The organism is Streptomyces sp. NPDC018026 (assembly GCF_044327745.1).
Taxonomy (GTDB): domain Bacteria; phylum Actinomycetota; class Actinomycetes; order Streptomycetales; family Streptomycetaceae; genus Streptomyces; species Streptomyces rubrogriseus.
The window spans coordinates 1-115,343 of record NZ_JBIRFY010000020.1 but is presented as its reverse complement, the minus strand read 5'-3'; the positions used below and the strand labels follow the sequence as shown (position 1 = coordinate 115,343).

Here is a 115,343-nt window from a genome sequence, read left to right as displayed (position 1 = left end):
TGGAGTCGCGGGGCGTGCGCTCCCCGCGCGGGCCGCGGGCCGCCGCCGAGGCCGAGGGCATCGCCCGCCGCCTGGACGACCCCGCCCTGCTCGCGTTCGCCCTCAACGGCGTCTTCATGCAGTCCTGCACCCGCGCCGGACTGGCGCCGCGCCGGGACACGATCGGCGCCGAACTCGTCGCCCTCGGCACCCGGCACGGCCTGGTCAACTACGAGGTGCTCGGCCATCTGATCCGGCTCCAGGCCCGCTCGGCCCGCGCCGACTTCACGGCCGCCGACGAGCACGCGACGGCCGTGGACCGCCTCGCCGAACGGCACGAACGGCCCCTCGTGCCCGTTTTCACCGCCTGGTACCTGGCCCTGCGCCGGGCCGCCACCGCCGACCCGTCCGCCGGTTCCCACGACAGCGCCGAGGCCGCCTACCGGTCGGCCGCCGCCCGGCTCGACGGCGCGGGGATGCCCGGCCTGCAACGCGGACTCCTGCCGCTCGCCCTGCTCGGCCTGCGCCTGGCCCACGGCCGGCCCGCGGAGGTGGACCCGGGCGCGGACTGGGGACCGTACCGGCCCTGGGCCGAGCCCTTCGCCCTGCTGGCCGAGGGCCGCGGCACCGAGGCCCGAAACGCCCTGCGGGCGCTGACCGAACCGCCGCCCGACCTCCTCTACGAGGCGCTGTGCTGCGCCGAGGCCGCGCTCGCCCTCGCCCTCGGCGACCGCCCGGCGCTGCGGCGGACCCACGACAGGCTGCTGCCCGCGTCCGGTGAACTCGCGGGCGCGGGCAGCGGGCTGCTCACCTTCGGGCCGGTCGACGGCTGGCTCGGCGCGATCCGCCGGGCCCTTCGGGCGTGACGGCGGCAGAGCCGGCGACCCGTAGTCGTACCGCACCCGCCAGGTGCCACGGCTCGCCCCCGGACCTCGCGCCGGACCTCGCGCCGGGCCCCGGGCCGGGATGCGGGGTTGCCCCGGCCCGCGCCGGGTACCCGCCGGGCCATGAAGCGGCAGCTCGTCCAGGAGGGCCCTGCCGCGGAACGGTTTACCGGCCCGGGTGCGGGCTACGCGGCCCGCAGGCAGTCCCGTACCGACACGTACCGACCCCGGGAGGCGCGAGATGACACGGCGCATCCGAGACGTGATGACACCGGCCGCGGTGGCCGTCGAGCCCATGACGACGGTGGCCCGGGCGGCCCGGCTGATGCGCGAGGAGGACGTCGGCGACGTCCTGGTGACCTACGACTGCGACCTGTTCGGCGTCCTCACCGACCGCGACATCGTGCTGCGCGGCGTCGCCGACGGACGGGACCCCGACGCCACCACGGTCGGCGCGGTGTGCACGCCCCCGCCGGTCGTCACCCTCGAACCCGACGACACCACCGACCGCGCGGCCGAGCTGATGGCCCGCCACGCCGTGCGCCGGCTCCCGGTCGTCGAGCACGGCGGTGTCCCGGTCGGCGTGGTCACCCTGGGCGACCTCGCCGCCGCCGACGACCCGCGCTCCGCGCTCGCGGACATCAGCCGAGCCGCACCCGGCCACTGACACGGGGCCGTCATGAGCGAACCGGTCCACGCACGGAGCGCCCTGCGGCTGAGACTGCTGCTGTCGGCGGTCTTCCTGCCGCTGTTCCTCGCGGGGGCCGTGTTCTTCGGCGTGTGGGCCGCGGACACCGCCCCCGGCGACAGCCCCGGCCGCGGCATGCTCGTGGTCGTCGCCGTGGTGTGCGCGGCGCTCACCCTGCTGGCTGCCGCCGACCTGCTGGTGGTGGTCCGCCGGCTGAGAAGCGGACGCGGGCCCGGAAGCCCGTGATCCGGAACGGGACGGAGGAAACGACATGGCGCCCACGGCACGCACACCGACGGCACGCACACCGACGGCGCGCACCCGGGAGGACCGCCGCGCCACCACCCGCACCGCACGGCTGCGCACCCGGATCCCGGAACCCGACGAGGAACCCGACCTGCTCGGCCAGTACCTGACCCAGATCGGGGCCACCCCCCTGCTGACCGCCGAGGACGAGGTACGGCTCGCCACCCGTATCGAGGCGGGAGTCCGGGCCAGGGAGGAGCTGGAGGCGGCCGACACCGGCGAGCCCGCCCCCGCGCCCGGGCGGCGCCGCACGCTGGAGGAGACCGTCCACGACGGCCAGGAGGCCAAGGACCACATGGTGCGGGCCAATCTGCGGCTCGTGGTGTCGATGGCCAAGCGCCACGCCCACCGCGGACTGCCACTCCTCGACGTCATCCAGGAGGGCAACCTCGGACTGATCCGGGCCGTGGAGAAGTTCGACCACACCAAGGGCTTCAAGTTCTCCACGTACGCCACCTGGTGGATCCGCCAGGCCATCGAACGGGGCCTGGCCACCCACGCGCGCACGGTACGGCTGCCGGTGCACGTCGTGGAGCAGCTCCAGAAGCTCGCCAAGGTGGAACGCAAGCTCCGCGCGGGCCTCGACCGGGAGCCGACCACCGAGGAGGTCGCCGCCGAGAGCGGCATCGACGTGGACAAGGTCGTCTGGCTGCGCCGGGTGGGCCGGGACGCGGTCAGCCTGGACACGCCCGTGGACGAGACCGGCGACACCGTCGTCGGCGACCTCATCCCCGACACCGAGGTGCTGCGAGCCCCGGAGGTCGCCGAGTTCCAGGCGCTCGCGACGGAGCTGCGGGAGGCCGTCGGCACCCTCGCACCCCGCGAGTCCCTGATCCTCAGCCTGCGCTACGGGCTGCACGACGGCCGCCCCCGCACCCTGCAACAGGTCGCCCAGCACGTCGGCCTCACCCGCGAACGCGTCCGCCAGCTGGAGAAGGCCTCGCTCGCCCACCTGCGCGCCCCCGAGCACCGGGAGCGCCTCCTCGACTGGGCGAGCTGACCTGACCTAGTGCGGCTCCGTCCGCAGCCTCGCCCCCTGCCGGAGCAGTTCCCGCTGGACCAGCCGGTAGGGCAGCCCCCGCGGTCCGCTCCCGTGCCGTACGGTCAGCGCCGCGCACACCCCCGCGGCGTGCCCGGTCGCCATGGCGATGGGCATCACCCGGTACGACGAGTGCGCCACGTGCGTCCCGGAGATGCAGCGGCCCGCCACCAGCAGCCGGTCGGTGTCCCGGGGCAGCAGACAGCGCAGCGGGATGTCGTAGAAACTGCCCCGCGGCACCCGCTTGAGGACGGTGCCGGAGCCGCGCGGGTTGTGGATGTCGATCGGATAGGCGCCGTGCGCGACCACGTCCGGGAAGGTGCGCGCCGCCAGGATGTCGTGACCGGTCAGCAGGTGGTCGCCGAGCACCCGCCGGCTCTCCCGGACGCCGACGTGTGTGCCGCTCTGGACCACGTACGACTCCTCGAAGCCGGGCACGCGGGTGCGCAGGAAGCGGTCGATCTCGGCCAGTTGGTGCCGGGCCGTGTACTCGGCGCGGGTGAGGTCCCAGACGCTGGTGCCGAGGACCCGGTTCACCCGGGTGCTGTTGACGGAGACCTCGTGCGGGTGCGGGGTCGCGAAGAAGAGGACGTCCTCGCGCGGCAGCCGCAGTTCGCCGTTCTTCCTGGCCTCCTCGATCAGGTCCCACAGCCCGTGCACACCCCGCCACTGGTCGGGGTGCTCGCGCACGTACGCGGCGAAGTCCGGCCGGGCGAAGTCGGCGACGCGGAACATCAGCGTCATGGGCTGCACAAGCCCGTCCTCCGGCCGCCCGGTCTCGTACGGCGCCCCGCAGGCCGTCGCCACGTCGCCGTCGCCCGTGCCGTCCACGACCACCCCGGCGTCGATCACCACCGGCCCCGACTTGGTCTCGAACACCACCCGCCAGCCCGCGCCGTCGTCCAGCGGCAGCGCGCCGGAGGCGAAGGAGTGGAACAGCATCCGCACCCCCGACTCGTCCGCCATCTCCAGCAGGGAGAACTTGAACAGCTCCGGATCGAAGGGGACCGTGTACCCGGTCTTCGGGGAGGGCGGCAGACAGCCGCCGCGGCCCGTGAGCCGGTCGAGCAACTGCCACAGGACGCCCGCGACCACCGGCTCGCCCTCGCCGTGGTCGGTGGGCAGCAGCCGCGAGGTGTCCCCGGCCTCGGTGAAAGCGGCCTGCTTGTGCTCGTTGTGGAACGACATCAGCGGCATCACCAGCGCCACGGTCGCGTTGCCGCCGAGGAAGCCGTACCGCTCCACCAGCACGGTGTCGGCCCCGGCGTCGGCCGCGCCGACCGCCGCCGCGAACCCGGCGGGGCCGCCGCCCACCACCAGGACGTCGCAGCGGCCCCCGAGCCGGGCCGGGCGGGGCGGCAGGGTGACGGTGCGGGACTCGTGGGGCTCCTCCAGGATCGGCATCGCGCACCCTCCGGTCAGGCGTTCAGCGGCCGCGGCTCGGCGCGGTGGGGCCCCGCACCCGCCGCGGGGGCGCCGCCCGGCCCGTGGGCGGCACCGATCTCGTCGAGCAGGGACCCGCACCGCTCGCAGGTCTCGCGCGCCGACGCGGACAGTTCGCCCATCCGGTCCCGCAGGTCGTCCCGGCGCCGCGGGTACTCGTCCCACAGCCGGTCCACCTCCGCCAGCAGCAGCCCGGCCTGCTCCCGCGCCACCCCCACCAGCGCCGGGGCGCCCAGCCGGCGCGCGAAGTCGAAGACCTTGCCGGAGTACGGCAGAGGCAGCACCGGCACGCCGGTGAGCGCGGCGAAGATCACGAAGTGCAGGCGCATGCCCACGGCCACGTCGAGATGGCGCATGAAGCCGAGGACCTGCCCCGGGCTGTAGTCGCCGTGCAGGATGCGGCCCTGGTCGGGGGCGGTCATGTGGGACAGCACGGCGTGCGCGTGCCGTACGTCGTGCCGTTCCATCGGCAGGAACACCACGCGCGCGTCCAGCCGGCGGACCAGGAAGTCCTCGACGTCGGCGAGCAGCGCGTGGTAGTCGCCCTCGTCGAGCTTCTCGGCGGCCCGCCCCGGCTCGCGCACCGACATCCCCACCAGCCGGGTGCCGGACGGGACGCCCTCGTCGCGCATCATCGCCCCGGTGAACGGCTCCGGGGCCAGCAGGAGCGCCGGGTCGGCGGTCACCGCGACCTCCCGCTCCAGGCCGACCTCCTCCAGCACCAGCCGCGATTCCTCGTCCCGTACGACGACGTCGTCCATCTCCGCCAGCACCGTGCGCACCGCGTCCCGGTCCTCGGGGTCCGTGAGCGGCCCGGCGCCGACGGCGTAGGCGAACGTGGGCACGTGCCGGGTCTGCGCGGCCCGCACCAGCCGCAGATAGCGCCGCGCCTGGCCGTCGTAGAGGATGCCGCCGCCGCCCAGTACCAGCAGGTCCAGGCCGGGCAGCACGTCCAGGACGTGGTTGCGGCTCACCCCCTCCCAGGGCACCGCCTCGTCGGCGTCGGGGTGATGGGCGCGGGTGTGCTCCGCGTTCCGGCTCAGCACGACGAGGTGCGCGTCCGGCCGCCGGCCGCGCAGACAGCCCAGCACGCAGGTCAGGATCGCCTCGTCGCCGGTGTTGAAGCCGCCGTAGGAACCCAGCACGCCGATGCGCGAGCCCCGGCGGTCGGGGTGGGGAGGCGAGGGCCGAAGGGTCATCCGGGGCTCCCGTCACGTCGGAATCGGCCGGCGCGCGCCGGATTCGGCGCGTGGAGCCGCGCACCGTGCCGGGTTGCCTGCGCCGCATCCCGGAAACACCCTGACCAAGGACCGTCCGTACGCGACCCGTACCGCACGAGGAGCACCGGTGAACGTCACCCTCAGCGTCTGGCTGCTGACCGTCGCGGGCCTGTGCGTCCTCGTCGCCGCCGACTTCTTCATCGGGTGCAAGCCGCACGACGTGTCCCTCCGGGAGGCCGGGATCTGGACGGCCGTCTGGGTGGTCCTGGCCTGCCTGTTCGGCGTGGGACTGCTCGTGTTCGGCGGCGGCGGGCCGGGCGGGGAGTTCTTCGCCGGGTACCTCACCGAGAAGTCGCTGAGCGTGGACAACCTCTTCGTCTTCGTCCTGATCATGGCGAAGTTCGCGGTGCCCTCGCAGTACCAGCAGCGGGTGCTGATGGTCGGCGTCCTGGTGGCGCTGGTGCTGCGGGCCGCCTTCATCGCGGCCGGCGCGGCGATCATCTCCGCCTTCTCCTGGGTCTTCTACGTCTTCGGCGCCTTCCTGATCTGGACCGCCTGGAAGCTCATCCAGGACGCCCGCAAGGACGAGCACGAGCAGGAGTACGAGGAGAACAAGCTGCTGAAGTCGATCGAGCGCCGCTTCGGCGTCGCCGACCGCTACCACGGCACCCGGCTGTGGGTGGAGGAGAACGGCAGGCGGGTCATGACCCCGATGCTGGTCGTGATGCTCGCCATCGGGTTCACCGACATCCTCTTCGCCCTGGACTCCATCCCCGCCATCTACGGGCTGACCCAGGATCCGTACATCGTGTTCACGGCCAACGCGTTCGCCCTGATGGGCCTCAGGCAGCTGTACTTCCTCATCGGCGGTCTGCTGAAGAAGCTGGTGCACCTCTCCTACGGTCTGTCGGTCATCCTCGGCTTCATCGGCGTCAAGCTGGTGCTGCACGCCTTGCACGAGTCCGGCGTCCACGTGCCCGAGATCGGCATCCCCTTCTCGCTCGGGTTCATCGTGCTGGTCCTCGCGGTCACCACGGCGACCAGCCTGTGGGTCACGCGGCGGCAGGAGCGGGCCTGACGGGGGCCGCTGAAGCGGGCCTGACGGTGGGCCACCGGGAGCGGGCTACTCCACCAGCTCCTGGGTGCCCAGGACCGTGAGCAGGGCGAGCCGCTCCGCGTCGGCGGTGTCCGGTTCGGCCGTGTAGACCATGATCCGCAGATCGCTGCCCGCCACATCGAGCACGTCGCAGTCCAGCACGACCGGCCCCACCCGCGGATGGTCGATGGTCTTGCGCGCCGCCTCGTGCCGGCCGACCGCGTCCGCCCGCCACAGCTCGGCGAACCGCTCGCTGCGGGCGCGCAGCTCCGCGACCAGCCTGCCGAGCCGCGGGTCGGCGGGATAGCGGGCGGCGGTGGCCCGCAGGTCCGCGACGAGCGCCGACTCGAAGTCCCGGCGTTCCTGGGGCGTGTACCGGGCCCGGCTGCCCGGCCCGACGAAGTTGCGCCACACGCCGTTGCGCTCCGGGCCGTGCCACTCGGACGGATCGCCCATCAGCGCCGCGTACGGCGGGTTGGCCAGCAGCAGCGTCCACATCGCGTCGTACACGGCCACCGGGGTGCCGGCCATCCGGTCCAGGAGCCGGTGGACGCTCGGCGGGATGTACCCGGGAACGGTCCCGGGCCCCGGCGGCGCCAGCCCGGCCAGCCGGAACAGATGCGCGCGCTCCTCGGCCGGCAGCCGCAGTGCCCGTACGAGGGCCTCGACGACCTGAGCGGACGGGTTGGCCGCCCGGCCCTGTTCGAGACGGGTGACGTAGTCGACGGAGATGCCGGCCAGCAGGGCCAGCTCCTCGCGCCGCAGCCCCGCCGCCCGCCGGTGCCCGCCCGCGGGCAGCCCCACCGCCTCGGGGGCGACCCGGTCCCTGCGCAGCCGCAGCGCCCGCCCGAACTCCGTTGCCGTCATGTCCCCAGTGAACACCGCGGACGGCCGGTCTTCCTGGTACCCCTGGTCCCAGGAAGACCGGACGCCTGGCTGCCCGCCCCGGCGCGCCGCAGGCTTTTCCCATGACGACCACACTGATCACCGGAGCCAACAAGGGCCTCGGCTTCGAGACGGCCCGCCGCCTCGTCGCCGCGGGCCACACCGTCTACGCCGCCGCCCGCGACCCCGAGCGCGGCCGCCGCGCCGCCGAGGAACTGGGCGCACGGCCCCTCGTCCTCGACGTCACCGACGACGCCTCCGTCGCCGCCGCCGTGCGGACCGTCACGGCCGACGGCGGACTCGACGTACTGGTCAACAACGCCGGCATCGAGCAGCGCGGCGAGCACAACTCCGTGACCGGGGCCGACGGCACGACCGCGGACCTGCTGCGCACCGTCTTCGAGACCAACGTCTTCGGCGTGGTGCGCGTGACCCACGCGTTCCTGCCGCTGCTGCACCGCTCCGCCGCGCCCGTCGTGGTCAACGTGAGCAGCGGCCTGGCCTCGCTGACCGGACTCACCTCACCCCAGAGCCCGGGGTACGGCTACCCGGGCCTCGCCTACCCGGCGTCCAAGACCGCGGTCAACACGCTGACCGTGCAGTACGCGAAGGCGTTCCCCGGGATGCGGATCAACGCGGTCGAGCCCGGCTTCACCGCGACCGATCTGAACGGCAACACCGGTACGCAGACCGTGGCCCAGGGCGCCGAGGTGATCGTCCGGATGGCCCGGCTGGGCCCGGACGGACCCACCGGGGGCTACTTCGACGCGGCGGGCCCCCTGGCCTGGTAGTAGCTGTAGCCGCCCGGTCGCTGCGGGCGCTCAGCAGCCGGCGGGCGTGGGCCTGCCGCGCGAGACCACGCGGGTGCCGTGGCCGTCGACGACGCGGGCCTGGAGCGAACCGCAGGCGCACCGGGTCCACAGGGTGCCGCCCGCCGCGGTGGTGTGCGCCGACAGCACCTGGAAGGGCTCGGCGCCGTCGGGCCACCCGCAGTGCGGGCAGACGAGACCGGTCGTGCTGGGCATGGCGACTCCTCGTGCGTCAGTGGTACGTCGGATGCCGGTGTGGGCTTTCGGTCCCACCGTGGCGCCACTGACAGGGTGCGGCCCCGGATCCGTTCACGTCCAGGTTGACTTTACGGACTCCACCGTGAAGCGTGCACTTCATGATTGATCTGCGCAGGCTGCACGTGCTCCGGGCCGTCTCCCACTACGGCACCGTCACCGCGGCGGCGCGCGCCCTGCACTTCACCACCTCCGCCGCCTCCCAGCAGATCCGGCAGCTCGCCCGGGACCTGGGCGTCGATCTGCTGGAGCCGCAGGGGCGCGGGGTGCGGCTCACCGCCGCCGCGGAGAGCCTGCTGGAACACGCCGACGCGATCGAGGCCCGCTGGGACGAGGCCGAACAGGATCTGCGGGCGGGGGAGGGTGCCCCGGCCGGACCGCTGCGGGTGACGGGGTTCCCGGTGGCCGTCGCCGTCCTGCTGGCCCCGATGGCGGCGCGGCTGCGCGAGCGGCACCCCCGGCTGTCGGTGCGGATCCGGGAGGTCGACGTGGCGGAGAGCTTCGACCTGCTCTTCGAGGGGGAGAGCGATCTGGCGGTGGTGGAGGCGACTCCGGCCAGCCCGCCCGCGGCCGACACCCGCTTCGAACAGCGGCCGCTCCTGGACGAGCCGTTCGACCTGGTCGTCCCGGTGGACCATCCCCTGGCCGGACGGGAGGAGGCCGACCTCGCCGACGTGGCCCACGAGGCCTGGATCGCGCCGCTGCCGCAGAGTCCCTGTCGGACGCACATGGCGGCGGCCTGCGGTGCCGCCGGGTTCACCCCCGACGTGGTCCATCTCGCGGTGGACTGGAACGTCACGGCCCACCTGGTCGCGCACGGGCTCGGCGTCGCGCTGGTGCCCCGGCTCGCCCGGCTCACCCCCGAGCTGCCGATCGTCCGCGTGCCCTGCGCGGGCCGGCCGCACCGCAAACTGCTGACCTGCACGCGCGGCGGTGGGCACGGTCGAGCGGCGGTCGCGGCGGCGCTGGAGGAGCTGCGCGCGCTGGCCGCCGCGGCGGTGGCCTGACACACGACGGGACCGGAGCTCGGCCGAGCTCCGGTCCCGTCGTGTGCCGCTCGCGCCGGTCAGGCGGCGAGGACGTCGTCCGCGTGGCCGTGCAGCCGAGCGACGACCTCGGTCAGCTGGGCGGCGACCTCGGCGTCGTCCGCGGGGTGGGTCTCGGCGAAGCGGGTCATCGAACCGGGGATGGAGAGCTTGAGGTCCTCGATCACCTTGCCGCCGGCGATGCCCACGGCCTTGCGGGCCTCGTCGTGCGCCCACACGCCGCCGTACTGGCCGAAGGCGGTGCCGATCACGGCGACGGGCTTGCCGGTGAAGGCGCCGGCGCCGAAGGGCCGGGACAGCCAGTCGATGGCGTTCTTGAGGACGGCCGGGATGGTGCCGTTGTACTCGGGCGAGAAGAGCAGGAAGGCCTGCGCGCCCTGGGCGGCCTCGCGCAGCTTCGCGGCGGCGGCCGGGACGCTGCCCTCGACGTCGACGTCCTCGTTGTAGAACGGGATCTCGGCGAGCCCCTCGAACACCTGCACCTCGGCGCCCTCCGGCGCGAACCTGACGGCCGCCTCGGCGAGCTGGCGGTTGTGCGAACCGGCGCGAACGCTGCCGACGAGCGCAAGGATGCGGACAGACATGAGTACTCCCACTGCTGAAACACGTGTCGGCGGGCGTGCCGAAACACTGCGGTAACAATCCGGACCGGGGTCCGTTTAATTTCTAACATCCCAAACGGACCGCGGTCCAGTTTTCTTCCCGATGCTTTACGCTGGCTTCATGTCCGCCGCCCTGCCGCCCTCCTTCCCGATGCCCCCGGACGCCGTCGGCCCGACCGAGCTGCTCCAGCTCGGCACGGGCGCCGAGGAGGACGAGCCCTGTCTGCGGGCCGACGCCGCGCGCAACCGGGCCCGGCTGCTGGAGGCCGCCGGGCGGCTGGTCGCCGAGCACGGCGCGGCTGCCCTGACCATGGAGGCGGTGGCCGTCGCGGCCTGCGTCGGCAAGGGCACCGTCTTCCGCCGCTTCGGCGACCGCACCGGATTGCTCACGGCGCTCCTGGACCACTCCGAGCGCAAGTTCCAGGCCGCGCTGCTGAGTGGTCCGCCGCCCCTGGGCCCCGGCGCGCCGCCGGTCGAGCGGCTGCGCGCCTTCGGCTGCGCGCTGCTGCGCCGCTCCGTCGACGAACTCGACCTGCTGCTCGCCGCCGAGCCGAGCGCGGACCGCCGCCACACGGCCGCCCCGCGCCGCTTCCTGCTCGGCCACCTCGCCCTGCTGCTGCGGGAGGCGGTGCCGGACGGCGACAGCGAGCTGCTGTCCCACACGCTGCTGGCGTATCTCGACGCCGCGCTGATCCACCACCTCACCGCACAGCGCGGCCTGCCCCCAAAGCGGCTGCAGGACGGCTGGCTCGACCTGGTCGCCCGGGTGACCCGCACCGACCCCGCGGTCTGAACCGCGTCCGGCGGCAACGACGTTGCCCCGCCCGGCGGCCAACGACCTTGCCCCGCCCGCCGCCCCGCGTCCGGCTTCTGCCAGGATGCCGTACGTCATGGTGCAGACACCGAATCCACCGCCCTCCGATCCCGCCGCCCCGCGCTCCGTGCCCACGAGCGCCGATGTGGCCCGCCTGGCCGGTGTGTCGCGCGCGACCGTCTCCTACGTCCTCAACGACACCGGCACCGTACGGATCAGCGAACCCACCCGCCGCCGCGTCCGCGAGGCCGCCCGGGAACTGGGCTACGTCCCGCACGCCGCGGCCCGCTCACTGCGCGCCGGGCACAGCCGCATGGTGCTGCTGCCGGCGCCGTCCTTCCCCGCCGGCCCGCTCTACAGCCGGTTCCTCAGCGAACTCCAGTGGGCGCTCGGCCGCCTCGACTACACCGTCGTGCAGTACGGCACCGTCGGCCTGCGCGGCGACGAGGCCGCCCGCGCCTGGGCCGAACTCCGCCCGGTCGCCGTCCTCGCACCCGGTTCCGACCTCGGCCCGCAGGGCGTGGAGGTCCTCAAACGCTCCGGCGCACGGGCGGTCGTCACCCTCGGCCCCGAGGCCGTCGACGGAGCGCACGCGCTGCTCACCGACCAGGCGGGCGTCGGCCGCGGCGCGACCCGCCACCTGTACGACCGCGGACGCCGCAGAATCGGCGTCGTCGTGCCCGCGGAAGGCGGCCTGGACGTCTTCTCGGCGCCGCGCCTCGCGGGCGCCCGCGAGGCCGTCTCCGGCACCGACGCCACCGTCACCGAGCTGCGCCTCGCCTACGACGAAGGGGACGCCGCCCGCCTCGCGGCGCGCTGGCGCCCCCTCGGGCTCGACGCGGTGTTCGCGTACAACGACGAGTACGCGATGCTGCTGATGCGGGCCCTCCAGGACGAGGGCCTCGACATCCCCGGCCACGCCGCCGTGATCGGCGCCGACGACCTGATGCTGGGCCGGCTGCTGCGGCCCCGGCTGAGCACCGTCCACCTGGAACTGCCCGCCGGCCGCGACCTGGCCGCACTCGTCGACCGGGCCGTGCACGACCCCGGCGCCCCGCCCGAACGCCACAAGGTGCTGGGCGCCACGGTGGTGCACCGGGAGTCGAGCTGACCGGCGGCCGAACCGCCCGCTACTGGCCTTCCTGGCCGTTCTGCCCGGCCTGCGCCTGCTGCTCGGCGACCGCCTTGCGGACCTCGTCCATGTCCAGCTTCCGGGCCTGACCGATCACGTCGGTCAGGGCCGCCTCCGGCAGCGCGCCCGGCTGCGCAAACACGGCAACCTGGTCCCGCACGATCATCAGCGTCGGGATCGAACTGATGCCGAAGGCCTGCGCCAGCTCGGGCTGCGCCTCGGTGTCCACCTTGCCGAACACCAGGTCCGGGTTGGCTTCCGCCGCCTTCTCGTAGACCGGCCCGAACTGCTTGCACGGACCGCACCACTCCGCCCAGAAGTCGATCAACACGAACTCGTTGTCCGTGACCGTCTGGTCGAAGTTCTCCTTGGTGAGTTCCACGGTGCTGGTCATGAGGTGATCCCTCTTCCTGGTTTCGGGGGAGAAGCCGTCGGCACAACACTGCCGACCTGGTGGGTATTCCGCGCACGTACCCATGTGGCCACGCCGCACACCACCCACCAGACTGACCCCATGACGCAATCGGATTCCCTCACGTACGACGTCGTCGTGATCGGCGCGGGCCCGGTCGGCGAGAACGTCGCCGACCGCACCCGCGCGGCCGGACTGTCCACCGCGATCGTGGAGAGCGAACTGGTCGGCGGCGAATGCTCCTACTGGGCGTGCATGCCCAGCAAGGCCCTGCTGCGCCCGGTCCTCGCCCGAGCGGACGCCCGCCGCCTGCCCGGCCTCGCCCAGTCGCTCCAGGAACCCCTCGACCCGCGGCCCGTCCTCTCCCGCCGGGACGAGTTCACCTCGCACTGGAAGGACGACGGCCAGGTCCAGTGGGTCGAGGGCATCGGCGCCGACCTGTACCGCGGACAGGGCCGGCTCGCCGGACCGCGCACGGTGGAGGTGGCCGGTCCCGACGGCACCCGCCGGACCCTGACCGCCCGGCACGCCGTCGCCGTCTGCACCGGCAGCGCCGCCGCCCTGCCCCCGCTGCCCGGACTCGCCGAGGTACGCCCCTGGACCAGCCGGGAGGCCACCAGCGCCGAGCGCGCGCCCGGCCGGCTGATCGTCGTCGGCGGCGGAGTCGTCGCCGTCGAGATGGCCACCGCCTGGCAGGCCCTCGGCTCCCGGGTCACGATGCTGGTGCGCGGAGGCCTGCTCGGCCGCATGGAGCCGTTCGCCGGGGAACTGGTCGCCGAGGGGCTCGCCGAGGCCGGTGTGGACATCCGCACCGGCGTCTCCGTCGAGTCCGTCACCCGCGAGAACGGCACCGTCCTCGCCGTCACCGACACCGGCGACCGCCTGGAGGCCGACGAGATCCTCTTCGCCACCGGCCGGTCGCCCCGCACCGGCGACATCGGCCTGGACACCGTCGGCCTGAAGCCGGGCTCCTGGCTGCCGGTGGACGACAGCCTCCGCGTGGAGGGCAGCGACTGGCTCTACGCCGTCGGCGACGTCAACCACCGCGCCCTCCTCACCCACCAGGGCAAGTACCAGGCCCGCATCGCCGGTGCCGCCATCGCCGCCCGCGCCTCCGGGGTGCCGATCCTGGAGTCCGACCCCTGGGGCGCGCACGCCGCGACCGCCGACCACGACGCCGTGCCCCAGGTGGTGTTCACCGACCCCGAGGCCGCGTCGGTCGGCCTGACCCTGGCCGAGGCCGAGCAGGCGGGACACCGTGTCCGCGCCGTCGACGTCCCCATCGCGGTGGCGGGGTCGAGCCTGTACGGCGACGGCTACAAGGGCCGCGCCCGCATGGTGGTCGACCTGGAGGACGAGATCGTCCGCGGCGTCACCTTCGTCGGCCCGGGCGTCGGCGAGATGATCCACTCCGCGACGATCGCCGTCGCCGGTCGGGTACCGATCAGCCGCCTGTGGCACGCGGTCCCGGCGTACCCGACCATCAGCGAGGTGTGGCTGCGGCTGCTGGAGACGTACCGGGACAACTGACGGTCCGGCCGGGCGGGCCCGGACCCGGCGGCCGGAGGCGCAAGCCCGTGCGGGCTTGCGGTCAGGCCGTCGGGCCGGGCAGCTCGAATCCCAGTGCCGACGCCGCCCGCTGCGGCGTCGGCTGGGACCAGAGCTCCGCCATCGCCGCGTTCGAGGCCAGCGAGCGCGGCTCGGCCCGGTCCAGGTACAGCGTGCCGTCGAGGTGGTCCGTCTCGTGCTGCACGATCCGGGCCGGCCAGCCCGCGAACACCTCGTCCACCGCCCGCCCGTGCTCGTCCCGCGCCCGAAGCCGCACCTCGGCGTGGCGCGCCACCACCGCCTGCCAGCCCGGCACGCTCAGACAGCCCTCGAAGAACGCGGCGCGCCCGCCGCCGACCGGTTCGTACGACGGGTTCACCAGCACCCGGAAGGGCTGCGGAACCCGCCCCCGCGCCACCCGCACCTCGTCCGGCACCGGCGCCGGGTCCTCGATCACCGCGACCCGCAGCCCCACCCCGACCTGCGGCGCGGCCAGGCCCACGCCCGGCGCCGCGTGCATGGTCAGCCGCAGTGCCTCGACGAACCGCTCGAAGAGCGCGGGCGCCAACTGCCCGTCGTACGGCTCGGCCGCGCGCCGCAGCACCGGATCCCCGGCCGCGACGATCGGCAACGGGCCGCCGACGGCGAGCAGTTCCTCGACCCGCTCGGAGGGCGGGACACGATCACTCGGAGTTCCCATCGCGGTTCCCATCGCGCCAGGATGCCACGCTCCGAGTCCCGCTCAGAGCTCGGCGAAGTCGCCCGCGAGGGCCGAGGCGATCCGCAACTGCGCGTCGGCCTCCTCCTGCCGGCCCTGCCGTTCCAGGGTGCGGCCCAGCATCAGCCGGGCGTAGTGCTCGACGGGATCGCGCTCGACGACGACCCGCAGCTCGGCCTCCGCCCGCCGCAGCTGGGCGGAGTGGTAGTAGGAGCGCGCCAGCAGCAGCCGGGGGCCGGTCTGCTCGGGCACCTGTGCGACCAGTCCGTCCAGGACGCGCGCCGCGGCGGCGTAGTCCTTCGCGTCGAAGAACATCCGCGCCCGCTCCCAGCGCTCCGCCGGCGTTCCCTGGTCGTAGTACGTCATGTCCACTGGAAACCTCCTTCGCGCCCTGTAACCACGCCACACGGTTGAACATTCCACTACTGGTGGAGGCGCCTGTGGAGGCGCCTGTGGAGGTACTCGTGCAGATGCGCGCGGGGACGCGTCGCCCGCCACGGTGACGGCCCGCGGTCCGTCTGACGCGAAGGCCCCGCCGGGTCTAGGTTGGGCGGCATGAGCAACCTTGATCGCGAGGCCGTACCCAGTCTCTGCGGCGGCCGCGGCTTCGTGGTGACGGAGCCCGTACGGGAACTTCTCAGCCCTCGCAACGTCAAGCTCGGCGAGTCCACCGAGGTCCGCCGGCTGCTGCCCAACCTGGGGCGGCGCATGGTCGGCGCCTGGTGCTTCGTCGACCACTACGGCCCCGACGACATCGCCGACGAGCCCGGCATGCAGGTGCCGCCGCATCCGCACATGGGCCTGCAGACGGTGAGCTGGCTGCACGAGGGCGAGGTACTGCACCGCGACTCCACCGGCAGCCTGCAGACCATCCGCCCGCGCCAGCTGGGCCTGATGACCTCGGGCCGCGCGATCAGCCACTCGGAGGAGAGCCCGCGCCCGCACGCGCGCCTCCTGCACGGCGCGCAGCTGTGGGTGGCCCTCCCGGACGCCCACCGCCACACCGACCCGCACTTCGAGTTCCACGCCGAGCTGCCCCGGGTCACCGCCCCGGGCCTGGCCGCCACGGTGCTCCTCGGCACCCTCGACACCGCCACCTCGCCCGGCACCACGTACACCCCCCTCGTCGGCGCCGACCTGGCCCTCACCGGCGGCACGGACGTACGCCTGCCGCTCGAACGGGACTTCGAGTACGCCGTACTGGCCATGAGCGGCGAGGCCCACGTCGACGGCGTGCCCCTGGTGCCGGGCTCGATGCTCTACCTCGGCTGCGGCCGCGACGAACTCCCCCTGCGGGCCGACTCGGACGCCGCGCTGATGCTCCTGGGCGGCGAGCCGTTCGAGGAGGAGCTGATCATGTTCTGGAACTGGATCGGACGCTCCCAGGAAGAGATCGTACAGGCCCGCCGGGACTGGATGGAAGGGACACGCTTCGGGGAGGTCAAGGGGTACGACGGCGCTCCGCTGCCTGCACCCGCGCTACCTGCAGTCCCGCTGAAGCCTCGTGGAAGGTCCCGTTGACCTGCAGAAATGCCCGCGCGCGGCAGCTGATGAGCGGCAGGCGCTCCTGGTGTCGCCCTCCAGGACGGCAAGCGCCGGCGGGAGGGCACCTCAGCGGATCGCAGGGCTGAATCGCTGTGGAGGGCGATTCCGAAGTGTGCCCATCCGTGGGCGGCTATGGCAGGACACTTGCTGACCTCATGCTGACTTTGCTGACGCATGGTCAGGTGCGTCCTGCGGCGTCTGACCGTCATTCTGGCAAGGGGCGTGGTCTTGCAGTGCAAGGCTCGCTGTCAAGCGAAGGCTGACTCGGGAGCCTCCTGACACCGCCAGGGCGGAGCGTCAGGCCTCCGCTGCATGGCGTTGTAGGGAGGTGACAAGAGGGGCGTCGGTCACAGGTTCCACGCGGGGAGAGAGGGCGATCTAGGGCCTGTCTGAAGTCGTGATCACTGGAGGCTGCGCATCCAGATCACTGCTCCTCGCAGATGGAGGCCGACGAGGTAACTCTGGGGTGTCTTGTCGTAGCGGGTCGCGATACCGCGCCACGCTTTGAGCTTGTTGATCAGGCGCTCGACGGTGTTGCTGAATTCTTGGGCGTGTGTCACCGAGGCTCCGGCGGTGGAGCCTCGGCTCTGGGGCGCAAGTCAGGTCAGGAGCAGGCCGATGCCGATCAGCAGCGCGGTACCGGCCAGGGCCGCGACGACCAGGACGGTGCGTTTGCTTTCACCGCGAAGACGCAGGGCGAGGGCCAGCGGGCCGATCGGAGCGGTCTTGTTGCCCATGTCTGTCTCCTTGATGATCTAGTGATCTGGGTTTGGGCGAATGCGGTTGTTCAGGGGGCGTCTTGTCGCAGGGCATCCCGCAGTCGCAGTAGTTCGCGGCGGCGGTGCCGCGCCCGTACCAGGGCGAGCACCGCGACGGCGGTGAAGACTGCCCCGCCCGTGGCGGTGGCCACCAGGTCGGCGGTGCTGCCTCGGACGGCGGCCAGCGCCACCCCGGCCAGGACGGTCACCACGGTCGCCGCCAGTGCGATCCGGGCGGACAGCACCCGGTCCTGGGCGAACAGCGGCCGACGTCTGCTCAGCACCCAGCCGGCGAAGACGGCCCAGGCCAGCCCGATGGCAATGAGTCCGGTGAAGACGGCCTGAGTGCGCGGCGGCAGCGCATGTGGCTCGGTGGCCCACAACACCGCGATCATGGCCGCGCCGCATCCCCCGGCCAGGCCCACCGCCAGGTGGCGCAGCCGGGACCGCAGTGACACCTCCGTGGCCAGCGCGCGCTCCAGTTGCTCGGGCACGGCCCGCTGCGCTGCGCGGTTCTGCTCGCTCACGCCTCGTATCCCTTCTCGGCAAGGTGGTTGCGCAGCATGCGCCGGGCGCGGTGCAGCCTGCTCTTGACCGTGCCGGCCGGTACGCCGAGCACCTCCGCGCAGGAGGCCAGCGGCAGATCCTGAAGGTGGAAGAGGATCAGCACCTCGCGCTCCAAGGGCGGCAGTGCGGCAAGACCTGCCTCGATCTGCATCGTGGTGAGCACACCGCTGAGCTCGTCGTCGGCGACGACAGCCGTGGCTTCCTCCATGGCCGTCTTTGGAGCCTTGTACATCTGCCGCAGATGGTCAGTGACCGCGCGCCGGGCGATGGTGAACAGCCAGGGGGCGAACCGTTCCGGCTGCCGCAGCCTCGGCAGGCCGCGCACCACGGCGACCCACGCCTCCTGAGCAAGATCGTCCGCGAGGTGCGAAGAGCCGACCATGCCCCGGACATAGCGCCACAGCTGGGGGTGCCACACGGCCACCAGCTCGCGGAACGCCTCCCGCTCCCCAAGCTGGCAGCGCACCACCAGCAACCCATCGTTGCCCACCACACCTCCCTGCCCTGCACCGTCCGTCACACAGAGGGTCGGCATTCCGGGCGGAAAGGTTCACGGAATCCTGCGCATCCGGTCGAAACACCGGTCGGAAGAGGAACCTCACCTCTTGATCACGACTTCAGACAGGCCCTAGGTGTGCTGTTCGGACAGGTTGGTGACGCGGCTGGCTGGGGTGTGGCCGCTGATTCCGTGTGGGGTCGGTGGTAGTTGTACCAGTCCAGCCAGTCGGGGAATGCGGCTTGTCGTTCGGCGTCTGAGGTGTAGGGCTGCTGGTAGGCCCATTCGTCGAGCAGGGTGCGGTGGAAGCGTTCGGCCTTGCCGTTGGTCTGGGGTCGCCAGGGCCTGGTCCAGCGGGGGCTGATGCCCAGGTCGTGGCAGGTGTCGCGCCAGGTGTTCTTGCTGTAGGCCCAGGCGTTGTCGGTGAGTACCCGTTCGACGGTTACACCGCGTGCGGCGAACCAGGCAGTTGCCCGACGCAGGAAGGCCGGGCAGGTTCCGGCGTTCTCGTCGGGCAGGTCTTCGGTGTGGGCCAGGCGGGAATGGTCGTCCAGGGCGGTGTGCAGGCAGGCGTATCCGGTGCCGTTGCGGCGGTCCTGGTTGGCCTGGCCGGCTGCGCGGCCGAGGACCTTGTGGCCGCCGCCGTCGGGTATGCGGCCGAGCTTCTTGACGTCGATGTGGACCAGTTCGCCGGGCCGGGAACGTTCGTAGCGGCGTACAGGTTCGCCCGTGGCACGGTCCAGCGTGGACAGGGCGGGCAGGTGATGCCGGACGAGGACGCGGTGGGCGGTGGAAGCGGCGATGCCGCAGCGGGCGGCCAGCCGCACCGGTCCGATCCGGTGCTCGCGCCGCAGCCGCAGCACCTGTTGCTCGACCGGGGCAGACGTCTGGCGCGGGCTGTGGTGGGGGCGGCTGGAACGGCCGTGCATCCCTGCCGCGCCCAGCTGCCGGTAGCGGCCTGCCCAGCGGGTGGCGGTGGTGTGGCTGGCCTGGAAGCGTTCTGCGGCCCGCCGCAACGGCCGGCCGTCGTCCACAACACACCGAGCCAGACGCAGCCTGCCGGTCGGGGCCAGCGGGGCATTACGGTGGGACGGCCTCCTGGCGGTCGGCGGTAGATGTCGCAATCCACACCGAATCCAGCAGGCCCTCACCTGTTCAAGCACCCAGCACGCGTGTCACCAACGTCCCGGGACAGCACACCTAGACGATCAAGTCCTATGTCTGGCGGGCTCGTCCCGCGGGTTCCTTCCGCTGTCTCACCGATGGCTTCCCGGTCCCGCGGCGGGGGGCGAGGTCAGGAGGGACGGCTCGCGGCACGGAGTCATCGGAGCGTGAGTGGTGCATGCGCCGATGACGTGTTCGTGGGTGCTGTGCAGCATCACTGATCGGATGCCATTTAGGTCCGAAACTGACCTAGATAGGGGTTAGCGTCATCATCGCGTTGAGGCACTCGCACCCCAGGAGGCAGTCAGATGTCCGTCAAGCCGGTACCCCAGGGCTACAGCACCGTGACGCCGTGGATCATCTCGCGCGACACGGTGCAGCTCATCGACTACATGAAGAGAGCCTTCGGCGCAGAGGAGCTCGCGTGCCTTGCGGGCAAGGACGGGGCCATCGAGCATGCGGAGGTACGGATCGGCGACTCCGTGGTGATGATGTTCGACGCGCGGCCGGAGTGGCCGCCGACCCCTGGCTTCCTCCGCCTTTACGTTGAGGATGCCGACGCCGTGCACCGTCAGGCCGTTGCGGCTGGCGGCACCTCGGTCACCGAGGTCACCCACCTGTTCTTCGGAGACCGGGTCGGACGGGTACGCGATCCGCTGGGCAACCTGTACTGGATCCAGACCCGTGTGGAGGACCTGAGCCCGCAGGAAATGGAACGCCGCCTCGGCGACCCGGAGTTCACCAAGGCTATGGAGTACGTCCAAAGCGCCGACTTCTTCCCCGCCCGAGAATCCAACCTCGGCTGACGTCCAGGAGCGAGAAGAGGCTGTCCAAGGTCGTTGTGTGGCGAACGAGAACTTGGACACCTTGCTGACCGCACTGTATGTGAAAATCGATGACGAGCAGGGGGCCGACCGGTGGATGGGCAGGCCGCCACGGCTGACGGACTCTGAACTCATCTGTCTGGCAGTCGCACAGGCTCTGCTCGGCTTCAGCTCCGAGGCGCGCTGGCTGCGGTACGCACATGCACACCTTGCTTCGATGTTCCCGTACCTACCGCAGCAGTCCGGGTACAACAAGCGACTGCGGGCCGCATTGCAGATGGTCAAGAAGGCGATACGGATGCTGGCGGTGGACACGGACTTCTGGTTCGACAACCACTGGATCGTGGACTCCACCCCCGTGGAGTGCGGGCGTTCGCGGCCGACGGTGAAGCGGTCGGAGATGTCTGGCTGGGCCGGATACGGCTACTGCGCCTCCCACTCCCGGTTCTTCTGGGGCCTGCGTCTGTACCTGGTCTGCACGCCGGCTGGGATGCCGATCCTGTGGGCGCTAGTGCTGTGACCGGAAACGATCACCGGGTAAATGCCGCGTGCTGCTTGATCGGTTCCGTAGACTCGGCCGCCATGGAAGTATCGTTGTCCTTCGTCCATCACCTGGGCGTGTTTGCTTCAGACTTCGAGGCGAGTGAGCGGTTTTACACCGCTGCGTTGGAGCCGCTTGGAATCAGTGCAGGCTATCGGGCCGACGGCGTGGCCGAGTACTGGCATCCGAAGCGGGACACGCCGTCGCTGTCCCTGGAGAGTGCAGAATTGGTGACTGCCGCCACCAGGGGGATGCACATCGCATTCACGGCGGGCAGCCGGGACGCGGTGGATGCCTTTCATGTGGCTGCGGTGGCGGCCGGGGGCACATCCCGGCACGCTCCTCGCTCATGGAGCGAGTACCGCGCCTATTGTTCGTTCGTCAGCGATCCGGACGGCAACAACATCGAAGCCGTTCACAAGGAGATCCCGTAGCGGTCGTCGAACGCTCACACGCCTGGATCATGCACGCCCGCCGCCACGCGCGCGACTGCGAACGGCTCATCCAACACTCGGAATCGCTCATCACCTGGGCCGCGATCACCATCATGACCAGGCGAATCACCCGCCGAAGCGGCCAGCCGGCATCCCGCGAAGCCCAGCAGGACTGATCGTTCTCAAGGTCAGCCATCACCTTGGTCCTGACCTGGCCGGAAATACGGCCCTGAGCACCACCGTCCCACCGGCGACGAAGCCTGTCAGCGACTTCCTGCACCAGGCGTCGGGGCAACACCAGTTCGAATCCTAAGCCGTCAGATCCTGGCCTCAGTCCTCGTCAACTTCGATCGGAGAGAACCCGAAGCCGCTGCAGTTTTCACAGACCTCTCCGTCCCGCTCTCCGCTGCCGTGACACCAACCACAGAGGCCATCGTGCCAGGTCGTCCCATCCAGGGCGTGATGCGGCCGCGGATAGTGAGTATCCGGAAGAAGACACTCCACCCGCGAGTTGGCATGACGACGACCGCACATGTCAGTGCCAGGTCGACGACGTTGACTCTCCTGAATGATTGCCCTCCGTCACCGGTCCGCCGGATCGCCCCTGGAAACTGTCAGAAGCCAACCTACTCTTCCCGCTTTGCCAGCCGTTCGCCGTCCGCCCCTGGCAAGTCTCCGACTCCAAGGAATCTCCCCTGCCAGCGTAAGAGGCCCACCAACCGAAGACTCCTAACCTGGGCCGACGTCGGCGGAGGGATCGAAAACAGGCACCTAAGACGTCATTTCACTTGGCCAGTCGGCGGTGACATATGAGAGTCGCGGCGATGGCTGTGAAGGCAAGGAAGTGTTCCGGCTTGCGCTCGTAGCGGCGGTGCAGACGGCGGCAGCCGGACAGCCAGGACACGGTCCGCTCCACCACCCAGCGATGCTGGCCCAGCCGCCGGGATGACTCGATGCCCTTGCGGGCAAGGCGGTGCCGGATGCCACGGGAAGCGAGCCATCGCCGCAGATGGCGATAGTCGTATCCCTTGTCACCGTGCAGCTTGGCGGGCCGTCGGCGTCGAGGGCCGCGACGCGAGCGGATGGGCGGGATGCCGCGGACCAGCGGGATGAGTGCCTGGCTGTCGTGGAGGTGGCGGCGGAGATGCCGATCGACAGGGGCAGGCCCTGGCGGTCGACGATGAGGTGGATTTTCGATCCCTTCTTGCCGCGGTCGGTCGGATTCGGTCCCGTCAGACGCCCCCTTTGAGGGCCCGGACGCTGACAGAGTCGATCGCGCACCGCGACCAGTCCAGCTCACCTCGGGCGCCGAGTTCATCCAGGACCAGGCGGTGAAGCTTGGCCCACACCCGGGCTTCGGTCCACTCGGTGAACCGCCGGAAGGCCGTCACACCCGACAGCCCGAAGCCCGGCGGCAGTTGGTTCCAGGTACAGCCTGAGGTTGCCACGAAGACGATGGCGGCCAGCACCTCACGGTCTCCTCGCCGCCGGTGCCCTCCACCCTGAGGGCGGACCGGCGCCGGCGGCACCACCCGCTGGAACAACGTCCACAGGTCATCCGGCGCCATCCGATCGACAAGCGCAGCAGTCATCGCCCCAGACTGCCGCAAGATCACGCCAACTGAAATGGCGTCTAAGGACGATGCGGGAGCAATTCGGCACCAGCAGCAGGAAGTCCATCCGCTGTCGTGGCAGCGCTTCGGACTGTCTGCCGCTCTCGCGTGTGCAGGCAGACCTGCGGGCTACGCAGACGCAATTCAGTGGGCGCATGCCGATGGCATGGGCCACCTCGTCGGTGGCGGATTGCAGGGCGAAGTTCCTCTGCCCCCGACGAGCCGCGCATGGAGCCCGGGCAGGGGATGTTGCGCCTCGACTGGTCCGCTGCCTGGTTGACTGTCTCTCGGGGCAGGCGAAGGGGGCAGCTCGTATGGTCGAATTCGCTCGACAGGGGCGAACCCGGCGCCAAGATCCACATCCTGCTCTTCAGTTGGCTCGCACTGCGCCGTTCCACCGGGCGAGGCCTTCGAAAGCGTCTAGCGTACGAACATCGTAGGGGCCGAACAACTCCTGGCAGTCACGGGCGAGTCGGTCGTACAGAGCGGCTGCTCCGCGGGTGTCACCTGACTGGCCGATGAGTTCGGCGTGCTCGGTGCGCGCTTCGATCAGAGGTTGATCGCCACGGTCGTGAAGGATTTCCAGTTCGAAGATCCGCAAGTCCAGTGCCTCGATGTGCTGGGAGAGGCTGGTGCTACTGCCGGGCGTGTCGGGTACTTCGGAGCGTTCGACGGTGTCGTCTGGTGCGTCCAGAAGATGCGACAGTTCGATTACTGCGCGTTCAGCCGTGCGGGCGTTCTTGGGGCGGTCGGCTGGGTCCTTTGCCAAGAGAATCCGGACGAGGCTGTCGAACTGGGCGGGAATGCCAGGGCGGTGGTCGCTCGGAAACGCCGGCGTATCGTCCTGATGCATCCGGCCCACGGTCATCGGGTCGTCGTGAGGGCTGCCGAAGGGCGGATGCCCCGTCAGCATCTCGAACAGGACGCAGCCGACGGAGTACAGGTCGCTGCGTTCGCTTCCGGTATCGCCGTGCCACCGCTCGGGTGCCTTGTATAGGGGAGTGCCAGCAACGGTGTGCGTCTGGGTGATACCGGCCAAATAGGCCAGCCCGAAGTCGACAAGCTTCACGTCTCCCTTCCGGGTGATCATGATGTTGTCGGGTTTGATGTCGCGATGGATGACCTTGACATCGTGTGCAGCGCCGAGGCCTTCGCAGATCTGCCGTGTCCAGCGCACGGTGCGCTCGAGCGGAAGCTTGGGCCCGGTCCTGAGGTGCTCGGCGAGCGATTCTCCCTCGACATACTCCATGACGATGTAGACGTCGCCCTCGTGTTCGTCGCTGTCGTAGAGATGGGCGACGCGTGAACTATTTATCCGAGCCATGGCACGGGCTTCCCTCTGGAACATTCTCGCGGTCGACTCGGCAAAATCCGTGGGGGCACCCTGTTGCATGAGACGGCGGTGAGCGAGGAACTTCATGGCCACGATGCGGTCCAGCTTCGTGTCCTCAGCGATCCACACATCTCCCATGGCGCCGCTGGTGGGCTCACCCCTTCGCCTGTAACGCCCACCGATCAGCGATGAAGTATCCACTACTCGCTCCTCCTGCTTGACCGGTCGCCTCGCTGGCGGTCAGCGCTGCTCGGAGTGTCCGCCCCAGCGGGTGAGGGCTTCCCGGTCCTCCATACCCTCGTGCCATTTCGTGAAGAAGTCCTCCCGTTGCCGCAGTGCCCTTGCAAGCGTTGCGACGGCGGCATGGCGCATTTGGTCACCCTGCTCACGCACATGCCTCTTCCGTATAGAAACACCGCATACTTCCCATAAAACCCATACGACAGCAATGAGGGTGAGAAGGAGGAACAGATACTGCGATGTGCCGTCGAGAAACGGCACCACAAGCGTCCCGGTGACGAGTCCGAACAGCAGAGCGACGCAGACACGGGGCCAGCGGCGCACCACAGCGTCCGACCGCGCCTGCGTCTCTCGCTCTAGGCGCGAAGTCAGGTCGTCAATGAGCGGGCCTGGTTTCACGGTCTGCTGTGGGTGCGTTGGCAGAGTCCACGAGTAGCCCGCGATGCGAAGAGTGATTTTGTTGGGGAGGTGATTCCGTGATTCTGCGACGACTCGGTCGGCAGCATTCTCCAGGCTCGGCCAGATGGCGCGGAGGGCCATGCGGCGGGCCGGAGTGCCCAGCGAGGCGGTGTCCGGGGCGAAGACGGCTTGGTCGAGGAGCGTTATGAAGGGCACCGGCTCGGTTTCCGGGCCCAGCGGCGACTGGTGTGCCTGTGCGGCTGCTTTCAGGTCTCCCCCGTGTTCGATGATGCGTTCGAGCTGGCGCATTTGCTCATGCAGGTGCGCTTCGTCGGGTTCGAGCTGGTTGATGAGGCGTTCAAGGGCGGTTTCGACGTGCCGACCGTCGCTGACAGGCCGGTCGACTCCATCCGGGCCGTCGGGGAAAGTGACGCGGAGGTAGGCGAGGGTTCTGTCGGGCACGGTAGCGAGTTCCCAACCGTACTTGAGGTCGTTCCACTGCTCCGTGCATGTCTCGCGCAGTGCCGTGTACTCCTTGTCGGACAACTGTCGGCGCAGGTTGCGCAGCCGGGTTCCCCATTGAGTGCCGCCGGCGAATGGGTGGTGAATGCTCTGGTTCCAGCCCGCCATGGCCTGCCGGGTGTAACTGAGCGCGTCTTCCCCCAGCTCATTGCTTGCGATGGCGTCCAGGACGACACAGAAGTCCTGGCCGAGTTCCTCAGGATTGAGCGACTGGAGGTAGGTGTCCATCCACGCAGCTGCCTCGGTCTCGACCCCGAGGCGGGAAGCAGTCAAGGCGAAGAATAGGTTGGCCTTGGCCGCGTCCAGGGTGCAGGCGTGCGCCTGGGCGCGCTCGCCCGGCGCGGTTTCGTCACGGAAGTTGGCAGCTACCGCCATGATCGCCGGGGCGAGCCAGTAGGTCGGTTCGAGGAGCAGCCGTTCTTCGACGCAGGACCGTACCGTGCTTCTGTTGACCAAGTTCCTGCGCACAGCGTGTGCGGTGAGGGTGTGTACCAGCCCGCGAGCCAGGGTGCGGGTCTGCTTGCGCTGGGCGAAGTCCGCGTGAAAAACGGTGGTCAGACGGGCCAGCTCGGCCTGCGCCCGGGCTACCTCGCGGTCGCGGCCGTACTGCTCGATGAAGGTGTCCAAGACCTGTCGGGTGTCGCTGACTGCGCTCTCGAGTCCCGTTACCTTCTGTTGGACGTCGGTGATGTCTTGCCGCAATTGGACTACGTCGGCGCGTGCGCCATGCAGACCGACCTCGAAGGCATTCAATCTTCCGCCATGACGAACCTGTTCTTCCCCTACACCCTCCAGCCGTTCGGTGATCCGGTCCAGGGCTGAGCCCGTCTCGCTCCGGTCCTCCATGAAGTCCCCCATGGTCATCGCGGCCCTGACGTACTCGCCCATTATTGAGTGCGTACGTACATTGCACTCTCAACTGGCTTAAAATGTGCGTTAATTGGTTACTGACCGCCGGTGCCGAAGGGGCGCGCAGTGGCAGTATGACCCGTCGAAGCCAGCACACGGACGGGGACGAGCCTTGCGTGAGATCGCCTACCTATCAGAGGGAAAGCTGCGGCAGTTCGTGGCTGCGCCCCGACGTATGCCGCGCACGAGTGCCCTTCGCCTGACCACGCCGCTCGGCGGCATCGACATAGACACGCCAACTGCGGACGGCGAGCTCGGGCAGCAGCGGCACCTGCTGCAGGTGTACCGACACTTGGAGATCGTTGCGGAGTGGTACACCGCACCAGAGCTGCGGCCCGGCCAATGGGTACAGTTCGAAGCCGCGCTACGGTGTGTGACGCTCAGCGGCGCCCACCAGGACCTGGTGCTGTTCGTGGACTCGGCGCGGGAACAGCACGGGAACCCCGCGACAGCCGGGGACTGCCGACTGCTGATGCACGGATCGGCCCGGCATTTGCGGGGCTGGACGCCGATGCCCGTGGACGGCCCCGAGCTTGAGGTGGTGAACTCCGCGTCCAGTCTGGGCGCGTCCTTCGTTACCCGAGCCGGACAGGTCGTCCACGAACTCACCCGGCACCGTGAGCCGCTGCCCGAGGACCAGACGACAGCCGCCGACCTGCACAGGCGGGGCGTTCAGGCATTGCTGCATGCCCTGGACGAGGAAGACACGGGCATCGACACATCCACAGTGATGACTGGGTATGCGCGGGTCACAGGACTTCTTCCCAGCGGTGACACCACCTCCCGATGCCTGGTCGCAAGTCCTCTCGTTGTGGAGTACGCGGCAGTTGCCGTCGAGTGAACCCATACGTTCGGGCGACAGCGCCACTAATGCAGCAGGGCGGGTACGGGCGTGGGTGAGACCGAGCGCTGGAAGGCCGCACGCCAGGACAGCACACCATCACCCCAGCCAGACCCGGCCCGATCCGGCTTCGTACAGGAGGTGCTCGGCTTCGGCTGATCCGACGACAGCGGGGCCAGAAGGGATCACCCCGCCCGGTCCCGCTGCTCGCTCCCGGCTGCTCACCGGCTGTGGCGGAACGGGCGCACGCAGGCGTCCATCTGTCACGGCAGGCGTGCTGGCCGTGACCTTCCCCGCTGGCGGAGCCCTGGCCTACAAGCCCGTCACCTTGGCGAATGACTTGGGCTGGTGCGACGCTTGCTGCTGACGTTCCGACAACCGGCAGACGAAGGTCACCGACCCCTCGAACGCGCCACCACCTACGCATACGACGCCGAGAACCGGCTGACCGAGGTCACCGACCTGACCGGCGCCGCAACCGAGTACACCTACGACCTCGTCGGCAACCTCCTCACCCGCACAGACGCCAAGAGCCACACCATCAGCTACACCTACGATGATCCGCAGCGTCTCACCGGGGTCACCGACCCGCTGGACCGGAAGGTGACGTACGGCTACGACACCGACGGCAACCGCATCACCACGAAGAACGCCCGGGGCATCACCACCACCGCCACCGTGGACGCCCGCGGTCTGATGACAGGCTTCACACACAGCGACGACACGCCCGACGCGGCCTACACATATGACGACACGGGCCGCCGCACCGGCATCACCGATGGAACCGGCACGCGCACGCTCACCTACGAGCCGGCGGGCGCATCCTGACCGTGCCCGCACCGGACGACACGGCACGCACCTTCACGTACGCCTACGACAGCGCCGGCCGTATCGCCAGCCGTACCTTCCTGGACGCCGCGACGACGACCTACACCTACGACGCGGACGGCCGCCAGAAGCCCCAGACAGCCAACGGAGCCACCATCACCTACGGTTACGACGAGGCTGGCAATCTGACTACCACAAAGCTCCCGTCGGGCAACGGCTACGCCGACACCCGCACCTACGACCGCATCGGCCGCCTGGCCTCGATCACCACCGCCGATGGCGAGAGCACCCTGGCCTCCTGGACGCTCAAGCGCGACGCCGCCAGCCAGCCTATGCAGCTCGACACGGTCCGCGCCGACGGCTTCAGGCCGCCGCAGTACTACGGCTACGACGACGACGCGGGCAGGCTTGCCTCCTGGTGCACCTCGGCCACAGGAACCACCGGCTGTCCGGAGGGTTCCGCCCTCGTGAAGTACACCTACGACAAGGTCGGAAACCGCGCCACGATGGCGAAGAAGGACAGTATGACCACGTACACCTACGACGTGCAGCATGCTCACCGCTGGCCTCAACTTGCAGCAGATGGCTCTCCTCGTTGCCATGAATGTCCTGGCGTGCGCCGCCCTGTCCGCTCGCTTCATCCATCCCGGCTGGACCGCCATCGCGTACGGCATCCTGCTCGGCGCCTCAAACGGCCTGCTCCGCGCCGTGGAGTCGGGTATCCTGCCCCGCTACTTCGGCACCGCTCACCGCGGGGCCATCCGCGGTGGCGCCCACACTGTCACCACTGCCGCCAGCGCATCCCGAGCGGCTGCCTTGCCCGCTCGGTAGCAGCCTGCCGCGACGGGCCGTGCCTGCTCGGGGCTCTGCTCCAGGAAGGGAACGCGCGTGTCCGCGCTCGCCGCTCGGCCGCGCATATTTGGGGGCGCGGGCTGCGACTGCTCGCGCAACGTGCCGGAACTCGGCAGCGTGCGGCGCGTGCCGCTGCCCGTCAGGCACCTGTCAGGGAGGTGTAAGGGGCGTGTAAAGTCTGTCTCGGAGTGCCGGGAAGTCTGGTCGGCGGCAGGGAACATCTGTCTTCGTCGATCGGGGTTGGTTTCTGTGGTGCTTGTCGCGGTTTTCGGTGCCGCTCTGCTCATTGCTGTTCTGCTCTCCGGACTCGCGGCCCGGACCGTACTGTCGACGTCCTTCCTCTTCCTCGTCGGCGGCGCTCTCGTCAGTGACGGGTTTCTCGGGCTGATCCACATCACACCGGACAGCGACATCGTCGCGGTCACCGCCGATCTGGCGCTGTTCGCGGTGCTGTTCACCGACGGCATGCACGTGTCCTTCCCGAAGCTCAGGGAGAACTGGAAGAACCCGGCCCGCGCCCTTGGCCTCGGCATGCCTCTGGCCTTCATCGGTATGGCGCTGATCACCCACTACCTGGTCGGCTTGGACTGGACGACCTCCTTCCTCGTGGGCGCCGTCCTCGCCCCCACGGACCCGGTGTTCGCCTCGGCGATCGTGGGCCGCAAGGAAGTACCGCCGAAGCTACGGCAGTTGCTGAACGTGGAGAGCGGCGTCAACGACGGGCTCGCTCTGCCGGTGGTGCTCGTCCTCATTGCCGCCGCCGGACCGACCAGCGGCCACGCGGAGGCGTCCTTCGGGAAGATCGCCCTGGAGCTGGGGCTGGGTCTCGCCTTCGGCGTGGTGCTTCCGCTCCTGGTCAACGGACTCGTACGATTCCGGCTGTTGGGAGCAGAGCCCAAGCTGCAGCCACTGCTGCCACTGGCCACCGGGATTATCCTCTACGCCGCGTGCCACCTGACCCATGCCAACCCATACCTGGCCGCGTTCTCCGCAGGCGCGGTTTTCACAGCCGTGTCGCCCGAGGCGAAGACAGCGTTCGAACCACTTGGTGAGTCACTCGCGGAACTGGCCAAGTTCGCCGCACTGCTGGTCTTCGGCGCCCTGCTGACACCCCAGCTCTTCGCCGACCTGTCCTGGGCCGGCTACATGGCCGTACTCCTGGCGATCGTGCTGGTGCGCCCGGCATCGATGATGATCTCTCTCGTCGGCACGCGCTTTGACCGACGGGAGAAGCTGGTGGCCGCATGGTTCGGCCCCAAGGGATTCGCGTCCGTGGTCTACGGGCTACTCGTGCTGCAGGCCGGGATTCCGCAGGGGGAGCAGGCGTACACGCTCATCGCCGTCTGTATCGCCTTCTCGATCATCGCTCACAGCAGCACCGACGTGCCCATCGCGAGGGTCTTTGATGTCGAGGACCTGACGGGCATTCCCGAGCCCGCGAGCAACACCCGGATGCGGGACTCGAGCGAGGACGACGGATACGTCCACCGGTCGTGAACTCGGAGTGCGCCGACCGGGACAAAGACCTGCGGGACGGCTGATCGGCACAGGCCGCTGGTGTGGTGGAACCGGGAGCGTGATGTACGCGCTGCCCGGCCTCGCCTGCCGCTGATTCACGGGGACAGTGCTCCCACTCGGAGGGGAGCCATGGCCATATGTGAACTGGGGGTTCCCTGATCGGCTTCACCAGGTGGTGGTGCCCGTCGTGGTCTTGACTCCGCCTCCCGGCCACTGCTCGTGGTGTCAGGGAACGATGGGCTGCGGCAATGGACTGCCCTCATGTGTCCGGCCCCCGGTTCGGGTCGGCTCTTCGTAGGCATGGGGCATGGCCGAGCCGGTGGATGCGCGAGGCGTTGCCCCGTCCACCGGCCCGGCCCTCATGCTCACACCAGAGGTGAGGCCACAGTTGGTCAGAAGAGGTCGAGCTGGGCGGATTCGGTTGCTCCCAGCATGCGGCACTCCCCGGTTTCCCCGTCGACGCGGATGTAGCCCGTGCCGATGGCCATGTCCCGAAGGTCCCCGGTGCGGAGGTAGGCCACCGATTGGCAGTCGAAGTAGAAAGCGGTGCCCACCTGGGTGCGTTCTCCCTCGACGAGCGCGAAGGTCATGCCTTCGTGGCTGACCTCCTGGTCCAGGAACTTCCTGGCCAGCTTGGTTGCCTCTTCCATGTCCAACATCAGTCTGTCCTCAGGAGGGAGAAGTTGCGCCACGTCGAGAGATCGGCGTGGCCTGATTGACCGTCCAGGAAGACGACGTCTCCCTTGATGTTGACCACGTTGAACACGTGGGCTCGCCGTCCCTTCTGCCCCATCACGATACCTCGGGCGCCGTTTCCGGCGTTCTTGATCTCATTGACGATGCCCGAGACGGTGGAGGACTTGAATTGCCGTCCGCCGTACAGTGCTTCGATGGGTGCTGTGGAGCCTTCCCTGAGACCTCCGGGCGCTGAGGACGGAGCACCGTCGGCCAGTAGGCGGTCGACTGCTACCGCGCAGGCGCGACAGTTGGTTTCGCCGCGTTGCGGGTTCACCAGTGCTCTGAGCTGTTCTGTGATCGGGGTCTTGTAGGGGATGCCTCCGTACCCTCTGGTGACGCCGCCACCGCCAGGCCCGAACCGCAGGTTCCCCACATTGAGGACCGTCGCGGTCTCGGGGGCGACGGCCGTCCGGCGCCATCCGGTCAGCCCGCCGATCCCCACGAGTAGGATTTGTTTGGTGAGTTCTTCGGCCGCTTCGGTGTACAGGTCCGCGACGGCGTCGCAGCCCTGCTGGCGAAGCATGTAGTCGGCGCGGTACAGTCGGTAGGCGGGGCGGACGGGCAGGTACTTGTCGACGAACGCGCCGGCACCGCCGTTCTGGCCGGTGAGCGCGTTGTAGGCGTCTCCGAGGAAGACGAAGGGGGACTTCAGGCCCTCGACGAAGCCGTCGCCGAAGATGCTCGCCGCTTCACCGAGGCTGTCGACGCGATCGTTGTTCGGGTCGTCGGGAGACAGACCGCTGGGATCCGTCAGGAGGGTAGGGACGTTGTCCGCGTATGCGTACGGTGACACATACGGCGTCGACAAGGGGCGAGTTGCCGGGTCGGGCCGGGTGAAGCGGCCGGTGGTGGTGTCGTACTGGCGGGCGTGCAGGTCTAGGTTGCCGGTGGTGGTCTCGTAGCGTGCGCCGGTGTAGGAAGGGGTGCTCGCGGGAGCCCCGTCGGTGATGGTGTCCAGTGTGCGGGTGCCGTACGGGTCGTAGGCCCACCGCTGGTGGAGGGTGCCGGTGCTGTCGGTGACGTCGACAGGGGAGCCCTGGGTGTCGTGGTGGTAGTAGTAGACGGAGCCGGCGCCGGTCTCGGTCGACTCCGGTTGCCCCAGCGGGTCGTAGCGGTAGGTCTGCGCGATGCCCAGGCCGGTGGACTCCGAGGCCAGCAGAGGCACGGGGGCGTTGGGGTCCCACTGGTAGCGGTTGGTCGTCGTGCCGTTCTTGGCGACGGTGACCTGGTTGCCACTGGCATCGTGGTCGTAGGTGTAGCTCGCTCCGGCGATCGTGCCGGCGGAGATCTGTCCGGCCAGGTCGTAGGTGTAGGTGTCGGTGCCGTTCTTGGTCTGGTTGCCCTCGGTGTCGTAGCCGTAGGAGGTGGTCGTGGAGCCGGTGTTGGTGGAGGTGAGCTGGTCGGCGGCGTCGTAGGTGTAGCTGGTCGACGCGTCGCCCAGGGTGGAGGTGAGGCGGTTGCCGACCTTGTCGTAGGTGTAGGACGTCGCGCGGCCGGAGGCGCATCCGGCGGTTCCGGGTTGGGGGAAGCACCCGGTGGTGAGGCGGCCGGCGGTGTCGTAGGTCTGGTCGTAGCCGCCGGCGCCTACACCGGCCCTGGCGATGTCCACGTGGGTGGGCAGACCGGCTGCGGAGAGGGTGAGCGCGGTCTTGGTGACCGTGACGCCCTGTTTGGCGGAGGTGACGGCGGTGAGACGTCCCGCGCGGTCGTAGTCGCGTTCCTCCGTCTCCGTGTTGGGCAGCGCGGACCGGGTCAGGTGCGCGGCCGGGTCCCAGGTGTAGGTGGTGGTCTGGCCGTCGGCCGTCATCGTGGCGGTGCGGCCATCGTCGTCGTAGGTGTACGCGACGGAGCCGCCGCTGTGGGTGCGGGTGAGTATCTGTCCGGCGGCGTCGTAGGTGTAGGCGAAGTGGCGGGTCTTGGTCAGGTTTCCGACGGAGTCGTAGGAGAAGTCTTCGGAGATCTTCGAGTTGGCGCGGGCGGTCATGCGGCCGGCATCGTCGTAACCGAAGGACACGTCCGGTGTGGCGTCCGAGTAGTCGATCTCGGTGACGAGGCCGCGCGGGTCGTGGGCGTAGTCGGTGGACCCGCGGGGTGTGGTCTTGCGGGTGAGGTTGCCGTCGGCGTCGTAGCCGTAGCCGGTTGCCCGCTCCAGCGGATCGGTGACCGAGGTGAGGCGGTGGGCCGCGTCGTAGCCGTACGTGGTGACGTGGCCGTTCGCGTCGGTGCGGGTGGTGACGTTGCCGACGGTGTCGTGCCCGTACGTGGTGACCGCGCCGCCGGGAGCGGTCACCACGGTCAGCCGGTCCAGGTCGTCGTACCCGTAGCTGGTGGCCCGGTCGTCCGCGTCCGTCTGCCCGATGATGTTGTTCATCGCGTCGTAGGCCGTGGTGGTCACGCCGCTGAGCGGGTCGGTGACCGTGGTGGGGTTGCCCGCCGGGTCGTACCCGTAGACGGTCGTGTACTCGGCCGGGTCGGCGCCGGTGGCGTTGCCGCGTGGGTCGACCGCGGATGCCTGGCGGCCGTCGGCGTCGTAGGTCCAGCTCGCCTTGTGGCCGAGCGGGGAGGTGTGGCTGAGCAGGTTGCCGTCGGCGTCGTAGGCGTAGGAGGTGGTCTTGCCGAGCTGGTTGGTGCTGCTGGTGAGCCGGTTGTTCTTGTCGTAGACGGATGTGACCGTCTCGCCCGCGGCGTCGGTGACCTTGGTGATGTTGTCGTTGGCGTCGTAGGTGTAGCCGGTGGTGTGACCCAGCGAGTCGGTGACCACTAGGGGACGGTTCATCGCGTCGTAGGTCGTAGTGCTGGATGCGCCGGTCGGGCCGGTGACCTTGGTGGTGTTGCCGGCCGCGTCGTAGGCGTAGTTGGTGGTGTGGCCGGCCGGGTCGGCGCTGTCGGCGTTCCCGCGTGGCGAGACGCTGCTGAGCAGGCGGCCCACTTTGTCGTAGGTGTAGGTGGTGGTGCCGCCGGTCGCGTCGGTCTCGGAGGACAGGCGTCCGCTCGCGTCGTAGCTCCGGGTGACGGAGTTGCCGGCCGGGTCGGTGGTCCGGGTTGGGTGGCCGGCGTCGTCGTAGGCGAACGTCGTCGTCTCGTCCGCCGGGTTGGTGGCTGCCACCACCTGCTCGGCGCCGTTGTATTCGTAGGCGGTCGTGCGGCCCAGGGCGTCCGTGGTCGAGGTGAGCAGCCCGCGGCCGTCATATGCGTACGTCGTGGTGTAGGCGTCCGGAGCGGATCCCGCGACGTTGCCGCGCGGGTCCGTCCTGGACAGGATGCGACCGGCGTCGTCGTAGGTGAACGTGGTCTTCTCGCCGAGCGGGGTGGTGACCGACGTCCGGTTGCCTGTCGCGTCGTAGCCGTAGGTGGTGACCTTGCCGCGGGGGGTCGTCACGGTCTCCAGTGAGCCGAGCGCGGTGTACGTGTAGCCGGCCTTGCCGCCCAGGGGATCCGTGGTCGACGTCAGCTGGTTGGACGTGTTGTAGGCGTAGGCGGTCCTGTTGCCGCGTCCGTCGGTGTGGCTGGTGATGTTGCCCGCACTGTCGTAGGTCCAGCTCTCCGTGTAGCCGAGGGCGGAGGGAGCGCTGCGGGTGAGCATCCGCCCGGCGCTGTCGTAGGTCATCTCCGTGGTGTTGCCGCGCTGGTCGGTGATGGCGACGGGACGCAGATGGCGGTCGTAGTCGTAGGTGATGCTCTTGCCGTACGGGTCGATCGTCTCCATCAGGACGTTGCCTGCGTACACGTCGGTCCACACGCCGCCGTCCGGTGCCGTGGTGTGCGATTCGCTGCTGCCGTCCCAGGTGAAGGTGGTGGTCTTGCCGTTCTGGTCGGTCTGGGACGTGACGCGGCCCGACGAGTCGTAGACGTTGGAGACCTTCCCGCCGGCCGGGTCGGTGTACGAGGACAGGCGCTTGTTCACGTCGTAGGCGTACGACGACGTCCTGCCTGCCGGGTCGGTCACCGAGGTCAGCAGCCCGCCGGTGTACCCGTACGACACCGATGTGCCGTCGGGTAGGCCCACTTTCGAGAGCAGTCCGTCGGTGCCGGGCGTGAAGGTGGTGGTGCGTCCGGCGGCGTCCTTGACGGAGGCGAGCTTGCCGGACGAGTAGGTCAGGGCCAGTCCCTTGCCTGCCTTGTCGGTGACGGAGGTGAGCCGGCCGCTGCTGTCGAAGGTCCGCCGGGTGTGGTCCGGCGTGGTGATCGTGTACGTGCTCGTGCCCTTGAGCAGCTTGGCCGTCGAGCCCGCCGGGGCGGAGTACGAGCCGTCATCGTTTTGCGTGAACACGAACGACGCGCCGTCACCCGTCCGATACGTCACCTTTCCCGTCGCGAGGGTCAGCTTGGCGTCGAACTGGGTGGCCCAGCCACGTCCCAGCAGGCCGACCGCACTGGAGTCGGAGCGGTAGGTGCGCTCCAGGGTGACGGGCACACCGGGGCCCACCAGGGAGGCGTCGGTGAGTTGCTCGAAGAACATGCCGGTGGCGGTGTTGACCGGGTCGGCGCGGTGTGCCTGCGCGTAGCAGGTGCAGATCCCCGCCTGGGCCCCGGGGATGACCGGCGTGTAGAAGGCCTCAACCAGCGGGGAGGTGGTCCCGCCGGGGCTGGACGTCCCGTCGGCGTTGTTGAGGAAGACCCAGGCGTAGTACTTCTTGCCGTCCTCGAGGATGCCCCCCAGTGCGCTGCCGGCCCACCAGAAGCACTGGTCGGCGGGGTAGGAGTTGCTCGCCCACCAGTCGTAGCACCAGGCTCCGGTGTCCGGCGTGTCGCCGCTGGGGTCGTCCGTGGACTTCTTGATCTCCTGTTGGACGACGGGGTAGCCGCCCTCGTCCAGGACGTACAGCCACATTCCGGTGTACGACGATCCCTGCTTGGGCAGTTTTACCTGTCCACCGATCGACAGCATCCCCGGATAGGCGGTGGCCCAGGACGACACCCAGGTGGGGTTTTCGGCCGCCGTGGCGAGGGGCTGCAGTGACACCCGCGGCTGGGTGGCCGGGCCGCGGTCGACGTGGTTGGTGTCCGGCCGGCTGTGGCGTTCGCCCTTGGGTGTCCGCTCCGGGGCGTTCATGTATTCACGCATCGGCGATCGTTCGTGCCGGTCCTCGGCGACCTGCCTGCGGCGTTCGGCCAGCGTCATGGCCTTGGGGGGCTTGGGCAGGTCGTCGGCTGTCCGGGCCGGCTGGTGGGAGATGGCCCCGGTGGCCGGGGTGTGGGGCCGGTCCCGGGGCGAGGCCCAGGAGGGCGTGCCCCCTGCTGTGGTCAGGAGAGCCAGGGCCAGCACGGCCGTGACGAGTCTTCGCGCTTGTGTGCGCACAGTGCATCACCTGTGAGTCAGGAGTGAAGAGAGGTCGCGGTGATGCATGATCAGGGGAACGCTCGAACTAACGTGCTGCGTCAATCGGGGCCGAAATGTGATGGGCTCGCACTCACCCGGGGAGAAGGGCTCCTGGCTGAGAGGATGAAAGGCAACGCCGGATGGCTCGATTTGGCGAGATATCGTCCGGAGCTCGAAATGGCGTGCTCGCCGACCGGGAGTGGACCTCGCGTTGAGAGGGTGCCGTGCTCCGCGCCCGTCAACGGCTGCCCGCCGCAGCATCGGCCCGGACCTGGGACGGCGGTCGCCCTACCGTCCGTTGTCCTGGCAATTCCTGGAGGGCGGTGTGTCGAAGTCAGGGTTGTCTGCCACCGACGCCCGCGGGAAAGGACGTTCACGGCCAGGCTGCCAATTCGTCGAGGGCCAGTTGCCGTACCCGGATGCTGAGCAGCAGCACCAGTGCTTGGCGGGGCCTCCTCGCACATCTACTGATGTCGTCGACCGACCACCCGCAGACGCGATGACCGACTCTCCCGGCCGGAGCCCAGCAGGGACCCCTCAGATGTGTGGTCCGCATCACATCTGCAATCTGTCAGCAATCGAAGTGCTGTCCCGCTCAACCAGTGAGAGCAGGCGAACTGACAGGAGCAGCACATGAAGCACCGCATCGTCGTCCTCGGTGCCGGGTATGCCGGAGCCTACGCGGCCGGGAACCTGGCCCGTCGGCTGTCTCCACTGGACACCGAGATCACTGTCGTCAACGCTGAGCCGGACTTCGTCCAGCGCATGCGGCTGCACCAGCTCGCGGTCGGCCAGGAGATCAAGGCTCCCAGGCTCGCGGACGTGTTCGCGGGCACCGGCATCCGTCTGCATCTGGCCCGTGTCACCGCAGTCGACCCCGAACGCCACGTCGTCACCGCGGCGGATGCCACAGGCGGCGGTGAGATCGGCTACGACACGCTTGTCTACGCACTCGGCAGCCACGTCGCCCACCGCGGTGTCCCCGGCGTCGCGGAACACGCCTTCGACGTCGCCGCTCGCCCCTCGGCGCTGCGCCTGCGTGAGCGCCTGGACAGCCTGGACAAACGCGGCGAGGCCGGCAGCGTACTGGTCGTCGGCGACGGGTTGACCGGCATCGAAACCGCCACCGAGATCGCCGAATCCCGGCCCGGGCTGTCGGTGGCGTTGGTGGCACGCGGCGAGCTGGGTGCTCGCCTCTCCGGTGCAGCCCGCGACCACCTGCGGCGGGCCTGCGACCGACTCGGCGTCACCGTCGTGGAGCACACCACCGTCGAAGCTGTTGAAGCCACGCGTGTACTGTGCGCCGACGGCACGCCCCTGGCCTCCGACGCAACCGTATGGACGGCCGGGTTCGAGGCGAGCCCCATCGCCGCCGCCAGCGGTCTCGAGGTCACCGGCAACGGTCAGATCGTCGTCGATCGCACCATGCGGTCGGTCTCCCACCCGAACGTCTACGCCATCGGCGACAGCGTCCACGCCATCGGCGACAGCGTCCACGCCATCGGCGACAACGGCCACCCGCTACCGATGTCCTGCGGATCCGCCGGCTATACCGGCAGGCAGGCGATCGACGCGATCGTGGGAAGCCTGACCGGGCGCAAGGTCGCGAAGACCAAGCTGCTCTATACCTACAACGCCATCAGTCTCGGGCGACTGGACGGGATCCTGCAGACGGTGGACGGCGAAGGGCAGGCAAAACCGAAGTGCGTGAGCGGCCGCAAAGCCGCGCTGATCAAGACGGGCATCATCAAGGGCGCATTGTGGGGAACTTCGCACCCGACCCTCGGCCGCCCCGGCCGCAAGCGCCGCTTGGCCGCTGCTCCGGATGCTGCCCGCCGAGGCAGCGGCCGCGCAACCGCCTAGGGTGGTCAACGTGGACAGCACGGCCGCTGATCGCTTCGACACCAGCCTGTTCGAGGCCAGCCGGAACCGGCTGGCCTCCCTGGCTTACCGACTGCTGGGATCCGCAGTCGACGCCGAGGACGCCGTACAGGATGCGTTCCTGCGCTGGCAGGCCGCCGACCGACAATTGATCAAGGTACCGGAGGCGTGGCTGACCAAGGTCGTCACCAACCTGTGCCTGGACCGCCTCCGTTCGGCACAGGCCCGCCATGAACGCGCGGTCGGCACATGGTTGCCCGAGCCGCTGCTGGACGGTGACCCGATACTCGGGCCGGCCGACACGTTCGAGCAGCGCGAATCGGTTTCCCTGGCCGTGCTGACTCTCATGGAGAGTCTCTCGGCCCTCGAACGAGCGGTCTACGTGCTGCGCGAGGCGTTCTCCTGCAGCCATGCCGAGATCGCCGGGATCCTGGACCTCACGGAGTCCGGGAGCCAGCAGCACCTCCACCGGGCCCGGCGTCGCATCAACGCCGGGCGCGGGCGCGGCGGCGAAGCCGTCGATCCCGCGTCCGCCCGCAGCATCGTCGAGGAGTTCCTCGCCGCCGCATCCTCGGGCCATACCGAACGGCTGGTGGCCCTACTCACCGACGACGCGACCGCGATCTCCGACGGGGCCGGCCTGACCAAGAAGTTGCTACGGTACGACACTCCGCGGCGCATCGCCGCCGTGGCACGGGCCGGCTTCACCCCCACGGCTGCGAAACGGCGGTTCGCCGGCGGCGCGCTCGCCGTCCACCACGCGCACGTCAATGGCACTCCCGCCCTCCTATTCGTACTCGGTGACCGGATCGTAGGCGTCGTGACGTTCGACCTCACCCACAGCAGGATCGCAACCGTGCGCGGCATCGCTGCTCCCTCCCGCCTCACTCGCATCAACGAGGCGTGGCGGCGGCACGCACCGGGCACGCCGCTCATCACCCAGTGGTGAACGGCCGAGCGTTTCATAACGGGCGTCGATGAAACATGCCCGAGGTTGAAGGCGGTGCGGCGGCCGGACGAGTGATAAGTGCCCCGGTTCCGTTGCGAGTCGTCAGTTGAGCTGCTCGGCCAGTCCAACGATGATGCCCTCAGGCCCGCGGACGTAGCAGAGCCGGTAGCTGTCCTCGATGTCGTCGACGGCGAACATGACGCGATGCGTACCCAGAACGTTGTGAGGCCGTTCGCGCGGCTCGGCACTGATCGCCGCAGGGCTGTAGTACTTCGCCAGTTCGAGTCGGCTGTGCCTGTCCGGGGTCTGGAGCGTCGCGATGCCGCAATGGACGCCGTCAAGTCCCGTGCACTGGTCAGCAACGACTCCCCCGACCTCCGCCCGACCTTCCGGCTCCATGCCGAGTTCCACGAAGAACGCGATGGCGGCATCCATGTCCTCGACCACGATGCCGACGTTGTCCATCCGCCGAATCGTCATGCAGTCCTCTCCTGGTTCTTCCGAGCTCAACATGCAGCTCGGCGTTCCAGGGCGAGACCATGACCCGTACGGATGGCTGTGCCAGTCGGCTGCACAGGGTGCCTTGCCGAGCGGGGGAGGGGACGTTGTCCTGAGCCTCGACGGCGAGGGGCCGGGATTCAGCGGGCTGTGCCCTCCACGACGGGTTTGAGAGCACTCTCCGTCGTCCAGCGCGAGATCTGGGCATACAACTTGCCCGGACTTCCTGAACCGCCTCCGGAGGAGCTGATCCTGGCAGGACAACTCCCTCGGGGGTCTCTTGTCATCGTGTCCACGACTCGCCCGGTACGCAGCTCGTAGACGGTGTAGGTGTACGTCTGGGAATACAGCGGGTAGGACCGCTGCGGTGTGCTCTGCAGGCCGAACTCGAGGTACTTGCACTCGCGTTGGAGATCTTCGCCCGGTTTGCCCTCGGCGCAGGCGAGCAGCTCGATCTCGGAGACCGGTGTGGTCGGGGCTGTGGTTGGTAGCCCGTCGAACTCGACGTCGTCCTGCAGGGTCCAACCGGGGCCCACGTCGCTGTCGGTTTCGTACCCGCCCTCGAAGGAGGCCACTCGGTGGGGACCGTTGCCGGAGTACCTTGCAGCCTCAGGGTGGCCGACCTTGAAGTCAGAGCACAGGGTGCCGAGTTGAGCTGCGGTACTGATCTCCTTCATCTTGGATCCCGGCGAGGCTTCGGTCTTGTCTTCAGCGCTTCCGGAACAAGCGGCCAGTACGGCGAGAAGCGCCCCGACGAGGGGAACGGTCGTGCGTCGTTCGACCAGCAAGAGATCTCCCAGTCCCTGTTGTTCTTCATCGAGAGGCCCGCGATTTCCACGGGGGACATGCGCGGGGTGAGTCGCTGTGGCCAACTCGTGCTCGAGAGTAGTGAATGCTCCTGGCCGGCGACCGGCTCCGTCATCTGGCGACGGCGTTCAGGAGGGTCCCGGCACCGGTGGCCGGTGGCCGCGATGCACAGCGGCGTGCACGGTCTGAGCCAGCCCTCGGACATCGTGGGTGAAGGTGTTGATGCCGATGCAGCCGCTGTCGTGGGTGCTGATGAAGCACATGTAATCGGTGCCCCAGACCTTGGGCAGAAGCACCGAGGTGTTGCTCATGGCCTCCACCTTGGTGATGGCATCGTAGGGGACCACGGTAACGGTGGTCGCGGTGCGGTGGACCAGTCCCTGCTCATGGACGTCGAAGGACTCGTCTTCAGCGCGACGCGCCAGCACGAAGTGCCGAATGGACAGGCCCAGGCTGATTGCGCCCGTGGCCAAGAGGAAGACCACCGTGACGAGTCCGCCCTCGGAGCCGCCGATGACTGCGCCGAGTACCGGTGTGCCGCAGGTGAATGCCATGACGCCGATGGCTGCCATGGTCGTCGCTTGTCGCTTGAGCCGGGCGCTGTCGGAGGGATGTCTACGGACTAGCCTTCCCACGCGCTGTGCCACTTCGGTGTTCTCCACCGGGTTTCCTTCCGAATCGTTGCGGGCAGTCGGCCGGTTCAGGTGCGCCGGCGCAGAACGTGGTAGCCGTTCCACAGCAGCATGCAGAGCGGGACGGCACCGAGGAGGATGACAGACAGCGAGATCATGATGTTCTGGAAGCGCACGCCTTGTGCGTCGGAGGCGTCGGCCTCGCCGACGACCCGGCCGTCCACCACGAGGTTGCAGGCTGATGCCTGTGAGGGGTCGCAGCCTGGATCGGTGTCGGACATGAGGTCCGCACCGAAGTAGACGATCACGGCCGACACGACCACGCCGACCGACCAGGCGACGACGAGCGCCGCCTGCCCCAGTCTTCGCCGGCCGCGTAGAAGAGGGCCCGCCATCCTCACTGCCGGCTGGAGAAGAAGTAGCGCCGGGAAGACCAGTAGCGGACGCCAGTCCATCAGAGCCAGCGCCGTCGGCGCGCCGGCGAGCAGTGCGAACAGACCCGCGCAACCAAGGTCTTCCTTGAACTGCCGTGCCAGCGTCTTCGGCTCCCGAGGACCGCTTCTGCCCGAAGACCCCGGCCCTGGCCGCCCTGTCACCGATTTCTCCTGTCCTGCGAGTTGTTTTGCGCGGCGCGCTCGACCTCGTCGAGGTCCTCGATGGTCACCAGTCGTCGTTGGGCTGTTCGTCTGGCGACGGCGAACCTGGCGTTGAACAGCTTGCCGTCGCGCACTGCCGCGTAGGGGTCGTGCACCTCGCCGAAGGCGATCTTCGAGATCCTCTTGATCACCTCGTCTACGCGCCTGGGATCGGCCAGGTTCCAGGCCTCGCCGCCGCGCCAGTGACGTACTCGCTGGTGGATCTCCTGGTAGGTCGGCACGCGCTGTTCGTCGTCGTCGCCGACCAGCAGCGGCTCGGTCAGCGCCAGCGCGACGTACCAGGACTTGGAGTAGCGGCTCAGTGCTCCTGGTGCTTCCTCGGTGACCGCGACACCCGGGGTGACGGGATCGGCGGTCAACCGCACCTCGGTCGGTTCGCTGGGCCGCAGGGCGCCAGTCACCATGAAGGTGAGGGTCAGATCGGCGTTCTGTCCGCCCAATTGACGGCCGGTGAAGACGACCAGCTCGTTCTTCCCGTCGTCCAGAACGGTGGACATCCCACGGACCAGTGTCACGCGGCGCGCTCCGCCGGGCGCCTCGAAGAGGCCCGCCAGCATCGCTTCGTTGGCGCCACGCCAGGTCAGTCGCGCGCCGTGGTCCTCGACCACGAGGTCGGCGAGTACCCGGGACACATGGGGTGCGCAGCCGGGCAGGGCGACGGCGTAGCGGCCGGGCCGGCGGCCGCCGTCGCCCCCGTGGGGAGCACGACCGAACACCAGTCGCTCACCCGTCGTCAGCGCGATCGGGTGCAGTTCCGGTGAGCGCACTGTGACTCGTAGCATCCTGCGGGCCTCGTCTCCTCTTGTTTCTCACGCCTGTTCGCCGTGTGCGGCGTCCGGTGCCGGTTCGCGCACCATGGTCAGCCGTTCCTCTCTTTCCGTTTCCACGGTCAGCGTGACGTCGTGGGGGTTGTCGGTGCCGGGGAACCGGTCCGCGCCGCTGAAGACCAGTGTGCCGTGGGTGAAATCCGCGGGGACCTCGATCGCCAGCCATCGGTAGTTCGTGTGGTCGGAGTAGGTCTTGGCCGTGCGGGTGGTGCCGTCCGGGAGTCTGAGGGAGATCCATTCCGGTGGCAGACCGCGCGTTTTGCCGGTGCGCTTCATGGTGCCGGTCAGGAACAGGAAGGCGCTGTCCTGCGCGGCGTGTTCGTCCTGGCGTACCAGGTGGTGGTATGACAGCCGTGCCGAGGTGAGGCGGTAGTGGGCTGTCTTGGTGAGGGTGAGCGAGGTGGCGGACGAGCTGACCCGGTAGGTGAGCGTTCCGGTGCGCAGCATGGGCCCGCTGGTGACGTCCTCGCGCGCCAGAACCGCGGGGTTCGAGGGATCCGGTGCACCCGTGGTCATCGAGACGGTCTGGGTGAGGTCGTCCTCGGTGAGGACGAGTTCCGCGTTCTCGGCAGTTTCTGGTACGGACACCAGGAGAATCCGCCGTTCGCCCTCGGCGAGTGAGCCGGCCTCCTGGAGGGGGCGTTCGGCCTGTCCGATGCGTACCTTCAGCGCGGTGTCGCGGCTGCGGGTGCCGATCTGTTCGCCGTCGATACCGGTCAGCGCGAGCGTGTACAGGCGGTGGCTGTCCGCGGGGGAGTATCGGGTGCCGTCTTGATCGAACCGGTCTATTTCGCCGTGCCCGGTGACCTTGATGCCGAAGTCCCAGCCTTTCAGCACGGTTGGCTTGTCAGCAGAGGGCACTTCGATGCCGTATTGGGCCTCGGCTGCTCCGGGGGTGAGGGTGTACAGCAGGTCGGCCGCGGCGGGAGTGTCACGCTCGGCCCCGGTGCCCCACAGAGCGTATGCGCCCGCGCAGAGGGCGGCGGCGACGACGCCGAGGACCGCCCACTGCCACGGGCGCCGTGCTCCTCGTGCGGCGGTGCCCGCGCCGAGAGGCGGTGACGCCATCGCCCAGGCGTCACCATCGGGCGACGATCTGTGATCACATTCACTCATGTGACACTCCGTTCCGTGTCCGTCCACTCGCCCGCCTCGCCGGTGCATTGGGCGGTCCGTCCGTCAGGACAGACAATGGCGGTCGGAAGGGGCCGGGAGGCAGCGGAACGTTCCGGTGCCCATGAGCGGGCACGGGCCCCTACAGTCGTCAGTACGCCACCGCGCTCCTCGGGGGATACGGCACTGCTCAACTCAGCCGCACCCCAGCTCGCCGGCAGGGGTGCCCGAGATGCTGTCGCAGAGGCGTTGGACTGCGTCATCGACGTCCAGGCGCCACAGTGCCACGGCAGCGTCGGTGCCGCCCCGGGCGAGTGCTGTGCCGTCGGGGGAGAACGCGAGGGCGTTGACCTCGAAGCCGCTGCCTGAGGTGAGCCTGGCTCTCAAGGTGCCGTCGGCGAGGTCCCACAGCCAGACAGTTGCGTCGTCGGTTGTCGCCGTGGCCAGCGTGGTGCCGTCCGGGGACATCGCCAATGCACGCACTGCCGAGGGATGTTCACCGAACGTGCGGCGCAGCTTCCCCGTGGTCGCGTCGCGGATCTCGATGGCTCCGGCCACCGACGCGGTCACGACGCTCTCGCCGTCCGTCGTGTACACGGCGTCGGTCACGTCGTCATCGAGGCCGGTGACGGTGGGGCGCGCGCCGAGGTCGGCGGTGTGCCACGTGGACAGCGAGACCGGCTTGCCGCCCTTGTCGTCGTCATCTCCGAGAGTGTCGAGCGGGGTGTCGCTGCTCACCGCGAGGAGTCGGGTGCCGTTTGGGCTGAAGGCGACGGCCGAGGGAGGACCGGTGTCCAGATCGAGTTCCGCCAGGCGCTTTCCCGAGGCCAGCGCCCACACGTACACGCGTCCCGAGGCTGTCGTGTCTCCGCCGCCGTCCGTCCTCGTGTCCGCACCCGTGGGCCCGCTACCGGCCGCGGCCAGCAGCGCGCCGTCGGCCGAAAGGGCGATGCCCCCCGTCAAGCGACCGCCGTCAAGCGTCAACCTGGTCGGTTCGCCGTGAGGCCGGTCGACGGTGATCGTGCCGTCCTGGGCACCGGCTATGCGAGTGCCGTCCGGGGCGTAGGTGACCGACAGGCCCGCCGCGGTCAGCTTCTGGGGCGCGGCGTCGGTGCGGCCGCTCTTCCAGTTCCACGTGTGCAGTGCGCCCTCACCGTCCACAGCGGCCGCGTGCTCGCCGTCCGGGGCGAAGGCGACGTCGAGAACCGCGCCGCGCGGTGCTTCGTACCAAGGGGCGCTTCTGTGCCAGCGGGTGACGGTGCCCCCGGCGCGCGCGGCGACCACGGTGCTCGAGTCGCTTGAGGCGGCGAGTGCCAGGACTGCCTGGCCCGCGGAGGAACCTCCCAGCGTGCCCTTCGGAAATGTGCCGAGCCGCTTGCGGTCGACGGGATCCCAGACCACCACGTTCGCTCCCGTGGCGGTCAGCAACTGGGTGCCGTCGCCGGAGAACGTGAGCGTTCTCGGCCCGGCTGCGGCGTCCGCCGCGCTGCGGGTCCGGTCCTTGATCGTGCCGGCGTCCGCCCCGCTGACCGGGTCGTGCAGTCGGATCAGCGGGTCGGCCGGACTCGCCGACGCGAGGAACGAGCCGTTGCCGGAGAACGCCACGACCGCGCTCGGACGCGTGGTGTCGTCCGGTGGAAGGCTGTCGCGGTGTGCCGCACTTCGGTTGATCAGTGTGCTCGTGGTCGGATTCCACAGCTCGACACCGGCGTCCGTACGGCCGATGGCGAGCCGGTCGCCTCCGTCGCTGTAGGCGGCGTCGGACGCGGCCTCTCCCTCGTGGGACGTCAGCCAGTGCTGGAAGGCGCCGGTACGCGGGTTCCAGCTGCCCATCCGGCTGCCGTCGTCTCCTATCGACTGTGCGGTGATGGTGGTGCCGTCCGGGTGCCAAGCGAGTGGTCCCAACACCACCTCTCCGTCCGCCGGCGAGCCGGTCTTCAGTGCGGTGAGGAACCGGCCGTCGTTTGTCTCCCACACACGTACGCCGGGGTCTCCGAAGACCGCGACCGCCAGCAGCGCCCCGTCGGGAGAGAAGCGGACCGCCTGCACGGTGTCCTCGCCGAGGTCGGCGGCGGCGAGCGGAACCCTCTGACCGGTGCGCATGTTTCTTACAGTGACGGTGTTGCCGCTTGGGCCTGTGCCGCCGACGGCGAGAAGAGTGCCGTCGGCGCTGACGTCCACGGCGGTGGCCGGGTTCAGCCCGGAGTCGAACTCCGTCACGTCGGTCAGTGCGTCGGCCGACAGCAGTGCGCCGCGCGCCTGGCTGGTCGGTGCAGCGTGCCACGCCTTGAGTGCCGCCTCGCGGGCCCCGGCCGGGTCCCACTCCGCGAGAGCGAGGGACTCTGCCGCGAGCTGCCGCGACAGCGCGATGCTGGCCTGGTGGTCGGCTTCGCGACGGGCGTTCAGCGCCAGCCCGCCCGCGACGAGTGCGACGACCAGCAGCGTGGCGAGGGTGGCGGCCGCGGTGCGCAGCCGCCGGGTGGCACGCTCCTGATCGCGACTGCTGACGTGGAGGAACTCCCGTTCGAGTGCCGTCAGGTCCTGCCGCTGCGCGGCCCACTCGGTGGCGGCGGCCAGGCGTCCACCCCGGTAGAGGTCGCCGCGGTCGTGGCCGCTGTCCCGCCAGTTTCTGGCGGTTTCGTCGAGGCGCTGGCGCAGCAGCAGGTCCTGCTGGTCCTCCTCGACCCAGCCGCGCAGCCGGGGCCATGCGGTCAGCAGGGCATCGTGGGCCAGGCGGACGCCGTCGTCGTCGACGCTGACCAGACGGGCGTCCACCAGGGCGGACAAAGCCTGTTCGGCCAGGTCGGCTCGGTTCGCCCGACGGCGGGCGAGTCCGCCGTCGGGCAGAACGTTCACCAGGCGCAGCAGCGCCGCGCGCAGCGCGGTGCCACCTTCGGTGTCGAGCCGTCCGTACAGCTGGTCGGCGCTGATCGCGACGGCTCGGTCGACGCCGCCCGTGGCCTCGTATCCGCTCAGCGTGAGCAGGTGCCCGGACCGGTTGCGCCACGTCTCGTGCAGGGCGTGAGCCAGCCGCGGCAGCGTGCCCGGCCCGATCCCTGAACCGTCGCGTGACCTGGCGTCGCGGATGAGCCGCTCGGCCAGGCCGTCCTCGAGGCGAAGCCCTGCTCCGTCCGCGGGTGCGGTGATCACCTCGCGCAGCGACTCCGGTCCCAGTGGCCCGACCACCACCGGGGCCTCCAACGCGGGCATCAGCGGGGCCAGTTGGATGGAATCCGGCATGTAGTCGGCCCGCAGCGCGAGCACCACGGTCGCGGGCCAGGCGTGCACGAGGGCGGTGGCGAACGCCTCCCTGTCGGCGGGCTCGGCGCCGTCCGTGAACACCTGCTCGAACTGGTCGACCACGACCATCAACCGTCTGCTGTCCGGCTCACCGGTGCCGTCCGCCGCCGAACGGCACCACCGTCCGAAGCCGTCGGGCCGCTCGCGTATCTCGGCCGCGAGAAAGGCCGGGTCGGCGCCGGTCACGGCAGCGATCCTCGTCGCCAAGGTGTTCACCGGGTGCTCGCCCGGGGTCAGCACCACCCTGGACCAGGCACCGCCGGCCTCGTCCAGGACGGGGAACAGTCCCGCGTGCAGCAGGGACGACTTGCCCGTTCCCGATGCCCCCACCACCATCAGTGGCCCGGAACGTGCAGACTGTCGTGACAGCCGGACAAGCAGCTCGGTGATCTCACCGTCCCTGCCGTGAAACCACGCCGCCTCGCTGCTGCTGAAGCTCCGCAAACCGGGATAGGGGCACAGCTCGGCCGTTCCGGGCTCTGCCTCGGCTGCCCCGGACGAGGATGTGGTCTCGGTGCCCTGCTGTTCCGGGCCCCGTCGGCGCTTGGCCGCGACGGAGACGATGGCACGAACGAGGGCCTCCTGCCCTGGTGTGCCGTCACCGCCGGGAGCGGTCGCGTCGGTGGTCGAGCTCGCGGGCGCGACCACCGACACCTCGGCCAAGGCGGCGGCCGCCGCACTCATCAGCTCGCCCGCGGTTGCGAACCTCCGGCGCGGGTCCTTGTCCATACCGGTGGCCACCACCATGTCCAGGGCGGGCGGAATCCGGGGGTCGAACACGGAGGGCGCGGCCGGCGGGTCATTGAGCTGGGCTGCCAGCTTCGCGGCCGGATCATCCGCGGGGAAGGGAACCTTCCCGGTGAGGCACTCGTACAGCACACACGCCAGCGCGTACACGTCGGCCGTCCCGGTGACGTGCTGTCCGCGCAGCTGCTCCGGGGCGATGTAGTCGAGGGATCCGACGTAACTGCCCGTTCTGGTGAGCCGGGTCGCCTCCGTGTCGAGGGGCCGTGCGATGCCGAAGTCGGTGAGGTGGGCCTCCTCGCCGGGACCGATCAGGATATTGGCCGGCTTGACGTCCCGATGCACGATTCCCGCTTCGTGCGCTGTGTTGAGCGCTTCGGCCACCTGTGTCAGAACACGCACGGTCCGGTGCGGGTCGAGCGGACCGGTACCGAGTACCCGTCTCAGGTCGGACCCGTCGACCAGTCGCATCGCCAGATACAACCGGCCGTCGCTGTCACCCGAGTCGAGGAGGTCCACGATGTGCGGATGCGCGAGCCGCTTGACCAGATCGGCCTCGCGCCGCAGCCGTCGGGCGTAGCTCTCGTCTGCCGTGTCCGACAGGATCTTGAGAGCCACGAGCCGGTCGCATCGGGTGTCGAAGGCCCGGTAGACCTCCCCCATGCCACCCCTGCCCAGCAGGCGCTCGATCCGATAACGTCCGCCAAGCAGCTCCACAGCCACATGCGCCCCTTTGCCTCACAACCACTATTCCTGCTGGTGTGTCATCCCTACGAGAACATGAAGACGCGCCCTCCATCCGAGGAAGTCCGACGCACACTACGGGCCACCCCGCCGTCTTTGCGGCTGCGCTCTGGCCAATTGCTGTCCGAGACCGTCGTTTCCGCCCGGGGGCGGAAACGACGTCCTTCGCCGACGTGATCTCGCCGGGGAGACGGGCGTGAGCAACGCTTGCGTGAGGCTACGGCGCCGGTGGACAGTTTCAGCGGAGGGCTCCTTCCTCCTCGGCGGGCCAGTCCAGGAGCCGGGCGCCGATCGTGGCGGTCTGCAACATGTAGCGGTGCGCAGGATCCGCAGGATCGGCGCCCGTGAGGTGGTGAATGCGCTCCAGCCGATAGGTGAGTGCCCGCACGCTCAGCGACAGGCGGCGCGCTGCCTCCGCGGCGACGCAGCCGGCGTCGAAGTAGGCGGTCAGTGTTGCCAGGAGGGGCGCGGCGCCGCCGCGGGCGGTGGTGAGTGGGCCGAGCGTGTCCTGGACCAGGTCGGCCATGGCCTGGCGGTCGCGGGTCAGGACGGGGTAGACGAGGAGGTCGACGGCGCGCAGTACCGGGTCGTCGAGGCCGAGCCGGCCAGCCAGTTCCAGGGCATTGAGAGCTTCTTCGTAGGACTGGACGACGCCGCCGGGCCCGGGGTGGGAGCGGCCGATCGCGACCTGGCCGCCGTCGGTGGCGGCGTGGGCCTGCTTGGCGAAGTAGGGCAGCACGTCGTCCTCGTTGCCCGGAGCGATGCACAGCAGACGGCCGTCCTTGGTGGTGAGCAGGACGTTGCGGTTCCCGAAGCGTGTCATCAGTGCCTGTTCCACCTGGCGCGAGACGCCGGATCCCTCGTCGTAGGAGGTGGCGCCCTGTGCGACGGCGACCGCGTGGGCGTGGGAGAGTCGCAGTCCGAAACGCTCGGCGCGTTCGGCGAGGCGGCCCAGGTCGCTGCGGCCGTGGAGCAGGTCGTCGATGAACTCGCGGCGCGCGGCCTCTTCCTGCCGTACAGCGAGGCGTTGAGCGCGTTCGTAGCCCTCGGCGAATGCGTCGATTGCCTGGTGGACGGCGGCGAGGGCCTGGTCTGTGGGCGTGGAGAAACGGGGCCAGACGGCCAGTGCGGTAGCCAGGTGCTCGCTGACCAGCACGCGCAGCCCGTGCCCGGCCTCCGCCGCCCGTTCGCCCAACGCCCGCCGGGAATCGAGTTCGTCGCGGGTGAGTCGACGTCCGGTGGAGGCGGCCTCCGTCAGGATCTGTTCGTAGCCGACCAGGTACTCCCCGGTGATCTCCCTGCCTCCCACACCCACCCCCTGAGACAGTCGCGTGCTCTCCGTGCACTTCCCGTCGACAGCGTATCCCCCAGAGCCCGGCCAGCACGTGGGGCTGTGGAGGCCCAGGATTCCGGTGGACGGCACCAGCGTGCCGGTCTCCGGGCCACCCTATGTGGCGTCCGTCAACTGTCCGGAAGGGGCGAGGGGGGTCGGCGAATCGACAATGGCACTGGACGTCTGGAGCGGCGAGGGGCCATCGGGCTCCACGGGCAGGCCGACAGGCTCTTCGGGAAGGCAGGAGAAGAGCGCCAGGAGAACGGCGAGTGCGGCCGCGCCTGCCAGGATGCGCCCGAGGCGGCGTATGCGTCCGCGGGTGTCGAGGTGGCACCATGCGGGTTCGGGCAGTGCATCTTCGTGGAACCATGTATCGCCGACGTGGTCGTTCCCGTCCAGCCGTTCAGCCCTCTCCCGAGCTGATGGCTCTCTCGGCGCGGAACGGGCGATGGCTTCTTCGTTGTCGGTGAGGAACCGTGTCCATATCGATTCGGGGATGGGATTCGGCACTACTACTCACTTCCAGGGTGTCGACGAGTCACGGTCGGCGTGGCGCGCTCGGCGGATGGGTGTCCGCTTCGAGGCGGACGAAGGGGATTGTGCGCCCGGCCACGCGCAACGCCGACTCGGTGCCGTCGGCGGGCAGTCCCAGGTAGGCGCACAGGCGGCGGGCGGTGCGAGGGTGCTCTCGGCCGTAGTCCGCCATGATGCCGGCGCCTTCGTCGGGAGTGAGGAAGTGGGCGGTGACGGCGTGGTGGCGGTTGCCGAACTGCACGACCGTCTTCGGCTGGGCGCGTAGGTTGCGGTACCAGTGGGAGCGCGGACCGAAGCCGGAGGCTACGGTCCAGCAGCGGTATGGCGCTTCGTAGGCCACGACTTCGAGAACCGCTCGGCGGTCGTTTCCGCTGACCCGGCCTACATGGTGCAGCAGGAGAAATCGTCTGCCGAGCAGCGGTCCCAGACCGACCCGGAAAAGGAGGATGGGTGCGCGAGCGGCCAGCCGACGCCAGCCGGTGGGAACGCGGGGTCTGGCGGGGTCCGTTTCGTCAGGTGTCATGCTCGCCTTCCGCGGGGTGAGCGGTGTCCCCTCCCTGGACGGATGGGGCGGAGAGGCCGCTGGGTGTAACTTTGGCAGGCAAAATTTTGCACAGTCTAAATGAAAGATCCAGGTAGAAAAGACCCATGGTGGAGCGCGAGTCCCGCGAGGGGACCATGGAGGACGTCGACGCGGTCACGCGGGAGGTGCTGACCGCCTCCCGGCTGCTGGTGGCTGTCTCCGCCAGGTCCCTGTCCGCTGTCGAGGACCGGGTCACGCTGCCGCAGTTCCGGATGCTCGTTGTCCTCTCCACCCGGGGCGCCACCAAACTCGTCACTCTCGCCGACCTCCTCCATGTCGCCCCCTCGACGGCCATGCGCATGGTCGACCGGCTCATCGCCGCCGGGCTGGCGGACCGCCAGACCAACCCGGACAACCGGCGGGAGACTCTGCTGCGGCTCACGGCGGAAGGGAGCCACACGGTAGAGGAGGTCACCGCCCGGCGGCGCACGGAGATCGCCCTCATCGTCGAACGTCTGAGCGCGCAACAGCGACTGGCGCTGATCGATGCCCTGGCCGCCTTCAACTCGGCAGGCGCAGAGCCCCTAGCTCCGTCTGCCGCCACCGAGCAGTCCCCTCTCGGTTGGGAGTGACGGCACCGTACCGTGCCTCGTTCGTTGCCGGACTCCGGCAGGGAACAGATGCTGAATGTGCGCTACTTCATCCATGGACCTCTCATGACGGCATCCGGCAGCATCAGAGGGGCAGGTACGAAGGGGGAATCGGCGGGTGATCTCCCAGCCTCACGACTGCCGGCGCTGACAGGGGAGCCTTCGGATGCTCGCACATGGACAGGCGAGGGATCAGGCCGTGCGCCGCGGCCATGCGCAGCGCGCCCCGAGTGATCTCCGGACTGGGAGTGGTCCTTGGTCGTGCCCGGAGCCGCCAGGTGTGGAACGGGGCAGGGCTGCCCCCATCGTCGTTCACGCCCCCACCTTCATGGAGGGTCGTGCCATGTCGCTTCAGGGCAGGGTCGTCGGAGTGGCACACGGCGTCCAGGACGTCATCCTGTTGGCACGGCGGCACGGTGTCGAGCTGGAGGTCGAGGAACTGGACCGCACTCCACTCGTCGAGTGGCGGGGAGGCGGCACCGCCGCCTGGGGCCTGTCAGAGGCAATGCTGCCCATGAACCGATGAGATGGGGTGGTGTCCTCCGGGCGAGTGCGGGACCACCGACGGACGGACCTGCCTGTCGGTGCGGCCCGTCCAGAAGAAGCCTCACCCGCAAATCGAGGCGTAGGCGACCTTGCGTCTTCCCTTCAGCTGAGGTCTGCGAAGGTCTCCACGGCCCGCGTCCTTCCCGTGACCACGATGACGTCCCCTGCCTGGACGACGGTGTCGGCGGTGGCATAGGTGAAGTCCTCTCCCGGGCGTTTGATGCCGACCACGGTGACGCCGTACGTGCTGCGGACCTGGCTCTGTCCGAGCGACACCCCGGTGGCGACTTGGGGGGCGACGGTCTTGACCAGGGCGTAGTCGTCGTCGAACTCGATGAAGTCGAGCATGCGGCCGGTCACCAGGTGGGCGACGCGTTCGCCCATGTCATGCTCGGGGAGGACCACATGGTGGATGCCGAGGCGTTCGAGGATCTGGCCGTGCTGGCGGCTGACGGCCTTGGCCCAGATGTTGGGTACCCCGGCGTCCAGCAGGTTGGAGGCGACCAGGATGCTGGCCTCCATGTCGGTCCCGATACCGACGACCGCGCTGGTGAAGTCGTGGACGCCGAGTTGGTGCAGGACTTCCGGATCCGTGCAGTCCGCGATTGCCGAGTGCGTCAGGCTGTCACTGTGCTTCTGGACCAGGCGGGCGTCCGTGTCGATACCGAGGACGTCCCAGTCCCTGCGCATCAACTCGCTGGCGAGAGAGCTGCCGAAGCGGCCCAGGCCGATGACAGCGACCCGCTGGTCACGGCTGTGGGGGAGCCGGGTGCCGGGGCGTTTGCGGCGGCGCAGTACGCGCAGTGGGTTAGCCAATGACGGGTCGCTCCTCGGGCAGTTCGTAGCGGCGGGTGCGTTCGCGCAGTGCCAGCGCCGAGACCAGGGTGATCGGTCCGAGCCGGCCGACGAACATCAAAAGGACGAGGATCAACTGCCCTGCCTCGGGGAAGTCGGCGGTGATGCCGGTGGACAGGCCCACGGTGCCGAAGGCGGAGACGGCCTCGAAGAGCACGCCCTCGAACGGCAGCGACGTCATGCTCAGCAGGGCGAGTGTGGCCGTCATGGCCAGAGCCACCCCCATGAGGGCGACGGTCAGTGCCTGACGCAGTACGTGCGGAGCCAGTCGGCGTCCGAGGACGGAGGAGTGCGGCTCGCCCCGCACCTCGGCGGCGATGGCGACGAGGAGCACGGCGAAGGTGGTGACCTTGATCCCACCCGCGGTGCCCGCGCTCCCGCCGCCGATGAACATCAGGACACACGTCATCAGCAGAGTCGACGGCTGCATGGCTCCCACGTCGACGGCGTTGAAACCGGCGGTCCGCGACATGGCGGAGTGGAAGAAGCCGTTGAGGAGCTTGTCCGGCACCGTGTGGGGTCCGAGGGTCCCGGGGTTGGTCCACTCCAGAAGGCAGGTCAGCACGGTGCCCGCGGCCAGCAGGACGGCTGTGGTGATCAGGGTCAGTCTGGTGTGCAGCGTCCAGTTGCGTCGGCCGGTGGTGCGATGACGGTTGCGGTGACGCAGCAGCTCCAGCAGGACAGGGAAGCCGATACCGCCCAGGATCACGGCCGCCGCGATCGGCAGGGTGATCCACGGGTCGCCGGCATACCGGGTGAGGCTGTCTCCGTGCAGTCCGAAGCCTGCGTTGTTGAACGCGGAAACGGCGTGGAAGTAGCCGTGGTGCATCGCGTCACCGATGGAGAGGCCGTAGCCGTAGCGAAGGCGCAGGGAGAGGGTGGCCCCTACAGCGGCCTCGACGGCGAAGGTGGTGCCCGCCACTCCCAGCAGGACCCGGCGCACGTCCCCGATGCCCAGGCTCTTTGTCTCCGCCTGGGCGGTGAGCTGCAGCTTGAGCCGCAGCTTTCCGGACACCAGCAAGGCGAGCAAGGATGCCATGGTCATGATTCCGAAGCCGCCGACCTGGATCAGAGCCAGGATCGCTCCCTCGCCGAAATCGCTCCAGTACGCCCCTGTGTCCACGACCGCCAATCCCGTCACACAGACGGCGGACGTGGACGTGAAGAGGGCGGTGACGAAGTCGGTCGACGTGTCCGCCTCCGAGGCGAGGGGGAGGGCGAGCAGCACCGCGCCGATCATGACCACGGCGGCGAAGGCCATGACAACCGTGCGGGCAGGGTGCGCGGTGAACAGAGCGTGCCGTAGTGCCACGAGACGTCCTGCCACCTGCTTCCTTCCTGTACGCGGGCGACTACCCGTCACGACAGATGAGAACGCGCCGCCGGACCGACTGGACCTGGGACGGCGGTCACCCTACCCGGTCCACATGTTCCCCTTCGGCCCTGGCGCGGCGGAGGCGGTACTGAGCTCGCCGCCATGGCCCGGTTTCCTGATGGCCGGGACGACCAACGTGCCCAGTGCGACGCCGTCCTCCCACAGAGGCCCGTGGCGTTCAGTCGCGCTTCGGTGTCGGAGCCGGGAGAACGCTCAGCTCGGACGGTGCTCCTTGCGGGGCCCGCAGCGTCGCCACCTGAGCCTGCAGCGCCCGAACCTCCTCCGTCAGCGCCTCGATGGCCGCCGTCTGCCGCCGTTCCTCCGCATCGTCCCTCTCGAAGCGGGAGATGAACCAGGCCGCGATGTTCGCGGTGACCACACCGAGCAGTGCGATCCCGGACAGCATCAGCCCGATCGCCAGCAGCCGGCCAAGGCCCGTCGTCGGCGCCATGTCGCCGTATCCGACGGTCGTCATCGTCGTGAATGCCCACCAGAGTGCGTCCCCCAGCGTCTGGATGGACGCCCCGGGTTTGCCGCGCTCCACCTCCAGCACCGCCAGCGCCCCGAACACCAGCAGTCCCAGGCACGACCCCGTGACGTACGTCGTCACCCTGACCTGCGAGGCCATCCGTGCCCGCTGTCCCGCGAGCAGCAGCATCGACACCAGCTTGAGCAGTCTGAGCGGGCGCAGCAGCGGCAGCAGGACCGCCAGCAGCGCCAGCGGATGGCTCCGCACGAACCGCAGCCGGTCCTCGCTCAGCCACAGACGTACGGCATAGTCGATCGCAAAGGCCGCCCACACCACCCAGTTCGCGACGTGGCAGGCGGACAACACCTGTTCAGGGGCATCGGGCATGACCACCGGCAGGGCATAGGCGACGGCGAAGAGTACGGCGAGCGCCAGCAGTGGCCCCTGGGTGCGCCGCTCCCAGCGATCAGTGGTGTTCGTGTCGGGCATGCGGGCCATGGTAGAAAGCCGGCGCCGCGACCAGGCCGCGGCATCCCTCACCGCCAAGAAGCTCCCGCTCAGCACCAGCGACGTGCGGGCTGGCGTCCTGCGGGGTCTCCGCGGTAGAGCGCGCGGTAGTTGGGTCATCTCGGGGCAGGCCGCGGTGAGCTGGGCGAGGAGGGTCGTGTCCGTGTCCCGGAGGCGGTCGGGGTGGGTGAGCAGGAGACGGGCCAGCCGTCGCGGGATGGTGACGGGTCGGGCGCCGTCTGCACGACCCTGGGTGATGCAGCGGTAGAGGAGGTTGAAGCTGCCGGCGTAGCCCTGTTCCTGGATTTCCCGGAACAGCTGTTTCACGGGGACGGCGGGGTCGGCTGCCCGGCGTTCGCGCAGGTGGCGCGGTAAGGGTCGACCAGGGTGGGCCGGTAAGGCGGTGCCCGGCGTGGGCCGCAGCAGCGGACGCCCTTCTTGGTATCGCGTGCCCGCGCGGTGCGTTGGCCGCTGACGATCGCGAGGAACTCGCCGGTGACGTCTGCCGGGTGCTGGTCGGTGCGGAAGAGGGTGTGGCGGAGGAAACCATCCGCCGTGCGCGCGCGATGATGCACGCCGGCTTCCGCGAACTTGACGGCTGGACCACCGGCGATGGTCCCCGGCGGCCCGGGAGCGTGCCGCCACTGTGGGCGGACCACTGCCGGCATGGTGCGTCGCGCGGTCCGTCGCCGCGACCGTTCGCATGGGCGCAGCGTCCGGAGGGGCACCTGTGGATCAATGTCGTCGGTATCGCCGACGGAAGTATCGGGATGGACGGCAAGCCCGGTACCCCCGATGAGGTCGTCGGCCACAGGACAGCGGAGTACCGGGGCGCGAACCAATGCTGCCCGTGCCGACCTTGCCGAAGGGGTCACGGTCGATCCGATGTGTGGCATGCGCGTGCGTCTGGGACGGGGGTCTCCATGCTCGAGTACGAGGGTCGGACCATGGGGTTCTGCGCGAAGAGCTGCCGTGCGGCCTACGCGCGCAAACACGGGCTGCCTGTCCCCGCGTGACAACGCGTGCTGTCCGCCCCTCCCGTCGGCGCCGGCACGGCGAACGGGCCCGTGCTCACCCAGGCGCGGGGTGGGCACGGGCCCGTTCCTGAGGAGCCGGGCCGTGTGAGCGGTCAGACGGTGGTCTTCACCGGCTCCTGGTCGTCGTCGCCGTCTCCGGCGTTCGGGTCTGCTTTGCGGGCGCGGACGAATTCGAGGAAGGAGCCCAGTTCGCGCTTGACGACGGGGGCGAGGAGGTAGAGGCCGATGATGTTGATGACGGCGAGGGTGAAGAGGAAGGCGTCGGCCATGTCGATCAGGGTCTGCAGGGTGAGCAGTGAACCGGCGACGGCGAAGACGGTGTAGACGATCTTGTAGGTCACTTCGCTGGCCCGGCTGCGGCCGAAGAGGTACGTCCAGGACTTGAGGCCGTAGTAGCCCCAGGTCAGCACCGTGGAGACGGCGAACAGCAGCACGGCGACGGTGAGGATGTACGGGAACCAGGGCAGGACCGTCTCGAAGGCGTCGGAGGTGATGGTGACGCCGCCGATGTCCTCGCCCGCGCGGGCCTCGTCCCAGCTGGCGGGGTTGGCGATGACGATGGTCAGGGCGGTCATGGTGCAGACGACGACGGTGTCGATGAACGGTTCGAGCAGGGCGACCAGGCCCTCGCTGGCGGGGTGCTTGGTCTTGACCGCGGAGTGGGCGATCGGGGCGGAGCCGAGGCCGGCCTCGTTGGAGAAGGCTGCCCGCTTGAAGCCGATGATCAGTGCGCCGAGGACACCGCCGGCGACCCCTTCGGGGTTGAACGCGCCCTCGACGATGGATACGACGGCGTCGGGGACGGCGGTGATGTTGACCAGGATCACGATCAGGCAGGCGACGACGTAGATGCCGGCCATGGCGGGCACCAGCCTGCTGGTGACGTTGGCGATGGAGCGGATGCCGCCGAGGAGGACGATGCCGACGAGCGCGGCGATCAGGATGCCGAAGAACAGGGCGCCGGCGGAGGAGCCGAGCGCGCCGTCCTCGCCGCCGGTGACCGAGACCAGCTGGGCGTAGGACTGGTTGACCTGGAAGAGGTTGCCGCCGAAGAGGCCGAAGAACAGGATGAGGAAGGAGGCGAGGACCGCGAGGACCTTGCCGAGGGTCTTGCCGTTCTTGCCGAAGCGCTCGGCCAGGCCCTTGGGAAGGTAGTGCATGGGGCCGCCGGAGACGGTGCCGTCGGGGTGCACCTCGCGGTACTTCACGCCGAGGGTGACCTCGACGAACTTGGTGGCCATGCCGAGCAGGCCGCACAGGATCATCCAGAAGGTGGCGCCGGGACCGCCGATGGAGACGGCGACGGCCACACCGGCGATGTTGCCGAGACCGACCGTGCCGGAGACGGCCGCGGTCAGCGCCTGGAAGTGGTTGACCTCGCCGGTCGATCCCTTCTCGTCGTACTTGCCGCGCACCACGTCGACGGCGAGTTTGAACTTGCGGAGTTGGACGAGGCCGAACCAGCCGGTGAAGACGAGGCCGGCGACGACGAGCCAGGCGACGATGAGCGGCAGGTCGGTCCCGCCGACGGGGACGGTGTAGAAGACGACTTCTCCCAGCCACTTGGCTATGGGCTCGAAGAATCCGCTGACGGCTTCGTCGACGGACTGGGTGACGGAGTCGAGTGACACGGTGGCTACCTCGGTGACGCTGGTCGGGCGGGCTGGGGGGTCTCGCCTGGTTGAGCGGTCTCTGGGCGAACGTCGTTGTCCGGTGAGCGGACCCGGGGTGCACGGTGCGGTTTCGGACCGTGACCGGGCCGGGTGGGGGGAGGGAACGGGTCGGCGACAGGTCGGCTCTCCGCGATGCGGTGGTTGGCCGAGCCACCTGCGAAGTTGCGTTGTTCTACCACGTCTTTGCCAAATTCTTAGTGATGTATCTCACGTCACTGCTCGTGACCAGGGAATGTCCCGACAGGTGAGACCCGACCGTTATACGGACGCGGGAAGCGTGTCGTATGCACCTATGCGGGTGCGGTCGTGGGCCTTGGTACGCACGTCACCGACGACGAAGGAGGAATGCCATGCAGCGGGCTCAGCCTTCTCGTGCGGGCCAGTCCAGGAGCCGGGCGCCGATGGTGGCGGTCTGCAGCATGTAGCGGTGGGCAGGATCGGTGGGGTCGGCACCCGTGGGGTGGCGGATGCGCTCCAGCCGGTATGTGAGGCCCACATGCTGAGCGACAGGCGGCGCCCGGCCTCTGCGGCGACGCAGCCGGCGTCGAAGTAGGCGGTGAGGGTTGCCAGGAGGGGCGCGGCGCCACCGCGGGCGAGGAGGTCGGCGACGCGCAGTACCGGGTCCTCGAGGCCGAGCCGGCCGACCAGTTCGACGGCGTTGAGTGCCTCTTCCTAGGACTGGACGACGCCACCGGGGCGGGGGTGGGAGCGCCCGATGGCGACTTGGGGTCCCAGAGAACGGCGAGCGCGGCCGCGCCCGCCAGGACGCGCCCGAGGCGGCGTATTCGCCCGCGTGTGCCAAGGTGGCGCCATGGGGGCTCGGCCGGTGCGTCTTCGCGGTACCAGGCGTCGCCCACACGGACGTTCCTCTCCGGATGCCCAGTCCGGTCCCGGGCAGACGACTCTCGCGGTGCGGACCGGGCGATGGCTTCCTCGCTGTCCGTGAGGAATCGTCCCCACACCGAGTCAGGGGTGGGATTCGGCACTGTCGCTCACTTCCGGGGGGGGCATGGTTGGCGCGGCGCGGCGCGTTCGGTGGGCAGGTGTTTGTCTCGAGGCGCACGAAGGGGATCGCGCGCCCGGCCTCGCGCAACGCCGACTCGGTGCCGTCGGCGGGCAGTCCCAGGTAGGTGCCACAGGCGGCGGGTGGTGCGGGGGTGGCGTCGCCCGTAGTGCGCCATGACGTCGGCGCCTTCGTCGGGAGTGAGGAAGCGGGCGGTGACGCCGTGGTGGCGGTTGCCGAACTCCACGACCGTCTTCGGCTGGGCACGCAGGTTGCGGTGCCAGTCGGAGCGGGCCGAAACCGGAGGAGACTGTCCAGCAGCGATACGGCGCTTCGTACGCCACGACTTCGAGAACCACTCGGCGGTCATTTCCACTGATCCGGCCCACATGGTGCAACGGCAGCAACGGTCTGCCGAGCAGCGGTCCCAGGCCGGCCCGGAAAACGAGGATGGGTGCGCGAGCGGCCAGCCTGCGCCAGCCGGTGGGAACGCGGGGTCTGGCGGGCTCCGTTTCGTCGGGTGTCATGCTCGCCTTCCACGAGGGTGGGCGGTGTTCACTCCCCGCCTCGGCGGGGTGGAGAACCTGCTGACTATCACTTCGGCAAGCAAAAATTTGCACAGTCTAAATGAAGGTTCCCTGTAGAAAAGACCCATGCCTCGCCCGTTCCCTGTCCGCTGTCGAGGACCGGGTCACGCTGCCGCAGTTCCGGATGCTGGTCGTCCTCTCCACCCGGGGCGCCACCAAACTCGTCACTCTCGCCGACCTCCTCCATGTCGCCCCCTCGACCGGCCATGCGCATGGTCGACCGGCTCATCGCCGCCGGGCTGGCGGACCGGCAGGGCAATCCCGACAACCGGCGGAGAACCCTGCTTCGGCTCACGACGGAGGGACGTCGCACGGTCGAGGAGGTCACCACCCGGCAGCGCGCGGAGATCGCCGTCATCGTCGAACGTCTGAGGCCAGAGCAGAGAAGAGTGCTGATCGACGCCTTGGTCGCCTTCAATGAGGCGGGTGCGGAGCCCTCCGTGCCGGCTGCCGACACCGAGCCGTCCCCGCTCGGTGGGAATGACGACACCGTACTCTATTTTGCATAATGCAATGAATCGGTGGAGCGGGTCTCATGCCCGTTGCGGGTGTGAGGGAGCCTACATATGAGCAGACGGCGCCGGGGCCCGTCCGCGCACGGCTCTCACGCGGCGGCTCATGTGCGCGCCGTGGTCTGGGGGCCGGCGGACTTCACGGGCCTGCCGCCTCAGTGGTTGATGGGTGAGGGCCTCTTCGCTGGAGTCCTTGGATCAGGGTTGATCGTGGGCGCCGGCGTTTTCGGAGCCTGGACCGGCGAGTCCGCTTTCGCCGCGGGCGAGGTGGGCTTGGTGTGCGTGCTGGGCCTTGTCCTCTACCTGCTCCTGGTCCGCGCCGGCCGGGCCATGGTGGGGATCGTCGCCGTCCTGGCCCTGGGCCTCGCACTGCACACGCCTCAGACCGCCGCCGGCGTGGTCCTCACGGCCCGGGGGCAGGAACGGTCCGTGGTCGTGACATCCGTCCAGGTGGGTGAGAAGGCGTTCGGGGTCCGGGACCGCTATTTCTGCTCGGTGGAAGGCCGTGGCGGAGCGCCTTCCACAGCCCGGATCTGGCGGGGTTGCACCCAGGCCACCCGCCCAGGGGACGCGCTGGCGCTCGTCTACGACCCGAAAGGGCTGGTACCTCCGCGCGGGGTTGAGGGCGCGACAGGCGTGGTGGACGCGCTGAGGAGTCTGTCCGGCTGGGCCGTCGGGCTGGTCATCGCCTGCGTTATCGCGGTGGTGCGATCCTTCCGCCTGCCCGACCGCCCGGTCGCCTCCGACTCCGATCGTCCTGGTTACCGGAATCCGAATCGTGCACGACGTCCGGGAACGGGTGGCGGTGGCGGTGGCGGACGATGATTCGCCGAGAGGACCGCTCTGAGGGACGCACTCCGACATGAGGCGTCCGGGCCCTGCGACTGGTCGAGTCTCTCTGTGGAGGCCGGTCCGCTTCGGGGTACCTGCCCACCCGATCATGGACGACCTCGACGACCGGGCAGGTGAACGCATGGAGCAGCACGCCCAGTCGGTCGACTGGATCGAGGCGGTGGCCTGGTTCAGTCTCGCCGAGGCCGTTGCCCATGCCCGACTCCGCCCCCGTCCGCGAGGACTCCCAGGACGGCGAAGAGGGCGTACCGGATCAGGTGCTGGACATGGAAGGCCAGCAGAGTGGGGAAGGCGACGTCTCCGAAGGCGGCGCGGCCGATGATGCTGGCCACGACGCCGGCGAGGAACGGTGGCCCCGAACGCCTCGATGCTGAAGCGGCCAGTATCGGTTCCATCGCGAAGATAACGCCTCGCAGCGGGGCATTGGAGATTGCGGCGACGCCGCCTGCCGCGCCGCACGCGACCAGGAGCTTCATCCGGCCCTCGGTCAGTCTGGTCAGGCGGCCCAGAGTCGACCCGAGCACGGAGCCGATCTGCACGATCGGCCCCTCGCGGTCCACCGACCCGCCCGAGCCGATGGTCAGTGCCGAGGCGCTGGTCTTGACCACGGCAACGCTGGGACTGATTTTCCCGCGAGCTCAGCGAGGACCTGGGAGTGCGAGCGACGCGATGACCGGCCCAGCATGTCCCTGACCCAGGCGGCGACGGTGTCCGCGCGGGCCAGCAGCGAGTCCGTGCCTTCCGCTGCGCAGAACCGCAGGTGGTCCTCGACCGCCCGACCGTACACGTCGATCGTGTTGGGTGCTCGACCGGTATTGGCTGTGAACTGCAGTCATCGACGAGCCAGTTGATGTTCTGCGCGCGGCCAGGGCCCACGGGAAGCGTTCTGCGGCCGCCAGGACGTCCTTCGCGTCCGGCTATGGAGCCAGCCCGGGTCATCCACCGGATCCTCCTGGAGAGCAGGGGAAGCGGGCTGCTGGAGGTGGACGATCAGCATGGCGCCGGATGCGGTGAGCCCCCGTCCCGTGATGGCGGTGGCGTCGGCGATGCACAGCAAGTAGCTGGCTACGTCGCGGACACCGGCGTGCCAGCCGTTTTCGAACCGCAGCTCGGGCCCGTGCGGGGCGCTGCTTTCGGAGACCAGGGGGGCGCCGACCACCGCCCCGGCCTCCAGTTTCGCCACGATGTCCTCGGCCTGCTCGTGTCCGATCCCCACGGCAACCAGGGCCTGGAAGACCGTGAGCCGCGCTGCCGCGGCCTTGTGGTGGTGAGGGCTGATGCGGGCCAGCTCTTGGCCGTACGCGTTGGCGTCGTGCTGCTCGGTGCTCACGAGGCGCCTCCCTTGTCTGTCCGGGTGCGGTTGGCAACTCAGTCCGGATCTCGTACGGGCACGAGCACCCGAGCGTCGGTGGCCGGGGCACGCATGATGCGCCAGCCGGTGCGGGCGCGGTGACGGCGTGGACCAAGACGATGACGGCCTGTCGGCCGGCGCCGCCGCGGGCCCACGCCCGGTGAAGCGGGGGCCTGATCGGCCGCGGTGACGACGGCGCCCACCATCAGGACCACCGCACCCCGATCGCCGGACAGCAGCTCCATCAGCTCCGGCGTCAAAGTCGCCGCCCGGCTGCGCTGGTTCCCGATCCAGGCCCCCAGCTTGTGCTTCCGATCCTCCTGGTCCTCGCCGACCATCGTTCGACGTGCTCCCTCGGGATCTGAGGTGTCCTTCGCGCTCGTAGAACTGCCTGGCGGCCTCGTATGCATTGCCCACTTGTCGGCCTGCGTACGGCGCGGCTTCGGCTTCTCGTCCTCGGTCGCGGGCCCGATCCCGAAAACCTGCTCGCACATCCACTGCTGCACGGCCGTGAGCTGGTCCCAGCCGAGCCGCATCGACTGCACCCACCGCCCGACATCCTCGCACTGGCGCACGACGTCGTCCGTCTCGGTGGGCAGCGCCTCACCAGTGTCCAGATTTATCCTCACCAGGTGGAAGCACTGCTGCCACGACACTGGCCACTCTGGGCACCAGGACGCGTCGATCTCCTCCAACTGCTCGCGCCGCTCGTCCGACAGCGCCCCGGCCGACGACTCCAGCGGCAGCCCCGTGGCACGCCGCTGCTCGTTCTCCTGCATCTTCCGGGCGGCGGCCCGCGCGTTTTTCAGAAGGATGCCCACCGGGTGCCCCTGGTAGTTGGCGTCCAGCGGGGCCAGGAGGTGCCCGTGTTCGGCCGCTCACCCGTGCGCGGCGGACAGGTCCTCCTCCCACACGACGTCGAAGTGCGACCAGATCATGCCGAGCTTCTCCAGCTACGCGATGCGGCCGGCGTCCATGTCGCCGCGGGCGTAGAACCAGCGCGCGTCGGCGGTCCACTGCCCCGGCGGGAACCCGGCGAGCGAAGCCGGTCACCCCTTGCCCGTCGCTTCCTGGCCGTCGACGGTGGGCACGCGGAACGTGAAGGGCACCTTCAGGTCGCCGTGCTCGCGGGCGTAGATGACGGCGGCCTTCACGCCCGCGCCGCCAGTGCTCGTGCTCCGGGTTGAGGACACGCAGGTTGCTCCCCCACGAGCCCCCGAACACCGGAACAGCGACCCACCACGGCGTCCCACGAGAAGAGCCGGGGGCCAGTGATCCGCCCTGGCGAGGCCCATAGAAGCCTGCATCAGTTCACTGATCGGGGCTGCCGTTGAATTCCCGCACGCCGGGTCGGTTCCCTCTCCGGCGTTTCACGTGGGGGAAGCTACATGGCAGGCGGGGGCGATGGAGGCGGGGGCGGGGGCGGATCCGACGCCGGCAGTACGGAGCCGCCCGCATGTAGGCGTGCGATGGTCAACTCGGCCCGGCGGCGCGCGGGCGGAGAGTCGTCGCGTTCGTAGAGATAGCGGATGCGGGCGCGGCCGATGATCTCGGTGGACAGCAGCCGATAGCCAAACGCGTAGCCGATCTGATCGGTGTTGCGCTGAAAGACATTCTCCAAGCGGCCGAGCAGCAGCTCGACCCGGCCCCGGCCGTCGAAGCGCGCGACGACCTCCTCGTCCTTCATCAGCCCACGCTCCCCAGAAAGGCCTCCAGCTCCGCACCGGTGTGCGGGGCTGACGAGGCTACCGGAACGCTGCTCTGCAGAACGTGTCTGGATGGTTGTGGCGGCAGCTGCACCGCTGCCGGTGCTCGCCGATCATTTACGCCACCACAATCCGGTGTCTATTCTTGCTGTCATGTCTGTCACCACGATGACCCTGCGCGTCCCGGACGACCTTGCCCCCTCGATCCGCGCCGCCGCGTCCGAGGCCGGCCTTTCCGTGAACGCCTACGTGGTGCGCGCCGCCCGCCGCGCCGCCACGCTGGATGCCGCGAAGCAGCTCGCCACGCTCGGTCTCGGCGACGACCTGACGGGCGAGGGCGACGCCCTGTGAACCGTGGGGAAATCTGGGCGCTTCCCGACGGCCGCAACGTCCTGATCATCAGCCTGACCGGCCTCGAAGAGGCCTACGGCGCGGTCCTCGCGATCGTCCTCCACGACAGCCGCCGCTACCCCGACACCGCCATGTCCGTCGTCATCGGCGACCCCATCGCGTGCACCGCCGTCGCCGTCAACATCGCCCAGCTGCGCCTCGACCGCTTCGACGGCGCCAAGCTCCTCGGCCCCGTCGACACCGCGGCCATGGCCCGCGTGGACGCCGCCCTGCGCGCCGTCCAGGATCTTTAGTAGTCACTCACCCCGGCCTGCCTCCTCGACAGGTCGGCCTGTGCACTGCCGGAAGGGTGACGACGGCACCCTCAGCGCTGCCTTGCATCGGAGGGCTCCCGCGTCGGGGGTGCCCCCATGTGTTTGGTCAAGGTCCGAGGCCAGTAGGTTCGTGCGGTCAAGGGCGGGCCGAGCCGTAGAGGTGTGCATGAGTGATAGCCAGATCACTATCAAGCTCACGAGTGACGAGGCACTGGTGCTGTCGCACTGGCTGGAGAAGCTCCAGATGACGGACCTCAGCCGCGTTGTCGACGATCCGGCGGTCTGGGCACCGATTCATCGAATCGCCGGAACCCTCGACAAGACCCTTCCCGAGTTGTTCGCGCCTGACTATGACCAGCGGCTTGACGCCGCTCGTCAGCGCCTTCGGCCGGAGGACTGATCGAGCGATCTGAACTCCTCACCTGGCCGCAGCCGGTTGGGGCTCGTAGAAGGTTCCGTCACGGAGCATCGCGAACAGGACGTCGGCCCGGCGTCTGGCAAGGCAGAGCAGGGCCTGGGTGTGGTGCTTGCCCTGGGCGATCTTCTTGTCGTAGTAGGCCCGCGATGCCGGATCCGCCAGGGCTGCGAATACGGAGAGGAAGAAGGCCCGTTTGAGCCGCTTGTTTCCTCGCCGCGACGCTGTTCGCCGCGGATCGATGAGCCTGAGCTCCGGGTCGCCGGGGCGAGACCGGCGTAGGCGGCGAGGTGGCCGGCGGTCGGGAAGGTGCTGCCGTCGCCACCCTCGATCAGGATCCTGGCTCCGGTCCTGACGCCGACTCCCGGCATCGACGTCAGGACCTTCGAAAGAGGGTGGGCCTCCAGAAGTTCCTCGATTCGCCCGGCCAACAGTTTCCGTGGTCAAGCACGGCGGTGAGTGCCCCGGCCAGCTCGGGACGATCAGCACGGCCGCCTCGGTCCCTGGAACGGTCACGGTCTGCTCGTCCAGTGCGGCGAAGATTTCATCGATGAGCCGCTCGGCCATCCGCGGCGCGTTCGGCCGCAGCCGCGTGACCAGCCGTCGCCTCCCCGCCTTGCGCATCTGGGCCGGAGACCCGAATCGTTCCAGCAGTGTCAGGACGGCCGGGTGCTGCAACCGCGGCCCCAACACCCGCTCCAGGGACGGGTGGATCTGGGTGAGCAGGCCGTCGAGCCGGTTCGCGACCCGAGTGGCCTCGCCGGCAGGTCGTCGTCGAAGCCCACGATCATCTCCAGCTCGGTGATCGTCTCGTCCTCGCCGTCGATCGCCCGCAGCGTGTGCGGCATCGCGCAGGCCGCGTCGGCGATGATGAACGCGTCCTTCGCATCGGTCTTGGCCTCGCCGGGGTAGAGGCCGGCGATCTGCCGCATCGTCAGTCCCGGCAGATAGGCCACCGGGCAGCCCATGTCCCGGGCGACCGCCAGCGGCAGGGCGCCGATCGAGGCCGGCTGGTCGCCCACGATCAGCACTATTCCGTGCTTGGCCTGGAGTTTCGCGAAGAGCTCGCGGAGCTTGGGCTCGGTGTTGGGCAGGCGCCTGTCGAACGCCTTCTTGCCGGCCGGGGTGACGGCGGTGGCGTGGTGTTCGCCCTTGCCAACGTCCAGGCCGAGGAAGACGTCGATGTCGCCGGTGTCGATCACGTGCAGGCCCCGCCATCACGCTTTCGCCCGGCCTTGCCTCGGCACCGAGCTGCCACAACCACGTTACGGAGAGCTCTTCCGGCCTGGTGAAGCCGGTGCTCAAGCCCCTCATCAGCGGTCCGTCGATGCCTCCGGACCCGGAGACACCACCCCCCGGATCATGAACAACAAGGGGGGAAGTCATGCCGGACCCGAAGGCCGGAGGCCCCATTGCGGAGCCACGAAAAGGGTAACGGGGGGCGGCCGGAGACGGGACGGCGTGGGCAGAGGCGGGAAGGAGCAGAGCGGTCACAGCAGTGGTGAGCCCGACGGTACGGCGCACAGAAGCCCCTTCGAAGAACCGGCTGGACGCGCTCTTGCTACCAATGGCCGTCGCCGACACGTCCGGATCCGGCGGCAGGGCCAGCGGATCGAGGGAGAAACCGAGGGAGTAGCACCCGGCCCCTACACGCTCCCCGCACCGTCGAGGGAGAGCATGCCGAAGAAGACCGGGCCCGTACCGCGGCGGTTGCGGTGCCGCCTGTGCCTTCAGAACTGCGGTCGTCGATGGCGAGCAGGTCGACCGTTCGGTGCAGGTGATCCCCCGCTGCGTAAAACCAACTCAGGCTCAGCGTGCTGGAGCAGGAGTCTCCTTCAGCTTCGGGCTGGATGCGACCACAGGCGCATCGTCTGGTTGATGGTGGTGTGCTGGTACAGATGCGTAAGTGTGATCTTGTTGCGTACAACCCTGGCTAAACGTCGGGTTCCTCACGTGGCCTTCCAGAGCTTGGCGCACTGATGTCCGTTTACTACCTGTTGACCTGACACTCTGCTGCAGCGTTAGTTACTCCTGGCTACTTTGTGAATCTTGTGGGCGGGGTGTGGCAGAGATGTGGACTCGGTTGCGAGGTGGGCGAGAAGTGCTGCTCACACCGAAGGACCGGGCTGGGAGGCCTGGCAGAAGACGGGATCGCAGGGCCGTCGCGGGCATGACCGCGGTCGTGTGTGCGGCGGTGGTCGCGGCTCTCGTGCCTGGCCCGGTCGCCTCTGCGGCCGGGGACGATGCCGCTGATGTGCCGTTGTCGGAGGGGCAGAAGGCCCTCCGGGCGGCACAGGAGTCCGGCGAGCGGGTGGAGGTGACCGCAGAGCGCGGGGAGCGCACCACGGTTTTCGCCAACCCGGACGGGGCGACGTTCACGCTGGAGGAGTCGTCGGTGCCGGTGCGGGTGGCGAAGCCCGGTGGCGGCTGGCAGGCGCCTGATCCCACGCTGGAGACGCGGTCCGATGGCTCAGTGGGACCGAAGGCGGCCTCCGCGGACATGTCCTTCTCCGGCGGTGGAGACGCGTCGCTGGCGCGGATCGAGGAGCAGGGCCGGTGGCTGGAGCTGGACTGGCCGGGTTCTCTTCCCGAGCCTGAGCTGGACGGCTCCAGCGCGCTCTACCCCGAGGTGCTGCCGGGCGTCGATCTGAAGGTGACCGCGACGGCCGAGAGCTTCCAGCAGGTGCTGGTCGTGAAGACACCCGAGGCCGCAGAGAACGAAGAGCTCAAGAAGCTCACCTTCGGCCTCGAGTCCGACGGCTTGGACGTGGTGGAGGGCGCCGCCGGCAACCTGGCCGCGCTGGACGACGACGGACAGGCGGTATTCAAGGCGCCACCGGCACAGATGTGGGACTCGGCGGGCCAGGGCGCTTCGCAGCCGAACACGCAGCTGCTGCGGGCAGAAGCGGAACAGCCCGTGCCCGCGGACCCGGCAGAGAGTGCGGCCTCGGGCACGGGTCTGGAGCCAGGGCAGGGCGACACGGTCACCCGGATGGATGTCCAGGTTCACGAGGACGCGCTGACGGTCGTGCCGGATGCGCAGATGCTGGCCGAGACGGACGAGTCGGCCTTTCCGCTGTTCATCGATCCCACTATCACGTGGGGCGAGTCCGAGCGGACGCTGCTGCGCAGCGACGGTTACGAGTCCTACGGTTGGGGCAACGGCAGTGACAACCGGGGTAAGGGAGCCGGAAAGTGCGGCTCCTGGAGCGGCTACTACTGCGGGCCAGGGTATGTGCAGCGGCTGTACTTCGAGTTCTCGCCGGCGAGCTTGAAGGGCAAGAAGGTCCTGGACGCCACGTTCCGGGTGACCGAGCCGTGGGCGTTCCAGTGCAGTCCTCGCTGGGTGGATCTGGTCCGCACGAACAACATCTCCTCCTCCACCACCTGGTCCTCACGGCCCAAGGAGTTGGACTGGATGGGCGACCGGTACGTTTCCGCCGGCCGTGGCTCGCTGTGCGACCCGGACTCGCCGGACGCGCCGATCGAGTTCAACGACAACCCGGAGGAGACCAACGAGAACCTCACCCCCACCGTGCAGAACTTCGCGGCGGGCAAGTTCTCGCGGTTCACGCTCGAGATCCGCGCCCACGACGAGTCCGACACCTCGGCGTGGAAGCGGTTCCGCAACGACGCGGTACTCGCAGTGGACTTTGTCGGACTGCCGGACAAGCCGACCGGCATCGCGCTGATGACCGGCTCCGGTGCGGTGTGTGAACGGTCGGCATCTGATCCAGCGGTCGTCTCCGACCCGACCCCGACACTGCGGGCGTACGCACAGACCAAGGCCGGAGGTGAGAAGGAGGCCCAGCTGCGGATCTACTTCGACCTCGACCACAAGAACGCGGACGGCACGTGGACGGACACCACCCCCGGCAACGGATCGACCCGACCCTCGTCCGGATACATAGGGGACGGCAAGTCCGTCACCCTCACGTGGTCGTCGCTGACAGACGGCAAGCTGTACCGATACCAGGCCTGGACACACTCGTTCTACAACGCCGGTAAGAGCCACCTGTCGAGCGGAACTTCGGGCTGGTGCTACTTCAAGGTCGACTCCACCGCGCCCAAGGCGCCCAAGGTCGCCGTCGCGGCCCCGTACAGCGCGTGCACAGACACGGCATGCGCTCCGGGAGGCGGTCCCAACCAGCCGGCAACTCTGTCCTTCACCGCAGCGACAGGCGACGCCAACAACGTCTCCTACCAGTACAAGCTGTCTTCTGATGACGCCTGGTCGAGTGAACTCAAGGGTGCTTCGGTCGCGAAGAACATCACGCCGGAACGTTCCGGCACCTACAGCGTGTACGTCCGCGCGAAGGACGACGTCGGCCGCTGGGGCGCGCAGAGCGTCGTCGACTTCCTGGTGGCGGCCGGTGAGGGCCCCATCGGGCGTTGGCACTTCGACGAGGCGAGCGGCGTCGCAGTCGACGCCGCGACAGCGGACGGCAGGGACGACGCAACCCTCGGAGGGGGCGCGGCTCGTGATGACCGCGGACGCCGTGGGTTGATCACCCATGACGCCGAAGGGCAACCGCTGGAGACAGCGATCACGGACAAGGGGCTGTCCCTCAACGGCAGCACCGGGTACGCCGCCACCAGTGGACCGGCAGTGGAGACCCGGTCGGCCTACACGCTGTCCGCTTGGGTTCGGCCGGACAAGCTGGACAACAAGGCGGCCGTGCTGTCGTCACGGGACGGTGTGAGCAGTCCCTTTATCTTCTACTACGACCCTGGTATCAAGACCTGGTACTTCGGTGTACGCAAGGCCGGTGAGAAGGACTGGTACTTCGGCAGGTCAGCGGTCTATCCGGCGCAGGTCGGCGTATGGACACATCTGGCGGGCAGCTACGACCCGGCGAAGAAGGAACTCAACTTCTACGTCGATGGCCGCAGGCAAGGGGGCACTGTCACAGTTGAGGGCTCCTGGCCGGCGACCGCACCGTTGGACTTCGGTCGCCACCAACTCAGCAGCGGCCCGGCCTTCTACTTCCCAGGCTCGATCGACGAAGTCGCCGTGTGACAGCGCGTCCTGACTCCCAAGGAGATCGCCGACGAGGCGCAACTGCTCACCTCGGAGGGCTACGCAGGCGCCGAACTGGTCGCCGACTGGTCTGCCGAACGCGGCAGTGGCACGACGGTCGCTGACACGACCTCCGGGTACGGCCGGAGCCTGACCCTCACCGGCGGCTCCTCAATCGACGGGGAGTCGATTGTCTTGGACGGCGTCGACGACGCCGCAACCACGCCCGGACCGCTGGTGTACGACCACAGTTCCTTCACCGTGTCGACCTCCGTGCAGCTCGACGGGACCAAGTTGCTGGCCAAGGACATCGGCTACACCGGTCAGGTCCTTGGCCAGCGCACGGCTGACGGCTCCGCGTGGGGGTTCTGGTTCGAACTGACCGGCAAGGAGACCTACCTCGATGACGACCGGGAGGAACGGACGGTCCCGGTCGGCAAGTGGCACTTCGGCCGGCTCAACGCTGACGGCACCTTCTCGTCGGTGGTGTCCGACGATGTCGCGGCCGTCGACAGCCCGGTGCGCCTGACTGGTATCTACAACTCGCTGAACGGAACGATCAGTCTCTACCTCAGCCACGTCCAGAATGGCGGGACCCAGACGTACACGATTGCGCTGGGCAGTGGTGACTTCGCCGTCGGCAAGGGATTCACCGGTGGTGCGTGGAAGCACTACCTGCCGGCGCGCATCAATGAGGTCCGGTTGTGGGCGGGTGCGATGGCCAGCAGCGAGCAGATCGACTACCGCGTCGGCGACTGACCACCATATATCGGGTGCGGCGCCGACCTGGTCGGCGCCGCACCCGGCGCCACAGCGCGACCACTTGCCGACCCAGACGACGCCGGAGAGCGCAGGCGGAACGGATGAACATGGCCTTTGGCATAGGCACGACAATGAGACGGGATTGGCGCAGAGGGCGCGGTGCGACCGTGGCAGCGGTCCTGGCACTGGCACTCGCTGTCCCCACCGGGCTGGCTCCCGTGGCGCAGGCCGCTGAGAGCGGACTCGGCCGCCCGGATCTTCCTGGTCAGCGAGTGAGCAAGGTCAAGGAGACTGAAGGACCCGGTGCCAAAAGGGCCCGAGCGAAGGTCTCCCAGAGCGAGAAGGCGGACGCTGAGCGCGCTCGTCGGTCGAAGGACGAGCAGCGGGCAGCGACCTGGCCGCAAGAAGGCGATGCGATCGTCGAACTCGACGCCGGCAAGCGCGGCAGGGCCAAGCCCGGCGGCCTCCCCCTCGCTCTCAGTCCATCCGGAGGCAAGAAGAGCGCCGCTTCCGGCACCGAAGCACGTATCCACGTCCTCGGCCAGGAAGCCGCCGAGAAGGCCGGCATCACGGGTGTGCTGCTGACCGCTGAAGCTGACGAGGCGGGGCAGGCCCAGCTCAGCATCGACTACAGCAGCTTCGCCTCCGCGGTCGGCGGCGACTGGGCCGACCGGCTGCACCTTGTTCGCCTTCCCGGCTGTGTGCTGGACACGCCGGACAAGGCGGCATGCCGTACCACCACTTCGTTGACGTCGGACAACGACCGCGCTCGGCAGACCCTCACGGCCGCTGTTCAGCTGGCCGAGACCGACGCCGGTCCTTCGACTCAGCTGGCGCGGGCGGCGGCCTCCACGCAGAGCGCGGTGTTCGCGGTGACCGCCACCGAGCCGGGAGCGGGCGCGTCCCCGTCCGGTGCCGGCGACTACTCGGCCACCGATCTTTCGGAGTCCTCGTCCTGGGAGGCAGGGGACAGCTCCGGTTCGTTCACCTGGAACTACGACATCAGCATGCCGCCCGCGGCAGCTGGGCCGACACCGGAGCTGGACCTGTCGTACGACTCGGGCAGCGTCGACGGCCGCACCGCCACCACCAACAACCAGGGCAGCGCGGTCGGTGAAGGCTTCAGCCTGACCGAGTCCTACATCGAGCGGTCCTACGGCTCCTGCGACGACGACGGCCACGACAAATCCAACGACCGATGCTGGAAGTACGACAATGCCCAGCTGGTATTGAACGGCAAGGCCACCCGCCTGGTGAAGAAGTCCGAGGACGCGGACGGCACCTGGCGGCTGGCCAACGACGACGCCTCCACGGTCACCCGCTCCACAGGTGCCGACAACGGTGACGACAACGGCGAGTACTGGACCGTCATCACCGGCGACGGCACCGCCTACGTCTTCGGCAAGAACAAGCTCGACGGCGCCGGCAGCCAGCGCACGAACTCGACGTGGACGGTGCCGGTCTTCGGCGACGACTCCGGTGAGCCCGGCTACAGCAAGGGCGACTCCTTCGGCGACCGCGCGGTGACCCAGGCGTGGCGGTGGAACCTCGACCATGTCGAGGACACCCATGGCAACGCCTCCACCTACTGGTACGCCAAGGAAACCAACCACTACAAGAAGAACAAGGCCACCACCGCCAACGCTTCCTACACCCGCGGCGGCTACCTGAAGGAGATCAAGTACGGGCTGCGCAAGGGCGCGCTGTTCACCGATGACGCCGATGCCAAGGTCACCTTCAGCCACGCCGAGCGGTGCACCGCTGACGACTGCTCGTCACTGACCAAGGACACGGCCAAGAACTGGCCCGACGTTCCCTTCGACGCCATCTGCACCGACGGCGACGACGACTGCCTGGGCACCGGCCCCTCGTTCTTCTCCCGCAAACGCCTGACCGGCATCGACACCTTCTCCTACAACGCCTCCGGTGGCGACTACGACCCGGTGGACTCGTGGGACTTCACGCAGAAGTACCTGGACGGCGGGGACATTGGCGACACCTCCGACCACGTCCTCACCCTGAAGTCGATCAAACGGACCGGCAAGGCCGGCGGCACAGCCATCGAGCTCAACCCGGTCTCGTTCACCTACCAGTGGCGCGAGAACCGCGTGGACGGCACCGACGACATCCTGCCGCTGACCCGGCCCCGCATTTCCACGGTCACCTCGGAGACCGGCTCGATCACCACGGTGACCTTGTCCTCGCCCGAGTGCACGCGCAGCGAGGTACAGGGCGCTGCCGAGGACGCCAACACCCGCTCCTGCTTCCCGCAGTACTGGAACATCAACGGCGCCGAGGACGCGTCGGTGGACTGGTTCCACAAGTACCGGGTGGAAGCCGTCGTCGTCTCGGACCCGGCGGGCAACAACGACGCGGTCGAATACGCCTACGACTACAGCGGCGCCGCCTGGCACCACAGCGACGACCCGTTTACCTCGAAAGACGAACGCACCTGGTCCGACTGGCGCGGCTACCGTCAGGTCACCGTCCACACCGGCGCCAAGGAAACCACCCGCTCCAAGACGGTCTCCCTCTACATGCAAGGCATGCACGGCGACAAGAAGAAGGACGGCACCACCCGCTCCGTCTCCGTGACCCCGCTCGCGTCCCCGTCCGTCGGCGTAGCAAGCATCACCGACAGCGACCAGTTCCAGGGAATGCGGCGCGAGCACGTCACCTACAACGGTGCGACGCCGATCACGGTCGAGGTCACCGACCCGTGGTCGAAGGAGACCGCCCGCCAGAGCGCGCCCGACGCCGCCGACCACGTGGCCCGCTACGTCCGCACCGCCAAGTCCACCACCTACGAGTACCTGTCCGCCGCCCACGCCTGGCGCTCCCGCTCCGTCGCCACCTCCTACGACGACTACGGCATGCCCGTCACCGTCGGCGACTCAGGCGAGAACGGCAAGAGCGGCGACGAGACCTGCACCCGCACCTGGTACGCGCGCAACGATGCGGCCGGCATCAACGACCTCGTCTCCCGCACCCGCACGGTCGGCCGGTCCTGCTCCGTCATCGACACCAGCCTGAACCTGCCCGCGAACTCGAAGGCCCGCGGCGACGTCCTGTCCGACACCGCCACCGTCTACGACACCCCCGACGCCACCACCTGGGCAGCCTCCCAGAAGCCCACCAAGGGCGCAGCCACCTGGACCGGCCGCGCCACCGGCTACAACAGCACGGTGGGACCGGACAAGCTGCGTGCGGCCTCGGGCTGGCAGACCACGTCGACCACCGCCTACGACGCTCTCGGCCGCCCCGTCGACGTCACTGACGTCGACGGCAACACCACCCACACCCGCTACACCCCCGCCACCGCGGGGCCGCTGACCAAGACGACTGTCACCAACCCCAAGGGCCACGTGACGGACACGTACCTGGACCCCAGACACGGCCAGGCCGTGCGCATGTACGACGCCAACGCCAAGAAGACCGAATCCACCTACGACGCTCTTGGCCGCCTCACCGCAGTCTGGCAGCCCAACCGCAGCAAGGCCGCCGGCTACAGCGCGAACACCACCTTCAAGTACCACATCAGCAGCAGCGAACCGTCCTGGGTGTCCACCTCCACCCTGAAGAAGGACGGCAAGACGTACACCACGAGCTACGAACTGTACGACGCGATGATGCGGCCCCTGCAGACCCAGACCACCAGCCCGCTCGGCGGCCGGATACTCACCGACACCCGCTACGACACCCGCGGCCTGACCTACGAGAAGTACGAGGACATCTTCGACACCACCTCCGTACCGAACGGCACCTACACCCGCGCCGAGTACGGCGAGGCTCCCACACAGACCGAAACGGTGTATGACGGCGCGGAACGCCCGACCATCAGCACCCTCTACACGTACGGGGTGAAGAAGTGGTCGACCACCACCAGCTACACCGGTGACTCCACCGCCACCACCGCCCTCAAGGGCGGCTCGGCCAGCCGCACACTCATCGACGCCCGCGGCCGGACCGTGGAAACCCGCGAGTACGCAGGCACCAGCCCCGCCGATCCCCAGTTCGGCGGCACAACGGGCACCAGCTCGTACACCTCCACCACCTTCCAGTACACGCTGGACGACCAGCAGACCCGCGTCACCGGCCCCGACGGCGCCCAGTGGGCGTACGGGTACGACCTGTTCGGCCGCAAGATCAGTGCGGACGACCCCGACAAGGGCCTGACCCGCCTGTCTTACGACCAACTGGACCGGCTCACCCAGACCACCGACTCCCGGGGCAAGAGCATCATCACCGCCTACGACGCTCTCAACCGCATCACCGGCACCTGGGCCGGATCGAAAACAGACGCCAACCAACTGACCGCCTTCACCTACGACACCCTCCTCGAGGGACAGCCCGACACAAGCACCCGCTACGTCGGCGGCAAGAACGGCACGGCCTACACCAAAACCGTAACCGCCTACGACAAGCTCTACCGGCCCACCACCACCGAACTCACCCTGCCGGAATCCGACCCACTGATCACCGCAGGGGCACCGGCCACCCTGCAGTTCGAAGCCAACTACAACCTCGACGGCACCCTGCAGAGCACCCAGGAACCCGCCCTCGGAGGACTACCCTCCGAGATCGTTGGCTACCAGTACACCAACACCGGACAGGTCACCTCCATCGTCGGCAAAGCCGGCTACCTCCTGGACGCCGACTACTCCGCCCTCGGGCAGGCCCGGCAGCTGACCCTCGGCACCGCCGACACCGAAGAGCACAAGAAGACGTACATCACCAACCTCTGGGAGGAAGGCACCAAGCGCCTTCTCGGCAGCCACGTCACCGACCAGACCCACCCCTACAAGCTGCAGAACCTCGCCTATACCTACGACCAGACAGGCAACGTCACCTCCAGCGCCGACACCAGCACCCTCGGCGGCACCGCAGCAGCGGAAACCCAGTGCTTCGCCTACGACGGCCACCGGCGCATGACCGAAGCATGGACCCCCGCCTCCCAGAACTGCTCCGACACCCGCAGCGTGCACGCCCTGGGTGGAAGAGCCCCGTACTGGACCAGCTACACGTACAACGACGCCGGCCAGCGCACCACGCAGACCGAGCACGCCACCGCCGGCAACACCACCACGAACTACTGCTACGAGAAGGAGGGCCAGCCCCACGCCCTGACCGGAACCAGCACGACGGCAAACTGCACCAGCCCTGACCGCGCCTTCACGTTCGACAGCACCGGCAACACCACCAGCCGGCCCGACGGAACCGCCACACAGGACCTCGCCTGGTCCGACGAAGGCAAGCTGACCAACCTGACCGAGAACGGCAAGACCACCGACTACCTGTACGGGGCCGACGGCACCCTCCTCATCCGCACCACCGAGGACGGAGAGCGCACCCTCTACGCGGGCGCAACGGAGCTGCACCTGCGCGCTGACGGCACCGCCTGGGCCCAGCGCCGCTACGGCTCCGGCGATGTGACCGTCGCCGTCCGGTCCAACGAGAGCGGCAGCAATGAGCTCAGTTACCTGGTCAATGACCTGCACGGCACGGCCACCCTTGCCATCGACGCCACTGACCAGGCGTACTCCCGGCGCTACCTGACCCCTTTCGGCGCCCCCAGAGGCACCGCAACAGGATCGGCATGGCCTGACGACAAGGGCTTCCTCGGCAAGACCACCGACACCGGCACAGGACTCACCCACGTCGGCGCACGCCAGTACGACCCGGAGATCGGCCAGTTCATCAGCGTCGACCCACTCCTGCAGACTGGCATCGGGCAGACCCTCAACGGCTACAGCTACGCGGTTCAGAACCCGCAGACCGTCGCAGACCCCACCGGCCTCGGTGTCCCCGGATGCCACACCGGAGAAATCAAAAACTGCCGCAACGGCGTCCCCGTCAGCAGCGGCAAAAAGGCCAGCAACAGTAGCGAAGGACCGGTCCGCGCCTGCCGCTGTGGTAAGCGCCCGCCGCTCGTGAAGGGCATGAAGCCCACTGGCCTCGGAGGCATCCCAGGCCGCCGCAACATCACCCTGCCCTCCACACCCGCGCCCAAGGGCTGGCTGAAGACGGTACCGCCGCCCAACCCCGGCCCCAAGCCCAAGCCCAAGGCCAACAAGAACTGGTTCGGTAAGGTACTTGACGTCATCGGCGTGGGAACCGAGCCCAACACGTGGGGTGTTTGCATCAGCGTTTCCGCAGGAGCAGGCGTCATGGGAAGTCTGGGGGGCTGCGTTATGGTGGGCCGGAACGCCGACGGGGACTGGGATCTCGGCGTGAGTGGGTCTCCGGCGATCTCCGGGGTCGGAGCGGGACTCTCAGCCGACGTCACCGGACTGACCAGCAACGCAGACTCGCTCGACCAGCTCCGGGGCTGGGGCTGGGACAAGGAGATCTCCGCGCACTACGGCGTTGGAGGCCTTGCTAGTCATGAATCCAGCTTCAATCTCGACGGATCATGGGTGAGGAACAGTAAGGGTGAGCCTGTATGGGCCACTGAAGTAGGTGGGGGACCCGGAGTCGAGGGGGGAATCGAGACCGGGATCAACTACACCTGGGGTTGTTCACTCCGACTCGGCTGCAGTTAAGTCAAACTCCTTGCCGCTGGCCCGAGAGATAAGCTCTCGGGCCAGCGGCCTCTCGGCAAGAATAAGACGGGATCTTCTCCATGTTTATCATTCCACTACTTCTCGGGCTTGCGTGTCTCGCCTTCGGCCTAGCCCTGGCCACGAACCACAAGGGGTTCCGTGACCGGCTAACAGCGTCGCCCATCAATCTCGCCCCAGGCGACACTAAAGTGCCAGGCACCTTTAAAGCTGTCGGTGTAATGGCCACCATTTTGGGCATGTTCATGACCCTTTTCGGGATTGTTTTTGCGATCTTCTCATAGCTTGGATGCGGGCGTGTCAGTGCTCTCTTTTGTGTTCGGCGGATCCTTCGTCCTATTCGGTACAGTGGTTCTCCTCTTCGGAGTTGGTGTTTTTGCGGATTTTTGCGGAGTGAGGAGGAGATTGGCCGGGACTGCTTCGTCGTCCGCAATGGGTAGACGTGAGGGTGTATCACCCATGAGACTGGCAGGCTGCCTTTGGATGCTGGTGGGCATACTTGCTATATTTTTCGGTCTTATTCCCCTGCTGTGACTACGGCACAGGCCTACGGGGTGGCCGGCCCAGGCCGAGCGGCGCACCAGCAGAGGGTGCAGGCGGTCCCAGGCAGTGGCTACGGCCTTCCCGTAGTGGGTGGTGTCCGTCACGGTGGTGACGGAAGGGGTCGGCTGGGTTGCCGCAGTCTCGGACGCGAACTTCGGCCCGCGCTTGGGCTTGCGCCCGCGTTTGCCCATCCGGCCCAGCAGCTCAAGGGGCAGGTCCGCGAGCAGGAAGGCCAGGCGCGTCACGTCGTAGCCGGCATCGACGACGACCAGAACGGGTGGATCGCCGATCTGTCACTGCCCGGCCACATACAGTCGTTGGAACACGTCCCGGAGTTGGGCGGCGGTGACGGCGATCGCGTCGTCCCACGGACACAGCCGGACCAAGTCCAGCATGGCAGTCCACGACGTGCGGCCCGGCTCCAGAGCGGCGATGAAGGAATAGGGCCACCCAGGGATCATCTGGGCCGAGCCCCGGCCCCGGCCATACGTGTGACAGAACAGCCGGTCCGGGCTGGTGTTCGCATCCGGCCGCAGCCAGTTGCGCACATCGACCGCCAGGACCAGCCGCCCTTCCGCCGTCCGGGGAAGCGGCAGTTCGGCCAGCGCCATGCGTAGCCGAGACACGTCCAGATGCCGGCGATTCAGCCCGCCATACAGTGCGCCATGCCCACGCCTGTGCTCAGGCGCCAGAGACAACCCGACCAACGTCTTCACCGGGCCGTCCGCACACAGCAGTGCATCGCTCAGCTCGAACAAGGCGTCGGGTCTGTGGGTCAGGCATGCATACAACTCCGCCCGAAAGCATGACAGTTAGGCAAACGCATCCCGCGGGACGCCACGCAGTACGAAGGCCGTAGTAATGGGTCTGCTGCAGCGGACGTTAAACGCCAAGCTTAGAAGGCACGTGCTCTACCCACTGAGCTGCGGGGGCTGACCTGCGTAAACGCAGCTTCCGGGCGCTGTCCCCCATGTCGCGGGGGGACACATGGGGGAATCGCGGATTCCCGGTGACCGGGGGACGCGAGCGCTCCCTGATCGGGCCGTACGTCGGGTCTCACATTATCTTCACGCCCCCGAAGTCTCACGCGGAAACAACCCCGCACCTCATCGGCGTTGGTGATCTCCGAACCGAGGAGGGGAAGGTGTCGGGCCTGAAGCTGTTCCGCACGGACGTGACGAATAGCGGCATGACGGAGATCATGCCGCGTCTTGCTGAGATCGAGGCCGATGTGCAGGGCCTTGTCGAGGCGCACATGGAGACGCTGCTGGGCGTCCGGTTCCTGGCGAGTGAGTACAGCTCTGGGCCCGTCCACGGGGGCCGGATCGACTCGCTCGGGCTGGACGAGAACGGCTCGCCAGTCATAGTCGAGTACAAGCGCGGCACGAACGCTGGCGTCTTCTCCGAACCCGGTCCTTCTTTCCGACCTTGCTGGGGGGCACGGTGTTGGACCTCAGGTCCGCAGGCAGTTCATCTGCTGGCTCGAAGCGGAACCCGGCATCGGGGAGCAGTCATCTTTGCCGAGTCACGGCAATGAGGTGGAGCGGCGCACGTGGCAGGCTCTGGGGTATGGAATGGAGTTTCAAGTTGCACGGGGGGATCGCGGCCGGGTTGAGTACCGTGCTGCTGTTGCTCGCCGCGCTCACGTGGCTGCCGGGGACCTTGCCGCTGGCGGGATTGAAGTGGCCGATGGTGGCGACCGTGGTGCTTCTCTTCCCAATCTTTATAGCTGCCTTGGTGCGCATGTTCCTGAGTGGGGCAGACCGGCACTCGATGTGGCTCGCCTTTCGATGTCTGCCTGGCAGGATACAGGGAGTCCTTGGGGCTCTGGTCATCTCGGGCGTCGTGTTGATGCTTTTCAGCACAGTTGGCGCGGGGAACTGGCAGGCCCCAGAGGTCAAGGACGGCCGGTACTTCGTTTTCGACACGACTCCCCACGCGCGCGGCACGATTGAGGTCTCGCACAGCCAGTACGAGACCGTCCTCGAGAGCGATCAGCGGGCCATACTCGCGATCCCAGGCATACTCTTCGCTGGAGCCGCATATTTCGTCTTTGCGGCAGGGGAGTTGCGCCGGGCGGATGCTCGGTACAGATCTCCGTAGCCGGGGTCTGAAGATTCCTGGTTGTAGCTGATTGCTTGTCACTGGTGCCGGCATCGACAGTCACGCTTGGAGGCCCTCCATAGTGGCAACGGGGAATCGGCGCGGTTGGTCGCAGTGCTTGTGAGGGTGGCGATAATGCGGTGCTGCCGGTCCGCGGCCGCCGTAGGCGGCCTTGCCTCCTGCCGTCGCCAGCGGAAAGGATCGGCTGTAGGAGGGCGGTTGGGATGCAAACCAGAGTGCTTCGTCGGCCGGTGTACGTGTGGTTTCCTGTAGCTGCGGCGATTACGTCCTACGTTTGTGCGGTTTTGATCGCAGGTCCGTGGGACGAGGAGTCGGCGGCGGCGTTCGCGGTTGCCGGAGCTTCGATTTTCTTCTGGGCGCTTGGATGGGACTCGGCCATCCGAAGCACTGACAATCAAGTGTCCTTCACGAACTTTCTCGTGACCGCAACCGTTGCCTGGACCGATGTCGACGAGGTGGATGTGCATGATGGCCTGACCATTGTCCTGAGAGACGGGCGCGAGATGAGATCGGTCGCCTTCGGCAGTTCACTGCTGGGTTCCTTCACCGGCTACAGGACGCATCAACGGGCCTTTCACCTGCTTCGAGAAGCCCAACTCAAAGCGTCCGAGACACAGGGTGGCAACAGTAAGGGGCAGGTCCGGCGGCACTGGTCCTTTGAATGGAGACGGCTCCTCTGCGCCCTCGCGGTTGCCTTCGGCCCACTCACGGTGATCCTCGTCCTGTCGCGGTAAGCGGAAGTGCCGGGCCTGAACTTGCTGACGCGGCCATTAATTGATGGAGCCCAAGGGCCACGTTCTCTCCTCCGGCCGGTGCTGGCGGCGAACGCTGGGAGCGGTGATCACGGGAACGCCGAGGTCGACGACGACGCGGGATGGGCGCCGGTCGAGTTGGGCGAGCTTCTCCTCTGCTCCGGCCAGGCTCACCTGCAGCGCTTCCATCTCGCCGAGCCATCCTTCGCGTTCGGCCTCAGCGATGCGGGCGAGGAGGTTGTCGCGGATCTCGACGAGCCGGTCACGCTGCGCGGGGTCGGGCCAGAGCATTGGGCAGCGAACACAGGCTTCTCTGAACCAACGAGAGTGTGCCCTGTGATCAGGTGACGGGACGATCAGTCCTGAAGGGGAGGTCCGGTGTGGGGCCGGAGAACGGGTGCGAACGGCGCGGGTGTTAGTTTCCTTCCCGTGTTAAAACACCAGGACGAGACCAGGGCGGCCTACGACGGGGTCGTCGAGCTGTATGCGTCGATGTTCGCTAATCGGTTGGAGACGCAGCCGTTCGCGCGGAACATGATCGGTACCTTCGCCGAGCTCGTGAGTGGCACAGGGAACTTGCGGGCAGCCGACGTCGGGTGCGGGCCCGGGCATCTGACAGCCATGCTGCACGACTTGGGGCTGGACTCCTTCGGACTCGACCTCTCCCCGGCTATGGTCGCCCACGCCCGGCGGGCCCATCCGACGCTGCGGTTCGACGAAGCGCGAATGGAGGCCCTGCCGATCGAGGACGGCGCGCTCGGCGGAGTGCTGGCCCACTACTCGATGATCCATACCCCACCTGGAGAATTGCCCGCGCTGCTCGCCGAACAGGTGCGTGTCCTGACGCCAGGGGGCCTGCTCCTGGTGTCCTTCTTCGGGACCGAGGGACCGGAGCCGGTCCGCTTCGACCACAAGGTGGCGCCCGCCTATAGCTGGCCGGCGGAGCAGTTTGCCGAGTTGCTGACCGGGGCCGGACTCGTCACGGTTGCTCGGTTGCTCCACGACCCAGCGTCCGAGCGGGGCTTCCTCGACACCCATTTGCTGGCCCGCCGCCCGTAGATCGTGGCCCGTGGCCTGGGTCGGGGTGGTGTAGATCATCCGCGTGGATGAGGCTCGGCTAACCTGAAGGTCCTCTTGCCGTACTGATTCGTGTCGCGATCTGTCTGAAGCGGGGCATGCCGAGATCAATCGCTTGGCGTTGACGGACTTGCTCTGCATCGAGCTGGGCGAGCTTCTCCTCTGCGCTGGCGAGGCTGACTTGGAGTCCTTCGATCTCACCGAGCCATCCCTCCTGTTCAGCTTCGGTGATTCGGGCGATCAAGTTGTCGCGGATCTCGGCAAGCCGTGCCCGTTGGGCCGGGTCAGGTCGGAGGAGCGAGCATCTGACACAAGCGTGCCATGGATGCAGGGCGATCCGAAGATGCGTGCACAGGTGCCGATGGACACCTTCCGCTTCTCGAAGTGGGCGAGGAAGGCGTCCCACTCCTCCTCCGTCGGGATCCGGTACTCCTCGCCGGGGCGGGAGGCCCGCCGACGGCCGATGAACGCCCGGTGGGCCTCGATCGTCTCGGCAGGGTAGACCGCCTTGTATCCGATCGTGGTGTCGATGTTCTTGTGACCGCAGATGACCTGGGCAATGTGCGGGGGCAGCCCGTTCATGATGGCGTCGGTGACGAAGATCCTCCGGAAGTCGTGGGGAGAGAAGGACAGGGCCTCACCTTCGGCGTTGGTCACCCCGGTCGCGGCCAGCGCATTGATCAGCAGCTTGCGGATCGCGGTCGGTGTGAAAGCGCGGTGCTCGGAGCCGATGCCACGCTGGAACAGCAGCGGCATCGGCGGGTTTCAGACCTTCTCGCGGACGTCATAGGCGGCCACCAGCGGGACTGTCCTGCCAGAGCCGCGGAGCCGACTGATGATGGCGCTGAGGACGTCAGCGAGTTCCGGGCTAACCAGCAGGAGTCGCTCGGTGTCGGTTTTGGACGGGGCGATCTGCAGCAGAGGGACGACCTCGCCAGTGGACGGGAGCCGGTACTGGGTGACGCTGTGGTGTGTGAGTTCCAGGAGTTCCTCGTTGCGAACGCCGGTCAGACGCAGGACCTCGATCACGGCGAACGCCCAGAACGCTTCCTCTTCTTCATAGGTCAGGTTTCGCCGGCGCCCGCTGGAGATCTCCTCGGCCCAGATGAGGTGGCCTGCGGCTTTCGGAGAGATGGCTCTGCGCAGAGCCCCGCCGGTGCCGGGAATCAGAGCTCCGGGCTCGGTGTCTCCCGCCGCCTGGAGCAGGCTGGCGGCGTCGCGGCGCCGGCGGTCGGTGGTGCTGACCAGGATGGGTAGGACGGGCAGCCGCTCGCGGGTGCGCTGATCCATCCGGGCTTTGCGCCTCTTGCGTTCCTTTGCCTTGTGGATCTCGTCGTCGCTGATCGGACAGGGCACGGCCCATGGCTCCCAGCGGGCCGGTTCCTCGGCCGCCCATTGCGCGATGTCGAGATAGAATGCTCGGACGCGCATGAGTTCGTCCTTGGCGTTGAGTCGCGGGCTGGTGACCTCGACGCTCTTGCCGTCGGGGCCCACGACGGTGCGCTTCTTGACCTTCAGGTCGTCCTTCCAAGCGCGAGCCACCGCCGGGGGCAGCCGCAGTGAGTCGATTCCCGGCGCCAGAGCTTCGATCCGGGCCCAGAACAGGCCCGCGAGCGTGCGCGAGATCGCGTCCAGGCTGGCGAAGTCCAGTGATGGTTGGCGCTCGCGCAGATAGTCCACGATCACGTCGCGCACCGGTTGGCACCGGATTTGGTAGCGGTCCACCAACTCTTCGATGCTCAACTGCCCCAGGGCGAGCTCGAAGGCACGAATCGTGGCAGGGGCATCCTCGGGGAAGATACCCATGGCCCGCAGCCGCAGGTAGAAGTCGACCTTCTTCTGTCCGTCGCGGGCGTGCACCCGGCGCTGGGTATCGACGAGCTCCACGCAGTCGCCGACGGTGATGTCGCCGATCCGTCCGCCCTTGCAGGCCAGCAGGGTGGCGATCCGCGTCGCGGCGATCTGCGCATCCTTGCGCGAGCTCGCCGGCCCGGCGGCGGCCAACTGGTGCAGGCGCGCGAATCCGTCCGGGTCTCGGACCTGGGCCATCACAGAGGCGAGATGCCGGTGCGTGCGGGTGAGCATCCACGGCAGAGCAGGACGGATGACGTCTCCGCAGATCAGCATGAGCAGCCCGGAGGTCAGGTCTTCCCGGTCATGCGACGGTGAGGGCCCGCGCTCGCTCAGCCACCGCTGTGGGAGCTCGACCCAGGCGGCTCCGCACAAGTTCTCGGCCCCCGTGGCCATCCAGCGCTGCTGCCAGGTATCCCCGGGCTGGCTCGACAGCCAGTCCAGGAGCTTGGTCACCCCACGGCGGCGTCCGGCTCGGGTGCCGTTCGCCGCGGGGAGAAACGGCGGCGCCGTCAGGCGTCGCAGCGTCTTTTCAGACGGCTGTGCGGTCTGGGACCACCGCCGTTCTGCGGTCCGGGCCGGGAACTGCTCGCGTAGCCGACTGTTCCGCGCCTGGGCCTGCTCCGCGGTCGCGTTCGTGATCTCCAACGTCTTGCGCGTCGCGTGCTTGACGACGGCCGTCATGACGAGCGCCCGAACAGGACATCTAGCGACGCTGGGTCGTAGCCCGGTGCCGGCGGCGGAGGTGCCGTCTGGATGTTCTCGCGGGCCTGGCGTGCGTGGTGCGCCAGCACGCCGGCCACGGCCTCGTCCTTGTGCGGCGTCAGATATACCTCCGTGGCGGACAGGTGAGCGTGTCCGAGCACCCACTGCACGTCGGACAGCGTCAGCTTCGGGTCGCGCACCATGCGGGCGGCTGCGCTGTGCCGCAGGTCGTGAAGGGTCCAGTCGGCGCCGAGCGAGGCGTTGACGCGCTCGAACATCCGGTGGGCGCCGTGGTAGGTCAGGGGTCGGATCGGGTCTCGCCGTGTCCACCACACCGGTTGGGTGCGGCCTCGCGCGACCTGGCCGTGTACCTCCTGCTGGTAGAGGCGCAGCCAGACGAATGCGTCTGCCGATGCCGGCACCTGCTGGACCGCCCGCGAGCCCTTGCGCACCACGCTGATCAACTGCTGGCCGGGGTCGACGTCGCGCTGGCGCATGCCGATCAGTTCCGAGGCCCGCACCCCGGTGCAGATCCAGAAGGCGACCAGGGCCCGGTCGCGGTTGGAGGGCAGTGCCGCGAACAGCTTGTTGAACCATGCTTCCGGAATCGAGCGCGGGATTCGCCGCGGAAGGCTCGGCCGGTAGCGGCCCACCCGATCGGGCTTTCAGCCGTCCATCGGATTGTGGTGCGCGTGAGCCCGCCCGGAGCGGCGGGACAGATCCAGCGGGAACGGGTTGAGCAGCGGGCCGGTCCCCGAATCGCGGTGCACATCGTAGAACCGGCGCAGGACCGTCTCGCTGTGCACGACGGTGGTCGGAGCGTATCCGGATCCGGTCGACGGCTTCCCGGTCACCGGGTTCGAGGCACCGGCTCCCCGTACCGCTCGCGGGCCCTGGTCCTTGATCTTCCTGGGTTTGACAGTCTCTTGGATCCAACAGCTGAAGTCCCGGGCTTCCCGACGGGTCGCTCGGTCCCAGGGAATGTCCACGGCCTGCAAGAACCGCCACCACCGCAACAGATCCATCCCGTAGGAGCGAACCGTTGACGGCGCTTTCCCGGCCGCCAGCAACTCCTGGAAGTAGACGGCGACCGCCTCGACGGCCGCTCCGTCGGGATCGATCAGCCGGTAGGGCTCGTACCGGTCGCCGGTCTCCACCAGCCGACCCCACCGGGGGACCACCAGGGCCGCCAAATCTCGTCGGGGAGCATCGTTCATCACGATCGGTGACCGTAGTACCCGATGACTCCATCCGCCCACTGAACTGGGCAATCTCCAGGCTTCGTTCAGTCAACGGGGCGTGTTCGTGGATGCAGGGGGTGCCGAACGCGCGGCCGCATGCTCCGATGGAGACCTTTCGCCGCTCGAAGTGGCCGAGGAACTTCTGCCATTCATCGTCGGTGGGGACACGGTATTCCCCGCTCGGGCGGAGGGACCTGCGGCGGGCGAAGAAGGCCATGTGCGCCTGGATCGCCTCTTCGGGGTAGACGGCCTTGTAACCGAGAGTCACGTTGATGTCCTGGTGGCCAGCGATCACCTGGGCGATGTGCGGCGGCAGCCCGTTGAGGATGGCATCGGTGATGAACAGCCGGCGGAAGTCGTGCGGTGTGTAGCGAAGCGGGGCACCCGTAACGTCGGTCAGGCCCGTGTCGGTGAGGGCCTCGTCGAGCATGGTACGAACGATTTCATCGGTGAACGCGCAGTCCTCACCGCGGATGCGTCGTTGGAACAGCAGAGGGGCAGGCTCCTGCCACGCACATTCGCGGCGGTCGTAGGAGCGGAGCAGGGGAACGGTGCCGGTGGCCTCCCGGGCTCGGCAGATGATCGCGCTCAGGACGTCGGCGAGTTCGGGGCTGACCAGCAGCAGCCGCTCGGTATCCGTCTTGGACGGGACGATCTGTAGGAGGGGGACAAGTTCACCGGTGGTGGCCAGCCGGTATTGGACCAGGCTGTGGTGGCTGAGTTCCAGCAGTTCCTCGACACGGATGCCGGTGGCCCGCAGGACCTCGACCATGGCCCAGGTCCAGAAGGCTCTCTCGTCCTCGAGTCCCAGATCGCGGCGTTTCCCGGTGGGCGGGTCCTCGGCCCAGATCCTGCCGGCCGTTCCGTGCGGAACCACGGCACGTACGAGTTGCTTACGGGCCGGGTCCATCGGGTTGCGATGGGCGTGAGCCCGCCGGCCGCGACGTGCTCGGTCCAGCAAGCTGCAGCTGCGTACGCCGAGGGATGTGGAGAGGGCGCACGAGCTGTTCCGGGCAAGCTACGTGGCGGCATGATCGCCCGGCGCTGCCGGCCTCGTGACGGGCTGCGCTCCGTGTCGGGCCTGCGGTCGTGGGAGGAGCCTCTCGACGTGCGGGCAGGGCGTGGCGGTGGACTATCTATGGTGCGCGGGATCGCCGGCTTGGGCAACCAGCGATCGCGCTATGTTGCCCCGCTCGTGCGGGCCGGTGATCAGCGTGAACGGCTGGCGGTCGGTCGGCCCTGACCGCCGGAGCCGTCGGCACACTGGCTGCGAGGCGGGTCCTGTGCTCGCCGCCCGGCTGGGGCTGGCGCGTGCCGGTCTCGTGGACGAGAGTTCGGAGAGGTCGGCCAGCAGCGAGCTCGGGGTGTGCGGGGACGCGGTGATGGCCCAGGTGGGCCGGTCAGGGTGAGGGCCGGCCCAGATGGGCCAGGTGGCTGGGTTCTGGGGGGCCTGCGCGGTCAGTGGGGCAAACCGAACGCCTGCCTGCTCGTCGGGGGACGTCCACCGGATCCCGTGCCCTGTCAGGGTGTGCTTCCGCCCGGCCTCAGTGAGCGGCTGCGTGGCTGTGATGGCCGTCCTCTCGCCCACCGGGACGCCGATGACCGTGTCCCAGCCGTCGCCGTCGGCGAGGTGGTTCAGCAAATTCTGCAGCACGGGGGCGGGAGTGGCGCCGGTCGCGGTGAAGTGCCACAGGCGGTCGGAGACGGGTGTCTCGTAGGCAGCCACGGTCCAGGCGGTCTTGCGGGCCTGGGTTTCGTGGACTCGTTCGATGCGAAGGGTCTGCGATTCGTGGATGGAGTGGGTCGTCTCGTCGGACCAGGTGCGCCACTTTCCGAACTCGCCGTGTTCGTCGAGGAGCGCGTCGTGGTCGCCGGCATCGGCCAGGTAGACAGGGACGACCTCAAGCTGAGGGTGGGACGGTTCGGACTCGACTGTGGTGACATCGAAGACGGAACGCGCTGCGATGGCGGCGCGTTCGGTGTCGGTCAGGGGCGCCGGGCCGGGGCGTATCTCGGCTGCGTGGACCTTCTCGAAGGCCACCAGTGCCTCCGCGGGTGAGTCGAAGGTGTCAGCGATCTGACGCAGATGATCCTCGCCGTGCAGGTGGACGGACTTGCCGCCTGGGTGGAGGTATGTGCCGGCCGCGACGGTGGTGCGGCCGTCGTGGGCGTGGGCAGGGGCGTGGGCGTGGATCAGGAGGTGGCCGTTGCGGATGTCGTCGTGGATCTTCTGCGCCTCATTGGAGTCCGCGCGGATGTCGCTGCGAGTGCACCAGGGCATCCGGTAGTTCGGCCAGGTCCATTCCTCGTCGATGGCCTCCTGGAGGCGTGGGGTGATCTCGACGGTGATGTCTTCAGCGGTCAGGTGCTGGGCTGCGTCGTCGGCCCAGTAGGGCTCCTCGTGATCGATGCGGGCCAGGACCAGGACGCCTGTGGTGGCGGCACTCCAACCGGCAGCCTCCAGAGCCATGGAGGCGACGTGGGCCTGGGAGCCGGTCAGGACGGCCTGCACGGCGCTCGGGTGTGTGGGATGGGTGTCGAGGCGGACATGGGCATCGATGGAGGCAGCCACTTGGGGGTCTCATCTGTACTGCCGGTGGGCGGGCCTTCGGGTCCGGCCACCGGCGTACTCGGCAGTTATCGGGTTGCTCGTGTGGATCGGGCCGCGTGTGCGGCCGTGGTGGTCGGCGGGCCGGCGCGGATGGCAGGCGCCGCGCGCCGCTGCAGCGGGGCGGATCCGGTGGCGATCTGCCAGCGGGTGCGGACGGCGGCGATGTCGGCGAGAGCGCGGCGGGCGCCGACGACGAGCTGGAAGGGGGTGTTCGCCGGGTCGCCGGCGTACGCCTCGATGCGCCGTCCGGTGTGATCGGCCGTGGCCAGGAGGGAGCGCTGCAGGGCGCGTTCGCCCCAGTGCCCGACGGATCCGGCCGGTTCGGCCAGCATGCGCAGGATCTCGCCTGGATCACTGCCGTCGTCCAGCATGCCGCGCAGCTGGGCTTCCCACAGGACGGTGACGGGGTCGATGGGTTCGTTGCGGCGGGCGAGGGTGGTCAGGCACTGCCACAGGCCGGCGTGCAGCGGCAGGGTGAGGTCGTCGGGGACCAGCAACCGCACGGTGTCGATCTCGTCAGGGCGGGCGGTGGCGGTGGCGAGCAGGAGTTGCTCCTCCTCGACCGCCTCGGTGTGGTCAGGGGCGGCGGGGGGCGGTGCCGGGGTGCGGGGGAGGACGCCGGAGCGTGGGGGGAAGCGGTTCGCGATGTCGTCCACGACCTCGGCGAGTGCGTCGGCCTCGGTGAGCACCGTCTGGACGGGGTGGGGGAGGCTGGCGTCGTGGATGGTGTGGATGAGGCGTTCGACGGCCGTCAGTAGGCGGCGGCGGGCGTGCTCGGCCTCGACCATGCGGGCGTAGGCGGGGGCGTGGCTGGGCCAGGGGCAGACCTGGATGAGGGTGTGCAGGTAGGTGGCGGTCAGTCCGCGCGTCTGTTCTTGGCCCGTGGTGAGCACGTGGTCGAGCCACTTGGTGTTCTTCGCGTGCTCGGCGGGGTCGGGCCGCGGCAGGGTGCTGATCGCGGTGTACAGGGCGGCGTGTGCGGTGGTGGAGAAGGAGTCGGCGGTGATGCCGCTCACGTCGTCCAGGCGGTGCGGGTCGAGGAGGAGGGCCCCCAGGAGGGCCTGCTCGACGTGGAAAACCGGCTGGGGCGTTGGGATGGCGTCGAGGTCGTCTTCGTCGGGGGTGGGGGTGGGGGTGTGGGGCATCAGGCGGCGAGGGTGAAGTCGTCGGGGTCGAGGGGGAGGCCGAGGTGCGGGGCGAGGAGATGGCCGGCGAGCAGCGGGGGAACGGCGTTGCCGATCTGCGAGAACTGTTGCCCCTTGTTGCCGGCCCAGGGGTAGTCGGCGGGGAAGGTCTGCAGGAGGCCGGCCTCGTGGGCGGTGATCCGGATCGGCTCGGGAACGGTCGGCGCATCGGCTTCTTCGGCTGGCGGTGTGGCGGGTTCGGCGACCCAGGTGCATTCGTTGGCGCGGTGTCCGAAGAACAGCGCGCCGGCTGGCTCGGACAGCGGACAGACGGTGGCGTTGGCCTGGTTGTTGCTGCGCAGGGACCAGGACCAGCGGTGGGTCTCGGCGGTGAATGTGGGCGCGGGAGCGTCGGCCGTACGGTTGTCTCGGGTGCCGTGCCGGGCCGCCCGCCCCGTGCCTTCGCCGCGGGACTGCAGAACCACCCCGTCTGGCCGGGGCATCCAAGTGCCGCGCTCCCGGGCGTCGGACAGCGTCTTGCGGGAGCCTGACGGGAACGGTTCGGGGCCTCCGCCGGGCCCGCCTCCTGCGCAGACGGTGGGGACGGGCCGGTCTGTCGCGCCCCATCCCAGGGCTTCGGCCATGCTGACCCAGCGGGCACGGCCCGGACCGAACAGCGATTCCGGCTCGGCGAGCTGGGCGTGCGTGGGCGTGGGTGGTTGTGCCGTGCGGACGCGGGAGGCCAGGAGGATCGCTCGCTTCCTGGTCTGCGGGACGCCGAAGTCGGCGGCGTTGAGTATTCCGTACCAGACGGAGAACCCCCAGCCGCGCAGGACAGCTGCGTACTGTTTCCACAGGGGCAGCACGTCCGGTACTTCCTCCATGGCCACCCACTCGGGCTCGCGAACCGCGTTCAGGGCGTAGAGGTAGCGCATCGGCTCGGCGGCGAGCAGGGAGCGCTTGTCATGGCAGGCGGCGAGGAGGCGTTCGCGGGTGTCGCGACCGGTGGCCAGGTCGGCGACCGCCTCGTGCACCAGCGGCTGGTCGAGCAGGCCCAGGCGCTTGCCGGCCATGCTCCACGCCTGACATGGCGGCGAGGCGATCACCCCTCGGGTGCGGCCGATGAACGGCCAGGTTGGGTACCCCGCGACGTCGCACCGGATGGTCAACTGGCCTGCCGCAGCTCGGGACTTACATGCCCACGGGTCCCATTCCAGGCCGATGTCGCGCACGCCCAGGACGTGCAGGGCCCTGCTCCAGCCGCCCGGCCCCGCGAAGAGATCGAGGATCACGTGGCCAGCGCAAAGTCGTCCCGCGTCAGCGCGTTGGCGTCGCCGCGGCACGCCCAGGGCGAGCAGCCGTCCTCGACACCGTTCTCCAGCACGTCGGCGTCGTCCAGTTCGGGCTGCAGGGCGGCTCTTTCGGCGGCGGTGACGTGATCGATGGGGGCTTCGCTGAGTGGGACGCCGGAGCGGTGCAGGAACGCCTCGCCGAGCAGCCTGTTGCCCGAGGCGTTGGCGCGTGCATTGCCCTGCCGGATGGCCGCGTCGAATTCGACGACGTCCGCCCACTCGGCCGGGGACGTGTCCCTGATGTGCCGCCACTGCGCATTTCCGTGGAACGGGCAAGTTATTGAGAATTGAGACAGAGTCGTGATCCTTCGCTCGATGGGGTGAGACTGGTGTGAGGGGACGCTGACTGTGTGATGGTCCGGTCATTCTGGGCGGGTGTCAGGGGTGCCTGCGATCGTGTGCGGCGTGGATGAACTCGTGGAGTGTGTTGACGCTCAGGACCGTGTGCTGGGGGTAGTCAGCCGGCGGGACGCCGTTCGGGAGGGCTGGCTGCACCGGGTTGGCTTGGTGGTGTGCCGCGACAGGCAAGGCCGTTTTCTCGTCCATCGGCGGGCCGAGCACCTGTCCCGTTTCCCAGGGCACTACGAACTCGGGGTCGGGGGTGCTGCGGAAGTCGGCGAGTCCTATGAGCAGGCAGCTGCCCGCGAGCTCAGCGAGGAGCTGGGAGTGCGGGCAACAACGTGCCTTCGGTTCAAGTTCCTCAACCGGGGCGGGCTCAGCCCTCACTGGCTTGCGGTCTGTGACGCCGTGCTTCCGCAGATCGGCGCCCCTGATCCGGAAGAGGTGGCCTGGCACGGGTGGCTGACTGAGTCCGAGCTGCGGCGGGCTCTGCAGCGATGGACCTTCACTCCTGATAGCCAGGCGGTTTTCGATCGATATCTCGCTTGTCGTGCCGTCCCGGCTTCTGCGCAGGAACGGAGCTCATGAGCTGGGTCAGTGGGACGAAGGCGCCGGTCGTTCCGAGATTCCTGGGAGTGGGGCCGACGGGGGCGGGGGTGTCCGCGAGACGTTCGGCAAGGGCGGTGACGGCCTCGCGGTCTCCTTCGAGAGCTTCGCGTTCGTCGTCGGTGAGGTTGAGCTGTTCGAGCATTTCGTCGATGCCGCTCTTGACGGCCAGGAGCTGGCCGCGGCTTGAGTTCTTGGGGACGTAGAACGGGCAGCGGGCGCAGGCCAGCCGGTGGGGGCACTTGGCAAAGAAGTCGTAAGAGCAGTAGCCCTCGCCCAGGTCGTAGTACTTCCAGGGCTGCTCGCCGCTGGCGGCAGCGCCCGTGAGGATGGACTCGCGGTCGATGAGGACCTGGATGGTGCGTACATTCCGGGCGAAGTAGTCGGCCTTCTTGTAGGCGGCTGACAGCGTCCGCTGGAGGATCTTGGCGTAGTAGCGGGTGCTGGAGGGGTGCTTGTGTCCCAGCCATTGCTGCAGGTCAGCCAGGGATAGGGGGTCCTTGGCGTTCAGCAGTTGGGTGGCGATCGTGGCGCGAGCTCGGTGGCTCGTAAGTGCGCCGCGGGAGTCGGACTCGGGGATGCCGGCCTTCTCGCAGAGAATCGGGATGAGCTTGTCGTTGAGGTAGGCAGCCCCGATAAGCTGGGCGCGGTAGCAGAACAGGTGCTGGCGTCGCTGTCCGGTCTTGCGATCGGTGATGTCCGGCTGGGCAGGGCGAACGTCCTTCCAGGCATCGATGAGTTCGCCGACAATGGGGTCGACCGGCTTGGAGAACGCCGTCGTCGTCTTGTTCGCTGGAATGTGCAGCAGACAGACGGGGTAGGTCTCGCCGTTGTCGGGGTCGGTGGCCTGGTCCAAGCGGACGCATTCGAGATCGAGTCGGCGGATCTCGTCCATCCGTAGCCCGCCGAACAACCACACCCCGACCAGGGCACGGATCATTTCGATCGGGTAGTAGTTGGCGTGCCATCCGGCAACCTTGGCGCGCGGTGTCCCGTAGGGGCGCAAGTCGTCGGAGGCCAGCGTCAATCCGGCGGCCATGAGCTTGGCCCATGCGGCATCGTCGATGATCCGGGGGTCCGGGTCGCGGCCGGCCCGGACCGACAGCGGCAGAGCCAGGACGCGGCGCGGATCGAACCTTGGGGTGATCCATTCCCATTCGATCAGGTCGCAGAAGAAGCTGCGTATGGAGTCGACCCGTCCGGCCTTTCCGCTGGCGCTCAAGGGTTCACCCCAGCCGGTGCGGTTGCGGTTGTGGCCGGCCCATTGGCCACGAACCGCGTTCACGGTGTCCGCGATGTACTCCGCGGCGATGTCACGCGTCCAGGCTTGTGGGCTCGTCGCCTCCGGGTGCCGTTCGGCCGCCCAGCGCCCGGCCACCAGCAGCAAGGGGAACTTGGTGCGGACGGTGCTGGACTCGTTGGTGCTGAACTTCCGCCAGCGCAGGACCATCTCCAACCATTCTGGTGGGACCGAGGCCACGGTCTCCGGACGCGTTCCGCGCTGTTGGTGGCTGCCGGTGAGTGGTTCGGGGATGAAGCCGTTCGCCGCCAGGACCCGGGACATCTTGAAGAACCCGCGGCGCCGTGCGCTGGGTGCCGGATGGTCGGCGACCAGGTCCTGCAGCAGTTCCAGAGTCACGTCCCTCAGGTGCGGGCTGCCGGCGCTGAGCAGGGCATCGAGCACCGAGGAGCGGACCAGTTCCGGCTGCGTCTTCGGTGAGGTCTCCCAGTGTTCCAGCAGCGTGCAGACCTGTTCCAGAGCAGGGTCGACGGCCCCGTGGCTGAAGACGAAGTCGGCTAGGGGGCGCAGCTTGGGCATCCCGACCCGGTGGTGCAGTCGTCGGTGTCCGCCGAAGAGGTAGCCCCAGGCCACCAGGTGGGCCCGGCGCCGGTGACGGATCTCGTCCGTGACGGAGGCGACGAACGCTGTCCAGGTCTGCTCGTTCCAGGCCCAGTAGGCCAGGGAGCGTCGGCCGACCTCCATCAGGAGCATGTTGCGGGCCGAGTCGGTCAGCGCGTTGTCCCACCGAGCCGAGACCGCCTTGAGCGGATCGATCAGCCGTGCCAGGGCGACTCGGTTGCGCTCATGGATTACCTGATGGTCCAGCCCAGCCAGGCGGCCGAGGGCCGCCTGCTCTTCCGCGGTCAGGACTGGGCTCTGAGCTGCGAATTTGGCGCAGTACTGCGCAAGCGAGGCAGGTGCTGGCCGTTCAGTCGCGCTCACCGGACTGCCGCCAGTGCTGCCAGCAGGTTCTCCCTGTCCTGCTGGATCGATGCGGACGCGCGGTGCAGCCGGGCAGCGAGCTCCCGGCCGGACAGATGGATGTATCGCATGGTGGTCGCCAAGTCTCGGTGGCCCGCGTACTGCGCGATCTGGTCGATGGTCCAGTCGGCGCGGGCCAGATCGGTCAGCCTCAGGTGCCGGAAGGTGTGGGTGGACAGCCGTGAGGCACCGGCCCTGCGGGCGATGCCTTCGATGGTCTTTGACCAGGTGGAAGGCCCCAGCGGCTTGCCGTGGTTGCAGTTGGAGGCGGACCGGAAGAGCGGTCCGCCGATACGGCCGAACATGCTGCGGCGTTCGTTGAGGTAGGCCACGAACAGCTGAGACGAGGTGACGCCGAAGGCGACTTCCCTGGCCCGCTGGAACTTGGTCGTCTCAGCCCGCAGGTGGATCAGGCGGTGCGCGTGCTCGAAGTCCCCGACATCGAGTTGGACGAGCTCCTCTCGGCGCAAGGCACCGTCATAGGCGAGCGTGACCATGAGCCGGTTGCGTAGTGACTCCTCGGCGCACGCAGTAAGGACCCGCTGCCAGACGTCCTCATTGGGGATCCAGGGTGCCTGCTCGAGGCGCCGCACAAGGCCCTGCCGAGGACGACGGCCACGGCGGCTCGACTGTCCACGGCGTACCGGGTTCCGTTCGCGCAGCCCGTCTTCGACCAGGTACTCGTAGAAGGACCGCACGGCCACCAGACGTTGCTGGACGGTCGCGTTCGCCAGTCCCGTCCCTGGTTGCAGCGGCGTCTTCGCTGATCGCTGGCGGGGCCGGTCGAGCATATCCCCGATCCAGGCGGCAACCGTGTCCGCGCCGGCCAGGACGGGATCCGTGCCTTCAACTGCGCAGAATTGCAGGTGGTCCTCGACCCCTCGACCGTATGCGTCGATCGTGTTGGGTGCTCGGCCGATGTTGGCTGTGAACTGCAGCCATCGACGAGCCAGTTGATGCTCTGCGACAGTGGGGTACTTGCCCCACGGGATCGGGGCCATGACTGCAAGATAAGGGTCTAGAGCCGCGACAGCGCGTGGCTGACAGGATCTGACTCGTCGAGCGTGGAGGAACGAAGATGAACCATCGGGACCGCGCGATAGCCCGATCCGTAGCTCGCTACTGGGCACAGTGGCTGTTCGGAATAGTCGCCATCGGTGCTTTGACACTGTTGGGCATGGTGGCGCTGGCGAACGGACCAGAGACGTTCATCTTCTTCCTCAAGCGAGGCAGCCTGTCGCCACTCATCGCGATCTTCGTTGTAGCGATGTCGGCATGGCTGCTGCTCCTGATGGCTGGAGCGCGTGCCAATCGACACGAAACGGCCTGAGGTCTGACCGGCCCGTGGACGGCAAGGTGATCTCCCCCGATTCCACATAAGGCATCCCAGGCAACTCGATTTCGGGGTATCGGCGAGGCCGAGAGAGGCCAGATAGCGCACGCAGTCGGCTCTGCTCCAGGACATGTCCAGAAGAGGATGCCGGTTACGCATGTACTTGACGTCCGCGTCCTTCGCGCGGTGGAATTCATCCGTGGAGATTCCTACCCACTGCTCGACGAAAACGTCCTTCGGGATGCGTGCCGGGTAGGGGTAACCAAGTAGTTCGCGCACCTTCTGCTTGATCGGCTTCACCTTATATTCCCCGGTGCACTGCCGTCGGGTCATCCCAGGCCGCCCGTCCTTGTTGAGGATGTGGAGCGGCATGGATGCGAACCGGTGATCCGGGTTCAATGCGTCGTCGCGGATATTTCCGGCCGACACGCGGAGTACGGGTATCCCGGCGGGAGCGGCTATCTCCTCTTCCAGGCGGTCAAGGTGTGCATAAACCGATTCGGATTCCCAGCCGGTGTCGGCGAAAATCGCGTAGTCGACCTTCGGGAGGATGCCCTGAGCGGAGAGGGCAAGCATGGCGCTGGACTGGATACCGGCACCGAGTCAAATGCAGACGAGCGTGGGAGAAGCAGAAATCGGGCACTTCCTTGAGTGAAAAAGGGGTCGGGTCTGCGCTGTGGGTGTGGGTGGTGTCAGCGGCGCGCGCGGGTGGTGGCCGCTGCCACTGGTGAGGGCACGGGGAGAGTCGGGGACGGGCTGGTGCGCAGCGGGGTGTCGATGACGGAGTCGAGAGCGGAGAGCCCTGGGGTGGTCAGGCACACGCGGTCGCGTGGTGGTCCGCCGGAGAGGAACGGGGGTGCGGTGGCGACTTCGCGGATCACCAGGCCCTGGGCTTCCAGGTGGTGCAGCACCTTGATGTCGACGGAGACGCTGTGGCCGTAGCCGCGCTGCCCGTACTGTTCGCTGACCAGTACGTGGCCGCGGGCTACTTCGAGCAGGACGCTGCGTTGCGCGGCGTCCATGCCGGGAATGGAGGAGCTGGTGCGTGTTCTGCCGGGCAGTCTGGCGGGGATGTGCTCGGCGGACTCGACGACCGCCGCTGGAGCGAGGGCGGTCAGTTCGCGCGCCTGACGTATGTGCTGGCCGAACCCGCGGCGGGTATGGGGCCGCGCGAGGTGCACATCGTCAGGGAGCGCGTGCTGGGCGGCGGTGGGGTAGCGGGTGGCTCCTCCGGTCAGGTAGGCGATCTGTTTGAGGCGCATGACGGCGCTGGTCACCGGCTCGATGGCGGGCAGACGCTGCTGCTGGACCGTTTTGACGCAAGCAAGGGCCTCGCGCTCCAGGCATAGGGCCGAGGCGACGTACACGTCGGGCCGGACCGTGGAGCGGCCGGAGAACAGGAGATCGATCCGGTCGTTGTGCTGGGTGTACAGACCGGCGAGTGCCAGCAGCCGCTCCACCGGTGTCAGCGGGTCGGGTGCATTCATGGGGAACAGGGGGTCGGGGCTGGGCGGTGTCGTCATCCGTCAGCGGGCCGCCGAACGGGCCGCCGTGGGTCGGATGGCGGGGCGGCTGGTCGTGGGCGGGGCTGTTCCAGGACAGCGGTCAGTGCCCGGATGCCGTCCTGGGTGAGGCAGAGACGCTCGGAGCCCGGCGGGAAGGCAGCGTGTCCTTTGCTGATCAGGCCCCGGCTTTCCAGCGAGCGGAGGGTGGTGACGGCGAGTTGCTCCTGACCACGCTCGACCAGGGGCTTGTTCACCGCCTGGTTGATGACGACGTGGCCGGCGGCGACGGTGTGCAGCGCGGTGTGCTGCGCGGCGGTAAGCGCTGGTGGCCGTTGGGCCGGGATGAGGTTCTGCCGACGCATCTGACGGGTGAGGAGGCCGCCGGCGGTGAGGCAGTCCTCGGCGCCGAGAGAGGTCAGCTGCTTGGCGCACTCGATGTGCTTCTCGGCCTTCGCCAAGTAGGGGCGGTGGTGGACAGCCTTGTAGGAAAGACCAGCTGCGGTGCTGAGGTGGTCGGCGGCGAGCAAGGCGAGGTTGGCGAGCTGCATCAGCCGCTCGGCTGCGCAGCGCGCCTCCCAGGAGAGGGAGTTTCCTGAGGCGTTGTCCAGTGTCTGGCGCAGGTCGAGCGAGCCGCGGGCAAGGACCTGGGCCACGGGGATGTGCTCGGCCACCGCCTTGGTCAAGTCGAGGCCGCTCAGGGTGCTGATGAGCTTCAGGGCGTCGTGGTGGCGAGTGAAATCGGCGCCGAGGTCCAGGAGGCGTTCGGGCAGGGACAGGTCGGACGTGCGGATCGTCTCGGTGGTGGTCATCGGCTGCGGCCCCTGGACGGCGGCGGGGAAGGCGGAATGGGTGCGGAACATGCACGGGGCGGTGCCGGCGGGATGTCCTGCACCGTTGCGATGCCGAGGTCGACGCGCACGCTGATTCCGTGGGAGAACAGATGGGCCTCGGTGTGGACCACGGTGTTCAGCGCGTCCGCTTCGCCGAGTTGGTCGGGCAGCGTGAAGTCCCGGTCCGTGCCGGCGTTCGTGAAGCCGTGCTGGGCGAGGACGGCCTGTGCCTGGCCCGTGGTGGCCCTCGCCGTGACAGAGCCTTCGTGGAAGCCGATGTTCACGTCGGGGCCGACTGTCGTGCCTGCGGGCCGTGGGCGTGTTGTCCAGGCGAGGTCGACCAGGTCGTGGGTGTGGGTCATCAGTCCGTATGCCGCGATGCCGGCGCGTTCGTGGGCGTCTTCCGCCGTTTCGGGCGGCAGGAGGTAGACGGTGCGGCCCTGATGCTCGCGCGCGGTGAAGCCGGCTCCGGTCAGGATGCGAGCGACTTGATGGATATGGCGGTTGAGGAGGAGGAAGGTCCACCCGTCGCTGGTGGAGCCGATGAAGATGTCGTGGTGGTCGGTGATCGTCATGGTCGGTGTATCTGGGTTAGCGGTGGGGCCGAGGGAGGAGTGGCGTCGCGGCAGCGGGGCGGACAGGCTTGGGAACGGGCGGGTGCGTGTTGATGCGCGCCTGGATGGTGCTGTTCCGGCTGAGGGATGTTCGCTGCAGAGCGGCGGTCACGGCGATGCGCCGCACGTCCAGTGGTGTGGGGGCCCGTGCTGCGCGGGGCGGGTCCGGCTCGAGCGGGGTGAGCTGTACGAGATGCTCCACCTTCGGATGAATCCTGCGCCGTGTCCTGACGACGGGGGCGGGGTCGACGAGGGCGGCAGCCGTGGCGGCGATCAGGTGCGGGGGCGTACGGGAGGTGAACGTTGCCTCGGCGCGTGTGCCCCAGCCTGCTGGCCCGGCCCACAGGGTGACCGTGCTGTTGCGGCGCATGTCGATGACGGCGCCGGCCTGTCCGTCAGGGGAGACGATCTCCACCGTTCCGTATTCGGCTGCTTCCCGCTTCCAGCCGGCGTTGAACAGCGGGGTGACACCGGCGGCCCAGTAGAAGGAGCGGCGGTCGAGGAAGCGGTCGCTGTCTTCGGACCAGTCGTCGGCCAGGGAAGCGGTCAGACCGAGAACGATCTCGGCGGGGGTGTTGTGGTTGAAGACGGCTGTCCAGCGTGGCGCAGAGACGGCATCGTCTGCTGCGGTGATCTTCCACAGGTCGTAGTCGTCACCGAACCAGCCGATCCTGATGCGGTGGTCGGGGGAGGTGACGACGAGTTGGCACGGGCCGTCGTCCAGGTGGTGGTGCGGCCAGTGGGAGACCGGGGCGAAGCCGGGGTCGGCGACGCCGCTGGAACCGGCGAGATAGCGCGGTGCGACGTGGTATTCGCGCCACTGCTCCTCGTCATTGGTGAACTGCACGAGCGGTTGGGTCCTTCGGATGGTGGGGTGGTGTTCGGGGCGAGCGGGCGCGTGTGGCGCTGCCGTGTCAGCGGGCGATCTGCCGGCCTCGGGGACGCGCACGAGCGGGTGGTGCGCGGGTCCGCGGGGGAGGCGGCGTGGCTGGGGACGGGGCTGCGGTGCTCAGGCAGTTGGGCCGAAGTCGCCCTGGTCCGAGGCGGCCTTGGCGATCGCTCGGGTGGTGATGGCCTTCGACGCCCGGCTGGATGCGGCGGACAGTTCGTCGGCGCCGGGCTCCAGATACCAGGGCCTCAGGTCGAGCATGGCGGCGCGCATACCGGTGGCGAAGCACAGGGCCGTGCCCTTGGGCAGGGCACGGATGGCGTCGGCGGGCAGGATCCGCTCCTGGCGCATGCTGACCGAGGTCGACTTCCCGGACTCCGAGTGCGAGGTCGACCGGGTCTCCACATCGTGGTCGCCGATCAGGCGGGAGAGCTTGTCCGCGAAGTCGGGGTCGTCGATGCCGGAACCGATGACCTTGACGGTGGAGGCGGACCACATGGCGTCCATGCCGGCGTCCCCCCACACCTTCTGGCCCTGGCGGTAGGACTGCAGGATCGTGATCGGGATGATCCCCCGGGAGCCGAGGTGGGAGTACAGGTCCGGCAGGTCGCTGATCTTGCAGACGTTGGCGGCCTCGTCGAGGATGGCCAGCATGGGTGGGTCGAGGCGTCCGCCGGCGCGTTCGGCCTGTGCGGTCGCGGCCCGCATGACCGAGTCCGCGCACGCGGCGATCAGCGCGCTGGCTCCGCCTCCGCCGTGGTTGTCGTCGAACAGCCCCAGACGGTTCGCGTCCAGCAGGATCGCCTTGAGCTTGTCGAAGGCGTTCGCCTGTGCCGCCAGACCGACGCCGTTGCGTTCCAGGATCTGGAGGAAGCCCTCGACGACCTTGTGGTCGAAGGTATTCATCCGCCGGCTACCCAGCAGCGGCAGCAGATGAATATTCAGCAGCGACTCCAGGTGCGCCACCGACGCGGGCCCCAGATCCCGCTGCCCGGCCCTCCACTGCGTGGAGTACTCCTCGAACCGCATGGACCCGTACCGGGCGATCCGGTCCGCCTTCGCCTGCCCCCGCGGCGCGGCCTTCTTTGCGTTGTATATCTCCGTCAAACGCGCGATCGCCTTGTCCTGCGTCGCGAACCCGGACTCCTCCACCTGCCTCCCGGCCGCAGACCTATACCGGACCGTGTACGGGTGCGGACACTTCGACCACCGCGACCGCGGATGCTCACACCCCTTGAAAAACGAACCCATCCCACGAACCAGGGCAGTGGACCCCATGTTGCTGACTCCTCCACGACCGATGCTGACGGTTTGCTGGGAGTCAGAGGGCTGGTATGCCGCTGACCTGCGGTTATGTGCGCAGGGCTCGATATGTTCTGGAACTGGATCGGACGCTCGCAGCAGGAGATCGAGCAGGCCCGCCGGGACTGGATGGAAGGGACACGTTTCGGTGAGGCCAAGGGCTACGACGGTGCGACGCTGCCTGCCCCTGAGCTTCCGGCAGTGCCACTGAAACCGCGGGGAAGGGTGCGCTGACCTGTGGGTACGGCTGACGGGCTGGTTCCGGGCAGTCGGTCGGCCGTGCCGCCTCCTGGAGGAGAGGGAACCGCGGCCGACGTGCGACTCGGCCAACGTAACACCTCGGAAGGATGTTCAAGGCGGTGGAGCGCAGTCGTGCGCGTTCAACTGCGTTGTCGCGGCAGTTGAACGCGCACGACCGCGGCATATTGATCACTGGAGCGCCCTGAGTCATAGTGGCTCACCGTAAAGCTGTGGGGGTTGTCGAGAACTGAGTGCCGGGGAGCGCTTTTCCTGTCGGCTTCGGGCCGTGCCGCCGGACGATGCGGAGCGATCGATATCGCGGTGTGCCCCCGCGAAATGCGTAGCGCAATTCGTGCGGTAATCCGCGGACTCGAACTGATAGGAGTATGCGGCCGTGTCTGGATCCGAGCGTGATATTCACGAACTGACCGGGGCGCAGCGCGGTGTCTGGTACGTCCAGCAGCTCTCCGCCGACGGTTCGCTCTACAACATCGGTGAATACTTCGACATCCGTGGCGACCTGGCGGTGGACCACTTCGTCGCCGCCGTGCGGCAGGCGGTGGCGGAATCCGACACTTTCCGCCTGCGGTTCACCGGCGAAGGCGAGGCCGCGCGCCAGTACCTCGGCCCAGCCGCCGAGCCGGAGGTCGAGGTACTGGATCTGAGGTCCGCGCCGGACCCGGTCGCCATGGCCGAGGAGTGGATGACGCAGGAATTCCGGCAGCACGTCGATCTCTCGGCCGAGCCCGCGTTCAAATATGCGGTGATCAGGATCGCACCCGACCGGAATTTCTGGTTCTACCGGGTGCACCACCTCGTCTTCGACGGCTGGAGCGCGACGATCATCAACGCCCGGGTCGCTCAGATCTACGAGGGACTCATCTCCGGGAGCCCCGTCGAGGACGGTGCCCCGGAGTCGGTATCCGTTTTGCTGGAATCCGATGCGGCCTATCGGGCCTCGGCGCAGTTCCAGGACGACCGAGAATTCTGGCTGGAATCGATGTCCGGTCTGCCCGAATCCGACGATCGTCATACGACGACGCCGCACACCCTGCCAGGACTGCCGACGCGCCATATCGAAGCCGCCGACGCCGAATTCGCCGGTGCGCTGCCGAGGGCCGCCCGCGCGCTGCGGACCACTGTCGCGGGGCTGGTACTCGCCGCGGCCGCGGTCCACCTCCACAGCACCACGAGGAAGCGGGACATAGTCCTCGGACTTTCCGTCCCCGGACGCGTCGGGGCCCGCGAGCGAAGCGTTCCGGGAATGACCGCCACCGTCCTGCCCGTCCGCCTCCGGGTCGCCCCGGAGGCGACCGTCGAGAAACTCCTCCGGCAGATCTCCAAGGTGATCCGTCTCGCCCTTGCGCATCAGTGCTACCAGCAGACGGACATGGTCCGGGACCTGGGCGGGGCTCGCACCGGCTCGCTCTTCGACCTGCTCGTGAACGTCATGTCCTTCGACTACCCGGCGCAGTTCGGTGACTGCGTGACGATTACACGGCCGCTCAACAACGGGCCTGTCGAGAACATGCGGCTCTGCGTCTACGACCGGTTCGCCGAGGGCAAGATCGATATCGCGTTCGACGTCAACAGCTCTCTGCACGACGCCGAAACGGCACGTGGCATGTCACGTTCCATGACGGCCGTCCTGAAGTGGCTCGTGGCCGCGGCTCCGACGGACCGGATCGGCGCGGCGGAACTCCTCGAAGCGGCCGAGCGGCGGCGCGTCGTCGAGGAGTGGAACGCGACCGAGGCCCCGGAGCCGGACGCGTCGGTCCGGGAGTTGTTCGAGGCGCAGGTGGTGCGGACGCCTGATGCGGTGGCGGTGGTGTCGGACGGCTGCGAGGTGTCGTACGCGGAGCTGGACGTGCGGGCGAACCGGCTCGCGCACTATCTGCGGGCGCAGGGTGTGGGGCGTGGGTCGGTCGTGGGGCTGTGCCTGCCGCGAGGTGCCGCGATGATCGAGGCAATTCTGGGGGTGTGGAAGGCGGGGGCGGCGTATGTGCCGTTGGACCCGGCGCATCCGGCGGAACGGCTCGCCTTCATGCTCGCGGACAGCGGGGCGCGTGTCGTGCTGAGCCACGGCGGACTGCCGGCGGATCTGTATGTGCCGGGCTTGCGGGCGATCGATCTGGGTGATCCCGGGGCTGCCGGAGCAGTGCGTACGGCACCGGCGACAGTGCCGGAAACGCCGCTGAACAGCGACGAGTTGGCGTATGTGATCTACACATCGGGCTCATCCGGGCGCCCGAAGGGCGTGGCGGTGACGCATGGCGGACTGGCCGGCTACGTGGCGTCGGTGCCTGCGCGGGTGGGGTTCGGGACACCTGGCACCCGATATGCGCTGTTGCAGTCGGCGGTGACGGATCTGGGGAACACCGTCGTGTTCGCGAGTCTGGTGTCGGGAGGCGAGCTGCATGTCCTGGGAGAGGGGATGGTTTCCGATCCCCGGGCGGTGGCCGAGTATCTGGCGGAGCACGGGATCGACTGTGTGAAGGTGGTGCCGTCGCACCTGGAGGCGTTGGCGGCGGGGGTTTCGCTGGCCGACCTGGTGCCTTCGAAGTCCCTGGTGCTGGGGGGCGAAGCGGCGTCGCCCGCGCTGGTGGCGCGGTTGCTGGAGCTGCCGGGCGGTTGCGACGTCTTCAATCACTACGGGCCGACCGAGACCACGGTCGGTGTGGCGACTTCCCGTCTGACGCCCGAAACGGTAGCGGCGGGTGTGGTGCCGGTGGGTACGCCGGTGGACCATACGCGCGCCTATGTACTGGACGACGCCCTGGGCCCGGTGCCGGTCGGAGTGGCCGGTGAACTGTACGTCGCGGGTGCGCAGTTGGCCCAGGGCTATGTGGGCCGCCCGGGGCTGACGGGCGAGCGTTTCGTGGCCTGCCCGTTCGGGGCCGCGGGTGAGCGGATGTACCGGACCGGAGACCGGGCTCGCTGGAGAGACGACGGTTCGCTGGTCCTTCTCGGGCGGGCGGACGACCAGATCAAGATCCGCGGGTTCCGGGTGGAGCCCGGCGAGGTCCAGCAGGTGGTGGCCGCTCACCCCGGCGTCGCCCGGGCGGCGGTGGTGGCGCGGGAGGACGTGCCGGGGGACGCCCGCCTGGTGGCGTACGTGGTGCCGGCCGGCGGACAGGACGCTTCCCAACTCGCGGTGTCGTTACGGGAGTGCATGGCAGGACGGCTGCCGGAGCACATGGTGCCGGCGGCGGTCGTCGTCCTGGACGATCTGCCGCTGACCGGCAACGGAAAGCTGGACCGCAAGGCCCTGCCCGCCCCCGACCACGCGACTACGCTCGCGCGGACCGTTTCGCGCAGGCCCGTCACCGCACAGGAGGAGCTCCTGTGCGGGGCGTTCGAGCACGTGCTGGGTGTGGAAGGCGTCGGCGTCGACGACGACTTCTTCGCCCTGGGCGGCCACTCCCTGCTGGCGATCCGGCTCATCAGCCGCATCCGTACGCTCCTGGAGGTGGAGCTGCCGATCGAGGCGTTCTTCGAAGGACCCTCGCCACGGCAGCTGGCACACCGACTGCGCACTGCGGCCCAGGGCCGAAGCGGGGTACGGCCGATGGAGCGCCCCGAGCGCGTACCGCTGTCCTTCGCACAGCGCCGGCTCTGGCTGCTCGACCAGATGGAGGGCCCGAGCACCACCTACACCGGATGGCTGACCCTGCCGCTGAGCGGCACCGTCGACCGCACGGCCCTCACCGAAGCCCTCCGGGCCGTCATCGGCCGGCACGAGGCGCTGCGCTCGGTGATCACGGTCGTCGACGGCGAGGCCTACCAGACCATCCGCACGCTGGACGAAACGGGCTTCGAACTGGCAGTCGTCGAACTGGCTCCGCGGGATCTGCCCGCCGCGGTGGCCGAGGCCTCGGGCCACCTCTTCGATCTGTCCTCGGAACTCCCCCTCCAGGCAACACTGTTCGACCTGGGCCACGACCGATCCGTGCTGCACATCACGGTTCACCACATCTCCGGTGACGGATGGTCGATTGCCCAGCTCGGAAAGCAGTTGTCGACGGCCTACGCGGCACGTCTCAGGGGACAAGCGCCGGGCTGGGACCCACTGCCGGTCCAGTACGCGGACTACACCCTGTGGCAGCGGGAGATGCTGGGCGACTCGCAGGACCCGGACAGTGTGCTGTCCCGGCAGACGGCGTACTGGCGCGAGGCGCTGGACGGGGCACCGGAGGAGCTGGAGCTGCCACGGGACCGGCCCCGCCCCGCCGTGGCCACCCACCGAGGCAACACCGTCGACCTCGCGGTGTCCGCCCACTGCCACCGCGAGCTCGCCGCCCTGGCGCGCGAGCGGGGGGCCACACTCTTCATGGTGCTCCAGGCCGGCTTCGCGATGCTGCTCAACCGGCTCGGCGCCGGCACCGACCTGCCCATCGGATCGGTGGTCGCCGGACGCACCGACGAGGCGCTGCACGATCTGCTCGGCTTCTTCGTGAACACCCTGGTGATCCGGACCGACCTGTCGGGCGACCCGACCTTCGAGGAAGTCCTCGACCGGGTTCGGGAGACCAGCCTGGCGGCGTACGCGCACCAGGACCTGCCCTTCGAGCGGCTGGTGGAGGAGATCGCCCCGACCCGATCGATGGCGCGGCACCCGCTGTTCCAGGTGATGCTGACGCTGCAGAACAACGCGGAGGCGGTCGTCGACCTCCCGAACGTCGCCAAGGACAGGATCTCGACCACCTGGACCGCGGCGAAGTTCGACCTCGAGCTGTATGTGCACGAGACGTTCGACGCCGGGGGCACCCCGGCGGGACTCGGCGGAATGCTGATCGCGGCGGCCGACCTGTTCGACGTGAAGTCCGCCGAGCGCATCTCCAGCCGCTGGAACCGCGTGATGGAGTCGTTGGCCACCGATCCGCGGACCCGGCTGAGCGAGCTGGACGTCCTCGACGCCGGTGAACGCGAGCGGCTGCTGACGGAGCGGAACGACACCGCGGCCGACATCGCTTCGGCCACGCTCCCGGAGTTGTTCGCCGCCCAAGTGGCACGGACGCCGGACACGGTGGCCGTGGTGCACGAGGGAACCGAGGTGTCGTACGCCGAACTGGACGCGCGGGCCAACCAGTTGGCTCAGCACCTCGTACGACGGGGCGCCGGGCCCGAGTCGGTGATCGGGGTGTGCCTCGAACGCGGTGTCGACATGGTGGTGGCGCTGCTCGGTGTACTGAAGGCGGGCGCCGCCTATCTGCCGGTGGATCCGGAGCACCCCGCCGAGCGGATCGCCGTCACCCTCGCGGACGCCCGCGCACAGTGCACGCTGACGTCGACCGCGTTCGACGGACTGCTGCCCGCGCACGCCGAACGAGTGGTGGTCGACGACCCGGCGACCGCGGCGGCGATCGAGGCACTCGCTGTGACCCCGCCCCCGCTGACGGTCCTGCCACAGCACCCCGCCTACGTGATCTTCACCTCGGGCTCGACCGGGCGCCCGAAAGGCGTCGTCGTTCCGCATACGGGCATCGTGAACCGGCTGCGCTGGATGCAGGACCAGTACGGGCTGACGGCGTCGGACCGGGTCCTGCACAAGACGCCCATCGGATTCGACGTCTCGGTGTGGGAACTGTTCTGGCCGCTGCTGGAGGGCGCGGTACTGGTCCTGGCCCGGCCGGGCGGCCACCGGGACCCCGCCTACATCGCTGACCTGGTACGCGAGCAGCGAGTGACGACAGCCCACTTCGTTCCGTCCATGCTGGAAATCTTCCTCACCGAACCAACGGCGGGACGCTGTGTGAGCCTGCGGCGAGTGGTCTGCTCCGGCGAGGTGCTGCCGCCACACGCCCAGGCCAGGTGGTTCGAACTCTTCGAACACGCGGAACTGCACAACCTCTACGGGCCCACGGAGGCGTCCGTCGACGTCACGGCCTGGCAGTGCCGTCCTGGGACGGCGGACACGACGGTCCCCATCGGCACGCCCATCACGAACACCCGGGTGTACGTCCTGGACTCCGCGCTGAAACCGGTCCCGGAGGGAGTGAGCGGTGAACTTTACCTGGCAGGCGTGCAGTTGGCGCGAGGCTACGCCGGAAGGCCCGGACTGACCGCCGAGCGGTTCGTGGCCTCGCAGTTCGTACCGGGCCGGCGGATCTACCGCACCGGGGACGTCGTCCGCTGGAGCCCCGACGGGCATCTGGAATATCTGCGCCGTGCCGACGACCAGGTCAAGATTCGTGGATTCCGTATCGAGCCGGGTGAGGTACGGGCCGTGCTCGCCGCACATCCCGCGCTGGCACAGGTCGCGGTGACCGCCCGCGAGGATGCCCCGGGCGACAAACGCCTCACCGCGTACGTCGTCCCCGCCGGAGACTGGGACACGACGGACCACGGCACACTCGCCGAGGCGGTACGCGCCTTCGCGGCAGACCGGCTGCCTCCGTACATGGTGCCGTCGGCCGCCGTCGTCCTCGACGCACTGCCGTTGACGGCGAACGGAAAGCTCGATGTCAAGGCCCTGCCCGCACCCGACTGGACGACGACGGGCCCCGCGGGGCCCCGCGAACCGGCGAACGATCGCGAGGCGGCGCTGTGCGACGCCTTCGCCCACGTGCTCGGCGTGCCGGTGGTCGGCGCCGACGACGACTTCTTCGCGCTGGGCGGCCACTCCGTACTGATCATGCGCCTGGGCAGCCGTGTCCGCACGGTACTCGGAGTGGACCTACCGATGCCGGTCCTGTTCGAGCAACCGACCCCGGCCGGCCTCGCGACCTGGATCACCCGGCACAGCAGTACCCAGCAGAAGGCCCGGCCCGTGCTGCGGCCGATGCGCGAGCAGGAGGCGTCCCGATGATCCCCTTGTCCTACGCACAGCACCGCCTGTGGTTCCTGGGACAGCTGGAGGGACCGAGCGCCACCTACAACAGCAGGGTGGCGCTGAGGCTGACGGGCGAGCTGGACCACGCGGCACTCGAAGCGGCACTGCGGGACGTCATCGACCGGCACGAGGTGCTGCGCACCGTGTTCCCCGCTGCCGAGGGACAGCCCCACCAGCAGGTCCTGGCGATGGACGAGGTGTCGTGGAACCTTCCGGTCATCGACGTGGTCGAGACGGACCCGGAGGTGCGGCAGGACCAGGGACTGGTGGAGGCCGACAGCCTCTGGGACCGGCCGCTCACCGAACTGCCACAGCCCGAGATGGCCGCCGACCTGCCGGATACTCGGGTGTCCAGCGCGGAGCTGGCCGGTGCGGTGGCCCGCGCGACGGCGTACGCCTTCGATCTTTCGGCGGAGATCCCGCTGCGCGCCTGGCTGTTCGCCGTACGCCCGGACGAGCACGTCCTCGTCCTGGTGGTCCACCACATCGCCTGGGACGACTGGTCGATGGCGCCGCTGGCACGGGACCTGTCGACCGCGTACGCGGCACGCCGCGCAGGCCGGGCACCCGAGTGGGAGCCACTGCCCGTGCAGTACGCGGACTACACCCTCTGGCAGCGGGAGCTGCTCGGTGACGCGGACGACCCGCACAGTGTGCTGAACCAGCAGACGGCGCACTGGCGCGAGGCACTGTCCGGAGTCCCGGAGGAGCTGACCCTGCCCACGGACCGGCCGCGCCCCGCGAGGGCCAGCCACCGCGGCCACAGCGTCACCGTGCTGCTTCCCGCGGAACTGCACCGGAGCCTGGCGGAACTGGCGCGTGAGCACGGCGCGACTCTGTTCATGGTGCTCCAGGCCGGCCTGGCCGTGACACTGTCCGAGCTGGGCGCGGGAACGGACATCCCGATCGGCTCACCCATGGCCGGACGCAGCGACGAGGCGCTGAACGACCTGGTCGGCTTCTTCGTCAACACTTTGGTCATCCGGACCGATCTGTCCGGCGACCCGACCTTCGCCGAGGTGCTGGAACGGGTCCGCGGAAACGCGCTGGCGGCGTTCGGGAACCACGAAGTGCCCTTCGACCGCCTCGTGGAGGAACTGGTCCCGGTCCGCTCCCTCGGTCAGCACCCCCTCTTCCAGACGATGCTCACCCTGCAGAACGCGCGCAGCGGTCCGGTGATCGGCGGCGCGGGCGCGATGCTGAAGCTGGCCGGGATCCAGGTCGCCGAACTGCTGCCCGGCAGCTCGGCGGCCCGATACGACCTGTGGTTGAACGCGGGCGAGACATTCGACGCGCAGGGCAAACCGGCCGGGATTCACGGAGTGCTGAGAGTGGCGGCTGACCTCTTCGATCCGGCGACGGCACGGCGCATGGTGGGCTGCCTGACGCGGGTTCTGACAGCCATGGCCGCGGACCCTCGGGCGAAGGCCGGCTCGGTGGATGTCCTCGACCCGGCCGAGCGTGAACTCGTCCTCAACACCTGGAACCGGTCGACCGTCGAGCTTCCCGAGCCCTTGGTCCGGGAGTTGTTCGAGGCGCAGGTGGTGCGGACGCCCGATGCGGTGGCGGTGGTGTCGGACGGCTGCGAGGTGTCGTACGCGGAGCTGGACGTGCGGGCGAACCGGCTCGCGCACTATCTGCGGGCGCAGGGTGTGGGGCGTGGGTCGGTCGTGGGGCTGTGCCTGCCGCGAGGTGCCTCGATGATCGAGGCGATTCTCGGGGTGTGGAAGGCGGGGGCGGCGTATGTGCCGTTGGACCCGGCGCATCCGGCGGAACGGCTCGCCTTCATCCTCGCGGACAGCCGGGCCGAGCTGGTCCTCGGCGGTTCGGACCTGCCGGGCCCGAGGGTGATCGACCTGGACGAGTCCGGGGTCGCCGGGATGGTGCGGGCCGCGCCTGACGTGGCGCCTGACGTGCCGGTGGATGGGGCCGAGCTGGCGTATGTGATTTATACGTCGGGTTCGACCGGTGTGCCGAAGGGGGTGGCGGTTCCGCATGGGGCGCTGGCGAATTATGTGTCGTCGGTGCCGGGTCGGGTGGGGTTGGGTGTGTCGGGTGGCCGGTATGCGGTGTTGCAGGGGCAGGCGACCGACTTGGGTAACACGGTGGTGTTCGCGAGTCTGACGACGGGTGGTGAGCTGCATGTCCTGGACGAGGAGGCGGTCACCGACCCGGTGGTGGTGTCGGCGTATCTGGCCGAGCACGGGATTGATTTCCTGAAGGCGGTGCCGTCGCATGTGGCGGCGTTGGGTGCGGCGGCGGTGCTGCCCGGGCGGTCGTTGGTGCTGGGTGGTGAGGCGGCCTCGCCCGCCCTGGTGGCGGAGCTGCTGGCGGCGGCCGGTGACCGGGAAGTGTTCAACCACTACGGCCCGACCGAGACGACGATCGGCGTTGCCACGACGCGTCTCACCGAGGAGGTGGTGGCGGCCGGGGTGGTGCCGGTCGGCACGCCGGTGGCCAACACCCGCTTCTATGTGCTGGATGCCGGGTTGCGGCCGGTGGCGCCGGGTGTGTGTGGGGAGCTGTATGTGGCGGGTGCGCAGTTGGCGCGGGGTTATGTGGGTCGTGCGGGGCTGACGGCGGAGCGGTTCGTGGCGTGTCCGTTCGGTGGTTCGGCGGGTGAGCGGATGTACCGGACCGGGGACCGGGTGCGGTGGACGGCGGATGGTCGGTTGGTGTTCGCCGGCCGGGCCGACGACCAGGTGAAGATCCGGGGCTTCCGGGTCGAGCCCGGCGAAGTCCAGGCTGTCGTGACTGCTCATCCGGGTGTCGTCCGGGCCGCGGTGGTGGCGCGGGAGGACGTACCGGGTGACGCCCGTCTGGTGGCGTACGTGGTGCCGGCCGACGGGCAGGACGCCGATCAACTAAGCCCGCTTCTGGTCGAGTTCGTGGCTGAACGGCTGCCCGGGCACACGGTGCCGTCGGCAGTCGTCGTCCTCGACGAACTGCCGCTGACCAGTAACGGCAAGCTGGACCGCGAAGCGCTGCCCGCCCCCGACTCCACGGCAGTGCCGGGCGGTGGCCGGGGCCCGGCCACGGTACGGGAGGAGATCCTGTGCCGTACGTTCGCCGAGGTGCTCGGCCTGGACAGTGTCGGCGTCGACGGTGACTTCTTCCGGCTGGGAGGGCACTCGCTGCTCGCGGTCCGGCTCGTGGCGGCCCTGCGGGAGCGGGGCGTGCCGGTCTCGGTCCAGGCGTTCTTCGAGACGCCGACCCCCTCCGGTCTCGCGCGGGCGGCGGACGCCGGCACGGTCGTGGTGCCGCCGAACCTGATTCCCGACGGAGCCACCGAGATCACTCCGGAGATGCTGCCGCTGGTGGACCTGGACGCGGCCGAGATCGCGCGGCTCGTCGAGCAGGTGGACGGCGGCGCGGCCAACATCGCGGACGTCTATCCGCTCGCCCCGCTGCAGGAAGGCATCTTCTTCCACCACCTGATGAGTGATCGGCAGGGCGCCGACGTATACGCGATGCCATTGGTGCTGGCCTTCGACTCGCGTCGGCGCCTGGACGGCTTCCTGGCCGCGCTGCGGCAGGTGGTGGACCGGCATGACATCTACCGCACGGCCATCGTGTGGGAGGGCCTGCGCGAACCGGCCCAGGTGGTGCAGCGTCGCGCCACTCTGCGGGTCGAGGAGGCTCACCTCGATCCCCGAGGCGATGCCGATGCCGTGCAGCGCATGCTGGCCGTCGCAACGGGGCCGATGGACCTGGGCCGCGCACCGCTCCTCGACGTGCACACGGCTGACGCACCGGTCGACGGCCAGTGGCTCGCACTCCTGCGCATCCACCACCTGGTCAGGGATCACACCACGCAGGAGGTGCTCCTGGAGGAGTTGCGAGCCTTCATGTCGGATGGGGGCGACGAGCTGCCCGAGCCGCTGCCGTTTCGGAACTTCGTCGCACAGGCCCGACTCGGCGTGGCACAGGAGGAGCACGAGCGCTACTTCGCCGGGCTGCTCGGCGACGTGGAGGAGGCCACGGCGCCGTTCGGGCTCCTGGAGGTGCGCGGAGACGGCACCGACGCGGAGCAGGAACAGGTGCCGCTCGATGCGGAACTGGCCTCTCGTGTGCGGAAGGTGGCGCGCTCGCTCGGCGTGAGCCCGGCCACGGTCTTTCACCTGGCCTGGGCGCGGGTCGTGGCCGCGGTCAGTGGCCGGGACGACGTGGTGTTCGGAACCGTGCTCTTCGGACGGATGAACTCGGGTGCGGGCTCGGACCGGGTGTCCGGCCTCTTCCTCAACACCTTGCCCATGCGGGTGCGCACCGGCGACGTCGACGTGGTCGGGGCGCTGATGGCGGTGCGCGATCAGTTGGCCGAGTTGCTGGTGCACGAGCATGCGCCGCTCGCACTCGCGCAGCGGGCCAGCGGCGTACCAGTCGGCAGCCCGCTGTTCACCTCGGTCTTCAACTACCGGCACAGTCAGGGCATGCCGCGACCAGTCGGCGGCGAGGCCGCCACGGGCCTCACAGGCGTTCGTCTTGCCTATATGTGGGACCGATCGAACTACCCGCTCAACGTGTCCGTCGGCGACCGGGGCACCGGCTTCGAGGTGACCGTTCACGCGGTGGCCCCGGCCGATCCGGTGCGGGTGACCAAGCTGTTGGAGACGTGCCTGGCCAATGTGGTGGGGGCCTTGGAGGAGGCGCCGAGCACGCGGTTGGCGCGGGTCGGCGTGTTGGACGCCGTGGAGCGGCGGCGCGTCGTCGAGGAGTGGAACGCGACCGAGGCCCCGGAGCCGGACGCGCCGGTCCGGGAGTTGTTCGAGGCGCAGGTGGTGCGGACGCCTGATGCGGTGGCGGTGGTGTCGGACGGCTGCGAGGTGTCGTACGCGGAGCTGGACGTGCGGGCGAACCGGCTCGCGCACTATCTGCGGGCGCAGGGTGTGGGGCGTGGGTCGGTCGTGGGGCTGTGCCTGCCGCGAGGTGCCGCGATGATCGAGGCGATTCTGGGGGTGTGGAAGGCGGGGGCGGCGTATGTGCCGTTGGACCCGGCCTACCCGGGGGAGCGGCTCGGTTTCATGTTGACCGACAGCCGCGCCGCGGTGCTGATCGGCACGGGTGAGGTGCTGGACGAATTGCCGGTGGGGCGGATCCGGGCCGTCGACCTGGACGATCCGATGGTGCTGGCCGCGCTGGCCAGACATTCCACCTCCCCTCCTCAACACAGATGCCTTGAAGACGAGCTGGCTTACGTGATCTATACGTCCGGGTCGACGGGTGCGCCGAAGGGCGTGGCGGTCACGCAGGGCGGGCTGGCGAACTACGTGGCCTGGGCCGCGGGCGCCTATGCGATGGAGGAGGGCGGTGGCGGTGCTGCCCTGCATTCGTCGCTGGCGTTCGATCTGACCGTGACGAGTGTGTTCGTGCCGCTGACCTCCGGGTCCGCAGTGGTGGTTAGCGAGGCGGGCGGCGCCGAGGGGCTCGCGGAGTTGGTGCGCGGGTCGGACGAGTTCGGGCTCGTGAAGGTGGTGCCGGGACATCTGCCGCTGCTGGCCGAAATGCTGTCGGCGCAGGAGACGGAGAGGGCTGCCCGGCGGCTGGTCGTGGGCGGTGAGGCACTGCCGGGTGCGGATGTGCGGGGCTGGCTGGAACGGGCGCCGGGGTCGGTGGTGGTGAATGAGTACGGGCCGACGGAGACGGTGGTGGGGTGCTGCGTCTTCGAGGTACGTGCGGGGGATCAGGTCGGTCAAGTCGTGCCGGTCGGGAGGCCGGTGGCGAACACGCGGCTGTATGTGCTGGACGACCGGATGGAGCCGGCGCCGGTGGGCGTCGCGGGCGAGTTGTACATAGCTGGTGCGCAGTTGGCGCGGGGCTATGTGGGGCGTGCGGATCTGACGTCGGAGCGGTTTGTGGCCTGCCCGTTCGAGGCGGGTGGGCGGATGTACCGGACCGGGGACGTGGCGCGGTGGACCGGGGACGGGCAGTTGGTGTTCCTGGGACGGGTGGACGAGCAGGTTAAGATCCGCGGATTCCGGATCGAGCCGGGTGAGGTGCAGGCGGTGTTGGCCGCACACCCGAGGGTCACTCAGGCGGCGGTCGTCGCCCGGCGGGACACGCCGGGTGACACCCGGCTGGTCGGCTATGTCGTGCCGGACAGCGCGACTGGCTCCGCTTCTGAACTCGGCAAAGCGGTAAAAGAGTTCGCCTCGGCCCGGCTTCCTGAGCACATGGTGCCGGCGGGTGTCGTGGTCCTCGACGTGTTGCCGCTCACGGTCAACGGAAAGCTGGACCGCAGTGCCCTGCCCGCCCCGGACTACACCGGCGACGCAGGGAAGGGGCGCGAACCGGCGAGTGAGCAGGAGGAACTCCTGTGCCAGGCGTTCGCCGAGGTACTGGGGCTGTCCGAAGTCGGCGTCGACGACGACTTCTTCGCACTCGGCGGCCAGTCACTCCTGGCAACCCGACTCGTCAGCCGCGTTCGGACACTGCTCGGCGTTCAGCCACGCATCCGAGTTCTCTTCGAAAGCCCCACCCCGGCCGGTCTCGCGACCTGGATCACTCAACAAGTCGGCAGCAAGGCAAAGGTCAGGCCCGCAGTGCGGCCGATGCGCCAGCAGGAGGAGTACCGATGATTCCGTTGTCGTTTGCCCAGCGCCGACTGTGGTTTCTGAGCCAGTTGGAGGGTCCGAGCGCTACGTACAACATCGCCATGGCGCTGCGCCTGACCGGGCAGCTGGACCGTGGCGCACTGGAGGCGGCGCTGCGGGATGTCATCGGGCGGCACGAGGTGTTGCGCACGGTGTTCCCCGCAGTGGGCGGCGAGCCGTACCAGCGGATCCTGTCGGTCGAGGAGGCCGGGTTCGAGCTGCCGGTCGCCGAGACGGCGCCGGAGGATCTGGCCGGGGCGGTGGCCGAGGCATCGACGTACGTCTTTGATCTGTCGTCGGAGATTCCGCTGCGGGCATGGCTGTTCGTCGTGGGCGAGAACGAGTTTGTGCTCGCCGTGACAGTGCATCACATAGCCGGTGACGGGTGGTCGATGGGACCGCTGGCCCGGGATGTGTCGACCGCCTATGCGGCCCGTTCGGCGGGCGAGGCGCCGCAGTGGGATCCGCTGCCGGTGCAGTATGCCGACTATGCCCTGTGGCAGCGGGAGTTGCTGGGCGACGGGCATGCCGACGAGGGCGTCCTGGGCGAGCAGGTGGCGTACTGGCGCGAGACATTGGCGGGAGCTCCGGAGGAGCTGGAGCTTCCGGTGGACCGGCCGCGCCCGGCCGAGGCGGCCCATGAGGGACACCGTGTCGATCTCGAGCTGTCGGCCGAGACGCATGGGCGACTGTTGGAGATGGCGCACGAGCGGGGCGCGACCCTGTTCATGGTGTTGCAGTCGGCCCTCGCTGTTCTGTTGAACCGGCTGGGCGCCGGGACCGACATTCCCATCGGTGCGGCCGTCGCCGGGCGGACGGACGAGGCGTTCGATGACCTGGTCGGTTCCTTCGTGAATACGTTGGTGTTGCGGACGGATTTGTCGGGGGATCCGACGTTTGATGAGCTTCTTGAGCGGGTGCGTGGGGCGGGTCTGGATGCTTTGGATCATCAGGATGTGCCGTTTGAGCGGTTGGTGGAGGAGTTGGCGCCGGCGCGTTCGTTGTCGCGGCATCCGTTGTTTCAGGTGATGCTGACGGTGCAGAACACGGTTTCGGGTGTGGTGGATTTGCCGGGGTTGCGGGTGGAGCCGGTGGTGACGGGTGTGTCGTCGGCGAAGTTTGATTTGGAGGTGTCGGTTGGGGAGCGGTTTGGTGTGGGTGGTGTGCCGGCGGGGGTGAGTGGTCAGTTGGTGGGGTCGGCGGATTTGTTTGATGT

General features: G+C 68.8%; 81 protein-coding genes and 18 pseudogenes (1 of these 99 running past the window's edge). 41 read left to right on the top strand and 58 right to left on the bottom strand.

Annotated features, from left to right (window positions below; all coding sequences use genetic code 11):
• The 4 genes from ACH4D3_RS37810 to ACH4D3_RS37795 all read left to right on the top strand — a co-directional run.
• A protein-coding gene (locus tag ACH4D3_RS37810; RefSeq protein ID WP_398332209.1) for a BTAD domain-containing putative transcriptional regulator crosses the window boundary here: on the top strand, nucleotides 1-845 show its end. 1,138 nt of this gene lie to the left of the window's left edge; only the last 845 of its 1,983 coding nucleotides appear in the window; its start codon lies off the left edge, out of view; the stop codon is at nucleotides 843-845.
• A gap of 259 nt (nucleotides 846-1,104) precedes the next feature.
• Nucleotides 1,105-1,530 (top strand): CBS domain-containing protein, encoded by a 426-nt coding sequence (locus ACH4D3_RS37805; RefSeq protein ID WP_398332207.1) that lies wholly within the window; start codon nucleotides 1,105-1,107, stop codon nucleotides 1,528-1,530.
• A 12-nt stretch (nucleotides 1,531-1,542) separates the two neighbouring features.
• A complete protein-coding gene (locus ACH4D3_RS37800) occupies nucleotides 1,543-1,797 on the top strand; it encodes a DUF6343 family protein (RefSeq protein ID WP_385350295.1) in 255 nt (84 codons plus the stop codon).
• Nucleotides 1,798-1,822: 25 nt separating this feature from the next.
• The gene (locus tag ACH4D3_RS37795; RefSeq protein WP_398332206.1) at nucleotides 1,823-2,857 is read left to right on the top strand and encodes an RNA polymerase sigma factor RpoD/SigA; all 1,035 of its coding nucleotides are present in this window, start codon (nucleotides 1,823-1,825) and stop codon (nucleotides 2,855-2,857) included.
• 6 nt (nucleotides 2,858-2,863) lie between these two features.
• Here ACH4D3_RS37795 and ACH4D3_RS37790 read toward each other — a convergent pair whose 3' ends face one another.
• Both ACH4D3_RS37790 and ACH4D3_RS37785 read right to left on the bottom strand, forming a co-directional pair.
• Complete coding sequence (locus tag ACH4D3_RS37790) at nucleotides 2,864-4,300, bottom strand: FAD-dependent oxidoreductase (protein WP_398332204.1); 1,437 nt, start codon at nucleotides 4,298-4,300, stop codon at nucleotides 2,864-2,866.
• Nucleotides 4,301-4,314: 14 nt separating this feature from the next.
• On the bottom strand, nucleotides 4,315-5,538 hold the full coding sequence (locus tag ACH4D3_RS37785) for a polysaccharide pyruvyl transferase family protein (RefSeq protein WP_398332202.1): 1,224 nt from the start codon (nucleotides 5,536-5,538) through the stop codon (nucleotides 4,315-4,317).
• 148 nt (nucleotides 5,539-5,686) lie between these two features.
• Here ACH4D3_RS37785 and ACH4D3_RS37780 point away from each other — a divergent pair, with 148 nt between their 5' ends.
• A complete protein-coding gene (locus ACH4D3_RS37780; protein ID WP_398332201.1) occupies nucleotides 5,687-6,637 on the top strand; it encodes a TerC/Alx family metal homeostasis membrane protein in 951 nt (316 codons plus the stop codon).
• Between the two features lie 45 nt (nucleotides 6,638-6,682).
• Here the strand turns inward: ACH4D3_RS37780 and ACH4D3_RS37775 are convergent, their stop codons facing one another.
• Nucleotides 6,683-7,522 carry a helix-turn-helix transcriptional regulator gene (locus tag ACH4D3_RS37775; protein WP_398332199.1) on the bottom strand — a complete coding sequence of 280 codons (840 nt, stop codon included), beginning with the start codon at nucleotides 7,520-7,522 and terminating at the stop codon, nucleotides 6,683-6,685.
• A 101-nt stretch (nucleotides 7,523-7,623) separates the two neighbouring features.
• Between ACH4D3_RS37775 and ACH4D3_RS37770 the strand changes: the two genes are divergently transcribed.
• Nucleotides 7,624-8,331: an SDR family NAD(P)-dependent oxidoreductase gene (locus ACH4D3_RS37770; RefSeq protein WP_398332198.1), complete on the top strand. Its 708-nt coding sequence runs from the start codon at nucleotides 7,624-7,626 to the stop codon at nucleotides 8,329-8,331.
• Nucleotides 8,332-8,361: 30 nt separating this feature from the next.
• On the opposite strand, the gene ACH4D3_RS37765 is transcribed toward ACH4D3_RS37770, so the two are convergent.
• The gene (locus tag ACH4D3_RS37765) at nucleotides 8,362-8,565 is read right to left on the bottom strand and encodes a hypothetical protein (protein WP_398332197.1); all 204 of its coding nucleotides are present in this window, start codon (nucleotides 8,563-8,565) and stop codon (nucleotides 8,362-8,364) included.
• A gap of 140 nt (nucleotides 8,566-8,705) precedes the next feature.
• Between ACH4D3_RS37765 and ACH4D3_RS37760 the strand changes: the two genes are divergently transcribed.
• Nucleotides 8,706-9,611: a LysR family transcriptional regulator gene (locus ACH4D3_RS37760; RefSeq protein WP_398332196.1), complete on the top strand. Its 906-nt coding sequence runs from the start codon at nucleotides 8,706-8,708 to the stop codon at nucleotides 9,609-9,611.
• 59 nt (nucleotides 9,612-9,670) lie between these two features.
• Here ACH4D3_RS37760 and ACH4D3_RS37755 read toward each other — a convergent pair whose 3' ends face one another.
• Nucleotides 9,671-10,234 carry an NAD(P)H-dependent oxidoreductase gene (locus ACH4D3_RS37755; RefSeq protein ID WP_398332195.1) on the bottom strand — a complete coding sequence of 188 codons (564 nt, stop codon included), beginning with the start codon at nucleotides 10,232-10,234 and terminating at the stop codon, nucleotides 9,671-9,673.
• A gap of 139 nt (nucleotides 10,235-10,373) precedes the next feature.
• Between ACH4D3_RS37755 and ACH4D3_RS37750 the strand changes: the two genes are divergently transcribed.
• Both ACH4D3_RS37750 and ACH4D3_RS37745 read left to right on the top strand, forming a co-directional pair.
• Nucleotides 10,374-11,045, top strand: coding sequence for a TetR/AcrR family transcriptional regulator (locus ACH4D3_RS37750; RefSeq protein WP_398332193.1), 672 nt, complete (start codon nucleotides 10,374-10,376; stop codon nucleotides 11,043-11,045).
• Between the two features lie 97 nt (nucleotides 11,046-11,142).
• On the top strand, nucleotides 11,143-12,177 hold the full coding sequence (locus ACH4D3_RS37745) for a LacI family DNA-binding transcriptional regulator (RefSeq protein ID WP_398332191.1): 1,035 nt from the start codon (nucleotides 11,143-11,145) through the stop codon (nucleotides 12,175-12,177).
• A gap of 19 nt (nucleotides 12,178-12,196) precedes the next feature.
• Here the strand turns inward: ACH4D3_RS37745 and trxA are convergent, their stop codons facing one another.
• Nucleotides 12,197-12,592 carry a thioredoxin gene (gene trxA / locus ACH4D3_RS37740; RefSeq protein WP_159326082.1) on the bottom strand — a complete coding sequence of 132 codons (396 nt, stop codon included), beginning with the start codon at nucleotides 12,590-12,592 and terminating at the stop codon, nucleotides 12,197-12,199.
• A gap of 120 nt (nucleotides 12,593-12,712) precedes the next feature.
• On the opposite strand from trxA, the gene ACH4D3_RS37735 reads away from it, so the two are divergent.
• On the top strand, nucleotides 12,713-14,140 hold the full coding sequence (locus ACH4D3_RS37735; protein ID WP_398332189.1) for a dihydrolipoyl dehydrogenase family protein: 1,428 nt from the start codon (nucleotides 12,713-12,715) through the stop codon (nucleotides 14,138-14,140).
• A gap of 61 nt (nucleotides 14,141-14,201) precedes the next feature.
• Here the strand turns inward: ACH4D3_RS37735 and ACH4D3_RS37730 are convergent, their stop codons facing one another.
• Nucleotides 14,202-14,858, bottom strand: a complete 657-nt coding sequence (locus ACH4D3_RS37730) for a peptide deformylase (protein WP_398332235.1) — start codon at nucleotides 14,856-14,858, stop codon at nucleotides 14,202-14,204.
• Nucleotides 14,859-14,900: 42 nt separating this feature from the next.
• Nucleotides 14,901-15,248 carry a tetratricopeptide repeat protein gene (locus ACH4D3_RS37725; RefSeq protein ID WP_398332188.1) on the bottom strand — a complete coding sequence of 116 codons (348 nt, stop codon included), beginning with the start codon at nucleotides 15,246-15,248 and terminating at the stop codon, nucleotides 14,901-14,903.
• Between the two features lie 183 nt (nucleotides 15,249-15,431).
• On the opposite strand from ACH4D3_RS37725, the gene ACH4D3_RS37720 reads away from it, so the two are divergent.
• Nucleotides 15,432-16,397: a pirin family protein gene (locus tag ACH4D3_RS37720; protein WP_398332186.1), complete on the top strand. Its 966-nt coding sequence runs from the start codon at nucleotides 15,432-15,434 to the stop codon at nucleotides 16,395-16,397.
• A gap of 425 nt (nucleotides 16,398-16,822) precedes the next feature.
• Here ACH4D3_RS37720 and ACH4D3_RS37715 read toward each other — a convergent pair.
• The 5 genes and pseudogenes from ACH4D3_RS37715 to ACH4D3_RS37695 all read right to left on the bottom strand — a co-directional run.
• A pseudogene (locus ACH4D3_RS37715) lies at nucleotides 16,823-16,960 on the bottom strand (IS5/IS1182 family transposase); the annotation flags it as partial.
• A gap of 60 nt (nucleotides 16,961-17,020) precedes the next feature.
• Nucleotides 17,021-17,158, bottom strand: a complete 138-nt coding sequence (locus ACH4D3_RS37710; RefSeq protein WP_398332184.1) for a hypothetical protein — start codon at nucleotides 17,156-17,158, stop codon at nucleotides 17,021-17,023.
• A 50-nt stretch (nucleotides 17,159-17,208) separates the two neighbouring features.
• A complete protein-coding gene (locus ACH4D3_RS37705) occupies nucleotides 17,209-17,706 on the bottom strand; it encodes a transmembrane transport protein (RefSeq protein WP_398332182.1) in 498 nt (165 codons plus the stop codon).
• On the bottom strand, nucleotides 17,703-18,239 hold the full coding sequence (locus ACH4D3_RS37700) for an RNA polymerase sigma factor (protein ID WP_398332180.1): 537 nt from the start codon (nucleotides 18,237-18,239) through the stop codon (nucleotides 17,703-17,705). Before ACH4D3_RS37700 ends, ACH4D3_RS37705 begins: the two co-directional genes overlap by 4 nt.
• A gap of 135 nt (nucleotides 18,240-18,374) precedes the next feature.
• Nucleotides 18,375-19,366 (bottom strand): annotated as a pseudogene (locus ACH4D3_RS37695) (IS481 family transposase).
• 348 nt (nucleotides 19,367-19,714) lie between these two features.
• Here ACH4D3_RS37695 and ACH4D3_RS37690 point away from each other — a divergent pair.
• The 4 genes and pseudogenes from ACH4D3_RS37690 to ACH4D3_RS37675 all read left to right on the top strand — a co-directional run.
• Complete coding sequence (locus tag ACH4D3_RS37690; protein WP_398332177.1) at nucleotides 19,715-20,212, top strand: VOC family protein; 498 nt, start codon at nucleotides 19,715-19,717, stop codon at nucleotides 20,210-20,212.
• Nucleotides 20,213-20,276: 64 nt separating this feature from the next.
• Nucleotides 20,277-20,741, top strand: a pseudogene (locus tag ACH4D3_RS37685) (IS982 family transposase); the annotation flags it as partial.
• 71 nt (nucleotides 20,742-20,812) lie between these two features.
• A complete protein-coding gene (locus tag ACH4D3_RS37680; RefSeq protein ID WP_398332175.1) occupies nucleotides 20,813-21,205 on the top strand; it encodes a VOC family protein in 393 nt (130 codons plus the stop codon).
• Nucleotides 21,206-21,207: 2 nt separating this feature from the next.
• Nucleotides 21,208-21,339: pseudogene (locus tag ACH4D3_RS37675) on the top strand (IS5/IS1182 family transposase); the annotation flags it as partial.
• A gap of 650 nt (nucleotides 21,340-21,989) precedes the next feature.
• Here ACH4D3_RS37675 and ACH4D3_RS37670 read toward each other — a convergent pair.
• From ACH4D3_RS37670 to ACH4D3_RS37660, 3 genes and pseudogenes are all read right to left on the bottom strand, one after another.
• A pseudogene (locus ACH4D3_RS37670) lies at nucleotides 21,990-22,797 on the bottom strand (IS5 family transposase).
• A 391-nt stretch (nucleotides 22,798-23,188) separates the two neighbouring features.
• Nucleotides 23,189-24,352, bottom strand: coding sequence for a serine/threonine-protein kinase (locus tag ACH4D3_RS37665; protein WP_398332172.1), 1,164 nt, complete (start codon nucleotides 24,350-24,352; stop codon nucleotides 23,189-23,191).
• Between the two features lie 39 nt (nucleotides 24,353-24,391).
• The gene (locus ACH4D3_RS37660; protein WP_398332171.1) at nucleotides 24,392-26,200 is read right to left on the bottom strand and encodes a hypothetical protein; all 1,809 of its coding nucleotides are present in this window, start codon (nucleotides 26,198-26,200) and stop codon (nucleotides 24,392-24,394) included.
• 133 nt (nucleotides 26,201-26,333) lie between these two features.
• Here ACH4D3_RS37660 and ACH4D3_RS37655 point away from each other — a divergent pair, with 133 nt between their 5' ends.
• The 4 genes from ACH4D3_RS37655 (at nucleotide 26,334) to ACH4D3_RS37640 (ending at nucleotide 30,239) form a co-directional block, all read left to right on the top strand.
• Nucleotides 26,334-27,062 (top strand): SAVMC3_10250 family protein, encoded by a 729-nt coding sequence (locus ACH4D3_RS37655; RefSeq protein ID WP_398332168.1) that lies wholly within the window; start codon nucleotides 26,334-26,336, stop codon nucleotides 27,060-27,062.
• Nucleotides 27,063-27,419: 357 nt separating this feature from the next.
• Nucleotides 27,420-27,890 (top strand): hypothetical protein, encoded by a 471-nt coding sequence (locus ACH4D3_RS37650; protein WP_398332165.1) that lies wholly within the window; start codon nucleotides 27,420-27,422, stop codon nucleotides 27,888-27,890.
• Between the two features lie 2 nt (nucleotides 27,891-27,892).
• The gene (locus tag ACH4D3_RS37645) at nucleotides 27,893-28,906 is read left to right on the top strand and encodes a hypothetical protein (protein WP_398332162.1); all 1,014 of its coding nucleotides are present in this window, start codon (nucleotides 27,893-27,895) and stop codon (nucleotides 28,904-28,906) included.
• 85 nt (nucleotides 28,907-28,991) lie between these two features.
• The gene (locus ACH4D3_RS37640) at nucleotides 28,992-30,239 is read left to right on the top strand and encodes a cation:proton antiporter (RefSeq protein ID WP_398332159.1); all 1,248 of its coding nucleotides are present in this window, start codon (nucleotides 28,992-28,994) and stop codon (nucleotides 30,237-30,239) included.
• Nucleotides 30,240-30,652: 413 nt separating this feature from the next.
• On the opposite strand, the gene ACH4D3_RS37635 is transcribed toward ACH4D3_RS37640, so the two are convergent.
• Entirely contained in the window at nucleotides 30,653-30,910 is a 258-nt protein-coding gene (locus tag ACH4D3_RS37635; protein WP_398332156.1) for a hypothetical protein, read from the bottom strand.
• An 8-nt stretch (nucleotides 30,911-30,918) separates the two neighbouring features.
• On the bottom strand, nucleotides 30,919-36,120 hold the full coding sequence (locus tag ACH4D3_RS37630; protein ID WP_398332233.1) for a DUF6531 domain-containing protein: 5,202 nt from the start codon (nucleotides 36,118-36,120) through the stop codon (nucleotides 30,919-30,921).
• A gap of 831 nt (nucleotides 36,121-36,951) precedes the next feature.
• On the opposite strand from ACH4D3_RS37630, the gene ACH4D3_RS37625 reads away from it, so the two are divergent.
• Together ACH4D3_RS37625 and ACH4D3_RS37620 are read left to right on the top strand one after the other, a co-directional pair.
• Complete coding sequence (locus ACH4D3_RS37625) at nucleotides 36,952-38,181, top strand: NAD(P)/FAD-dependent oxidoreductase (RefSeq protein ID WP_398332153.1); 1,230 nt, start codon at nucleotides 36,952-36,954, stop codon at nucleotides 38,179-38,181.
• A gap of 10 nt (nucleotides 38,182-38,191) precedes the next feature.
• A complete protein-coding gene (locus ACH4D3_RS37620) occupies nucleotides 38,192-39,148 on the top strand; it encodes a sigma-70 family RNA polymerase sigma factor (protein WP_398332150.1) in 957 nt (318 codons plus the stop codon).
• A gap of 102 nt (nucleotides 39,149-39,250) precedes the next feature.
• Here the strand turns inward: ACH4D3_RS37620 and ACH4D3_RS37615 are convergent, their stop codons facing one another.
• The 9 genes from ACH4D3_RS37615 to ACH4D3_RS37575 form a co-directional block, all read right to left on the bottom strand.
• Nucleotides 39,251-39,628 carry a VOC family protein gene (locus ACH4D3_RS37615; protein WP_398332147.1) on the bottom strand — a complete coding sequence of 126 codons (378 nt, stop codon included), beginning with the start codon at nucleotides 39,626-39,628 and terminating at the stop codon, nucleotides 39,251-39,253.
• A gap of 158 nt (nucleotides 39,629-39,786) precedes the next feature.
• Nucleotides 39,787-40,434 (bottom strand): hypothetical protein, encoded by a 648-nt coding sequence (locus ACH4D3_RS37610; RefSeq protein WP_398332144.1) that lies wholly within the window; start codon nucleotides 40,432-40,434, stop codon nucleotides 39,787-39,789.
• A gap of 147 nt (nucleotides 40,435-40,581) precedes the next feature.
• Nucleotides 40,582-41,115 (bottom strand): hypothetical protein, encoded by a 534-nt coding sequence (locus tag ACH4D3_RS37605; protein WP_398332141.1) that lies wholly within the window; start codon nucleotides 41,113-41,115, stop codon nucleotides 40,582-40,584.
• 38 nt (nucleotides 41,116-41,153) lie between these two features.
• A complete protein-coding gene (locus ACH4D3_RS37600; protein ID WP_398332138.1) occupies nucleotides 41,154-41,480 on the bottom strand; it encodes a hypothetical protein in 327 nt (108 codons plus the stop codon).
• A 197-nt stretch (nucleotides 41,481-41,677) separates the two neighbouring features.
• Nucleotides 41,678-42,523 (bottom strand): hypothetical protein, encoded by an 846-nt coding sequence (locus ACH4D3_RS37595; RefSeq protein WP_398332135.1) that lies wholly within the window; start codon nucleotides 42,521-42,523, stop codon nucleotides 41,678-41,680.
• Nucleotides 42,524-42,550: 27 nt separating this feature from the next.
• On the bottom strand, nucleotides 42,551-43,636 hold the full coding sequence (locus ACH4D3_RS37590) for a hypothetical protein (RefSeq protein ID WP_398332132.1): 1,086 nt from the start codon (nucleotides 43,634-43,636) through the stop codon (nucleotides 42,551-42,553).
• 240 nt (nucleotides 43,637-43,876) lie between these two features.
• On the bottom strand, nucleotides 43,877-48,442 hold the full coding sequence (locus ACH4D3_RS37585; RefSeq protein ID WP_398332231.1) for a protein kinase: 4,566 nt from the start codon (nucleotides 48,440-48,442) through the stop codon (nucleotides 43,877-43,879).
• A gap of 265 nt (nucleotides 48,443-48,707) precedes the next feature.
• Nucleotides 48,708-49,778 carry a PucR family transcriptional regulator gene (locus ACH4D3_RS37580; protein ID WP_398332129.1) on the bottom strand — a complete coding sequence of 357 codons (1,071 nt, stop codon included), beginning with the start codon at nucleotides 49,776-49,778 and terminating at the stop codon, nucleotides 48,708-48,710.
• Nucleotides 49,779-50,340: 562 nt separating this feature from the next.
• Nucleotides 50,341-50,859 carry a nitroreductase family deazaflavin-dependent oxidoreductase gene (locus ACH4D3_RS37575; RefSeq protein WP_398332126.1) on the bottom strand — a complete coding sequence of 173 codons (519 nt, stop codon included), beginning with the start codon at nucleotides 50,857-50,859 and terminating at the stop codon, nucleotides 50,341-50,343.
• Between the two features lie 125 nt (nucleotides 50,860-50,984).
• Between ACH4D3_RS37575 and ACH4D3_RS37570 the strand changes: the two genes are divergently transcribed.
• Both ACH4D3_RS37570 and ACH4D3_RS37565 read left to right on the top strand, forming a co-directional pair.
• Nucleotides 50,985-51,491 (top strand): MarR family winged helix-turn-helix transcriptional regulator, encoded by a 507-nt coding sequence (locus tag ACH4D3_RS37570; protein WP_398332123.1) that lies wholly within the window; start codon nucleotides 50,985-50,987, stop codon nucleotides 51,489-51,491.
• 361 nt (nucleotides 51,492-51,852) lie between these two features.
• Nucleotides 51,853-52,035: a hypothetical protein gene (locus tag ACH4D3_RS37565; RefSeq protein WP_398332120.1), complete on the top strand. Its 183-nt coding sequence runs from the start codon at nucleotides 51,853-51,855 to the stop codon at nucleotides 52,033-52,035.
• A gap of 122 nt (nucleotides 52,036-52,157) precedes the next feature.
• On the opposite strand, the gene ACH4D3_RS37560 is transcribed toward ACH4D3_RS37565, so the two are convergent.
• The 7 genes and pseudogenes from ACH4D3_RS37560 to ACH4D3_RS37530 all read right to left on the bottom strand — a co-directional run.
• Complete coding sequence (locus ACH4D3_RS37560) at nucleotides 52,158-52,871, bottom strand: potassium channel family protein (RefSeq protein ID WP_398332117.1); 714 nt, start codon at nucleotides 52,869-52,871, stop codon at nucleotides 52,158-52,160.
• Nucleotides 52,864-54,237 (bottom strand): TrkH family potassium uptake protein, encoded by a 1,374-nt coding sequence (locus tag ACH4D3_RS37555; RefSeq protein WP_398332114.1) that lies wholly within the window; start codon nucleotides 54,235-54,237, stop codon nucleotides 52,864-52,866. Before ACH4D3_RS37555 ends, ACH4D3_RS37560 begins: the two co-directional genes overlap by 8 nt.
• Before the next feature lie 226 nt (nucleotides 54,238-54,463).
• Complete coding sequence (locus ACH4D3_RS37550) at nucleotides 54,464-55,252, bottom strand: potassium channel family protein (RefSeq protein ID WP_398332230.1); 789 nt, start codon at nucleotides 55,250-55,252, stop codon at nucleotides 54,464-54,466.
• A gap of 117 nt (nucleotides 55,253-55,369) precedes the next feature.
• Nucleotides 55,370-55,671 (bottom strand): annotated as a pseudogene (locus tag ACH4D3_RS37545) (ISL3 family transposase); the annotation flags it as partial.
• Between the two features lie 719 nt (nucleotides 55,672-56,390).
• A complete protein-coding gene (locus ACH4D3_RS37540; RefSeq protein ID WP_398332111.1) occupies nucleotides 56,391-57,929 on the bottom strand; it encodes an alanine/glycine:cation symporter family protein in 1,539 nt (512 codons plus the stop codon).
• A gap of 403 nt (nucleotides 57,930-58,332) precedes the next feature.
• Nucleotides 58,333-58,703, bottom strand: a pseudogene (locus ACH4D3_RS37535) (helix-turn-helix domain-containing protein); the annotation flags it as partial.
• Between the two features lie 268 nt (nucleotides 58,704-58,971).
• Nucleotides 58,972-59,501 (bottom strand): annotated as a pseudogene (locus tag ACH4D3_RS37530) (nitroreductase family deazaflavin-dependent oxidoreductase); the annotation flags it as partial.
• A gap of 133 nt (nucleotides 59,502-59,634) precedes the next feature.
• Between ACH4D3_RS37530 and ACH4D3_RS37525 the strand changes: the two are divergent.
• Both ACH4D3_RS37525 and ACH4D3_RS37520 read left to right on the top strand, forming a co-directional pair.
• Nucleotides 59,635-60,070, top strand: a pseudogene (locus ACH4D3_RS37525) (MarR family winged helix-turn-helix transcriptional regulator); the annotation flags it as partial.
• A gap of 57 nt (nucleotides 60,071-60,127) precedes the next feature.
• A complete protein-coding gene (locus ACH4D3_RS37520; protein ID WP_398332108.1) occupies nucleotides 60,128-60,898 on the top strand; it encodes a hypothetical protein in 771 nt (256 codons plus the stop codon).
• Between the two features lie 224 nt (nucleotides 60,899-61,122).
• Here the strand turns inward: ACH4D3_RS37520 and ACH4D3_RS37515 are convergent.
• The 5 genes and pseudogenes from ACH4D3_RS37515 to ACH4D3_RS37495 all read right to left on the bottom strand — a co-directional run.
• A pseudogene (locus ACH4D3_RS37515) lies at nucleotides 61,123-61,557 on the bottom strand (chloride channel protein); the annotation flags it as partial.
• Between the two features lie 200 nt (nucleotides 61,558-61,757).
• Nucleotides 61,758-62,255: a hypothetical protein gene (locus ACH4D3_RS37510; RefSeq protein ID WP_398332105.1), complete on the bottom strand. Its 498-nt coding sequence runs from the start codon at nucleotides 62,253-62,255 to the stop codon at nucleotides 61,758-61,760.
• A gap of 38 nt (nucleotides 62,256-62,293) precedes the next feature.
• Complete coding sequence (locus tag ACH4D3_RS37505) at nucleotides 62,294-63,097, bottom strand: hypothetical protein (protein ID WP_398332103.1); 804 nt, start codon at nucleotides 63,095-63,097, stop codon at nucleotides 62,294-62,296.
• Nucleotides 63,098-63,325: 228 nt separating this feature from the next.
• The gene (locus ACH4D3_RS37500; RefSeq protein ID WP_398332100.1) at nucleotides 63,326-63,469 is read right to left on the bottom strand and encodes a hypothetical protein; all 144 of its coding nucleotides are present in this window, start codon (nucleotides 63,467-63,469) and stop codon (nucleotides 63,326-63,328) included.
• 191 nt (nucleotides 63,470-63,660) lie between these two features.
• Nucleotides 63,661-63,963, bottom strand: a complete 303-nt coding sequence (locus ACH4D3_RS37495; RefSeq protein WP_398332097.1) for a hypothetical protein — start codon at nucleotides 63,961-63,963, stop codon at nucleotides 63,661-63,663.
• 172 nt (nucleotides 63,964-64,135) lie between these two features.
• On the opposite strand from ACH4D3_RS37495, the gene ACH4D3_RS37490 reads away from it, so the two are divergent.
• The 3 genes from ACH4D3_RS37490 (at nucleotide 64,136) to ACH4D3_RS37480 (ending at nucleotide 65,047) form a co-directional block, all read left to right on the top strand.
• Nucleotides 64,136-64,333 carry a toxin-antitoxin system HicB family antitoxin gene (locus ACH4D3_RS37490; protein ID WP_398332094.1) on the top strand — a complete coding sequence of 66 codons (198 nt, stop codon included), beginning with the start codon at nucleotides 64,136-64,138 and terminating at the stop codon, nucleotides 64,331-64,333.
• Entirely contained in the window at nucleotides 64,330-64,626 is a 297-nt protein-coding gene (locus ACH4D3_RS37485; RefSeq protein WP_398332092.1) for a hypothetical protein, read from the top strand. The genes ACH4D3_RS37490 and ACH4D3_RS37485 overlap by 4 nt, the downstream gene beginning before the upstream one ends.
• Before the next feature lie 187 nt (nucleotides 64,627-64,813).
• A complete protein-coding gene (locus tag ACH4D3_RS37480) occupies nucleotides 64,814-65,047 on the top strand; it encodes a hypothetical protein (protein WP_398332089.1) in 234 nt (77 codons plus the stop codon).
• Between the two features lie 18 nt (nucleotides 65,048-65,065).
• Here ACH4D3_RS37480 and ACH4D3_RS37475 read toward each other — a convergent pair.
• Nucleotides 65,066-66,264: pseudogene (locus ACH4D3_RS37475) on the bottom strand (IS110 family transposase).
• A 968-nt stretch (nucleotides 66,265-67,232) separates the two neighbouring features.
• Here ACH4D3_RS37475 and ACH4D3_RS37470 point away from each other — a divergent pair.
• Nucleotides 67,233-70,841 (top strand): annotated as a pseudogene (locus ACH4D3_RS37470) (LamG-like jellyroll fold domain-containing protein).
• Nucleotides 70,842-70,975: 134 nt separating this feature from the next.
• Nucleotides 70,976-77,386, top strand: coding sequence for an RHS repeat-associated core domain-containing protein (locus tag ACH4D3_RS37465; RefSeq protein ID WP_398332086.1), 6,411 nt, complete (start codon nucleotides 70,976-70,978; stop codon nucleotides 77,384-77,386).
• Between the two features lie 572 nt (nucleotides 77,387-77,958).
• Here ACH4D3_RS37465 and ACH4D3_RS37460 read toward each other — a convergent pair.
• Nucleotides 77,959-78,759: pseudogene (locus tag ACH4D3_RS37460) on the bottom strand (transposase); the annotation flags it as partial.
• Nucleotides 78,760-79,091: 332 nt separating this feature from the next.
• Here ACH4D3_RS37460 and ACH4D3_RS37455 point away from each other — a divergent pair.
• The 3 genes and pseudogenes from ACH4D3_RS37455 to ACH4D3_RS37445 form a co-directional block, all read left to right on the top strand.
• A pseudogene (locus ACH4D3_RS37455) lies at nucleotides 79,092-79,355 on the top strand (transporter); the annotation flags it as partial.
• Nucleotides 79,356-79,567: 212 nt separating this feature from the next.
• Nucleotides 79,568-80,050 (top strand): hypothetical protein, encoded by a 483-nt coding sequence (locus tag ACH4D3_RS37450; protein WP_398332228.1) that lies wholly within the window; start codon nucleotides 79,568-79,570, stop codon nucleotides 80,048-80,050.
• 224 nt (nucleotides 80,051-80,274) lie between these two features.
• A complete protein-coding gene (locus ACH4D3_RS37445) occupies nucleotides 80,275-80,805 on the top strand; it encodes a hypothetical protein (RefSeq protein ID WP_398332083.1) in 531 nt (176 codons plus the stop codon).
• A gap of 36 nt (nucleotides 80,806-80,841) precedes the next feature.
• Here the strand turns inward: ACH4D3_RS37445 and ACH4D3_RS37440 are convergent, their stop codons facing one another.
• On the bottom strand, nucleotides 80,842-81,114 hold the full coding sequence (locus ACH4D3_RS37440) for a hypothetical protein (RefSeq protein ID WP_398332080.1): 273 nt from the start codon (nucleotides 81,112-81,114) through the stop codon (nucleotides 80,842-80,844).
• Nucleotides 81,115-81,252: 138 nt separating this feature from the next.
• Between ACH4D3_RS37440 and ACH4D3_RS37435 the strand changes: the two genes are divergently transcribed.
• Nucleotides 81,253-81,882 carry a class I SAM-dependent methyltransferase gene (locus tag ACH4D3_RS37435; RefSeq protein WP_380978759.1) on the top strand — a complete coding sequence of 210 codons (630 nt, stop codon included), beginning with the start codon at nucleotides 81,253-81,255 and terminating at the stop codon, nucleotides 81,880-81,882.
• A 258-nt stretch (nucleotides 81,883-82,140) separates the two neighbouring features.
• Here the strand turns inward: ACH4D3_RS37435 and ACH4D3_RS37430 are convergent, their stop codons facing one another.
• Complete coding sequence (locus tag ACH4D3_RS37430) at nucleotides 82,141-82,656, bottom strand: tyrosine-type recombinase/integrase (protein ID WP_398332077.1); 516 nt, start codon at nucleotides 82,654-82,656, stop codon at nucleotides 82,141-82,143.
• On the opposite strand from ACH4D3_RS37430, the gene ACH4D3_RS37425 reads away from it, so the two are divergent.
• Together ACH4D3_RS37425 and ACH4D3_RS37420 are read left to right on the top strand one after the other, a co-directional pair.
• A complete protein-coding gene (locus ACH4D3_RS37425; protein ID WP_398332074.1) occupies nucleotides 82,618-83,157 on the top strand; it encodes a hypothetical protein in 540 nt (179 codons plus the stop codon). The genes ACH4D3_RS37430 and ACH4D3_RS37425 overlap by 39 nt on opposite strands.
• A 399-nt stretch (nucleotides 83,158-83,556) precedes the next feature.
• Complete coding sequence (locus ACH4D3_RS37420; protein ID WP_398332071.1) at nucleotides 83,557-84,069, top strand: hypothetical protein; 513 nt, start codon at nucleotides 83,557-83,559, stop codon at nucleotides 84,067-84,069.
• Nucleotides 84,070-84,431: 362 nt separating this feature from the next.
• Here ACH4D3_RS37420 and ACH4D3_RS37415 read toward each other — a convergent pair whose 3' ends face one another.
• The 7 genes and pseudogenes from ACH4D3_RS37415 to ACH4D3_RS37385 form a co-directional block, all read right to left on the bottom strand.
• Nucleotides 84,432-85,109: a tyrosine-type recombinase/integrase gene (locus ACH4D3_RS37415; protein ID WP_398332069.1), complete on the bottom strand. Its 678-nt coding sequence runs from the start codon at nucleotides 85,107-85,109 to the stop codon at nucleotides 84,432-84,434.
• A 12-nt stretch (nucleotides 85,110-85,121) separates the two neighbouring features.
• On the bottom strand, nucleotides 85,122-85,673 hold the full coding sequence (locus ACH4D3_RS37410; protein WP_398332066.1) for a site-specific integrase: 552 nt from the start codon (nucleotides 85,671-85,673) through the stop codon (nucleotides 85,122-85,124).
• A gap of 322 nt (nucleotides 85,674-85,995) precedes the next feature.
• Nucleotides 85,996-86,469 (bottom strand): annotated as a pseudogene (locus tag ACH4D3_RS37405) (site-specific integrase); the annotation flags it as partial.
• A 360-nt stretch (nucleotides 86,470-86,829) separates the two neighbouring features.
• Nucleotides 86,830-88,269 (bottom strand): DUF317 domain-containing protein, encoded by a 1,440-nt coding sequence (locus tag ACH4D3_RS37400; RefSeq protein WP_398332063.1) that lies wholly within the window; start codon nucleotides 88,267-88,269, stop codon nucleotides 86,830-86,832.
• A gap of 65 nt (nucleotides 88,270-88,334) precedes the next feature.
• Nucleotides 88,335-89,453 carry a DnaB-like helicase N-terminal domain-containing protein gene (locus tag ACH4D3_RS37395; RefSeq protein WP_398332060.1) on the bottom strand — a complete coding sequence of 373 codons (1,119 nt, stop codon included), beginning with the start codon at nucleotides 89,451-89,453 and terminating at the stop codon, nucleotides 88,335-88,337.
• Nucleotides 89,453-90,724: a DNA cytosine methyltransferase gene (locus ACH4D3_RS37390; RefSeq protein WP_398332057.1), complete on the bottom strand. Its 1,272-nt coding sequence runs from the start codon at nucleotides 90,722-90,724 to the stop codon at nucleotides 89,453-89,455. Before ACH4D3_RS37390 ends, ACH4D3_RS37395 begins: the two co-directional genes overlap by 1 nt.
• A pseudogene (locus ACH4D3_RS37385) lies at nucleotides 90,721-91,059 on the bottom strand (hypothetical protein); the annotation flags it as partial. The gene ACH4D3_RS37390 and the pseudogene ACH4D3_RS37385, both read right to left, overlap by 4 nt.
• A 142-nt stretch (nucleotides 91,060-91,201) precedes the next feature.
• On the opposite strand from ACH4D3_RS37385, the gene ACH4D3_RS37380 reads away from it, so the two are divergent.
• Nucleotides 91,202-91,711 carry an NUDIX hydrolase gene (locus tag ACH4D3_RS37380; RefSeq protein ID WP_398332226.1) on the top strand — a complete coding sequence of 170 codons (510 nt, stop codon included), beginning with the start codon at nucleotides 91,202-91,204 and terminating at the stop codon, nucleotides 91,709-91,711.
• On the opposite strand, the gene ACH4D3_RS37375 is transcribed toward ACH4D3_RS37380, so the two are convergent.
• From ACH4D3_RS37375 to ACH4D3_RS37340, 8 genes and pseudogenes are all read right to left on the bottom strand, one after another.
• Nucleotides 91,629-93,953, bottom strand: coding sequence for a tyrosine-type recombinase/integrase (locus ACH4D3_RS37375; protein WP_398332054.1), 2,325 nt, complete (start codon nucleotides 93,951-93,953; stop codon nucleotides 91,629-91,631). The genes ACH4D3_RS37380 and ACH4D3_RS37375 overlap by 83 nt on opposite strands.
• On the bottom strand, nucleotides 93,950-94,993 hold the full coding sequence (locus ACH4D3_RS37370; protein WP_398332051.1) for a tyrosine-type recombinase/integrase: 1,044 nt from the start codon (nucleotides 94,991-94,993) through the stop codon (nucleotides 93,950-93,952). Before ACH4D3_RS37370 ends, ACH4D3_RS37375 begins: the two co-directional genes overlap by 4 nt.
• Before the next feature lie 17 nt (nucleotides 94,994-95,010).
• Nucleotides 95,011-95,901, bottom strand: a complete 891-nt coding sequence (locus ACH4D3_RS37365) for a hypothetical protein (protein WP_398332049.1) — start codon at nucleotides 95,899-95,901, stop codon at nucleotides 95,011-95,013.
• Nucleotides 95,902-96,017: 116 nt separating this feature from the next.
• Nucleotides 96,018-96,812, bottom strand: coding sequence for a hypothetical protein (locus tag ACH4D3_RS37360; RefSeq protein WP_398332046.1), 795 nt, complete (start codon nucleotides 96,810-96,812; stop codon nucleotides 96,018-96,020).
• Between the two features lie 32 nt (nucleotides 96,813-96,844).
• Nucleotides 96,845-97,690, bottom strand: a complete 846-nt coding sequence (locus ACH4D3_RS37355; RefSeq protein WP_398332044.1) for a hypothetical protein — start codon at nucleotides 97,688-97,690, stop codon at nucleotides 96,845-96,847.
• On the bottom strand, nucleotides 97,636-98,235 hold the full coding sequence (locus tag ACH4D3_RS37350; RefSeq protein ID WP_398332041.1) for a hypothetical protein: 600 nt from the start codon (nucleotides 98,233-98,235) through the stop codon (nucleotides 97,636-97,638). Before ACH4D3_RS37350 ends, ACH4D3_RS37355 begins: the two co-directional genes overlap by 55 nt.
• A 16-nt stretch (nucleotides 98,236-98,251) precedes the next feature.
• The gene (locus ACH4D3_RS37345; protein ID WP_398332038.1) at nucleotides 98,252-99,121 is read right to left on the bottom strand and encodes a DUF317 domain-containing protein; all 870 of its coding nucleotides are present in this window, start codon (nucleotides 99,119-99,121) and stop codon (nucleotides 98,252-98,254) included.
• A 162-nt stretch (nucleotides 99,122-99,283) separates the two neighbouring features.
• Nucleotides 99,284-99,919, bottom strand: a pseudogene (locus ACH4D3_RS37340) (type IV secretory system conjugative DNA transfer family protein); the annotation flags it as partial.
• A gap of 609 nt (nucleotides 99,920-100,528) precedes the next feature.
• Here ACH4D3_RS37340 and ACH4D3_RS37335 point away from each other — a divergent pair.
• The 4 genes and pseudogenes from ACH4D3_RS37335 to ACH4D3_RS37320 form a co-directional block, all read left to right on the top strand.
• A pseudogene (locus ACH4D3_RS37335) lies at nucleotides 100,529-100,699 on the top strand (pirin family protein); the annotation flags it as partial.
• Nucleotides 100,700-101,099: 400 nt separating this feature from the next.
• Entirely contained in the window at nucleotides 101,100-107,513 is a 6,414-nt protein-coding gene (locus tag ACH4D3_RS37330) for an amino acid adenylation domain-containing protein (RefSeq protein ID WP_398332035.1), read from the top strand.
• Nucleotides 107,510-114,112: an amino acid adenylation domain-containing protein gene (locus ACH4D3_RS37325; protein ID WP_398332032.1), complete on the top strand. Its 6,603-nt coding sequence runs from the start codon at nucleotides 107,510-107,512 to the stop codon at nucleotides 114,110-114,112. The genes ACH4D3_RS37330 and ACH4D3_RS37325 overlap by 4 nt, the downstream gene beginning before the upstream one ends.
• Nucleotides 114,109-115,343: condensation domain-containing protein (locus ACH4D3_RS37320; RefSeq protein WP_398332029.1), on the top strand; the 1,235-nt coding region annotated here is incomplete at its 3' end. The genes ACH4D3_RS37325 and ACH4D3_RS37320, both read left to right, overlap by 4 nt.

Excerpts from the sequence above, each read along its gene's own strand:
- ACH4D3_RS37805 (WP_398332207.1), top strand. The coding sequence starts at position 1,105 with ATGACACGGCGCATCCGAGACGTGATGACACCGGCCGCGGTGGCCGTC.
- ACH4D3_RS37480 (WP_398332089.1), top strand. The coding sequence starts at position 64,814 with ATGAGTGATAGCCAGATCACTATCAAGCTCACGAGTGACGAGGCACTG.
- ACH4D3_RS37790 (WP_398332204.1), bottom strand. The coding sequence starts at position 4,300 with ATGCCGATCCTGGAGGAGCCCCACGAGTCCCGCACCGTCACCCTGCCG.
- ACH4D3_RS37775 (WP_398332199.1), bottom strand. The coding sequence starts at position 7,522 with ATGACGGCAACGGAGTTCGGGCGGGCGCTGCGGCTGCGCAGGGACCGG.
- ACH4D3_RS37795 (WP_398332206.1), top strand. The coding sequence starts at position 1,823 with ATGGCGCCCACGGCACGCACACCGACGGCACGCACACCGACGGCGCGC.
- ACH4D3_RS37600 (WP_398332138.1), bottom strand. The coding sequence starts at position 41,480 with ATGGCGGGCCCTCTTCTACGCGGCCGGCGAAGACTGGGGCAGGCGGCG.
- ACH4D3_RS37785 (WP_398332202.1), bottom strand. The coding sequence starts at position 5,538 with ATGACCCTTCGGCCCTCGCCTCCCCACCCCGACCGCCGGGGCTCGCGC.
- ACH4D3_RS37765 (WP_398332197.1), bottom strand. The coding sequence starts at position 8,565 with ATGCCCAGCACGACCGGTCTCGTCTGCCCGCACTGCGGGTGGCCCGAC.
- ACH4D3_RS37745 (WP_398332191.1), top strand. The coding sequence starts at position 11,143 with ATGGTGCAGACACCGAATCCACCGCCCTCCGATCCCGCCGCCCCGCGC.
- ACH4D3_RS37550 (WP_398332230.1), bottom strand. The coding sequence starts at position 55,252 with ATGGCCCGCATGCCCGACACGAACACCACTGATCGCTGGGAGCGGCGC.
- ACH4D3_RS37710 (WP_398332184.1), bottom strand. The coding sequence starts at position 17,158 with ATGGGCAACAAGACCGCTCCGATCGGCCCGCTGGCCCTCGCCCTGCGT.
- ACH4D3_RS37680 (WP_398332175.1), top strand. The coding sequence starts at position 20,813 with ATGGAAGTATCGTTGTCCTTCGTCCATCACCTGGGCGTGTTTGCTTCA.
- ACH4D3_RS37635 (WP_398332156.1), bottom strand. The coding sequence starts at position 30,910 with ATGGAAGAGGCAACCAAGCTGGCCAGGAAGTTCCTGGACCAGGAGGTC.
- ACH4D3_RS37760 (WP_398332196.1), top strand. The coding sequence starts at position 8,706 with ATGATTGATCTGCGCAGGCTGCACGTGCTCCGGGCCGTCTCCCACTAC.
- ACH4D3_RS37590 (WP_398332132.1), bottom strand. The coding sequence starts at position 43,636 with ATGGCGTCACCGCCTCTCGGCGCGGGCACCGCCGCACGAGGAGCACGG.
- ACH4D3_RS37495 (WP_398332097.1), bottom strand. The coding sequence starts at position 63,963 with ATGAAGGACGAGGAGGTCGTCGCGCGCTTCGACGGCCGGGGCCGGGTC.
- ACH4D3_RS37730 (WP_398332235.1), bottom strand. The coding sequence starts at position 14,858 with ATGGGAACTCCGAGTGATCGTGTCCCGCCCTCCGAGCGGGTCGAGGAA.
- ACH4D3_RS37370 (WP_398332051.1), bottom strand. The coding sequence starts at position 94,993 with ATGGCCCCGATCCCGTGGGGCAAGTACCCCACTGTCGCAGAGCATCAA.
- ACH4D3_RS37750 (WP_398332193.1), top strand. The coding sequence starts at position 10,374 with ATGTCCGCCGCCCTGCCGCCCTCCTTCCCGATGCCCCCGGACGCCGTC.
- ACH4D3_RS37490 (WP_398332094.1), top strand. The coding sequence starts at position 64,136 with ATGTCTGTCACCACGATGACCCTGCGCGTCCCGGACGACCTTGCCCCC.
- ACH4D3_RS37355 (WP_398332044.1), bottom strand. The coding sequence starts at position 97,690 with ATGTTCCGCACCCATTCCGCCTTCCCCGCCGCCGTCCAGGGGCCGCAG.
- ACH4D3_RS37720 (WP_398332186.1), top strand. The coding sequence starts at position 15,432 with ATGAGCAACCTTGATCGCGAGGCCGTACCCAGTCTCTGCGGCGGCCGC.
- ACH4D3_RS37520 (WP_398332108.1), top strand. The coding sequence starts at position 60,128 with ATGAGCAGACGGCGCCGGGGCCCGTCCGCGCACGGCTCTCACGCGGCG.
- ACH4D3_RS37755 (WP_398332195.1), bottom strand. The coding sequence starts at position 10,234 with ATGTCTGTCCGCATCCTTGCGCTCGTCGGCAGCGTTCGCGCCGGTTCG.
- ACH4D3_RS37445 (WP_398332083.1), top strand. The coding sequence starts at position 80,275 with ATGCAAACCAGAGTGCTTCGTCGGCCGGTGTACGTGTGGTTTCCTGTA.
- ACH4D3_RS37595 (WP_398332135.1), bottom strand. The coding sequence starts at position 42,523 with ATGCTACGAGTCACAGTGCGCTCACCGGAACTGCACCCGATCGCGCTG.
- ACH4D3_RS37395 (WP_398332060.1), bottom strand. The coding sequence starts at position 89,453 with ATGCCCCACACCCCCACCCCCACCCCCGACGAAGACGACCTCGACGCC.
- ACH4D3_RS37735 (WP_398332189.1), top strand. The coding sequence starts at position 12,713 with ATGACGCAATCGGATTCCCTCACGTACGACGTCGTCGTGATCGGCGCG.
- ACH4D3_RS37350 (WP_398332041.1), bottom strand. The coding sequence starts at position 98,235 with ATGACGATCACCGACCACCACGACATCTTCATCGGCTCCACCAGCGAC.
- ACH4D3_RS37625 (WP_398332153.1), top strand. The coding sequence starts at position 36,952 with ATGAAGCACCGCATCGTCGTCCTCGGTGCCGGGTATGCCGGAGCCTAC.
- ACH4D3_RS37440 (WP_398332080.1), bottom strand. The coding sequence starts at position 81,114 with ATGCTCTGGCCCGACCCCGCGCAGCGTGACCGGCTCGTCGAGATCCGC.
- ACH4D3_RS37800 (WP_385350295.1), top strand. The coding sequence starts at position 1,543 with ATGAGCGAACCGGTCCACGCACGGAGCGCCCTGCGGCTGAGACTGCTG.
- ACH4D3_RS37660 (WP_398332171.1), bottom strand. The coding sequence starts at position 26,200 with ATGGGCGAGTACGTCAGGGCCGCGATGACCATGGGGGACTTCATGGAG.
- ACH4D3_RS37430 (WP_398332077.1), bottom strand. The coding sequence starts at position 82,656 with ATGCCGCTGCTGTTCCAGCGTGGCATCGGCTCCGAGCACCGCGCTTTC.
- ACH4D3_RS37770 (WP_398332198.1), top strand. The coding sequence starts at position 7,624 with ATGACGACCACACTGATCACCGGAGCCAACAAGGGCCTCGGCTTCGAG.
- ACH4D3_RS37325 (WP_398332032.1), top strand. The coding sequence starts at position 107,510 with ATGATCCCCTTGTCCTACGCACAGCACCGCCTGTGGTTCCTGGGACAG.
- ACH4D3_RS37615 (WP_398332147.1), bottom strand. The coding sequence starts at position 39,628 with ATGACGATTCGGCGGATGGACAACGTCGGCATCGTGGTCGAGGACATG.
- ACH4D3_RS37360 (WP_398332046.1), bottom strand. The coding sequence starts at position 96,812 with ATGAATGCACCCGACCCGCTGACACCGGTGGAGCGGCTGCTGGCACTC.
- ACH4D3_RS37565 (WP_398332120.1), top strand. The coding sequence starts at position 51,853 with ATGTCGCTTCAGGGCAGGGTCGTCGGAGTGGCACACGGCGTCCAGGAC.
- trxA (WP_159326082.1), bottom strand. The coding sequence starts at position 12,592 with ATGACCAGCACCGTGGAACTCACCAAGGAGAACTTCGACCAGACGGTC.
- ACH4D3_RS37365 (WP_398332049.1), bottom strand. The coding sequence starts at position 95,901 with ATGCTTGCCCTCTCCGCTCAGGGCATCCTCCCGAAGGTCGACTACGCG.
- ACH4D3_RS37410 (WP_398332066.1), bottom strand. The coding sequence starts at position 85,673 with ATGAACGATGCTCCCCGACGAGATTTGGCGGCCCTGGTGGTCCCCCGG.
- ACH4D3_RS37570 (WP_398332123.1), top strand. The coding sequence starts at position 50,985 with ATGGTGGAGCGCGAGTCCCGCGAGGGGACCATGGAGGACGTCGACGCG.
- ACH4D3_RS37575 (WP_398332126.1), bottom strand. The coding sequence starts at position 50,859 with ATGACACCTGACGAAACGGACCCCGCCAGACCCCGCGTTCCCACCGGC.
- ACH4D3_RS37690 (WP_398332177.1), top strand. The coding sequence starts at position 19,715 with ATGTCCGTCAAGCCGGTACCCCAGGGCTACAGCACCGTGACGCCGTGG.
- ACH4D3_RS37630 (WP_398332233.1), bottom strand. The coding sequence starts at position 36,120 with ATGACGCTGGCCGAACGCCGCAGGCAGGTCGCCGAGGACCGGCACGAA.
- ACH4D3_RS37465 (WP_398332086.1), top strand. The coding sequence starts at position 70,976 with ATGAGACGGGATTGGCGCAGAGGGCGCGGTGCGACCGTGGCAGCGGTC.